The sequence below is a fragment of the Marinomonas gallaica genome (genome assembly GCF_001639745.1).
In the GTDB taxonomy this organism is placed as follows: domain Bacteria; phylum Pseudomonadota; class Gammaproteobacteria; order Pseudomonadales; family Marinomonadaceae; genus Marinomonas; species Marinomonas gallaica.
The window spans coordinates 1-114,159 of sequence record NZ_LTAX01000011.1 but is presented as its reverse complement, the minus strand read 5'-3'; the positions used below and the strand labels follow the sequence as shown (position 1 = coordinate 114,159).

Sequence of the window (114,159 nt, the reverse complement as noted above, 5' to 3'; positions counted from 1 at the left end):
TTGGTTGCGGGAGCAGGATTCGAACCTACGACCTTCGGGTTATGAGCCCGACGAGCTACCAGACTGCTCCATCCCGCGCCATGTAATCTATCGAATTAAATAGATTCAGAACACTAGCTATGTTTAATATTGCAATCAACTCATTCTTATTAAGTTGGTTGCGGGAGCAGGATTCGAACCTACGACCTTCGGGTTATGAGCCCGACGAGCTACCAGACTGCTCCATCCCGCGCTAAATATGCTTGCGCAATCACTAACAATTTAATTCAAATCGATGACCCATATTAAAATGGTTGCGGGAGCAGGATTCGAACCTACGACCTTCGGGTTATGAGCCCGACGAGCTACCGGACTGCTCCATCCCGCGTCAACGAGGTGCGCATATTACGTAGCTTTATCTTATTGGTCAACCCCTTAACTTAAAATCTTTCAATTCTAATTTTTCAGGGTAACCAAGTGAGGAGCAATAACAGCGTAACCCGGAGTGTGTAGATTGAGAGTACTGACAATATTGAGAAATCATTTCTCTGGTATTTTGTGACATCCCCTGCCAGTTTTTAAGGTAGTTGGTATATTGGACCTGCTGCGTCGTTGATACCACCCAACCATTTTCACCTTCTCTAATACCGAAATTACGCATTTCAGGAGAAATCAATAAAACTGGCAGCCCATATCCATTTGCCAGTTCAATGATGTCATCTTGATTAGCAATGCTTGAGGAGACAACCAGCATTCCAACTTGCTGTACCAGTAACTTAGATGGAGGCAGAAATGCTTCGATCGGAATAGATTGGTAATCTATTCCATGCGCCACTGCATGCTCCTCTATTACATTTGAAAAGCTGTCTTCTTTAAAGAAAGCAATAGAGCTAGACGCTTGACTGGTGAACTGAGGATAAAAATAATCTTTCAGTGCACCGCCATCACCCCATTCTTCATTTTTATGTATATACCCAGCAAGCTTTGCAATGGTTGAGTTCTGTCGATCCCCTTCCATCCATTCAGGTAGCAAGTTTGTATGGAGCTGACAGCGTAATGCTGGGCTAATCAACGAAGCAAGCGAGTTAGGCTTAGAACCAAATGTAATCAAATGCAGCGGTGATTCCGCATGAACTAGATCGAGCAATCCTCGCATAGACGGTTTGATCTGATCTCTTTCTAATGACGTAGTATTAGATAGTGCAACAAAACGAACTGTTAAAGAGAAGCGCATAAACTCCGCCGCAAAGTCTTCAATAAACTTTTGCAGAAAGCGATTGCTGTTTCGAGCGTCCCACAGGACCAGCGCATCAGACATAACCAACCATCCCTAATGTAGATAGTTCAAGTGTATGCTAGGGCTTTTGTATTACCATTATTACATAGTAGTCTTTTGCATCCATACGTAATGAAACGTAATAAACGATCATTTAATAAACAATTTAATCAATATACTAACAATAGAATTAACTCAAATTAAATTTAGGTAATCCAATGAAAAATATTAATTTCCTCTCAAAAGAGAACGCTTTAAAAGGCAGAAGTGAACCTATATTCACCGAAGATACAAACATAGTTACAAAAGAAAACATAAAACGCCATGCAATGCCTTCTGAAAAAGAAGTTTATTTTGCCATGGGTTGCTATTGGGGTGCCGAAAGAAGGTTTTGGAATACTGCTGGCGTTAAGGTGACCGCGGTAGGATTTGCTGGTGGCTACACACCTAATCCAACTTATAAAGAAGTTTGCACAGGACAAACTGGCCATACAGAAGTCGTCAAAGTCATTTTTAATACCAACGAAACGTCGCTACCAGAAGTTCTTAAGGTCTTTTGGGAGAGCCACGACCCGACGCAAGGCATGCGCCAAGGCAATGATATTGGCACGCAGTATCGCTCTGCCATTTATACGGTCAACGATGACGATTTAAAAGCAGCCCTTAAGAGTCGTGATGACTATCAAAAACGTTTAACGGAAAATGGTTTTGGTAAAATCACAACCGAAGTAGAGCCGTTGGAAACGTTCTATTTCGCAGAAACGGAACACCAACAATACCTACATAAGAACCCTAATGGTTATTGTGGGTTGGCCGGCACAGGTATTAGCTGCCCTATTGGCTTAACCTAAGACGATTGGAGGCGACCTTCAGATCGCCTCCAATAACTACTGAATAGACAGCGAAAGACCGCTAGAGCGCACCACTTTCCGGTTCATCGCGCTTTCAAGCACATCTGCATCGCCTGAAATCAGCGTAAAGTGTTTTTTCGATCGCGTAATGCCAGTGTAGATCAGTTCTTTCGTCAATATAGGAGAGTTTTGGCCAGGTAATAGCATCGCTGTATGATGAAACTCTGACCCCTGAGACTTGTGGACAGTCATAGCAAATACGGTCTCTACGCTTTGTAAACGGCTCGGCAGTACCCAGCGCACGTCGCCTTTGCCGTCTGAAAATACAACTCGTTGCTTTAATTCCCCATTAACGGGATACAGTAAACTAATGCCGATATCACCATTCATTAAGTCAACACTGTAGTCATTTTGCGTGACCATCACAGGACGCCCTAAATACCACAGACTATCAATACTGGTGAGTTGCTTGGCTGATAGCAGCATCTGTTCTATTTTAGCATTCATACCCTCTACGCCCCACTCTCCTTTACGCAATGCTACCAGCAACTGAAAATGGGCATGAGCACTAAGCACCTGCTTACCCCAATCATCGAAAAGAGCACTATCCATTGCTGCGCTAGGCATGGCGTGAACCACAGCTAAATAATAACCATAGCCCTTGATCAAGAGTGTTTTAAAGGCATTTTGCAAAACCGATGTAGGCAACTGCTCTTGCTCTAGGTAGCGTAAAACGGGGGTATTTTCGTACTGTTCTTTCTGTCGAAACACGTCTTTTAGCTCAGGCATTTTAGGATCATTTAGAGGGTCATCACGCTCATCATTCACCAAACTTGCCAATCGATGAATTACCCCGCCGTCTTGGAAGCGGTAACTTCGTCGAAGCATACAGACTGCTTGATTGAGAACAGCCCCTTGCGGGTCAATAAAACGTTCTTCTAGATTTTGCTGACAAATGTCACGAATCCAATCTGCGGTTTCTTGAGTGTAATGGCCATCAACAGCACCTTGACACAAGTCTCCTAAAACATAACCTGCTTCCACTGAGGCTAATTGGTCTTTATCTCCCAGCAGAATCACTCTCGCATCTGGCTCAATACCATCAAAGAGATTAGCCATCATCTCAATATCAATCATTGAAGCTTCATCAATAACCACGATATCGGCCACCAAAGGGTTCGACTTGTTATGCTGAAATTGGCGACTATTTGGCTTGGGGCTCAATAATCGGTGCAGAGTCATTACCTGCGTTGGAATCACGGCTTTCAGCGCTTGAGGCGCAAGATTCTCAAGTTCAGGCAATGCTAATCGCGCTAAGTTGTCCGCTATTGATTCATTAAGGCGCGCTGCGGCCTTTCCGGTGGGTGCCGCTAAGCGAATCGCCAATGGCGGCAATTGATGCATTAAACGTTCAGCTTGTAGAAGCGCTAACAGTTTTAAAACCGTTGTTGTTTTGCCTGTGCCTGGACCGCCAGTAATGATTGAAAAGTGGTTACTGGCAGCGATACCACAGGCGATACGCTGCCAATCTGTGTCTTCGTAATCATGCTGTTTTTCGCCAAACAGCTGATTCAGTAAGTTACCAATGTCCGCGTTACTAATGCGACTGGCAGGTTCAAGTCGCGCTTTAATTCCCGATACGATGGTTTTTTCCGCTTGCCAATAGCGACGTAAATACAGCAAGGCTTTGCCTTGCTGCTGAACCAATACAAACGGCGTGGCATGATTCGTATCCTCAAAATCGTTAGCGATCACAGCAACAGCAGAACACGCTTCAATGGCAGACAACCATTCTGATATCGTTAAACTTTCTATCCAGCTTTGCAGCTGAGCGCGAGCTATCTGCTGTGCTTCGTCATCCGCACTATCAGCTGACATCATATCTAAAGATTTTACTAACATACCATTAATGTCTACACAGACCTGCCCCATCGAAACGCTGTGACTTACCAGCAGCATGGCCAATAATGCATCTTCAGAGGTATCCTGAGTCTGCTCACGAATAAAGTTCACCAGTGCGTAATCAATGTAACGGATCAGTCCAGCGTCCACCCACGCTTGCATTTGCTCTAACTTAGTCATGAGCACACTCCTTTACCTTTCCAGTAAACACAGCATCTAATTGCTCAATCAATGCTTTAGGTGGCTTATCCATAATCAACCCCTGTGTTTCTGAGTTTTCATAACCCCGTAAAAAGAAGTAAATGGCACCACCAACGTGCGTGTCATAGCAATAACCAGGAACACGATCTTTCAAATGACGGTGCAGCGCAAGCAGATACAAGACATATTGCAGGTCATAACGTTTTTTCAGTAAAGCATCTTGCAATGCCAGGGCATGGTAATCATCATCAGTGTTGCCTAGGAAATTACTTTTCCAGTCAATGACAAAATATTGCCCGTCGATTTCAGCCACCAAATCAATAAACCCTTTAAACATGCCTTCTAATTTTTGAAAATTAGCCATTGGACGCTCACGTCCTTGCCATGTATAACGCCGTACCAGTTGATCTATCGTGCCAGTGGTCACTTGATTGGCCGAAAACATGAATTCCAGTTCAACGGAAATTTTATGTGACGGAAGATCCATCAAACGCAGCGTGTGACCCGGTTTCTGTGTCAGCGACTCGATTGCAAACGGCGTACTTAAAAAATCAGCCAGCCACTCTGAGAGCCCTGGCGCAAAATCTTCCAACATACGCTTGCGGCAACGACTGTAAAGTGCCTCTTGACGAGTTTCTTGAGCTACCACCGCTGCGGCAAAACCTTGCAATCGTTTACCGCCCGATGTTTCGTAGCGTTGTTCAGCCGCCCACTCAATCAGACCATGTAAAAATGTCCCCATGGCACTGCCACGAGGTAAACGATGCATTAATTTATTCGTCAGTCGCTGCATTGGCTGCTCAATTGTTGGTGTATCATCATCGCTCAGCTGCTCATCAATGGCTTGCTCGCTTTGCGTACTTTCTGGGAACAAAGCATCACTTTTGCCGCCATAACTAATGGAGGAATAACTGGCAATCCACCAAGGTTCAATACCCAAATCGTTGACACGCCTAGCGGGGCGAGGTTGAGCGTGAGACTCTGGTCGATAAGAGAGCTCATCGAGTTTTGCGGTCGCAGTGGCGAATACATCGTCCAACTGTTGATATTGCGCCAGCACAGAGCCACCACAACGTCCCAGCAATCGATGACCAGCTGATACCAATGCTGGCTCAGGGTCACCTTTGCTGCCAACAGGATCTTCTACTGCAACCCATTGCGCGCAAATAGCACGGGTCATTGCCACGTAGACCTTACGTATTTCCTCTGCCAAGCGCTCGAAATCAGCTGTCTCTACGTCTTCCTCGGTCGGCATAAACGTCAGATGCAAGGCACCGTCGGCTCCATGGTACTCGATCGGTAAATCCGAACATTTGACCGGCCGCGCGTAATCTAAAAACGGCAACATAACGATAGGGTACTGTAGGCCTTTGGATTTATGCACGGTTACCACTTGCACCAAATCGGCATCACTTTCAAGACGCTGTTGTCGACTCTCTTCTCCAGAGGTTTCAGTGCTGATACATTGCTCCAAATGATGAATCAAGGCCTGCTGACCTTGCACCACTTCTGAAGCTTGTTGCAGCAGTTCGCTGATATGAAATAGATCTGTAATCGAACGCTCGCCATTGGCGTCATGCAAATAGCGGCTGGTGACCTGCTGATCCTTGAAAAAACGATGGAGCGTTGGCATTACACCAAAGCTTAGCCAATGATGGTGATAGCTACGAAACAGTTCAATGAAGCTCTCCCAAAACACTTCGTCATGATTTAATCGGTCCAAATCATACAGTGCCATGCCCATCAAGCGACTGCCTAACGCGATACGCAAATAATAGCTGTTATACGGCTCCGCCATGGCTCGCAGCACCCGTAAAATATCATCAGCTTCTTCAGTGTCAAAGACATCATTAGCATCCGACAAATAGACGCTTGCGACATTCAATTCAAACAAAGCGCGTCGAATTTGGCGTGCTTGATTACCACTATTGACCAGCACAGCAAAATCTTTTGGCAATATGGCTCGTGCACCCTTGCCTAGGTTCAATTTGGCTCTACCTTGCTGAGACAGGTTTAACCAATGAACGATCTCATAAGCGGTTACCGCTGCACGATCCCATTTTGGGACGTCTTCCTCTACTTCGCTAAGATCCCATACTTGCTGCGGTGCAACATGGCTGTCGTCTAACAGCAACGCAATGGCATCGCCTTGACGGCCTGACTCTACCGGCAAGAATGGAATAGGATCTTCATTATTCCGTTTAAACAGGAAAGCGCCGACACTTGAATTGACAGTCTCAGCGTGTTCAAAATAACGATTGACGCGCTCAACCAGTTCTGGTGCCGACCGATAATTGTGAGTCAATGTGTATTGTCGCTCGCCCGTATCTTGCTTAGCCGCTAAATAAGTAAAAATATCAGCTCCACGAAAGCGATAAATCGCCTGTTTCGGATCACCAATCATAAAGAAGCCTGTATCAGGGTACGGCTCAGCAACATTGTAAACAGTATCAAATATCCGATATTGCACGGGATCTGTATCTTGAAATTCGTCCACTAAAGCCACTGGAAACTGTTTACGAATGACCTCAGCGAGGCGCTCGCCTCCGTCACCTTGTAACGCTTGATCCAGCTTGATCAACAGGTCATTCTGACTTAACGCGCCTCGTTGCAGCTTTTCGTCTTCGACTCGGGTTGCTACCCAATGACTTGCGTGACTAATCAAATACTGTAAAGGCGTGACCAACTGCGACATCGCTTCTTGTAAATCCACCAAGATATTTGCGCTAGGTCGGTCGACAGGAATATGGCTGGGATCGAGCCAGAAATCGGTATCCAACAACGCAATCTTAGCAAAGCTCTTACCAGAGAAAAGCTTGTCCAAGACCTGCAAATCGTCGCCGGATGATTGACTCCATGCATGAAGCGTGTCAAATACTGACGCTCGGTGCTTAACATTAAGAGAAGTGGCTTTGAATAACTTTTGTTTTGCAGCGACGTCAAAGTCCTGCTGCAATACTGGTAATGCCCCCTGCACAGCAGATTTCAAAGCAGCAATTTTATCGCTACGATCCTTGGCAATCGCTATTAATTCAGCACTAATATCCTCCGACACGGCAGGGATGGCAGCGACTTTATAAACCACACGACTCACGGTTTGATACAAATCTGCAGGGGATTTAAAGCAGCTCAACACTTGACGTAGTTCGGGCTCCTCTAGGGGAAACACCATTTCTCGCCAATAGTCTTCACAAGCCTGAATCACCAATGGCTTTTCATTCTCCATCAAGGTTTGTGAGAAGTTTAAACCGCTATAGAAAGCATGCTCTGATAGGATGCGACTACACCAAGAGTGAATCGTCGAGACCGCTGCTTCGTCCATCCATTCAGCCGCCACATCAAGACGGCGTGCAGCCGCGTTTAGATCTTGTTCCTCACAAATGTCTTGTTTGAGTTGACTTAGCTGCGGGTCAACGCCGTCAATATCGCCGCGAAAGTACCCGGCCGCCTCAACTAAACGCGCACGGATACGATCACGTAGTTCACGAGTCGCCGCTTTGGTAAACGTTACGACCAAGATATTGGGCGGTAACAAATGATCCGTAAAGCTGCTGTCTCCACCATGCTTTAAAACCAATCGCAGATATAACAACGCCAGTGTGTAGGTTTTTCCGGTTCCGGCACTGGCCTCAATTAACGCTGAACCAGATAACGGGAAGCTAAGTGGATTTAATTGCTTGGATTGGCTGGTCATTACTTACGCTCCGCTAAACTGTCCAAAATAGGCTGGCATAACACAGGAATCAGTTCTTCAAACTCTTTCGTCTGTGCTTCATCTAGCGGTGGTTTAAAGTACTGTTTAGCATAGTGACTACTCGAGCTTGCCAAGTCGCCGTCCACATAGCGTTCTAACATTCGTTCACGATCCGTCTTTTTTGAGCGACCCGCAATTAAATACGCCATCGCGCCGTTGATCCCAAAACACAGAGGACACTGCATAGCCTTTAACCAAGTCTTCGTTAATAGCTCCAGGTACGCTTTTGCCTGAGCCAGCTCCAGTGCTGCAAAACATAAGTCGCCATTGGGTGACATAATTTGTGTAGCCACATTACCCTTGTGGGCCACATTCGCCACCACATGACGCACCCAACCGTGTACCACATTTTGCCAACGCACTTTGGTATCAACAAAGTTTTTCGTTATGGCTCGAGGAAAGGCGTCCTCTTCAATACGACTCTCACTGTAGACATTCGAGGTTTGTAAAATGAACTGTAGCACCCCCAGCCCATCACCCGACTCATATAAGCGATCGAGATCATCGGCGTAAGATAACCCCGAATTTTCATCCAGTAGCCACTCAAATTGACGCAATGTATCCACTTTAGGAGTGAGGCTGTGTACACGTTGGTGCCATGCAAAATACAACTGCTTAACAGTCTTTGGAAACAACTTTTCACGACGAATCTCGGCAAACGCACCCTCATATAACTCGCCCGCCGCTATTTGACGCTGCAAAGCTTGCTCAACTTGACGATCCCATGCCTCCTCCGTTGGCTCAAAACGCTTGGCAAACTGCAAAATCGCATCGTGCACTTGCCAAACTTCGAGGCCATTGCTGACAAAATTCTCAACCACTTTGGTTTCTTCTATTTCATTTGGGCGATGAATATCCAAGCGCTGAGCAAACAGTGCATCCACTGGGGAACGAAACAACGCAGTCAGCCTGCGGGCATTCAATGGCGCATCAGGCGTCCAAGCAGGCAAGTCCTGTTGATTTGCCTGTTGCGATATGCTCTTGATGGTTTCCCATTCTTTTTGATAGGTAAATAGCGCGGAGTCGTCAAAAAAATACTGACGACTGAACGGTTGCATTGGATAATCTTGTGTCAGTTGTTGTACCAACTGATCGTTGTCCCACGCTTTGTCTAGATAATCACGCAGCTGCCCAACCAATACCGATGGCGGCTGCTCAGTATTGTCTTTAGCACTTCGTCCTTGCCAACTAATGATCAGCTTATCGCGCGCTGACAATACTGCCTCTAGAAACAGATAACGGGCGTCTTCACGTCGTGACCGATCCCCTGGGCGATAATCCCCCACCATCAGGTCAAAATCCATTGGCGTACTGATTTGAGGATAGTCACCATCGTTCATACCCACCAAATATACCTGTTTGAATGGAATCGCACGCATCGGCATCAGTGTGGCAAAATTCACAGAACCAGACAGAAAGCGCTGGCTCAGTGATGGTTCATCCATTTGACCTAACAGGGTTTCTTGAATTACATCAATCGCCACAAGCTCTTGCTCGACACCGGAGCCCTGTACATGCTCTTCAAGCAGCTCGATTTGATCAGCGATGCGGCTTAAAACACGTTGTTCATGATCGCTGCTCGGAGCAAAAAAAGTCTGCAAACATTGCTGTAATGTCTGGCTCCAATCTAACAACACTTTGGGCTCATTAAATGTTCGCCAAACCGCTTGCACATCGTCGACCAAGCGGTGCATCTGCCCTAATAAACGCGCTTCAAGACCACCAATATCACCATAAGGCAATACGTCTTGCCAGATCTCGCCATGACCCACACTGTAACCCAACAACATACGCCTTAGACCAAATAGCCATGTATTCTGTTCAGAGGGGTAGGTCAATCCCAAGCCGCGGCGCTGTTCTTTGTCTAATCCCCAACGAATATTGGCATGTTCAATCCAGCTTTTAAGTGTCACCACATCAGTTTCATTTATGGCGTAAGCAGAACGAAGCGCAGGAATGTCTAGCAAAGACAACAAATCCGTCGCTTCAAACCGCGAACGGGTGATGGATAGCAACGATTCAAACGCAGCTACGATCGGATGCTGCTGACGGGCGCTTTGATCCGCCACATGAAACGGAATAAAACGCTCATCAGCATGCTCACCGTATTTATTAAAACGACCAAATACGGCCTCAATGTGCGGCACATAGACATTGATATCAGGAGCCATAATCAAAATATCTCGTGGTTTCAATGTCTCGTCACGTTGCAAAGCTTGCTCAAACTCATTGAGCAATAAGTCGTGCAGCACTTCTATTTCACGCTGGCGACTGTGTGTTTCGATAAAACGCACACTTTGATCGTTTGTAACGTCTATCAAGCGCCGCTGAGCTTTGCAGTCTTCAATGCTGCGCAATTGAAAAATGTCATCTTGTAGCTGCTGCAACAATGTCGATTGCCCTGGTGATTCAAATAAATCTATCTTGCTATCGACAAAAAATGGTTGGTATTTATCTGGCTCGTCTTGCTCATCCAAGGAATGTAAATAGTCGCGACCCAGCTTGCCCCATGAAGCCAGTAAAGGATTGCCGTAAAGGTGCGCTTCATCTAATGAGATGTCTTTTTGGTTGCGGCCTTCGCGCATAGGTCGTCGAGAGGTCGCTTGACGCAGCAACTGTCGGCCTTCAATTAAGTCCCCCCAGTAATATTCACTGGGGTTCATGGTAAACAGCAGAATTTGGGTAAACGGCGCAATGGCGTGAAGTACTTCGAGAATTTGATTGGGCAGAGATGAAATGCCAAAGACAACAATCCGACGAGGCAACCCCTCAAGAGAGGTTTGTTGATTACAGTGCTGAATAAAGTCTTGGTGAATCTTGGCGCGGTTAACAATCTGCCGCTTGCCTTTGGCAAACTGTGGATCTTGCTCCACGTCTAATACTAAATAACGCCATAAAATGGGCTGCCATAGCTGATCGTCTGGCACAGGCTTGGAATGCAAACTGGCGATATCATCTCGACTAGGCATAACATCAAGTTGGTCTTGCCATGCTTGTAGCCAATCAGCGCGATAGATTTGATATTGGTCAAATAGCTTAGCGATGCGCTCCGCCAACACATAGCGGCGATGCTCGGGGTTCTTACCTGTCGACATAAAATGCAGCAATGCATCGTAATGCCCTGCTTGATTGACACGGTCTAAATCCTTTAACAAGCGAAACAAACGCCACGTCATCGGCTTGAGGTCGAATGGTGATTGAGTATCTAATTCCCAAAAAGCGGCTCGATAAGCCTCCCAGACAAAACGCCCTGGCAGCGACACATCGATCGAGGTAGCAATACCACAGCCGCCTTTTTGCTCATCCTGAGCCAACGACTGCTGCAACCACTGAGCGATGCCATTACTCTGTACTAAGAACTTATCGGTCTCCAGCGGCTCAAGCGGATAACGCTTCACCCATTCCACAAGCACGTCTTTTAACGACTCAAGACGATTGCCTTGAATGACCATCAATCCCGTCGGCCAATGACTCATAATTCACCTATACCCAATCTCACGTTAGGCACTATGGTACATCAAAATGACGACAGATCATGACGCCAACAAATGCTTGTTTCGAAAATAAAAAAGCCAGCTTGGGTTGCAAGCTGGCTTTTGAATTGCTTTTTGAGTCTAACTCTTAGAGATTAACCATCAGAGTTAATAGTGTATTCACTGTTATTAAATATAACCGTTAATGAATCGTTTGAATTAACGGAACCATCATTATTCGAATCGAGATTACTTCCAGATCCAAAAGTTGCAACTCTAGTAGCACTTCCGTTATCTAAAATATCAACACCTTCTTCAGTTACAGATAAACTCTCTTGCAATAACTGCTGGATATCATCTCCCTCGTTGGCATCCAAAAGATCTGTTACATCAAGGGCATCTTCTTTTGCATCAAAGTCAGTAATAACATCATTGTCATTATTCAGTACAAATATATCGCGATCTGAGCCTGAATCAGTAGTGTCAGATGCACCATTAGAACCGTCAAATATATCATCCTCTTCTCCAAGAAGATTATCAGATCCATCACCATCTTCAGAGCTCTGCCCACCACCAATATCAGGCGTACCTGTTTCTGGCTGAACCTCTGACTTAGATTCTGCGTCTAAGCTCGAATCAGTAGTTTCAGATTCATCATTAGAATCGTCAAATACAACATCATCTTCTCCTAGAAGATTATCAGATTCTTCACCACCTTCAGAATTTTCCCCATCGCCAATATCAGTCGTACCTGGTTCTGGCTGTGGTTCAGACTTAGATTCTGATTCAGTTACAAGCTGAGTCTCAGGTTCTGGTACTGGCTCAGACTTCGATTCTGATTCAGTTACAGGCTGAGTCTCAGGTTCTGGTACTGGCTCAGACTTAGATTCTGATTCAGTTACAGGCTGTATCTCAGGTTCTAGTTCTGGCTCAGGCTGAGGTTCTGGCTCAGTTACTGCTGTAGCAGCAACATTAGTAACAGTTTGTGTAGAGCTGGTTGAAGAGCCATCAGTCGACTCAACAATAGTCACTAAGCTGAAATCTTCAGTACCCGCAGGAACGCTTAACTGTAGCAATCCACCAACATCTTGATCACTCAGAAAATAATCACCTTGACCATTTTTACTAAATTCGATGCCACTTTCATTTACAAGTCGAACACCTGTAGGCAACGATTTCACTGTAAAAGAAAGGGTTTCACTGTCATCAATATCATTTTCGATACCATTGATCTCCAGCGGATAAAGCACCGTACTAGAACCAGCATCCAGCTCAACTTTGATTTCAGAGACATCTACTAACTCAGCAGAATGTGTACTATCAACGGCAAATTCAAGTTCAATGTCGCCATTTTGGTCAAGTGTCGCGGTATATACATAGCTCTCATTTAATGAAGACCCAGTGCTCTCCAAACTGTATGTGTTAGTTGCTAACAGGGCGTCATTGGCAGAAATCTTAAATGTGTCTGCACGAGAATTAAAAGTATCTAAATCCCAACTACCCTTAACGAGGGCATCAAAGCTGATAGAAACTACCTCACCAGCATTTTCAGATCCAAAGCTCAAAGTACGTGTCGTGGCAGAAACGGTGAAATCAGTGCCATCGTTGATATCTCCAGTACCTAAGTCTCCTAGGCCTGATATATCATCTGCTGTATATGAAAGTGAACCGGTATTCGTTGCATCACCTAACGTAACAATTAAATCAGGCTTATCAGCAACAGCTTCAACTACAACATTTACTAGCGCTGTATCCTTATTACCAGACCCATCTTCCACTTCATAAGATATTTCTGCCTTTCCACTAAAGTCGGTATTAGGGTTAAAAGTGATTGTTCCATTACTATTTAGTACGACACTGCCTTCACCAGATTTAAGCTCCACACTCCCGGCAACAATTTCAGCTCCATTAGAATCATTCTGTAATACGTCCATAATAATTGGCGTATCTTCTGAAGTAGTATAAGCATCATCTCGAGCATTGAACTCTGCTGTAGTAAGAAATTCAATATTCAAATTGATTGATGAACTATCGCCATCCGCATCGGTTACCAAAAGTCCTATAGGTATATCAGAATCGAGCCCGGCAATATCTTGATACTGGAAGAATTCCCATTGCCCCGTTGCCGGTGTTAATTGAACTTCAAATATAGAGTCATCATTTTCATCCACAACAGATAATCGATTGCCATTGTTTAACACTTCAGCATCGGCATTGATACCGACAGTAGCTAGAACATTTTCGATACTGGTTTCGATGCCAGATGCAAAAGCGACAGAGCCAAATCCATCCGCTCCTATACCACTCAAAGTACCAGACGTTTCCGCAATTACTATAGCAGTTGACGCACCAGTGAAGGTGATTGAGCTGATGCTGTAATCACTGTTATCTTTGTACGCTCCGTTACCATTTGATGCAGACTCAAAAACAATTTGATCAAATCCACCTTCATTAATTGCCACAGTGGAATTGACCACACCAGAGGTTTGATCAGATCTGACTTCTTTAGAGGTAACAAACTCGCCATCACGATAGAAATCTAGTTTAGCGACCTCTAACTCCTTACCACCAAAAAACATCGAGAAGTTAATATCGGCACCATAAGCCACTCGTCCGTTATTTAAGGTAACAATAAGCTGCTCTGATTGCTCGCTACTATCCGTAACTCGATAATCAATTTCAGCATCAAAACGATCATTTTTACTGTTAACACCTACGCCGTTTGCATATTGATGAACTTTCGCAGCAGTCAAATCGTAAGAAGATTTATTGGCAAATCCTTGAGCAGTAAGCGTTACGGCACCTCCATTAAATGATAATGAATCTTGATCACCTTTTGAGCCAACAAAATTCACCGTCTCAGTAAACGCATTAGAATTATTGGTTAATGTGACTGCAGCATTTACATCTACTAGCGATGGCGAGTCATCTTCAATGCTAACGCTGATTTCTTCCTTAACAATCGTGGAGCCATCAGTCAAAACGATATTCAGGCCTAAAGACTTAACATCCTCACTACCTTTAACTTCGTGATCTAATGGCGCAGACAATTTCACATTGTAAGAAGCTACCCCGCTATTGAGCTCACTCAATGAAATACGAATTACTTCTGTATCACCCGCTTTACCAATAAGAGCTGTATCCGTACTGCTATCCCAAGTGATATCGACTCCACCTGAGGTGAGAGATGGCGTCGCACCATTAAACTCAAGAGATAATGTCGCAGATGAAGAGGCACCTGTAACAGAAAATGCACCGCTATCAGTAAGCGATTCTGTCGTATCTGGATTACCTACAGTATCTACTATACCTCCTAACAATCCTTCTTCACTTACAGCAGAATTAGCATCATCAACAGAAATAACAATATCAGGGGTTTCAGGCCCTTCAACGACATCGTAAACGTTCACGGTAATAGATTTTGAAGCACTTGCCGCATCATTGTTAGACTGCTCAGTGGCAACTGCTATAAAATCAAGTGTGAATGAGTAATCCGCATTCGCTTCAGGGGGGGTGATAACTAATGTATCAAAATTCCAACCTGACACATCATATGAATCGGTACTTGAGCTGAATGTTATAGAGTGCTCGCCATCACTTAGCACTGAACCAACTTGTCCACCAGATACAGATACAGCCAATTGTTCAGATCCATCCAAGTCTACGAGGTTAACTGAGAATTTTTCTAACGGAATGTTAGTATTTTCATCTCCTTCATTAACACCATAAGCACTGTAATGATCCAATTCACCATCAACTTCAACAGCGCCACCTAGACGAATACCAGCACTTTCTAATGCAGAGATACTGCTAAATAATGAGAAGTTATCAGTACTTATTAAGGAAGCCTCCTGTCCAGACTCAACGATGTTAATTTCGTAATTACCTGGCCCATTTTGGTTGTGATGTGCAATTTCCACAGGGTAATAGCCTGTTGCGTCGACTTCAAAGTTTTCACTACGAATCAAACCACTTTCGTCACCCCAGTTGGCATCCGCAATGATATCGCTACCAAATCGAACGTAAAGGCTGTCATCTCCATGACCACTAAATTGATACTCTTTACCTGCTTCTAAAAACACAAAACCATTTATAAGAGTTAGAGTACCTTGAGCTTCATCAGTCGATCCAGAAACCGCTTGAATAAGAGTGGAAGAATTTGAACTAGCAGCAGATTTAGCTTTTACAAAGGCCTCAAGTATATCTATGTCTGATTGACCTTTACCGTCCCAATTACTAGAGAAAACACCAGTCCAAACCTGTTTAGTTAGACCATCGCCACCAATTGGTGAACTGTTAAGAGGAGTAAAAATAGGAGTATCTGCCACCGCAATAACATCAACAGTAGCGCTTGCGCTAGACTCAAGTCCATCCTCATCGCGGATGGTGTATTCGATTTCAACTTGTCCACTAAAGTGCTCTGTAGGCGTAAGTTGAAGCTGTCCATCTACGATGGAAACAGACCCTTTACTAGGATCTACCACTTCTGCACTATTAATAGTTAGCTCATCACCATCAAGATCACTGTCATTATTCAAAACATCAACAGTGATAATCGTATCTTCATTACCCGAGGCAGTATCATTATTTGCTACTGGTGCACTGTCGCCATTACTGATGGTGATAGTGATAGAGTTGGTTGAATTATCTCCATCGTTATCGATAACGGTGTATTCCAGTTGTACATCTTTACTTTGACCAACAGCAATGGAGTCACCAAACTCTTTTGACGGCGTGAAGCTATAGCTACCATCCGCGTTAACTTTGAAGGTGCCATTATCATTACTGTAAGTGTCGGCAACGATAACACCTGCACCATCTGCACCAAAATCACTACCAAGATCTATAGTACCAGTCAGTTCAGAGTAAGTTTTCTCCGAGGTATTTGTGGACACTTTTGCGACAATATTAGCGGACTGAGATGCGTCTTCTTGTGTAATTAGAGTATTACTAATCCCGCCATCAGAGGTCTGGAAGCCTACTAGAGATACTTCATATTCGGTACCACTGACGATAATCGTTTGCGTTGTTGATCCTGTCAGCTCTAAACGCATGCGATCAGCTGAATCCACCTGATCATTGTAGGTGTAATCACCATAAAGGTCGGCAGTCAACGTCACCGAATGAATTAAACCAGCAATATCTACATCAAAGGTATAACTAACTTCGCCCTCTGTAAAAGATTTATAACCTGAATTAATAGGACTATTCACATGAGTGAACTCACCCAGAGAAATATAACTATTAATATCGGCAGATAAAGATCCAGTTGTATCAACTAACTCTATTTGCGTTGGGTCATTATCATTGTCATCCCAAGAAATTTGATCAATCAGAGCATCGTTGTCATTGTCGGATTCAGTAACTTTATCAAAACCAGATGAGTATTTAGAATCACTAAAACCACCCTCAATATTAGAAATAGATACCGAACTTACCGCACTATTCTCAAAAGCTAATATTAATTGATCAGTTTGATTTGTTAAGGATTCAGGTGAATCATCCTCAATGATAATGTTGACTTCTTTTGTTGACTCAAGCTCACCATCCGTGATTGTTATACCGAAATTAACCGATAAGGTATCTTCTGTCGTTGTAATTGGATGATCCACCGGCTCAAGTAAAGTAACGATATAAGAACCCGTTGTGTCATTAACCTCATTAAGCTCAATTCTAATAACTTGCACCGCCCCAACCAAACCTACAACATCATCGCCATCATAAGACCAAACTACAGCGGAACCATTTGAGCTAATAACTTCAGTCGGAAGCTCTAGTTTAAGACGGTAGTCACCCATATCCGCATCAGGAATCGTGAACTCTCCCGTAAATGTGAAATCATTAGTCGTATCAAGGCTACCATCTTCATCAGGATTACCATCCGCTAGACCTTCTTCAGAAACATTCGCAACAGAGTCTATTAAAGTAATAGTTGGGGCATCATCGTCTTTGATCGTTGCTGTACCCGTTACAGCGTCCGTTTGCGTCGCCGTCGAGCCACTCAACGTAAAGGTCTCTGGGCCTTCAAACGTGTCGTCTTGCGTCGTTTGTACCGACACGGTAAAGGTCGTGTCGTTCGCCGGGACAGTCACCGTAAACGTACCGTCCGTTGCCACACTTACTTGTTGCTCGGTACCGTCAGCAAACGTGATCGTCACCGTGCTGTTGGTGTAATCCGCACTCGTTGCGCTGCCATCCGCCAACGTCATACTCACTGGCGTGACGTCTTCACTGGCATTGGTCATGGTCACGACAAACTCAGCCGCCAACCCTTCTGAGACCGCAACGTCACCGATGCTCAATACATTTAAACGGTCATCATCCGGCGTACCACCCGGTGGTACTGGGCCTGTTCCGTCGTCTTTGATCGTTGCTGTACCCGTTACAGCGTCCGTTTGCGTCGCCGTCGAGCCACTCAACGTAAAGGTCTCTGGGCCTTCAAACGTGTCGTCTTGCGTCGTTTGTACCGACACGGTAAAGGTCGTGTCGTTCGCCGGGACAGTCACCGTAAACGTACCGTCCGTTGCCACACTTACTTGTTGCTCGGTACCGTCAGCAAACGTGATCGTCACCGTGCTGTTGGTGTAATCCGCACTCGTTGCGCTGCCATCCGCCAACGTCATACTCACTGGCGTGACGTCTTCACTGGCATTGGTCATGGTCACGACAAACTCAGCCGCCAACCCTTCTGAGACCGCAACGTCACCGATGCTCAATACATTTAAACGGTCATCATCCGGCGTACCACCCGGTGGTACTGGGCCTGTTCCGTCGTCTTTGATGGTCGCTGTGCCCACCGCCGCGTCTGCCACGGTTTGCGTCGCCGTGTAACCGCTCAATGTGAACGTCTCAGGCCCTTCGTAATTGTCGTCTTGCGTCGTTTGTACCGACACGGTAAAGGTCGTTTCGTTCGCCGGAACAGTCACTGTGAACGTACCGTCTGATGCGACCGTTACTGGTTGCGGTACGCCGTCAGCAAACGTGATGGTCACGGTGCTGTTGGTGTAATCCGCACCCGTTGCCGTGCCATCCGCCAAACTCATGCTGACCGATGTGATCTCTTCACTGGCATTGCTCATCGCCACATCAAACGTCGCCAATGCGCCCTCAGAGACATCAAACGAGCTGATGCTCAAGACGTTTGGCTCAGGTTGTGGTTCTGGCTCAGGTTGTGGTTCTGGCTGCGGCTCAGGTTGTGGTTCTGGCTGCGGCTCAGGTTGTGGTTCTGGCTGCGGCTCTGGTTGTGGCTCAGGTTGTGGCTCTGGCTGCGGCTCAGGTTGTGGCTCTGGCTGCGGCTCAGGTTGTGGTTCTGGCTGAGGCTCAGGTTGTGGCTCTGGCTGCGGCTCAGGTTGTGGCTCCGCTGCTAAAGGTACGGAATTCTCTTCATTAGTATTCGTAGCGTTATTATTGCTCGAGTTTAAAGACTGAGTATCGAAACCATATGTTGGCGTAGCTTCTTCATTATTACGCTCTACATCAACGGTTACACCCCCTGGTGTATCATCAGCAGGGGCCTCACCTGCGGCCGGCGCTTCTTGGACTTGTGTAGGGTCTTGTCCTTCTAAGATAGCTTGTTGAAGTGCTGCGATATCCGTACCACCGTCAGCCAAGAAGTCCTCTACGAATTCATTTTCTTGTGGTGTCTGGGCTAATCCATAAACTTCACTGTTAATCTCAACTGCTGACGCATCGGCAACATATATCTCGGTACCGTCAACAAAGTTGATCGTAGCACTGCCATCCGCCACTGCGACAACCGTTTCACCTTGAAACACTGGATCTCCAATTTTCAGGGCTCGTTCTTGCCCATCTAAAGATACGGCACGAACAGTACCTTCCAGCTGTGTTACAAACCCAACTGGTTCACCCAGTGATGCAATAGATTGATTGTCGCTCATAATAATTCCCTACATAAATTTATACTTATCCCTAAACTAGTCGCTTAACGCAAAGGAATCTATTGTACCAAGGTACAATCAGAGTCACTCAGGTCAAATTGCGTTCATAATTATGACTCTTTATAATGCGACACTTCATTTGCAGCTCGTGACATGCAAGATGTCTAGCTTATCCGCTGCGCTATCTCAGATAATTAAAGGGTGTCCATGACTGATACATTAAAAAGAGAGTGGTTTTCGAACATACGTGGTGACGTACTATCGGGAACTGTGGTGGCGTTAGCGCTTATTCCTGAGGCCATTGCCTTTTCCATTATTGCGGGGGTAGATCCTAAAGTAGGTCTTTATGCCTCATTCTGTATTGCTGTCATTATCGCTTTTCTTGGTGGTCGACCAGGAATGATTTCTGCTGCCACAGGCGCCATGGCACTGTTAATGGTGACGCTGGTGAAAGAACATGGCTTGGAATACTTATTAGCCGCCAGCTTACTCTGTGGTGTATTTCAAATAATTGCTGGATATTTAAAGCTCGGCACATTAATGCGTTTTGTCTCGAGATCGGTCGTCACCGGATTCGTAAATGCACTCGCTATTTTAATTTTCATGGCCCAGTTGCCTGAGTTGACCAATGTAACGTGGCATGTCTACGCCATGACGGCGGCAGGTCTAGGTATCATTTATCTTTTCCCTTACATCCCAGTGATAGGTAAATCTCTACCAAGCCCGCTGGTATGTATTGTCGCATTGACGGCTTTTGCTATGTTGGTTGGCTTAGATATTCGTACTGTAGGCGATATGGGTGATTTACCGGATTCTCTACCGATCTTCTTGTTACCAGATGTACCGCTTAATTTTGAAACATTGATGATTATCTTGCCTTACTCTTTAGGCTTAGCTGTTGTGGGTCTTCTTGAATCTATGATGACGGCGACGATTGTGGATGAATTAACAGACACTACTAGTGACCGTAACCGTGAGTGTAAAGGTCAAGGGGTCGCAAACATTGGTTCAAGCTTACTGGGCGGCATGGCAGGCTGTGCCATGATCGGCCAATCTGTTATCAATATTAAATCTGGTGGTCGTGGTCGACTTTCAACTCTCTTTGCTGGTGTATTGTTGCTGATCATGGTGGTTTTCTTAGACGACTTAATTGGTCAAATCCCAATGGCTGCTTTGGTAGCGGTCATGATCATGGTATCCATCGGCACTTTCTCTTGGGATTCTATTGTTAACTTGAAACATCACCCGATGTCGACCAATGTCGTGATGTTGGCGACGGTTGCTATTGTGGTGGCGACTCACAACCTTGCTCTGGGTGTTTTTGCAGGTGTGTTACTGGCTTCATTATTCTTTGCCAACAAAATTGGTCGCTTTATGGTGGTCAAGAGTGAAAACGTTGACCAAGGCACCACATACAAAGTGGTTGGTCAGGTATTCTTTGCTTCTTCTGAAAAATTCAACGATGCGTTTGATTTTAAAGAAGCGGTTAGCCACGTTACTATTGATTTATCTCAAGCTCACTTTTGGGATATCACTGCAGTGTCTGCGCTCGACAAAGTAGTTATAAAATTCCGACGCGAAGGTGCAACCGTTGATGTCATTGGAATGAATGAAGCCACTGAGACAGTGGTCGACAAATTCGGCGTACACAACAAACCTGAGGAAGCTGAGAAGCTTTTAAACGGTCATTAAGGAGGCAAGGATGAAAAACGTAATTGCATGTATCGATGGTTCACCATTAACTCAGCAAGTCATAGAAGCGTCCGCTTGGGCATCCTCTAAACTGGAAACACAGTTGGTGCTTCTTCATGCGTTAGAAAAACAAAAGTCTAGTGAGCATGACTTATCTGGAACAATTGGTTTCGGTAGCCGTGAGCATCTCCTTAGTGAGCTAACTGAGCTTGATGAGCAACGCGCTAAAGTCGCCCTAGAGCACGGTAAAGTATTATTAGAGTACGCCGAAGCTTACCTTGATGGACGCGCTATCAACCTGACTAAACTGCAGCGCCACGGCAACTTTGTGGAAACCTTAGAAGACCTTGAACAAGACGCGTTGCTTTATATCGTGGGCAAACAAGGTACTGAGCATACGTCTAAATCTGTAATTGGCTCTAATCTTGAAAATGCGGCACGTTCATTATCTCAACCCATCATGGTTGTATCCAATGAATTTAAAGCGCCACAAAACTTCATGGTCGCTTACGATGGTCGCGAAACGGCAATTGCAGCGCTTGAACGGATTGCACATAGCCCTCTATTGAAAGACATTCCTTGCCATCTAGTGATGGTAAAACGGGATGTTGCCGATCAAGAAGACGCACTTGAAAAAGCGCGTCATAAGCTTTCTGAGTTAGGCTTTAAGGTAGAGTCTCATTTTATTGAAGGCGACAGCATTCAAGGTGCATTGCACGAATACCAACAAAAAAATCAAATCGACTTAATTGCTATGGGCGCCTACGCCCACTCTAAAGTCCGTCAATTCTTTGTTGGCAGCAATACCACTAAGATGCTGACCGATAGCCAAGTGCCAGTCTTAATTCTACGTTAAGCCTTAGACACAACAACGGCCGCTCGCAACTGCGAGCGGCCAAATTTACTCATTTTCTCGAAGTCAGACTTCAATACCGGCACGTACTGACATTCCACAAGCGCAATACCTTCCTCAAAATCCGGATCATGCACATAAATATGCTGCTCATCGTAGCCTGTCACGACCACCCAATGAGGCGTCTTTTTACCGTCTAATCTGTAGGTACTGATTAGAATAATAACCCAGTGACCTTTATCAACAGCATTAATCAAGTCTTGGATCGCTAATGGCTCATTGTGAACAATGACGCCTTCTGCCGCGCTTTCTTTTAGAAACTTCGTATGGCAAGCCATCAGAACCGTTTTTTTCTGCTCATCACGCACACCATCAATGAACAAGGGTTGATCATCACTCAGCCACACCTCAGCCTCTAACCCTCGTCGCTTAGCTGCCAGAGCCAATCCTGTTGGATGACACCCCCCATGTCCGCTGGTCATGTAAATCGTCGTAGCTTCTCGCCAAATATCTAATTCATGTTCAAAGCTCGCATCCGCTTGTTCTTCTGCGGCCGCTATCACCATCAATAATGAAGCAGGTCCACAGGTAAATGGCGTACGCTGTCCAACATAAGGTATTTTCAATAACTTACTTTTATCGTCAAATGCTCGAATACGTTTCTGCATTCGCAACGCATTACTGGCGTCTTCATAGTAATGTTCATAACTACCAAATGATCGGTAACCCGCTTTTCGATAGAGCGCTATCGCCCCATCATTACGCTCGCTTACTTCTAGGCGCAGCGAAATACAGCCACTTTTCGCCGCATGTAATTCCGCATTCTGTAATAACTGTGAGCCTATTCCCTTTCCTCTTGCTTCGTTAGCGACGGCCAATGAGTACAAACGAGCATGAGCCCGTCCTTTAAACAAATGCACCAAAGCATACCCAAGCAGAGTCTCGTCTAAATAGGACAAAAGCATCACAGAGGATTCCGATTTAATGCCATGACGTAAACTACGCCGACTCATTCGATCCCCTTGGAAAGCCTGTTTTTCAAGGGTTTCTAATGCGTCTAAATCGGACAATTGAGCTAAGCGAATAACGATACCGGATGTCATGAACAGGCCCTCTGAGCCCAAGAAAAAATCGTTATATTCGAGTCGCGCATTTTGTACAAGGAAATCCATCTAACAACACAAAATTTGCTTAAAGTTTGAACAATTCACATCTATGCTATAAATAGAAAAGAGCGCATCATGCGCTCTTCACTGTTTGCCTTTAGAAGGAATTTTCTGCATGGCACAAACTTATATCGTCGTAGATCAATTGAAAGACTGGTCCGCTTTTCTTGCCAGCGATCACGTGATTACTTTCCCCCAATATTTGTCTCTTACGACGAAGGTAAATGATCGAACACGCATCATTAACCTATGTAAAAGCAGTCGTTATTTATCAGATGGCTACTACTGTTCTTTGCTTGCAGAAAGTCGCGGTCATAATGTGATGCCTTCGGTTAGAACCTTAAACGATTTAAATAAAAAAGCACTTTACGATATTGAATTATCGCAGTGGTTACCGACCATTGCCGAAAAGCTCGGTATTCCGGCAGAGCCTACTACCATCAAAGGGCATGCTGTTTTTGGTAATACACTGCAACCTGAACTAAAAGATTTCGCTCGAAAACTGTTTGAAAAATTCCCATGTCCAGTAATTGAGTTTTCACTGGTTTATAAAAAGCAATGGCAGGTTAAATCACTAAAGGTCACATCGCATAAATCGTTAAATGATGAAGAAGAAACGTTATTTGCTGAAGCATTAGACGCCTTTAGCAGCAAAGTATGGAACAAGGCACGTAAAAATCGTAGCACGAAATTTGACTTGGCTATGCTGGTCAACCCTGATGAAGCCATGCCCCCTAGCGACAAGCAAGCACTGAAAAAGTTTGTTCAAGCAGGTAAGCAACTTGGTATTCAGGTCGATATCATTGGTCCTAAAGATATTGTTCGACTACCTGAGTACGATGGCTTATTCATTCGTGAAACGACCAACATAGATCACCATACTTATCAGTTTGCCAAAAAAGCAGAAGCAAATGGTTTGGTTGTTATGGACGACCCGCAGTCTATTATGCGATGTACAAACAAGGTGTATTTGGCGGATTTATTCAATACTCATAAAGTCCCTTGTCCAAAAACACGCATTATTCATAAGGGTGAAAGCAATTTAGAAGACTCTTTGGAGCAGCACATCAGCTATCCAATGGTAGTTAAGATTCCTGATGGGGCGTTTTCTAAAGGGGTATTAAAAGCTCAAAACCGTGATGAACTGTCTCAATGTCTCGATGAACTGTTCAAAAAATCAAGTTTGTTGTTGGTACAAGAATACCTTTACACCGAATTTGATTGGCGTATTGGCATTTTAAATAACAAACCCATTTTCGCATGTCGTTACTATATGGTGAAAAACCACTGGCAGATTTATCAGCACGGCGAGTCAAAAAGTGAGAGCGGTGCCTTCGACACCTTACCGACTTTTGAAGTACCAAGGCGTGTACTTCAAGCAGCTATTGCCGCCACTAAACCAATTGGCAACGGTCTTTATGGCGTGGATGTAAAAGAACTAAAAGGTCGTGGTTACGTAATCGAAGTAAATGATAATCCAAGCATCGATCGCGGCGTTGAAGACAAATACTTAGGGGATGAACTGTACATGCAGATCATGTCTGAGTTCTTACGTCGAATGCAACAGAAGACTCAAGGCCAGTCTGACTTTTAGCGGACGGAGCAAGGTGACCGGTTCTCCGGCTCACCTTGCTCCTCTTAGAAGATGCTAGTCTCCGCTGCTTAATTCTAGCGCCAACTCCCAGCTGCGAATAAAGCGGCGCTGTTTTACCAAATCACGGCCCACTAACAACTGTTGATCTAAATCGACGGTCTTAATTGTTCGTGTAGGCCCTAGGGGCATAGCAAAATGCGCCTGGCTTTGACCTTGGCGGATTGGATATAACAACTCTTCAGTCGTCATCAATGCTTGTCCTTCATCCGACAACAAAAAATCCAAGAACAAGCCTGCGTCTTGCTGATTCGGTGCGTTTTGCGGCAACACGGCAGTACGCATTAGCATTAAGGTGTAATCTTTAGGGATTATCATCTCTAAATTAGGGTCATTGTTTGCTCGCTGTGCCGCATAGGAGCCCAGCAGATTATAACCCACCACCAGATCACCTTTGGCCACATCGTCAATGATATCACTCGAACAGCAATAGGTTTTTATTCCATGACTGCCAAACGCTTCCAACATACGCCCCCAAGTGGCATCAGCTTGACGGGCATCCTGACTGGCCAATAAGTACCCTACCCCGCTTTTACGAATGTCATACGTCCCCATTCGCCCCGATACTTGCTCATCGTTCTGACGAATATAACTAAGTAATGCCTGTCGACCATCCGGAATTTCACCCGCATCGAAGGCATTTTTATTGGCGATCATCACAACTGGCTCATAAGAAAAGGCAAACACCTCGTCACGCCATTTCGCTTGGGCAGGCAAACGCTCTGTTTGCTCGGATACATAGCGCTGCGTAAACCCATCGTTAACTAACTTCAACTGTAAATCCATCGCACTGCTTAATATCAAACTCGCACTCGGGTTTTCAGCCTCTGATACCGTTAAATAATATAATTCCAAGGTATTCACATCGACGTAAGCAATACGTACGCTAGGATTCAACTCAACAAAGCGCTCTAACAAGGGCTTAAAGGACGACATATCAAGTGTGGAGTTAATATACAGCTCTCTGGATGCGTTACTGGCACCAAACCACACGGGATCAGCATGGGTTAGAAAACTTAGGCATCCTAATAGAACGGTAGCAATCAACCTCATTGGTGATCCCCTCTGAATTGAAAAGTAGGAAAATCCACAGTAACAGTCGTACCATGCGGCAGGGTGTCTGACAGTAAAATATCCGCTTTATGGTATTTGGCAATGTCTTTCACTAATGACAAACCGACGCCAGAGCCCGCAATATCATAACGACCACGATAAAACCGCTCAAAAACCCGCTGCTTGTCTATCTCACTAATGCCAACTCCTTGGTCAATGACTTCAACGCGGAAAATATTAGGTAGCGGCGTTATTCTGATCACGACTTCCTTCGTCTCCTCATGGTCATCTAAAAGACTGTAACGCACCGCATTTTCTATCAGGTTTTGCATCATTTGCTCGATCGCAATGATATCACCCACCACAATGGCTTCATCTAAAGTCGTTTCAAACGACAGCATGACACCTTTACGCAACGCGGTAAGAGCCTGAGCACGACACGACTCTTGGATAGGCTGAACCAGATCAATTAACCCCATCACCTGTGATTGCATTCGATGACTGATCGTCGCCTGATTCAGCAAAAAACTCACTGTATCGCTCAACGCTTCACATTGCTCTATGATCTTCTCTAGCGCTTGGCGCTGTTCATCTGGCCTACCAATATCTCGGGCATTTTCAGCGAGCGCCTTTAAACTCGCAATCGGTGTTCGTAACTGATGCGCCGCATTACCCGTATAATTCTCTAACTCTTCAAGGTTAGTTTGTAGCCGCTTCATGAAGTCATTAATGACGACTTTTAAATGGTAAGTTTCTCGGGGCGTTTTTAACGTTAATGGCGTCAAATCCCCGGGCGTACGCTCTTCTAATAATTGCTCGATACGATGCAATGGACGCAAGACCAATTGGCTACCAATGATAATCAAGACAATCGACACCAGCGCTACCAAGGTAATCAATTCAACAGCTTGCTGAGTTACCGAAGCCGCCATATCTTCCCGTGATAACCGTGTATGCGCCAACACAATACGCACCGTTCCGCTGGCATCCGGCTCTGTTAGATGCCGTTCTAACCAAGCAAAGCGGAGTGTCTCCCCTGAATAACGACGATCAAAAAACTGAATAGTACCGTATTCCCTAGGTCGCTCTGGGGTTGAATCAAGGTTGTAGTAGCCCGTAATAAAGCCTTGGCTGGAGCTTTCCACCTTATAAAACACGCGGTCTTCACTCGCTTGCGCCAGCGTCGCAAATGCAGACCAAGGGATATCAATGGTGATCTCCCCTTGCTCTTGTCCAACATTTTCATCCATTTGCAGCAATGCGCTACGTAGCAAGCGGTCATAAGAGATGTCAGCCAATCGTTCGCTGTAATCGAATACCAGTTTGATCGCCAACACAGCAATCAAACTAATGGTAAACGCGCCGACTACAATAAATCGCCCTCTTAACGATGGCGAGTGGCGATAATCGAGCGATTGCTCAAGAGCGCTTGTGTGTTGGGGCAATTTCCGCCACATACCCAATGCCTCGTAAGGTGCTGATCACCAAATCACTGCCTGCCAGCTTTTTTCTCAGACGCGCCACATAAAGCTCAATGGCATTTGGCCCTGGTGTTTCATCAAAATTAAACAAATGCTCGGTAATGTCATCTTTACTCAACACCCGACCTAAGTGACCTAAAAAGATTTCTAACAAACGAAATTCACGGTTGGTAATCGCACGCACCTCTTTGTCTACCAACACCTGACGACTATCGCGATCTACGGTGATATTGCCATGCTCTGTGACGTTAGATGCGTACCCTTGCTGGCGGCGCAACAAGGCACGACAACGGGCTTCCAACTCACCAAAATCAAACGGTTTAGTCAAATAATCATCGGCACCGGCATCTAGTAATCGAATACGGTCATCGACTTGGTCACGAGCCGTTAAAATTAACACTGGCGTCGCATCCTCCCGTTGTCGCAAACTCTGCAATATCTGCAAACCGGAGACATTGGGTAGATTTAAATCAAGTATCACTAAATCCACAGACTGATAACGAAGAAACTCATGGGCTTGCTTTCCATCACAGATCAAATCTGCCCCGTGTCCAAGACTTGAGAGTCGATCACAAATGGCTTGTCCTAAAACTTCCGTGTCTTCAACGACTAAAATTCGCATAAAACTACCCTGCCACTAAAACAAAACAAGTCCGGCTGAGAATCTCAACCGGACTTGTGGTTAAAAATGCTATTTTGAGTGTAGCAAATAGTTAATCAGGCAAACCATCTTTCGGGCGTTTCATTTTTGCTCGAAGAATCGGGCCTACAATGATAGGAAGAATCAAACCTGCGGCGGCTACAACCCAAAGACCAATACTTAAGCCACTGTTTAGAAGCACCGACCAATCGCCATCTGACAAAACCAACGCATGACGTAAGTTCTTTTCCATCTCAGGACCAAGCAGCATACCAAGAATAACAGGTACCAATGGGATTTCGATTTTACGTAAAACGTAACCCAACACACCAAAGCCAACCATGAAATACAGATCCATAGCACTACCGGTGATTGAGAAGATCCCAACAGACGCCACCAAGGTTACGATCGGCATTAGATACTTAGGTGGAATGCTTAACAGCTTCACAAATATGCCAACCATTGGAATATTTAAAAGCAACAACACTAAGTTACCCACAAACAATGCGGCAATAACACCCCACACTAAATCAGGACTTTGTTCGAACAACATCGGACCTGGATTTACGTTCAAAGAAATCAACATTGCCAATAGAACAGCGGTAGTACCACTACCTGGTACACCTAGCGTTAACATTGGCACTAAAGCACCTGATGCCGCACCGTTGTTACCGGCTTCTGGCGCAGCAACACCACGAGGGTCACCTTTACCGAATTCGCCTTTGTCAGAATATTTCTTCTCTAAGGTGTAACTTACAAAGCTACCCAAAGAAGCACCCGCGCCAGGCAGAACCCCTGAAACAAAACCCAATAGCGCGCCACGAATAGAGGCTGGCATAATGTATAAAATATCTTTAGCCGTTAGCTTCAACTTGTTCAATGCGACTTGTTTCAGGCCATCGCCAGCATGTTGCTCAAGGAAAAAGAACAACTCTGAAATCGCAAACAGACCAACAATTGCAATCAGAAAGTCGACTCCTTCAAACAAGTGCAAGTTGTTGTAAGTAAAACGCTGCACACCCGATGAGATATCAATCCCCACAGTGGCAATCATCAAACCAAGCGCTGCCGCGATCAGCGTCTTGAACTGGTTTTTACCCGTAATCCCACCCAAGGTGGCAAACGCCAAAGCAAACAGAGCGAAGTACTCTGATGGCCCAAATTTCAGCGCAAACTTCGCTAAGATTGGTGCTAAAATCACCAGTCCAATGGTGGCAATGAAACTACCGATAAACGAAGCGATAGCAGAGGTAGCTAACGCTTCTGCAGCCTTACCTTTTAAAGCCATCGGATAGCCATCTAAACAAGTCATCATCGCCGGTTCGTCGCCCGGAATATTCAACAGAATCGATGAGATACGGCCGCCATACATGGCCCCAGCATAAACAGACGTTAATAAGATCAAAGAAGACGTTGGAGATAAGCCTAAACTAAACGCCAGTGGGATAAGAATCGCCACACCGTTTGCAGGCCCTAACCCTGGAAGTGCACCAATCAATGTACCTAATATGGCACCGATCAATGCGAACATAAGACTTTCTGGAGACAGAGCGACCACAAAGCCTTGCATTAAAAGTTCTATAGTACCCATAACTTATAGCCCCAAAATACCGGATGGCAAAGCCAATTCAAGAACACGCGTAAACAATACGTAGATCACAACCGACGTAATAACACCTGTAAGTAAGCTCTTCGCTGGGGTGGCCCCCATACGCCAACATAGGAAGGCAACGGCAGGCGTCGCTGATAGCACAAAGCCTATATACTCAAGCCCGAATGCAAACAGCACCAACACCAAACACACCACACCCAATTCCAATAACATTGAAACGGCTGGCCATTTCGTATCTTCATCTGGCTTGATCACCATGTAGATCGCGCCAATGCCTAACAGGATAGAAAGAAGGATCGGAAATGTTTCAGGGCCTACCGCTTCCTGACCGCCAAATGGCACAGGAAATTTCGTCGCTTCGTAGCCGTAAGTAACGGCTAAAATAAGCAATAGCACCCCAAACACACGGTCATTAATACGCATGTCTCTGCTCCAAGAATAACAAGGGAAAACGGAGGGGGAGCGGGTCCCCCTCTAAATCGAATCTAATTATTTAATTAGACCGATATCTTTAGATAGGATTTGAATGTCGAGTGTTTGATTTTTCACAAATTGAGTGAACTCTTCACCAGATTTTTTGAAAGGCATCAGGCCGTTTTTGACCATGACATCTTTCCATTCTTGTGTTTGATACAGCTCATCAATAGTATTCACCCACCAATCGTAAGACTCTTGGCTCGCATCACCAGGAACGTAAAATCCACGCCAGTTTGGCGCAACGGAACTGATGCCTTGCTCTAGAGCGGTAGGAATTTGGTCAAATGGTTTTGCTAAACGCTCTTCAGAGAGCACGGCTAGTACACGTAAGTCACCGGAATCCATAAAGCCTTTTACTTCCGAAATATCGCCGGTGAACGCATCCACATGCCCGCCTACTACTTGCACAAGGGCTTCAGAACCACCACTAAATGCTAAGTAACGAATCTTTGGTAGGTTTTCAACATTGGCTTCTTTCGCGGTAATCAACACTTTCAAATGGTCCCAGCCACCTGAAGCACTGCCGCCGGCAAACTTAACCGCGCCAGGATTACCTTTCAGGGCATCCATCATTTGTTTTAGAGACGTGTATTTAGAATCTTTGCCTACGGCGATCACACCATAGTCGGCTCCAAGTGTACCCACCCATTTCACTTGATCGGCATTCATGCCTGGGAATTGGCCTTGAGCAAGACGGGTTGTGGTTGCCGTACTCGCTGCAACAATAAGCGATTCATCAGTGGTACGTTTACTGACTGTGTGAGCAAACGCGACACCACCACCGGCACCAGCCATGTTCACAGTCTGAACATTGCCTTTGATGTAATCTAGGTCGGTCAATACCTTACCAACACTACGACACGTAAAGTCCCAACCACCACCTGGGTTAGCCGGTGCAATACACTCAGCACTTCGAGCTGGTTCGTAGGCATAGGCCTGTCCAGCAATGGTCAGTGCCGCAGCACCCGAAACTAGAACAGACTTCATTGATACGGTTTTAAGCATGACTTTATCTCCTGCTTTTATTGTTTTTGTCTTGGATAAAAGAATGTTTCAGAACATCCATGACTCACAACATACTCCGCGAACCTGTCACAACCCTGTCACCAACACATTTTTAGTACAAAATGTGTAAAAACAAATGCCTTAAGGGACAATTCAATGTAATAGCACCCTAAAAACAGGCAAAAAAAACCCACTTTTACTTAAAGTGGGTTTTTAAACAGTGTACACAGCCCGTTATGCGACGGCTTGATGTGCAACACGAGGTGCTTTTTGTAAGTAAGCCTCCATCTCGGCCATACCATTTGGCTGATCTACTTTTACTCCGAGGTCACGCATCGTGCTACCAAATGCATGAAGTGTACGGAATAAGTTATGTTCGCGACATTGTTCACCCATCTGCCCAATACGCACAATTGGTTGACCAAACGATCCGGCGATTTCAACACGGTATACATCGGAAATGTGGTCACAAATCTGTTTTGCCGTTAACCCTTCTGGAATGCAAATACCTACCACAGAATTTAAACGTGCTTCAGGTTCGATAAACAATTTCAAGCCCATGCCTTCAATACCAGCTTGTAACGCTTTTGAACAACGAAGGTGTCTTGCAAAGCGCTTTTCTAGCGTTTCCTCACAAACCAACTTGAGTGCTTCATGCAACGCCATAATGCCCGATACGGGCGCTGTATAATGGTAGCCATCACGGTGCCAGAAATTTTCCGCCAGCTTCGCATCAAAACACCAATGCGTAAGTGGAACGGTTCGGTTTTCAATCACTTGCCAAGCTTCATCGGAAAATGCCACCAACGACACCCCGGGAATAGACGACAGTCCTTTTTGCCCCCCCGTTATCACGCAGTCCACTTTCCATTCGTCCATTTTCAGCGGCATGGTACTCAGCGTACACACGGCATCGACTACAACAAGACAACCGTATTCTTTGGCAATCGCTGCAATGTCTTTTAGCGTATAGTTACAAACCGTATTCGACGTTTCACCTTGCACCATACTAATGACTTTTGGGCGTACTTGCTCTATCGCTTTACGCACTCGTTCTGGGTCCGCAGCTTCATGCACGGGAATGTGCAATTCATGAACATCCGCGCCAACGCGCTTAGCCATTTCAGCCATACGATGACTGAAGAAGCCGTTATTCAGACACAGAATCTTTTCACCAGGTTGCAGCAAGTTAACGGCTGACATTTCCATCGCGGCGGAGGCAGGTCCCGCGACACCAAGCACCCACTTGGATTCTGTTTGAAAGACGTAACGTGCCATGCTCTTCACTTGATCGATGACTTTCGCCATTGTTGGACCAAGATGATTGATCACAACTGAGTTGGCTTTGGCCACGCGCTCAGGAATCGGCACTGGACCCGCCCCCATCATCAGCAATGGCTCTTGTGGAAGAATATCGTCAAGTGATTGTAGTTCGGGACAAGGAATGCCCGTTGTAGAGTCCATATTTACCTGCCTTTAAATATGATTAATAAAAAATCCATCTCAACTATTTCATAAAATCAAATATCGTAATCTTAGTATTTTCAGACCAAAATTCGGTAAAATTTAATTTTCCAAAATAATCTGCTGAAATAATACTGCAATCGACCTATTTTTAAGAGTCTATATTTTGAAAAGAGTCGAATAATCCAAAACTTCTTCTGTCACCCACAGAACTCACCAAACATAGATTTAAACCCCAGCATTATTTACTTCTACACGCCATAAAGATCGCTCTACAAAAACATCAGCCCTCTGCTCAAAAATCAAACAGCGCACTTTAAATGATGGTGCAGAAGCGCACCAACGCACCAAAATAGATCAAAAAGATATCCGGTACGCTCTAACGATAAAACGAAAACAATTCTCCTAACGCTTTTTAACAGCTGTCCTGATAAGCACTACAATGCCATCAGGCACTTTTTTCATACCGTTAGTCAATCTTTACGAAAGCCTTGCTATACATGGCTTAGCACTGTCATAAATCTGTGTTGCTTAGACTCTAAACTGGTCGATACACAATTTTTTTACAGCACTCTGGCAAGCATATTGCTTTCACTAACCAGTCAGTCATCCATTAATGGCACGGTAGGTGTTCCAAAATAGGTCAGAAGCGCATTTCACTGTTATTCGTAAAAGGAGGAGAGGTTGAAGCGGACGCCACTTCAATCAAACATATGACGACCACATTAATAGTCTTCACAGATCTAGATGGAACTTTACTTGACCACTTTGACTACGCCTTTACTGACGCAGAAGCGGCTCTTTTCAGCTTAAAAACGCTGGGGATCCCATGCGTATTAAACACCAGCAAAACCTATGCGGAACTCCTTGAACTTCGCATAGCGCTGCGCCACAAGGATCCATTTATTATCGAAAACGGTGCGGCTGTCTATATACCGGCTAATAGTCCGTTGGTGGATATTCATGACCTTGAACGTCGTGGTGATTTTTACGTTCAATCATTTGGCCCCAAGCGCCAGCACCTTATCGAGTTATCGCAGAGTATGAAATCTCGCTACGATTTTATCAGTTATCACGATCTAAGCACTGAACAACTGATGGAGCATACGGGCTTAGACTATCAAACTGCTGAGCTGTCACTGCAACGCGACTTCACCGAACCTTTAATCTGGAACGACTCTAATGCCGCTTTAGAGCGCCTAAGACATGAATTAGCGACTCAAGGCATTAAAGCGCAAAAAGGTGGACGATTTGTCCATTTAATGGGCGCGCAGTGCGATAAAGCCGTTGCCATGAACTGGCTAAAACAAGCTTATCAGGACACCTTCCATGAAGACCTAAAAAGTATGGCGTTAGGTGACGGTGAAAACGATGTTGGCATGATCTGCGAAGCAGACATTCCTGTTGTCGTTCGCTCCCCTGTCCACGTTCCACCTGAAATCCCTGGGCGCTACGACGTTTGGATTACAGATTCTTATGGCCCTAAAGGCTGGAGCGAAGCCATCAATAAAGCCCTAGTAAACGAAGGTTTTATCTAATACCAACTCACTGACGAATCAGCGAGTAAAAGACAGCATGACAACATGCTACAGGAGAGAAAAATGGGTGATTTTTACCAGAATGGCATTATTACAACACTGCACAATTTGTCTCAGCGTCCTCTTGAAGACATGGAAAAAGAACTGTGTGAGTTCGCTAAGAAGCGCCCTATGGCACTTATTTTACCTTGCTTATACTCTGAGCTCGAAACCGATGCCATGCCGAATATCATTAAGCATCTAAAGCAAGTACCTTATCTTTCCGAAATCATTATCGGCTTGGACCGTGCGACCGAAGATCAGTATCGTCATGCCTTGGAGTTTTTCTCTGAGCTACCTCAAAAACACACAGTTTTGTGGAACGATGGCCCACGTCTTCGTGCCATTGATGAAATCCTCAAAGGTGAGAAATTATCGCCAAACGACCCAGGTAAAGGACGCAATGTATGGTTCTGTATGGGCTACGCACTAACGGCATCCGATGCCGATGCCGTGGCAATGCACGACTGTGACATTGTCACTTATGACCGCAGCTTGCTGGCACGTTTAATCTACCCTGTCGCAAATCCAAACTTTAACTACGAGTTCTGTAAAGGTTTTTATGCGCGAACTGCTAACGGCAAAATGAATGGCCGCGTTAACCGCCTGCTTGTCACGCCTTTACTCTATTCCTTGAAAAAAGTACTTGGTCACTTAGATTATTTAGATTACTTAGACAGCTACCGTTATTCCTTAGCCGGTGAGTTTTCCTTCCGTCGGGACGTTATGACCGATTTGCGCATACCAAGTGACTGGGGATTAGAGATCGGCGTGCTATCTGAAATGTACCGAAATTATTCAACCAACCGTTTATGTCAGGTCGACATTGCGGATGCATACGATCACAAACATCAAGATCTATCCGCAGATGACGACGACGGTGGCTTATCTAAAATGTCGATCGACATCACGAAAGCGATCTTTCGCAAACTCGCTACAAACGGCATTGTTTTTAATCAAGAAACATTCCGTACCATCAAAGCTACTTATTACCGTGTCGCTTTAGATTTCATCGAGACATACCGAAATGATGCTGAGATTAATGGTTTAAAACTAGATGTTCATTCCGAAGAGCGCGCGGTTGAACTCTTCGCCAGCAACATCATGAAAGCAGGCAATATGTACCTAGATAATCCTATGGAAGCGCCTTTTATTCCGAGCTGGAACCGTGTCGCAAGCGCCTTCCCTGAAGTGATGCATCAATTAGAAGAGGCCGTTACACAAGATATGAACGAATACACACCAAATTAGTGTGATGTCATCGGCTCAACACAATGACGACAAAGCAGATAAGATATAAGGTAGGTCATAATGGAAGCAGCGCCACTGTCCCAACTAGAACAACGACTGATTGGGCATTTACAAGTCTTATACCCGCACCTTGATGCGGGTGAAATGGCACGTAACTGTCTCACTACTTTTGGCTTAGATCCTAAAACGACCTCGCCTCAACCGCACAGAAACCTGTGGAATCAATCAGACATCATGCTGATCACCTACGCTGATACATTGCGAAAAGACGGCGAATCACCTCTAAATACATTACATGAGTTTGTAAAAACCAAGCTTGCTGAATGTATTTCAGCGGTTCATCTGTTGCCCTTCTTTCCATACAGCTCAGACGACGGTTTCAGTGTCATGGATTACACATCGGTCAACCCTTCAGCGGGCAAATGGCGCAATATCACTGAGCTTTCTGGCGATTTCAAAGTGATGGGAGATCTCGTGATCAACCATTGCTCCAGTCGAAGCATGTGGTTTGAGAACTTTAAAGCAGGCGTAGAACCTGGGGCTAGTTTTTTTTATGAGGCCGACCCCAATACCGATGTATCAAACGTTGTGCGTCCTAGAACCTCACCATTATTACGTGAGGTACAAACAAAGAATGGCTTAAAGCATGTTTGGTGTACCTTCAGCCCCGATCAAGTGGATCTAAACTTTGAAAACCCTAAAGTATTAATTGAGTTTCTGCGCATCATCCGTCTTTACCTTGAAAAAGGCATTCGCTGGTTCCGTTTGGATGCAGTGGCTTTTCTATGGAAAACCCCCGGCACAAGCTGTATCAACCTGCCCAATACACATGAAATGATTCGTTTGTTACGGCTGTTGATTGAGCATTACGCACCCGATGCTGTCATCATTACCGAGACCAATATTCCAAATCGGGAAAACCTTACTTACTTTGGTAATGCCAATGAAGCACACCTGATTTACAACTTTTCTTTACCTCCACTGCTTATTAATACACTGGTTTCCGGTAGCTGCGCACATTTGAAAAACTGGTTAATGCGCATGCCTCCTGCACAACAAGGCACGACTTATTTAAACTTCGTTGCGTCTCATGACGGTGTAGGATTGCGCCCAACGGAAGGATTACTCAGTGAATGGGAGCTTGATAGCCTAATTAACACAATGAAACGGTTCGGCGGAAAAGTCAGCTCGCGCACCACTCCAGCGGGGGAAGCCAAGCCGTACGAAATCAATATCAGCCTTTGGGATGCATTAAGTGGGTCTGTCAGCAAAGGACCTGATCAGTGGCAATTTGCCCGATTTATGTGTGCAGCGGCAGTGCAGTTGGCCTTAGAAGGGTTACCAGCATTTTATATTCACTCTCTTTTTGGCACTGAAAACGATTACCCTCGTGTTGATAACACTGGGCAGTTCCGCTCGATTAATCGACACATTTGGGGCATGGACGATCTTGAACACAAACTAAATACGCCAACGCATCATCAGAAAGTATTCAATGCGATGCGAAACCTAATACAAATTCGTCGCGGACAACCCGCCTTCCATCCCAACGCAACACAATATGTTCTGCATACAGGTGATAAGCTGTTTGCATTCTGGCGTCAAAGCCTAGATCGCCGCCAAAGTTTGTTCGCTATTTACAACATTAGCGATGAACCGCAGACCTTTAATCTTGGCGAGCTAAACCTAATTGCAACCGACGATTGGACGGATTTAGTCACAGATACTAAGTACGAAGACAGCCTTGCTCAAGTCACATTAATGCCTTATCAATTTCTATGGTTGGCCAACAAAAAAAGTAAGGCCAAGTAGGTCTCCTACTTGGCCTACTCATTATTTAAGCCCTTCGCTCAACTAAGCAGAGTTCAGTGAAATAACTCTGCTTAGTTTGCTTCAATATCTTCTGCAATAAATCCACCACTTTGATGCGACCAAAGTTTCGCATAGATACCACCTTGAGAAATAAGTTGCTGATGAGAGCCCTGCTCGACGATAGCCCCTTTATCCAGCACAATTAAACGGTCCATAGCTGCGATCGTTGACAGGCGATGCGCAATAGCGATCACCGTTTTACCTTCCATCAGGCGATATAAACTGTGCTGAATGGCCACTTCCACTTCCGAATCAAGAGCTGAGGTGGCTTCATCTAACACCAAGATCGGAGCATTCTTTAAGAGTACTCGAGCAATGGCAATACGCTGTCGCTGTCCGCCTGATAACTTAATACCGCGCTCCCCGACCATCGCATCGTATCCAGTATTACCATAAGGGTCCGTCAACCCCTGAATAAAGTCATGGGCTTCAGCACGTTTCGCAGCGTCTATCATCTCATCATCGCTGGCGTCTGGGCGGCCATAGAGTAAATTTTCACGTACAGTACGATGCAATAACGACGTATCTTGCGTCACCATACCAATGTTGGCGCGAAGGGTTTCTTGTTGCACATCACGGATGTTTTGACCATCAATGGCAATGGAACCTTTTTCCACATCATGAAAACGCAGTAGAAGGTTCACAATGGTCGATTTACCCGCTCCAGAGCGCCCTACTAGACCTACTTTTTCACCTTTTTTAATATGTAAATTCAGAGCCTCAATGACTGAGGCATCTTGCTTACCATAATGAAAGTCCACTTGATCGAACTTAATATCGCCATCCTTTACGATCAGAGATTTGGCTCCTTGATTGTCTTGAATCGACAGCGGTTTAGACAGCGTCCCCATACCGTCGGCCACCATACCAATATTTTCAAATAAGGCACTTACTTCCCACATAATCCACTGCGACATACCATTCAGGCGCAGGGCCAAACTGACTGCAATGGCAATCGCCCCAACGCTAATAGCACTTCCGATCCACAGCCCAATCGCAACCGCCGCAATCGTAAAGGCCAATAAATAGTTTAAGCTTTGCACGCATAGATTAAGCCCTGTCACCAATCGCATCTGCTTATGCACGGTTGCTAAGAAACCATTCATCGACTCTTTGGCGTAGGACACTTCACGCTTGTTGTGAGCAAACAATTTCACTGTCGTAATATTGGTATAGCTGTCAACAATGCGCCCCGTCATGGTAGAGCGTGCGTGCGCCTGCTCTTCTGATATACGACGCAAACGGGGGACAAAATACAGTTGAATCGCAATGTAGCCCACCAGCCATCCCAGCATGGGCAAAACAAGTCGGTAATCCGCTTGCGCGACAAGCACCAACATCGCAATGAAATATACTAGGATATACATCAGTACATCTAATAGCTTCATCACTGTTTCACGGACAGCCAAGGAAGTTTGCATGACTTTAGTTGCTACACGACCAGCAAAATCGTCCTGAAAGAAATCAACGCTTTGACGCAGTACGTAACGATGCGCTAACCAGCGAATTCGCATTGGGTAATTACCCAATAATGTTTGATGTACGATTGCTGAATGTAAAAATGTCACGAGTGGCATGGCCACTAATACCATTAATGACATACCGATCAATCGTCCAGATTCCTCAGACAAGAATGTCTCAGGATTCTTAGTGACCAACCAGTCCACCAATTGCCCCATAAAGCTAAACAGCACCACTTCTAAAATCGCAATGGTCGCCGTTAATAGGGACATTAAAATTAAAGGGATCTCTGCACCTTTCGAGAAATATCGACAAAATGCAAATAAGGTTTTAGGCGCTTGATCAGGATCTATATCTGGGTAAGCCACTAACCATCGTTCAAATAACTTCAACATAAAAAATACAAATCTGAATTAGAGTAAAAGGAAAATGCCATCAAGTGAAACACAGAACTTATTGGATAACTATCAATGCGATTGCTATGTTTAAGCAATTGAGCCGTGTTTCCTTAATTTCGCATAGGAAGCCATTATCGTTATCCACTACAATTGATAAACTCAACTAGATAACCTTTAAGGAGTATTATGCAGCTTACGCTACCGATTATTTTGGTTCTCGGCCTATTGGCCGGCATCACCCCATTGGCGATTGATGCCTATCTTCCTAGTTTTCCTAGCGTTGCAGAAGATCTGAATCAAGACATCAGTCATATTCAGTTAACTCTAAGTGTTTATCTATTTGTGTTTGCTATCTTTCAAATATTTTATGGCCCCCTCTCAGATGCTATTGGTCGCCGTAAAGTTGTCGTTACAGGACTGGTTATTTATATCATCGGCAGTTTCTTATGTGCTATTGCTGGCTCTTATGAATGGCTTATGGGCGGGCGCGTAGTACAAGCTATTGGCGGTGCCGCGGTTGCCGTTACGATTCCTGCATTAGTAAAAGACAATCTAACGACCAATCAATTTGCAAAAGCCATGTCAATGATCATGCTGGTCATGGCATTAGCTCCGCTCGTCGCACCCATTTTGGGCGGCACAATATTGGTCGTATTCAACTGGCATGCCATTTTCGTCTTTTTGATGTTACTTGGCATTGTGGCCATCTTTTTATTTTTGCGCACCATTCCTGAAACCCTTCCCAAAGAGAAACGCACACCTCTATCACTAGCGTCTTCTTTGAGAAACTATTTCACGCTCACCAAGAACCCAATCATTATGGGATACATTACCGCAGGGGCGCTGCACTTTGCTGGTTTAATGTGTTTTGTCACTGGGGCATCTTTTGTTTACATCAAAATTTATGGCATCAACGAAGGTTTGTTTGGCTTTCTATTTGGTATGAACATCATCACTATGATGATTGCTACGACCATTAATGGTCGTTTTGTAGAAAAGCTAGGCATCGACACGCTGGTTCACTACGCCATGGTGGTATTATTGATTGATGTGGCTGGCTTGTTTGTTATGTGTTTTATGGAACAACCACCGTTGCCTGCTGTGATGTTAGGTATGATGTTGTTCACTGGTCCTATTGGCATTTTAGGCAGCGGTTTCATGGGTGGCGCTATGCGTCGTGCAGGCTCGCTTAACGGCAGTGTGGCAGCGCTTGCGGGCACTATCCGATTCTCCTCAGGCGCGCTAAGCGGTGTCGTCCTGAGTATGTTGCATAACGGTACTTTTGTGCCGATGTTGGGTATCATGTCAGTTTGTGGTTTAGGTACTTTTGTGATTTACAAATACGTTAAAAAGCTTGAGCAGCTAACCCCCATCTCTGACACCCAATAAACAGTAGAGTGATAACCATGCTAACAACGCGAACTTTATTAGAGAGACTGGCTAATGCCCCTGACACTGTTACATTTCAAGACACCATTGCTGTCATTGATAATGAATACGACTTTACTCCGACGTCTTTTAAAAATGGCTCGCAGATTAACCAAGCAAATGAGAACAACGGTTCCTGTAAAATTTTCTCTTTCGCGCGATTGAATGATGTGAGTGAAACCTCTGCACTTCATTTATTTGGCGACTTTTTTCGTCAAGACGTTCTTAATAACCCTGAAGGTACTGATCATCAGAACATTCGTCAGTTCATGGTAAATGGCTGGTCTGGCATACACTTTGAAAGCCAAGCATTATCAAAGAAATAATCATTTAAGGGGCGATATGTCGCCCCTTTTTAATCCAGCCACTGAACTCTTCTCGTATACTTTACTCAAATCAGTACACAGATCCACAACGGCAGAGGTAAATTATGGATTTCGTTGTCTTCGACTTGGATGGCACGCTACTCAATAAACAACAGCGTTTATCCGAAACAACACTCAAGACCCTAGACAAACTTCGCCAAGCTGGAATTGCTTATACAGTTGCCACAGGTCGTACTCATTTGGCCGCTGCGCCTTGCATTCAAGACCATAACTTTCCTCTATGGCAAATTTATAAGAATGGCGTTGAATGGTGGCACCCTGAGGATCAAGTGTATCGGCATCAAGGTATTCTTGAGCGTCATATGATTGAAGCGACGCTCACCTATTTTGCTGAACAAGAAGTGACTCCTTTTGTTTTTTGTATCGAGAACGATGGCCAACAGTCGGTTTATTACCCACCAACTCATAACCACTATGGGGAAACTGTCTACAAAGAATTGGCAAGCCACCAAAACCTTCTAATGAACAGTATTGAACACATGCCTAACAACGCTCGTATCATCAATATCAGTGCGCTAGGCCACCCTGATATGCTAAATACAATTGTGGAAAACTGTCAGGGACAAGAGCATTTAGTCGCCTACAGTGGCGGTGGCATCTACCATTCAGAAACGCATTGGATCGACATTCACCACAGCAGCACATGTAAAGGTTCTGCTATTGAACAATTAAAGCAGGAACTTAATGCGACAAATTTGATCGTATTTGGTGATGGAGACAATGACTTAACCATGTTCAAGATCGCAGATGAAGCCTATGCGACTGACAATGCGCCAAATTACATTAAGGCTCAAGCATCAGGCACGGTTGGACATCATGATGAAGATGGCGTAGCGTTGTTCCTTAATAAACGCTTTGGTTTATAGTTGCCGATGATTAGAAAAGTGTCTCTGTTACGAAATTGCAACAAAAGGCGCTTTACGAATTATCTATATTGGCTCATAGTAGAATCATAACTAAACAAGTGGAGAGAGATTATGTTTGAATTTGCCTTATTTTTCGCGGCCATTGCTGGAGCGTTTTGGATGGCACATTCCTTGGTCAAGCAAGTTTCCCGTCCAACAATGAAAGCTCAGCCGATCAAAATTGAGACTGAGAAGAAAGCGCACCCACGTCGTCAAAATCGCTTTCCAGATTAACCCATGTATTTCATCTATAAAAGGCCATGATTTGTGGCCTTTTTCATTTACACAATGTCATATTCTTTGAGTTTATTAGCAATTGAGCTATGACTGACATTTAGGAATTTTGCCAATTTTCGCGTACTCGGATATTGCGGATACAGTTTACGTAAAACCTGCGCCTCATACGCTTTAACCGTTTTATCCAATGACCCTTCTATCAACTCAATTGGCATTGTTTGGTTAAGTTCTAAGGGCAGATCCTCTGACTCTATAATATTGCTTTTAGCCACTTGTCTTGCTTGATACAAACACGATTCCAATTCTTTTAAATTACCTGGCCAATTGTGCATTTTTAAAGTCGCAAGTGCGTCCTTGCTGACCCCTATAAAGGGCTCATTGTAGCGTTCACAGGCCTCCTCCAATATATCTGTTGCGAGACCCAATAAATCTTCTTTTCGATCTCTCAGCGGTGGTACTGATATTTGAAATTCACTCAACCTGAAATACAGCTCATCCCTCAGATGATCCTGTTGGCGCAAGACTTCATTGGACAACTGAGAAAGACCTATCACTCGGCTAGGCGCTTCATCTTGATATAAACGGCTGGGTTGTTCCTGTAACCAGTGCATTAATTGAACTTGGCATGCGTCGCTAAGAAGCTCAATATCTCTAAATGCAATCCATCCTCCCTGTTTCAACACTTCATCAAGGATAGTGGGCGTCACACTTGCCGATGCAATAAATGACAGTCTCGCCTCATGCTCTAAATATTGCTCTTGCCAATATTGGAAAACCGCTTCAAGCAAGCGCTTTTTACCAACGGCAAACTCTCCCGTTAGCAGCATAGAGCTGTCCGTTGCGATATACGCCTTAGCAAACCCTAAACAGCGCTTCATCGCTGAGCTTTTAGTCAACTCAGGCTTCAGAAAACCTTGCAGTGCATGCTGCGCATTCGGAGCTTTGCGCAGACTTGAAGCTTGTCGCCCCAAACGCTGAGCCGAATGAATATGGATGACGCCACCCGCACACACTCTCTGCGCATTCTCATTCGTCACATAAAAAGGCTGCATTTCTAATAACGTAAGCTGCCCATTTAAACGGAGTCGCTTAGTTACCCCGCCTTGAAGATGCGCCCAGTCCAAACGCTCGAAGGCAACACTGCCAATATAATGACTAAGTGGTTGTTGCAACAGCTCGTTTAGGGGGACACCTAAATCCTGTGCGGCTTGGCTTGTTGCCATGGTCACGTGACCTTTTATGTCAACCGCAACAACACCATCAGGAAGTGCTTCCAATAACGTATGAATGGCATTTTGCTCTTGTTCTGAAGGTGTGTAATGAACGGTCTTAACATCTGACACACCGCGAAGTCGACGAATGCCAGCCAAGAGTTGTGTTAAGAACTGAAATTCAATGTCATCAAAACCGACATATAAACATCCAGAACGGCTGTCTACTTCAATGCGACGCATATCAATATGATATGGCACCAATAAATCTAAAATCTCTCGCACCATACCGATTCGGTCTTCACACCGGACTTCTAAACGCATTGTTGCCTCATTCACTTCCTATATCGTAGTAAAGATAACATACCTCAGCCTTATACGACCTTAGTCATATGAAACCACGCCATAAGTTCTATTCATACGTAAAATACAGTATCATGCGTGGCCATTATTAGTCGAAATGGTCTCCTTATGCAGCTCGATAAAATCGACCTCAATCTCCTGAGATATCTTGATTCTCTCTTACGTGAGCAAAACGTCACTCACGCAGCCAATCAGCTTGGCATCACACAGCCTGCCATGAGTAATGGACTCCGTCGTCTAAGAGACTTGTTTCACGATCCTCTTCTTGTCCGTACCAGTGACGGCATGATGCCAACCGCGCTGGCGATCCAGCTTCAGCCTCGCGTACGCAGCATTTTACAATCGGTTGATGAAGTCTTGCACTTGGGCCATAATTTTGATGCAGAGTCGAGTACTCGTGTATTCCGCATCATGGCAAGTGATTATGCCGAAGCAACCTTGATACCGCCATTGATGCAAAAGCTGCAAAAAGAAGCTCCTCACGTCATCATGGATGTCATGAACCCGAGTGACGTGAGCTTCCATGACGTTGAAAAAGGGAAAGTAGATTTAGTCATCAACCGTTTTGATACGTTGCCGCAGTCGTTCCATCAAAAATCTGTCTGGGTTGATCGGTTTTCGTGCTTGGTTCCGAATGATGGTCGCTACGGTGACGAACTCAGCCTCGAAGATTATCTTGACGCGCAACACGTTTGGGTAAGCAAAACAGGCTTCGGCGTTGGTGTCGGCATCCAGCCAGAAGAAGTTCAAAAGCTTGGCTGGGTTGACTCAACACTTGCTGAATTGGGCCATAAACGTAACATCCGCTTGTTTACGCGTAGCTACAATGTCGCCATGCGTTCTACTAAACAGCTTGGGCTTGTGGCCACCCTGCCCTCATTGGCCACACGGCTGTTGCATGACAGCCCCACAGTAAAAGTGATGCCGCCGCCTTTTGACATTCCACCAGTGGAACTCAAAATGCTGTGGAGCCCTCTCCTGCAACACGACCCAGGTCATATCTGGCTTCGCTCAACCATTGCGGGTTGCGCTCGGACCATCGCTGAAAACGCTGACCTTTAAAAACCAAAAAAATAGCCGCTTAAAAAATAAGTGGCTATTAAAATAGTATCCCTAAACTCAGACGAGTGGACTTACGGCACGGTGTTTAAAGCCTCAACTGCTTCCGCCTCACTTGCTACCGTTACATGCAAGTCCGTAATGTGTCCGTTATTAATACTGTAACACCAGCCATGGACCGTAAGGTCTTGACCACGTTTCCAAGCGTTTAAGACAATGCTGGTCTGACAAACATTCGCAACTTGCTCGATAACATTCAACTCACACATACGATCAAATTTCACTTTTTCATCACTGATCGCATCGACTTCCGCTTTATTCAGTCGGTAGACATCTTTGATATGACGAAGCCAGTTATCAATTAAACCGTACTCTTTCGTTTCCATCGCGGCTTTAATGCCACCGCAACCATAGTGACCGACCACCATGATGTGTTTTACTTGCAAAACATCCACGGCATACTGGATAACGGACAAACAGTTTAAATCTGTATGTACTACCACATTCGCAATATTACGATGCACAAACACTTCGCCTGGCAATAAGTCGACGATCTGATTTGCCGGCACGCGGCTATCAGCACAACCAATCCATAGATAATCAGGTTTTTGCTGCTCTGATAATTTATTAAAAAACGTCGGATCTTCAGCCGTTACTTTTGTGGCCCATTCACGATTTTTATCAAAAAGAACACCCAATTTACTCGACATTATTTTTTCCTTGCTTTTGATACCAGCGCAACTTGATGTCCGCCGTTAGATCAATCATTTGAAGCGCCAATGCGGCTTGACGGCCTTCATATGGCGCTTTGTGTATATGAGGGGTCATACTTAATAATTGCCCTATTTGCTCTGCATCCGTCAGCGTAAAAGAGAACCGATGGTTTAACTCGTGCTTTAATACGAAGCCATCCAAACCTTCAGCAAATGTTGCTTGGTAAGACTTAATTTCAGGATAAAGTATTTCTCTCAGTTCAATCAGGTGATCCGACCCCGACTCTACCAACAGTAGCCACCCTTGCTGTTTAAGAATTCTTGTAAACTCTGAAACAACAGGGAACCCAAACGCACACATCACCCAATCAAAACGACCATCAGCAACAGGAACATGAGCATTACTGCCCACTATCCAATCGATCTGTTTATCTCGTTTGCTGGCATCTGTAATGGCCCATTTCGAAATATCCAAACCGATCGCATCAAGCTGTGTCCGCTCGCGTAACTGTTGCGATAGTTGGCGCAAGTAATGGCCTTCACCACAACCTGCGTCAAAGACTGATAAGTCGGACATTTGCTGAAGGGGCTGAGGCAAGCTATCCAGAATCGCCTGTATCACAGGATCATAATGACCTTTAGCCAAGAATTCGCGGCGTGATGCGACCATTTCTTTGCTGTCACCTGGGTCTTTTGAATGCTTTTTTTGCACAGGAAGAAGGTTGACATAGCCTGTTTTGGCAATGTCATAAGCATGTCCTTTTGGGCAAACCAAAGCGCGCTCATTACGCTCTAAAGGCAGCTGATCTAAAGGACAGCATAAATGTTCGAGGTGGGACACTCGGACTCCAAATTTCGATGGGGATCAACAGATTAAGAATGGATCGAATACTAACAAAAAGCGAATAAAATTGATGTGCTAGATCACCAAAATATGACTTTTTCACGTCACCTTATAGCGTTTCAGGATCAATAAAAGCCTCTAAATCGGGGCCACGATTATTTAAATACTCGACAAAGTCTGTACTCGACATCGGTTTAGCAAACAAAAAACCCTGCACTTCTTGGCATTGATAATTCGTTAGCAAATTCATTTGCGATCGGCTCTCAACCCCTTCCGCAACTACTTTCAGGTTCAGGCTTTGCGCCATAGCAATGGTTGCTTTTACAATCGCATCATCATCACTGTCTACACCTAAATCCTGAATAAAAGAGCGGTCAATTTTGAGCGATTGGATAGGAAATTTCTTTAGATAGGCAAGAGACGAATACCCGGTTCCGAAATCGTCAATCGACAGCATAATACCCATCTCTCGGAATGCATGAAGCTTTTTGATGGTTTCATGGGCATCTGACATCAACATACTTTCGGTTAACTCTAACTCTAGGTATTTAGGGTCAATCTTTGTCTCAGTTAAAATGCCTTGTACAATATCGACTAAATCATGTTGTAAGAACTGACGACCCGATAAATTAACCGAAACATTTATCGGTGGAAGCCCTAAAGATTGCCACTCTTGTATATGCTGGCAGGCACGCCTTATGACCCACTCTCCAAGAGGCAAGATTAGACCACTTTCTTCGGCAACTGGAATAAATTGATCCGGCGGTATCATACCCCATTCTGGATGATGCCAACGCAGCAACGCCTCAGCCCCCACGGCATATTCATCCGTAGAGCGTATTTTTGGTTGATAATACAGCTCGAACTGACCTTCTTCGATCGCTTTACGTAAACCGCCCCCTAAGGTGAGATAAGCACTATAGCACTCTGTCATACCAGCATCGTATAAAAGACAACCATTGTGCGCACTGGCTTTTGAACGATACATGGCTGCATCGGCATTTTTCAATAGCGAGTCGATGTCCTCACCATGCTCAGGGTAGCAAGCAATTCCGATACTTGCCGTAATCACCATTTCCATTTCTGAAACAGGGTAGGTTTGCTCACAAGTCGCATTAATTTCAGCCGCAATGTCTACTAGCTCTTGGATATCCTGAATATGCTCAAGCACCACAACGAATTCATCACCACCCAAGCGGTAAAGGCAAGACCTAGGAGGAATAGTGTTTTTAATTCGATTGGCAACTTCCTGAAGCAGTTTATCACCCACACGATGCCCAAAAGTATCATTAACGACTTTGAACCCATCTAAGTCTAAATACATTAAACCAAAACGACGATTCCGTTTAGTTGCGTTGTTTTTAGCTTTTTCTAACTGCTGATAAAGCAAATGCCGATTCGGTAAATGGGTTAACTCGTCGTAGTTTTGCCACTTATACAGTTCAACCTCAAGGTCACGAACTTCTTGTATATCTTGTGCGAACAGATCCACATTACCGTTGTCAGGATTGACATGCGCTTCAAGCTTAAACCAACGCACACCATCAGACGTGGACAGCCGAAGTTCTTGCTGTACAACTAGATCAAACTTAACGCGCTGAATGAAGTAACTCGCAGCACCACTGACCGCAAACAGGTCTTTAATACTTTGAACGGCAGGAAACAGGTTTCCTGCTCTGCGACTGAGAAATAGCCGTTCTCCATCACAGGAGAAGGTCATAAAAATAAGAGAGTTAAGGCTTTCAGGCAAGCTCTTACGGCCGTAGTAACGCGGTAAGTGGTTTGATACTTCCGTTGGACATACATAAGCCTCCACAGAAAAACCGTGGTGATTTTCCCCTAGTGAAATAACACTAGCGGTACAACGATAAAGCGTATTACTTACATCACGAATTAACCAGTGAAAGCATAGCAAAGCGCTCTTATCGGATTGACTCAAAAATTGGGTTAGATCATCCTTTAATTCGCGATCAATGTACGTTAAACCATCGCGACTTACACCAAGAGCCTCCCCAAACCGATTTTTTGCGGTGGGGTTACTCCATGACACAGTTCCTTGTGCTACATCTATCACCCAAGCGGCTTTTTTCGGGCTTGGCACCAAGAACTCTACAGCGTCTGTCATGTCTCAATTTTATGTACAAATTAATCTACAATTTATGCCTCAACAAGATTCATTTTTCAAGCATTACCACTCATCTGGACAAATAAATAGCCAAAAGACGCTATTTTCATACGCATTCAATTTTCTTGCGCACGAAAACAAGATGGGTCTTGGGTCATGCTCAAACCGAATAGCTAATTCTTCATAAAGCGATTTATTTATCTGTTTTATATCAATATTTATTAAGTTAGGCGTAATCCAATAAGGTTTTTTCGCCTCACTTAGATCGTCTATAAAGTGCTCTAATGCAAACAATCGCTTAAGCCTTATCCAACCGCCACTGTATTTTTGGTATTCAAAAAATGCTTTAGCATCAATATTTAAGTCGTAAAAATGGCGACCAAAGATCATTAAGTTTGGTGTTACAGCAGAGTCATTTGAGAAGGATCTCAACCAAGACTGTCCTTCTTCAACATTCAATACCCTAAGCTGATGATCACGAGCATGTGTTTGCTTTTTTACTAAACTGTCATGTTTATTTGGCCCGATCCAACTGTGAGGGCTCAAATCGTTCCTTTCCAGATAAAACTTAAGTGCTATTTCAAATTGAAACATCATCCCCGCTCTGTTCTTAACCAGTAGATCAACTTCACCATAGGTTTTACCTGCTACATGAATTTGTTCATGTTCTGCCAATACCTGCGCATCCGCAAAATGCTGCACCGCAAATGAGAACAGCTGCTCAAAGTAAGTCCCCAAAAAATGAGACTTGGCTTGCGCCATCCACTGCACAATTGGCTCAGGCTGATCAGACAAACGCTTAAAATTACTTCGCCAGCCTTCAATAAGAAAACCCGCAAGCGGATAATCCAATACAAAACTTTCCCGCTCCTCTAGCAACCACTCTAGATCCGCGAGCAATTGATCAGCAGAATGCAACGTCATACCTGAGCACTTCGGCTTAAAAATCGATCTAACGCGTCGGTCACCAACATTAAATGCTTAACATGGCTGACCTCTAGCCCCCTAAACGCTTCTTCGACCATCGGCGAAATATGGCAACGGTCTGGTAAAGGCTGCTGAAACTCAATCATTTCTTTGAATCGCTCGATTAATACATAACGTAACCACTGTTCAAAAGTCATCGTATCAATGCAAAAAGGCTGCTCCGAGGCTAATGCTTCAGTACTAGGCGGTTTGGTTTGCCAAACATGAGCCTGCTGCATGGCCATTTGCAACTCTAAAACTAAATCGGCTAATTCTGTGTAACGTTGAATCGATTGGGGCAACTGATTTCTCTCCTAAAAAACGGTATGATTCAGACTTTGAGTCACTTACGTTTGGGCACACATCACAGCTATGCAAAATATTGAATCTCTAAGCGATCTTTTCAGTGCCGTTGGGTGCAAGGCGACATTTTACGATGTTGGTCGACATATTACTAAAATCACGCCGCAACAGGTTATTCAGTTCGATACAAAGCAGCAAGTTTATCCATACGCGTTCCGGAAACAAGCCTGGCTGGCTTGCGTGTTAACGGAAAAACAAAAACCGGTAAAAAACGGAGAAGTTGTCTGGTTTTTAAAATTGCCTCTCGACGAGTCGGGCTGCTTGAACTTAGGCACACGTGACCTATTTATCAAAACCATCGTTGATAAAATTATGCATAAAGGGACGCAACAAGGTGTTCAAGAAGCCCTTGAGGACAACCCTTATGCATTCCAACCAGATCAAGATCGACTAGCCAGCTTCCACGCCATGCTCGCGCGCGATTTAAAGCAGCCCACATCCCACTATTTAGAAGATGTGCTTACCTACTTAAAAAGCGAGCAATTAGACAACCCTGAAACGTGGAGCCATTTAGGTTTACAAGGGTTGGCTGATTTAGCGGCAAGAGTAGAACAGCTGAACCTGAAAGCTCTGCAGATCAAAGCAATTCAAAACGCCCCCAATGAAGTACGCTTCCCACTTTGCCATGCAATGGAACATTATGTTCAAGGCGCTGACACAGTGAAAGCAGTGTGTGAAGAAATGATGGCTCCCTCGATCACGGCAAGCGATGCCGCCCATTTAGTTCGCGCCATTTCACGCAATGACTTTGCCACAGACCTGTTTATCCCGTTATTTACTTTACTCGGCGATATCAGTCATTGTGATGATGATCAGCTAGAACTGATCGCATCGCTGGTTGCAAAGTGCCCACATTGGGTCGCAGAACAAGGTCAATTGTTGCGTATTATCCTTGAAAAATTAGCACATCGCGATGATGCGCAATTAGGTTTCAAACACATTGTCGCGGAATTGACTCAACAACCAGAAACACGCACAGCAACTTGGCATGTATTGCGCTCAGATCATGCCAGCGAAGCGCTGCAAAATGCAGTTGGAAATTTGTTTACCCCTACAAGCTCAACATTGCAGTAAACAGCAAACAACCAACATCCGTCACTGAAGACACTACCGCAACACTTCAGTGACGGACGTGTTTTGATTCCACCATAGAGCGCATTTCTTTGCGATGCTGCTTGAACTCGTCACTCAGCTCGTATTTACCCTCTCGCGTATGCAACAACGCGCCACGGCTGACTAAAGCATCCAGCGTCTTAGGAAGAACTTTTTGCCGACGCTCGCCTTTAACAAAGAAGTATTGATCATCTACCTGGATCAATTCGAAACCCGTCTCGAGAAACCCGACACACAGATTTTGGGTTGGTGTTAGTTTCAATTTCATCTCGTCACCCTTAACCAACAAATGGATTTACTCAGGTAACTATAGACAATATTTTAAATAACGAAGTGATATTAAAAGAAAGGGCAAGCCAGATATTAACAGCCTACCCTCATATGGTGGCCCTATTGTGAAAAGACAACCGTCTTATTACCGTGAACCAATACACGATCTTCAATGTGGAAACGAAGCCCCCGAGAAAGCACAAGCTTCTCAATGTCTTTACCCAAACGGACCATATCGGTCGCCGAATGACTGTGACGAACTCGAATCACATCTTGTTCAATGATCGGACCCGCATCTAGATCTGCTGTTACGTAATGACACGTCGCACCAATCAACTTCACCCCTCGAACGGCCGCTTGATGATAAGGCTTAGCACCAATAAATGAAGGCAAGAAGCTGTGATGAATATTAATCACACGGAAACGGTATTTCTCACATAAATACTCGGGAAAAATCTGCATATAGCGGGCAAGCACCACCGTATCCGCACCGGATTCATCAATGGCTTTTTCAATGGCTTTGAAGGCTGGCATTTTATCTTCTTTGGGCACATTGATGCAGTGATAGGGAATGTTATACCACTCAACCATGGAACGAAGATCATCATGATTCGCGATCACCCCTACGATGTCGCAACTTAGTTCGCCCGTGTGCCAACGATGCAACAAATCATTCAAACAATGAGACTCTTTAGTCGCCATCAACATGACTTTTGGCTTGTCATCACTGTCATTGATAAACCAGTCCATGTCGTATGCTCCAGCAATTTTAGAGAACTCACGACGAAACGTGTCTAAGTCGACGCTCATACTGTCAGCATCAATCACATGGCGCATAAAGAACCATTTCTGTTCAGCATCAGTATGATGATTCGCTTCAACAATCGAACCATTGCGCTCATTTAAATATTGGCTAACAGCCGCCACAATCCCTACTCGGTCAGGGCAGCTAATCACTAATCGATATGTTTTACTCATAGTTCCAGTTACTTTTAAAGACTCAGGGGCCTCGACCAAGCGGTTAGGATGGTCGAGGACTCTGAATTAATGGGGAAAAGTTCTATTTACTACTTATGCTTTAGAATCCAACATTGGTGAATCTTTTGATTTCTATCAAAGTCAGGATCTAACGATTGGCGAGTAATGTTTTCAATCTCATAACGTTCATTTAGCTCTGAGTCCAGCTCAAAACGACGATAGTTATTAGAGAAAATCAACTCACCTTCTTGATGCAAACGGGCCATGGCCAAATCAATCAGATCAACATGATCACGTTGAATATCCAATACACCGGCCATTTTTTTCGAATTCGAGAAAGTCGGTGGGTCCATAAAAATCAAATCGAACTCGTCTTCAGCTTTACGCAACCATTCAAAGCAATCTGCTCGAACCACTTTATGATCACGATCTGAAAACTCATTTAACTCAAGATTACGACGCGCCCATTCAGTATAAGTATTGGACATATCAACACTTAAACTGGTTTTAGCACCACCCTGCCCAGCATGGACCGAACCTGACGCAGTGTAACAGAACAGATTTAAGAAGCGCTTACCATTGGCTTTTTCTTGAATGATCTTACGTACTGGGCGGTGATCTAAGAATAACCCGGTATCCAGGTAATCTTTCAAATTTACAATGAAGTCGCAGCCGTATTCTTCAACAAACATTTCGTGGTTTAGCTGATCCACTTTCTCATATTGCTGCTTACCTGATTGACGTATACGTTGCTTCACAACCACATTCGTTTCAGGAATGTTCAACGCGGTCGGGATGGCCGAGACAACTTCAAATAGGCGTTGTTGCGCTTTTTGTTCGTCGACACTTTTAGGTGCTTGGTACTCTTGCACATGTGCCCAATCATTGTAAATATCTACTGCAACAGAGTATTCAGGCATGTCCGCATCGTAAACACGGTAACAGGTGATTTTTTCACGCTCGAGCCACTTGTTCAGCTTCTTCTGGTTTTTCTGCAAACGGTTGACCACCATTTGCGCACCCGATGACAAACCTACTTGCTCTCGGCTGCCAGCTTTAATGCGATCTTCAGCAATTGGAAAACGGTAGGCACGACATTCTAGGCCCCCATTGATAACACGAGTGGATTTCTCAGGACGAATCGGAATCTGACGAGCCAAGTTCTCACTGCTCGTTAACAACATCATATCCCCTTCCATCGCATTTTCGATCGCCCAATCGCCAAGTTGACGATACAGCGCTACCAGCGCCATCTCATCCCCTAAGCGTTCACCGTAAGGCGGGTTAACAATGATCAGCGTCGGTTGCTTAGACCAGTCAAAATCGTGCTGCTGAAAAGCAGACATGCTGACATCGATCACCCCAGTCAGGCCTGCACGCTTAATATTTTCACGGGACGCAGCAATCGCTTTTTGTTCTCGGTCTGTACCTTGGAAAGACACCGTTAACTCACTTGGCGCAACGCGCTCGTTCTTAGCGATGTCGTTAAGCTGTTGCCATAGACGATGATCATGCTTCTTCCAACCTTTAAAGCCCCAGTACTGACGACGCGAACCTGGCGCGATGTTCATGGAGATTAAAGCTGCTTCAACCAAGAAAGTTGCCGAGCCACACATGGGATCAACGATCTGTTGATACTTAGAGTCTTTGCTCCAACCTACACGCAACAATAAACCAGCTGCTAGGTTTTCTTTTAACGGCGCCATAGCACCATGCTGACGATAACCGCGACGGTGCATACTTTCGCCTGACAGATCCAAGCTAACAATTGCTTGATCACGTCTAATCTTCACGGCAATACGAATGTCAGGGTTTTGTTTTTCAACACTCGGTCGGCGACCATTTAATTTAGTAAAATAATCGGCTATGGCATCTTTTGTACGTACCGCACCAAATTGTGTGTTTCGTATAGAGTGATTGGTACCGTGGCAATCAATCGCAATGGTATTGTCAGCATGAAGGTGTTCTGACCAGTCAATGTCCGATACGCCTTGGTACAGATCATCCGCCGAGTCCACTTTAAATGTTGCTAGAGGCATCATGACGCGTGTTGCCACACGTGACCATAGACAGGCTAAATACATGCCACGCAAATCAGTAGACAGCTTAACTTGAGCTTCGCCTAGGCGTGTATTAGACAATCCTAGATCATGAAGCTCTTTTTCTAGAATGTTTTCCAAGCCGATCGGGCAAGTCAATTCCAGTGATATCGATTGTTCGCTAACGTCACTAGGAGGTAGTTCAGAGTTATATGTCATGTTTATTACTTTTTGGTGAATTTTTGAATTTCGTTAGAGCAAAGTGTTTTTAGACAAACGCACCGCCCTCTACTATTAATTAAAGTTCACTTACACTGAAAAGAGAACTGAGAGGAACTTATTTATGAAGAAACAAAAACGAGATCTTCATCAAAGAGCGTATGTGCGTGGCTATCGTGCCGGTATGGCCGGACGTTCAAAAGGCCTATCGCAACAGTGTCACTCTTCCGCTCGACCCGATTGGTTAGCCGGTTGGCGTGAAGGTCGCGTAGACATGTGGGATGGTCTCACCCCAGTTGACGGCACTTACAAAGCTGCCGGTTTTTCTCAGTCAACCACTTAATTCTTAAAGGAGGCCAGTCTAACCGACTGGCCTTTTCGTTTACTTACCTAAGTGGTTTTCGCGAATATAACCATCAGTGGCGGCAATCGCTTCATGAACTAACTCTGGGCCTCGATAAATAAAGCCAGAGTAAATTTGTACAAGTTTAGCACCCGCTTGCATTTTTTCGGCCGCATCCGCACCTGACAAAATACCACCCACGCCAATTACTGGCAGTTCATTCTGTAAATGATCACACAGTACGCGCACTACATGAGTTGAAGCATCACGCACTGGCGCGCCACTTAATCCACCAGCTTCGTTTGCGTGTTCATGACCGATAACAGCTGTACGTGATAATGTCGTATTGGTCGCAATGATTGCATCGATTTTTTGATCGACAAGGGTATCCGCTACCATTTTAATTTCATCATCGCTCATGTCTGGGGCAATTTTAACAGCTAATGGTACTCGACGCCCGTGTTCATCTGCATAACGCTGCTTCGCTTCCACCAGTGGCGCAATCAACTGCGCTAAACTATCGCCAAACTGAAGCGACCGAAGCCCTGGTGTATTGGGAGAGCTAATGTTCGCAGTGATGTAATCCGCATAAGGAATTACCTGTTCAAGACATGCCAAGTAATCCGCTGCCGCCCCTTCTACCGACGTGCTCAAATTTTTACCGATATTCACACCCAGCACACCTTTATAGTTGTGCTTGCGAATACGTGCCACCATATGGTCTACGCCTTTATTATTGAACCCCATGCGGTTGATGATCGCGTCATGCTCTGGCAAGCGAAAAAGACGCGGTTTGGGATTACCAGCCTGACCTTTTGGTGTGACAGTACCTACTTCCACAAAACCAAACCCCAATGCCCCCAGCGCTTCAAACGCATCGGCATTTTTATCAAGGCCTGCCGCAAGTCCAACTGCATTTGGAAAATCAATCCCCATCACATTCACCGGCGTTGCCGCTTCCTCGTGAGCGTATAAAGATGTCAAGCCTAGGCGGGCTGATGCACCTAGTACATCCAGCGACAATTCATGGGATACTTCGGGATCTAATTTAAACAGCAGGGAACGTGCTAAATTGTACATATGGGTCAGCCTAATGATCATTTAAATAAAAGGGTTAAAATAGTTTATCAATATTGACAAGTTTCTTGTTGTCATCGAATTCAATCTGAAAAGCGCCATAAACACCTTTGTGCGTGACGAAACGTTGAAAAATCGACAGAGGAAGTTGGATCATGCGTCCATCTCGACTTTTTGCCACTAAATACTTCACCGAGCCTTGATACATTTCCTTGTATTTATAAGCAGGTAGACTTATATCGACAGTAACTGTTGCCATGATTTACCTTGGGTTCAACGCTTCTTGGATCATTCTTAGCAGAACTTGCCCAAGAAGAGGTTTTAACTTAGATGCGATGCTGGTTATTATATTGTCTCAACGGGTATTTTGACAGCAGTATAAGGGCTTACAGAAGTATGGAAGCAGTCATTGATCGACTAAAAGAGCACTTAAATCATGCCATTGTTGGGCAAGAGTCATTAATTAATGATCTATTAATTGGGCTTATCGCCAAAGGCCATGTGTTATTAGAAGGGCCTCCTGGCATTGCTAAGACGACAGCTGCTAAGGCATTAGCAAAAACCATTGATGCAAGCTTTCAACGCATTCAGTTCACGCCTGACTTGCTTCCTGGTGACGTCACTGGCTCTGATATATATCAGCAACATACTGGACAGTTTCAGTTCACCCTTGGCCCAATCATGCACGACATTGTCCTAGCGGATGAAATCAATCGCGCACCAGCAAAAGTACAATCGGCTTTACTCGAAGCAATGGGCGAGCGACAAATTACCGTTGGTAACACCACTTACCCACTGTCAGCGCAATTTTTTGTCATTGCGACACAAAACCCCATCGAACAAGAAGGTACGTACCCCCTTCCTGAGGCGCAACTTGATCGTTTTCTGATGAAAATTCAAGTTGACTATCCTGACATGGAAACCGAACTTAAAGTTTTACGGTTGATCCGCGAGCAGGACAAATTTTCTAATACAGAAGCGCCAGCAGCCGTACTAAGTTTGGAAGACATTTCATCACTGCAAAAAGCAGCACTGAACATATACATGGCAGACTCAGTTGAGCAGTACATCGTGCACCTTGTCATGGCAACCCGTCATCCGGAAAAGTACTTTGAAGACGATGGTCAGATGGGCAGCTTGATTGATTTTGGCGTGAGCCCACGCGCAACACTTGCGCTAGACCGTTGCGCACGTGCTCATGCACTGCTTGCTGGGCGAGATTTTGTTACGCCAGATGATGTGCGCGGCGTTATTCATAACGTTTTTCGTCACAGAATTGTTTCATCATTTCAGGCTGTTGCGCAAAACATTAGCAACGATCAGTTAATCAATAGGATTTTAACCCAAGTGCCCGTGCTTTAATTTATGGATACTCTGCTTAGCCCTATCTCACCAGAATTAACTCAAGCCCATATTTTGGAACTAGCCGCCGTAGCAAACGCATTAGGCAAAGCTCGTTCAATGCGCCGTGCTCGTTTGCGATCAGGCAGCATTATTAGTAAAAAGCGAGGTCACGGCTTAGAGCTGCACGAAATACGACCTTATGATGTTAGCGACGAAGCTCGCCATATGGACTGGCGCGTCACAGCGCGTACTGGTATTGCACATACTCGAGTGTACACGGAGGATGTGGAGCATCGTACATTGATTCTATTCAGCCTATCGCCAGACGCTTACTTTGGCACTCAAACCACATTCATCAGTACACGCCTAGCTCAACTGGCTGCCATCATTGCATGGCGCAGTTATGCCCAACGAGAAAACGTCGGTTTTGTCAGTCAAAACGACAATCAGTTCTGCATCACGCCAAACATTAAAGACTGGCGCTTTTTCAGCGAACAGCTTGCGCACGCGACCCTCATTAAACAACGAGCGCTGCAACCGGCGGCCTATCAAATGCCCAATTTAAGTCAATTTAAGGGCTACTCGGTCATTGTGCTCAGTGATCACATTGCAATGGATGAGACAAACAAAGCCCATCTTCAACGATTAGCTCAGCACAATCGCGTGCATTGGGTATCTGTTGAGGACGCTAGCGCTTTTTGTCTGCCAAACGGACACTATCAATTTGCCAATCAGAGCACCAAAAGTACGCTGCATATAAGCAGTGCGCAGCGTTCTGCTGCACAGCAGCATTTTGCAAAGCTCGCTCAACAACATGAAAGCTTATTGACACAACTTGGGGTCGGTCATTATGTATTTGATGTCAATCATTCACCGATAGCGATCACCACCGAGCTGCTAGCACGTGGAGTCTTACACTGATGTCCGACGCTATTGAATTACCAAATACGGCCTATTTGCTGCCAGACGCGATTCCTAATTGGCCCCCTGTCTGGTGGTCTTGGATCGTTTTGGCTGCTTTCCTGTTGTTGATTGCCGTCATCATTACCATAGCAATACTTCGACATAAACACAGAGCCTATCGCCGTGAAGCATTACAAGCGCTCAATGAAGTCAAGCAAGCCTCAGATAAAGCGTTAGTCGAAGGCTGTATCAGCGTAATTAAGCGCTGCCTCATCACCGAAGGTCATGAGCCACTGGCAAGCTGCACAACTAAAGCGTTACTCCCTATTTTAGATAAACAGCTCAAACGAGCAAAATGGTCATTCGCAGAGTTCGAACAGATCTTTACCGAAGACCTGTATCGTCCAGACAGTCAACTTACAGCGCAACAGCGATCAAATCTAGTCCGGCTAACAAGCTATTGGATAAGGAAGCACCATGCTTGATTTACAATGGCCTTGGGCGCTACTTCTACTCCCTTTGCCGTTCTTTTTTTTGTGGCGAGCCCGTGGCAAAAACGCCAATGCCACACACATTTATTGGCGCCATAGCCAATTTTTAGCTAAGGCACCACAGCACCATGGCCGCAATCGCATTAGGCTGACTTTGATTCTTCTTATGTGTGCTTGGCTAACCATAGTGCTGGCCCTTTCACGTCCCGCTTGGCTTGGAGAAGCAACACAAATCCCGCCAACTGGTAGAGACCTATTAATTGCATTAGATTTGTCCGGTAGCATGCAAATCTCTGATATGACTCTAAATGACCGTACAGCCGATCGCTTGAGCGCCGCCAAAGAAGTGCTTTCTCAATTTATTAGAGAACGCCGTGGTGACCGTATTGGTATTATTGTATTTGGCAGCAAAGCCTACCTTCAAGCACCGTTAAGCTATGATTTAGAAACCATCAATCAATTAATTCAGGAAAGCCAAATTGGCTTTGCTGGAGAACAAACTGCGATTGGTGATGCGATTGGGCTAGGCATTAAGCGTCTACAGGACAAACCTGCTGATCAAAAAGTGCTTATCCTCATGACCGACGGCGCTAATACAGCGGGACGAGTTAGCCCTTTGCAAGCAGCTGACTATGCGGCCAAACAAGGTGTTACCATTCATACCATCGGGATTGGTGCTGAACACATGATCAGGCCAGGTTTTTTCGGCCCAAAGGTCGTCAACCCTTCCAGTGATTTGGATGAACCCTTACTCACTAACATTGCTCACTTAACAGGCGGACAGTTTTTCAGAGCACGCAGCACTCAAGAATTACGTCAAGTCTATGTGCTTCTAGATAAATTAGAGCCCATACCTTCCAGTGATATTTTACAACGCCCTAAAACCACCCTTTTCCATTGGCTGGGCGCGCTTTCCTTACTGTTTGTGGCTGTCGCTTTACTCGCAACACGACGCCTAGACTTTTCTTTAGGGGGACGAACATGACATTGTTCGACTGGATACATTTCACTCGTCCAGACTGGCTTCTGTTGATTCCCATTATTTGGTTCTTAAGCCGTTTGATTCGCTTCAAATCTACAAACAATGCTATAAAATCAACGGTTGCGCCACACCTGTTGCCATACCTTACCAATGTACAAAATTCACAAGGAGCGCAAAGATGGCTGGGCTTAACCTGCATCAGTCTACTTGTGATAGGGCTTTCGGGCATCAGTTTTAGTAAAACTCAAACGCCTCTTTATACGGCAAACCAAAAGACAGTCTTCATCGTCGACCAATCCTTGTCTCTGTATGCCACAGATATACGTCCCAATCGCCTAACACGCGTTAAACAGATTATGCGAGACATCATCAATGGTTCACTTGAAGGAGATTTTGCTTTGGTGGCCTACGCTGGTGACGCATACATCGTCAGCCCATTCACTCAAGACCGAGAGACACTCACTCACTTCCTTGTTGCGCTAGACCCTTTAATCATGCCAATTTATGGTAGCAATCTAGCGGACGGGCTCAGGCAGGCTTTAACGCTAGTAGATCCAAAGGACGCCCCGTACACCACATTTGTGGTACTTACTGATGACTTACAAGACAAGGATGTGCCACTCCTTAGCCAAGTCTCTGAGCAACATATCGCCCTAGATGTCATTAGTGTTGGTACACCGGAAGGCGCTCCCATGCAACTGCCTGATGGGCAAACGCTTCGCCCTCAGGGCATCACGGCGATGCCAAAAACGCCAATAGAACAAATCGAACAAGTCACCCTCGAAGTAGGCGGCCATTATTACTCGCACAACTCCGATATCAGCAAATTGGGGGAGATTGGTCAGCATGCGCAGCAAACTTCTGACGCACGTAGCTCCGATATCACAGGGATTACTTGGCAAGAACAAGGACATTGGTTCGCGCTGCCATTTTTAGCTTGGCTACTATGGCAATTCCGTAGTGGTGCCTTGATTGCACTGGTTATTATCGTGCTTAACCCATTCACACCAAGTTACGCATCACCATTGGATTGGATCAAAACTAACGATCAAAAAGCGCAACAAGCCGTCAATCAGGGCGATTGGGAGAGTGCAGCCAAACTGTTCGAAGATCCGCGCTGGAAAGCTGCCAGCCAATACGCTCAAGGCTCCTATGCCGATACCGCCAAAACTATTGCGCCGCTCGCCAATTCTGCTTCCGACTTTTATAATTTAGGCAATGCTCTGGCCATGAGCAAGGATTTACCTGCTGCTCTAGAGGCTTACAAGCAAGCCTTAAAACTCAATCCTGATTTTAAGGAAGCTAAGGAAAATCTTGGCTACGTGCAAAAACAACTCGAAAAACAGCAGTCTAAAGAGGACTCTGACAATAGCCCGAAAGACAATACCAACGAAGATTCGCAGGCTCCGCAAAGTAACTCAGACAATCAAAAATCTGACGACAGTAATAAAGACTCCGAGAATAGCGAGCAAAAACAAGACAACAATTCCGAAAAGCAGGATAATCAAAACCCTGAACAAGGGGCTGCACAAGTCGAATCGAAAGCTGACAACACCAGCAGTATGGAAGAACAACAAGCCCTAGAACAATGGCTACGCCAAATTCAAGATGACCCTGGCACATTGTTACAACGAAAACTTTGGTACTTGCATCAGGAAAGACGCAACGAAAATCGCTTTAAACAAGAGGAAGGCCAACAACCATGGTAACCCACTTACCATCACCATCAAGAGCTGCAATGCAGATCATCGCATTTGTGACGGCTCTATTCTTTGCTCACTTGGCGCACGCTGATCAAGTGACTGCCGCCCTCGATAAAAACGTTGTCAGTGAGAACGAAATTGTCCAGCTTACGATACGAACAGATTTTACCAATACCGGCAACGGCCCCGATTTATCTGCTTTAAAACGTGATTTTGAAATTTTAAGCCGCAGTCAAAACAGTCAGTTTAGCTTTAACCTTGGCACGAATCAGGCCCTTAATTTTTGGGTCGTCACCTTAATGCCAAAGGCCGTGGGCAACTTCCAAATCCCGCCCATAAAGGTCGGCGAAAAAGCCTCCGATCCTCTATATCTTGAAGTAAAACCCGCGCAGCAAATGACAGATCGTAATGGCAATCCATTAGTCATGCTGAAGTTTCATGCCAGTACACTGGAGCCCTATGTTCAACAACAGGTATTACTGACATTAGAGCTTTATACGGCGGTTCCACTGCAAAATCCGAGCATGTCCAATCCTAACCACCCTAACCTTCTTACTGAGCGTTTAATTGATGATCAAATGCGCTACGAAGACATTGATGGCACATCTTATCAAGTGATAACTCGAGAATACGTAGCATTTCCTCAACGAAGCGGCACCATTGAGTTAAACAACCAAAGTATTGAAGCCATCGTGAATACTCGAAATGGTACGCGAAAAATCAATATTAAAAGCCTACCCATAACACTTAACGCATTACCGATCCCAGCATCTTATGGCAATTCTAATTGGCTACCCACCGATGCAGTGGCCGTTCGCTCGATGGTATCGAATACGGTTAGTAATCCACGTATTGGAGATACCTTAATTTGGGAAATAGACATTACCGCTCAAGGTGTCCTAGGCGAACAACTGCCAACATTAAACTTTGCCAGCACACGCGCTTATAAACTCTATCCAACCTCCCCTACTTATGAGACGAATAAATCCATTAACGGCGTCTCTGGTCATGAAGCCATGCGTATTGAGGTCGTTCCCACTCAAGCGGGTCCACTTGAGTTACCCATTGTAGAAGTGAATTATTGGGATCCTATTTCGCGATCCATTAAAACGGCCAGAGCCAATGCGCAAGTCATTGACATTGCTCCGCTGCCCTATGGCGCTGTCGATTCAAATAATACACAGCAACAATCGACAGAAACGACTAATACGCCAAACAACGGTTCAACTGAGATTCCACCGCAATCAACGTCTGTCGCGCCGATATCTTTAGCAAAGCCCAAAGCCAAATCAGCACCGATTCCAGAGGGTACTGAAGAACCTACTGATCTAAATGTCGTTCTCACGCCAAACAATGAAAGCGGAAGTTCTTGGAAAGTCATTCTAGCGACGCTCATGCTTGGCTTTGGTGTAGCTGGGATTGGCGCTTGGTTATGGATGCGTCGAAAGGCCAATTCCCGTACAAATCCAAAAGGCGAAGTCCCTACACTGGAAGAGTTTGCTCCACTTACTTCTGGCAATGAGGACGCAGCCTATCAACAATTACTGCATAGCTGTCGTGACAACGACTTAAGCACACTTCGTTTGCGTTTATTAGAGTGGGCAAGACACCGCTGGGGAGACAACGCGATTCGCGGTGTGGATGACATCAAACGATTGTCCAACTCACCACACTTAACCCAGCTTTTAATGGAAGCTGAATTGGTCATGTATTCATCGTCAGCGTCTTCTCAATGGCACGGCGACGCGTTAGCCGACGCACTCGAAGAATATGTCACAGGTCAGCCCAAACCATCTCAAGCTAGCCAACTAAAGACGCTGTATCCGAACTTTTAAGTTTTCTGGAGTCATAACATGAATTTGAATCACCAAACTGGCATTACTGCCGAAGCATCCAGTGATGCTTCTTTTATTTTATTAGATGCTGTCGAAGGTAAAGAAGCTTCGCTTCGCCAAGCGCTGGCGTCATGTCCAGAGTTAATCTGTGCCGTACAAAATCAGTTTCCTGATGCGCAATTGCATGCAGCTATTGGTTTTTCGACCCACTGTTTTTATCGAATTACCCAATGTGAGCCGCCAAAAGAACTGGCTCCATTCCCGAGTTTTTCAGGCCCATTTCTAAGCGTTAAAGACGAAGCCTATGATCTTATAATGCATATTCGATCTAATCGACACGATGCTACTCACACGCTTGCACTAACACTTTTTAAAGCTATGTCTGACAGTGTAAAATTGCGTACACAAACTCAATGCTTTAAATACTTGGATAATCGAGATTTTACTGGCTTTGTGGATGGCACCGAAAATCCTGAGGGTGAAGATCGTGCCGCTGTCGCATTAGTCGGTGATGAAGATTCAGATTATCAAGGTGGCTCATATCTGAATTACATGAAGTTTGTTCACGACTTGGAAAAATGGGAACACCAAGAGCTAAAAATACAAGAAGATACTTATGGTCGCACTAAGTATGACAATGAGGAATATGCTTCTGCAGAGAAGTCTCCTCATGCCCATACAAAACGAACTTCTCTAAAAGATGAGCAAGGCCAATCTCTGGAAATTCTACGTCAAAGCATGCCGTTTGGTGACTTGCATGAGCAAGGCTTGGTCTTTGTTAGCTACTCAAAAACCCCCGTCATTTTTGATCTGATGCTACAAAGCATGATCCAAGGCGATGAGCATGGCCATGCAGACCACCTAATGCAATACACTCACGCTTCAAGTGGGAGTGCTTTTTATATTCCAACGCCAGAGTTCCTTAAACGCCTAGCGTAATGACAATCCGTAGCACTTATTTACCAAGCGCAAAAACAAAAAAACCACGCCAAGGCGTGGTTTTTCATATGAACTAACACTTAGTTACGTACAATCTCCGCTGCATTCTGCAAAGATTCTTGTTGCGCACGCATCGTCATATTGGTCAGCGTTTGTGATAAGTAGTTCTCATAAATCTCTTTTTGAGATGCTTCCACACTGCCGTCACCTTGAATGACTTCAGTTAGACGAATCGCGACCAAATCACCATTTCCTGCGGACTCAACACCTACTGAACTTTCACCCTCAGCAGGATGTGGCAACCCAAATGCTAATGCAGCCACTTCATCTTGACCACGTTCAGCGTTTTTCACCGTTGTCCAATCACCTTCGCCAGACGCTAACGCCGCGTTCGCGGTAGCTTGCAACGCCTCAACTGCTTTTTGCTGAACCACAATCGAAGCAATCACATCTTTCGCCTCATCGAACGTTTGTTGAGCAGCGGCTTTATGATCATTTACATGAACAACGACAACCTCTTCATCACTCAACTCGATCAAATCACTGTTGTGACCATCTTCTAACACCGTTGGGCTGTAAGCCGCTGAAATAACAGATGGAGACGACGTAATTTCATCATTACCACCATCACGACCAAAGTAATCCGTTGTCAAAATAGCCACACCGTATTCACTTGATATAGCAGAAAGGTCATCACTGGCATACGCTAAATCAGTGATCGTTTCATGCTCTTCCAACAGTTTGTCTTTGGCCTTTTGAGCCACCAAATCAGACATTAGTTCATCACGCATATCATCAAGTGATGGCGCAGATGTTTCACTGATCTCATTTAATTGAATAAGGTGATAACCGAATTCTGTTTCCACAGAATCCACTTGACCCGCCTCCATTGCAAACAACTTATCTTCAAACGGCCCCACCATGATGCCGCGACTTACATAACCCAAGTCACCGCCATTATCTTTTGAGCCAAGGTCATCGGAATATTCTGACGCTAATTGAGAAAATGATTCACCATTTGCCAGCTTATCTTGAACTTCTGCAAGACGCGCTTGCGCCTCCTCGTCTGAACGAGAAGATGTGTCTATTAAGATATGAGACGCTTCACGCTCTTCACCTTGGAAGTTTGCAACACGTGCGTCATAAGCATCTTTCAATTCAGCATCCGTCACTTCTACTTGACTCTGCAAGTCAGCAGCGGAAACCACAACATAATCCAATTTCACTTGCTCAGGCGATACAAAACTAGCGCTGTTTTCATCGTAGTAAGCTTGCAACTCTTCATCTGAGACATTGACTTGTTCAGTCTTTTGAGCCAACGAATATCGAATGAAATCATAACTACGCTTTTGATTTTGCAACTCAACAATCGACTCAACTTGACTAGGCAAAATAAATTCCGAACCAGCCAATGCGTTACGGGTTTGCTGAATCAGTACGTCTTGCTTAATACGCTCTTTAAACGCTAAAGGCGTAAAACCCAAAGACCGAATAAAGTTCAAGTACTTGCTCTGATCAAATACGCCATCTGTTTGGAACTGCTCAGCTTGAACTAGGTAAGCATCTACTTGCGCGTCCGACACACCTAAATTTAAGCTTTCCGCCTGATTCATCAAAACAGCACGCTGAATCAACTCATCCAATGCACGACGTTGCAATGCATTTTCTTCCAGCATAGCAGGATCAATTTGACCACCCATCATAGAAATAAGTTGACGGCGCTGAGTCTCAGAAGCCCGTAATAGCTCACTGCGAGTAATTTCTTTGCCATCTACCTCAGCAACTGTGTCGGTTGATGTAAAGCTTTGTACCAATGCTTCAACACCAAATAGAGCAAACGTCACAATCACAACACCAATAATGACCTTAACGATAACACCTTGTGACTTGTCTCTTATATCTTGGAGCATGTTGCCTCCACCTCAAAAACTGTAATCTGTAAAACAAAAAAGGTGTATTCCGCTGGGAACACACCTCTTTGCTCTAATGGCGGAACGGACGGGACTCGAACCCGCGACCCCCTGCGTGACAGGCAGGTATTCTAACCAACTGAACTACCGCTCCATGTTCATTAGTTCACTGCGTCTTTAAGGCCTTTACCGGCTTTGAAGCTAGGAACCTTAGCAGCGCTGATTTGGATTTCTTCACCAGTTTGAGGGTTACGACCTGTACGCGCCGCACGCTCTTTTACTGAGAAAGTACCAAAACCAACTAAAGTTACTTGGTCGCCTTTTGCTAGTGCTTCTTCGATTGCAGTCAAAGTTGCATCTAGTGCATTACTTGCAGCAGCTTTAGATAAGTCTGCGGACGTGGCAATAGCATCAATCAATTCTGATTTATTCACGTTCTACCCCTTCAGTATTCTCGTGGTTCCTTGGTATTTTTAATTCGACCAAACGTAACGGTCGATGCAGATGAGCCTTTATACAAGCCTATCTTAGGCCCTGTCAACACAGGGTTTGGCCTAATGATGACTCACAGATTCTTGTTCATCAACAGTTTTTTCCTTTGCTGACACAGTTTCTTCACTTTTTGGTGAAGGAACGTACTCTAATGCCACATCTAAGACCTCATCAATCCATTTCACTGGCACAATTTCCAGATCCGCTTTGATATTGTCCGGAATTTCTTTTAGGTCACGCGTGTTTTCCTGCGGAATTAGCACTGTTTTAATACCACCACGATGTGCCGCAAGCAGCTTTTCTTTGAGCCCACCAATTGGCAATACTTCACCACGCAACGTAATCTCGCCTGTCATGGCCACAGAAGCCTTCACAGGCACTTTCGCCAAGACTGATACTATCGCAGTACACATAGCAATACCGGCACTAGGACCATCCTTAGGCGTTGCTCCTTCCGGTACGTGCAAATGCAAATCTACTTTTTCATGGAAGTCTTCTGCGATACCCAATCCCGATGCTCGACTGCGAACTACCGTTAAAGCAGCTTGAATCGATTCCTGCATGACATCACCAAGAGAACCGGTCTTAACATGGCGACCTTTACCCGGCACACCCGCCGCTTCGATGGTCAACAGCTCGCCACCTACAGAAGTCCAAGCCAATCCGGTCACTTGACCGATTTGGTTATTTTCCTCCGCCTTGCCGTAGCTAAATTTATGCACGCCACAGTACTCTTCAAGGCTCTCTGAAGTAACACTGACCGCATCATTACTTTTCTTCAACGTTTGTTCTTTAACAACCCGTCGGCATACCTTGCTTAGCTCACGCTCAAGACCACGCACACCTGCTTCTTTGGTGTAATAACGAATCACATCCATCAGAGCCTCATCAGAAACCTCGATTTCAGTGTCTTTCAAACCGCTTAACTTAACTTGCTTAGGCAATAAGTAACGTTTCGCTATATTAAGTTTTTCATCTTCGGTGTAACCAGGAATACGGATGATTTCCATACGATCCATTAATGGACCAGGAATATTCATGCTATTCGATGTACAAATAAACATAACATCTGACAGATCATAATCGACTTCTAGATAATGATCGCTAAATGTATGATTTTGCTCTGGATCAAGCACCTCAAGTAACGCAGAAGCAGGATCACCCCGTTGGTCCATGCCCATTTTGTCAATTTCATCCAGCAAGAACAGCGGGTTTTTGACTTTCACTTTAGCCAACTTCTGAACTAATTTACCTGGCATAGAGCCGATGTAAGTACGACGGTGACCACGAATCTCAGATTCATCACGTACACCACCTAACGCCATACGAACATACTTACGATTAACGGCACGGGCAATCGATTGACCAAGAGATGTCTTACCAACACCTGGAGGCCCTACCAGACACAACACAGGGCCTTTTACCTTCTTAACGCGCTGCTGAACCGCCAAGAATTCTAAGATACGGTCTTTCACATCCTGCAAGCCGAAGTGATCTTCGTTAAGGACTTTTTCAGCATACGCAAGGTCGTTACGTACTTTTGAGCGTTTAGACCATGGCAACGAAACTAACCAGTCAATGTAACCTCGCACCACGGTCGCTTCGGCCGACATAGGTGACATCATTTTCAGTTTCTTAAGTTCGGCTTCAGCCTTTTCTGTTGCCTCAGCTGACATTTTTGCTTCGGTGATCTTTTCCTGAAGAAGATCAAGCTCGTTACTGCCCTCATCCATGTCACCTAATTCTTTCTGAATGGCTTTCATTTGCTCATTCAAATAGTATTCGCGCTGACTTTTTTCCATTTGTTTCTTAACGCGACTGCGGATGTTCTTCTCTAGATGGGCGATATCTAGCTCACCATCCATCAAGCCCATCAAATGCTCGCCACGCTCCACCAATGAGCTTAACTGAAGCGCATGCTGCTTATCTTCAAGCTTTAGGCTCATATGGCCAGCAATGGAATCAATCAGTTTGGATAGATCATCAATAGACTTAAGAGAGGTAACCACCTCACTTGGAATACGTTTGCTACCGGCAACATACTCATCAAGCTGTTTAATCAATGCATTTCGAATGGCAGGATACTCAGACTCATCATCTTCCGCTTCAGCAAGTTGCTCAATCGTAGCCATAACCCATTCAGCGCCATCTTCCAGTGCTTGAAGCTCAGCACGATACTGCCCCTCCACCAGAACCTTAACGGTTCCATCTGGCAAGCGCAGTAACTGGATAACTTTCGCTACCGTACCAATGGTGTACAGATCTTCCTGTTTTGGGTCATCTTTGGAGGCATCTTGCTGTGCAACAAGAAACACCATCTTGTCACCATCCATTGCAGACTCAAGCGCAGCAATAGACTTTTTTCGACCGACAAATAACGGCAAAACCATATGCGGATACACGACAACATCGCGTAGCGGCAACATAGGCAAATTTTTAGAATCAGACTCAGACATAATTACTTCCAACTGGACATCAGCATACGCAACGCTGATGAGTGACTTAACTTCGATGATTTAGAGATAAGGTCAACCAGGTAAAAATGCAAGCGTTCAGAGAGGAAATAGAAGAAAAAGAGGGGAATAAAGCAATATTTCGCTTACGACCACTAGTCGCAAGCGAAATTTGTTTAGAAATTAACCATTTGAGGCGTCTTTCAACTCACTTTCAAGCACCATTAATGGCGCTGAATCACCACGGATAGACGAGCCATCCATAACGACTTTAGCAACGTCAGTACGATTAGGAAGCTCGTACATACACTCAAGCAATGATGACTCAAGAATGCTTCGTAGACCTCGAGCACCCGTTTTACGCTCCAACGCCAAATGGGCGGCTTCACGCAATGACTCATCGGTAAACTCAAGCTCAACACCTTCCAACTCAAATAGGTGCTGATATTGTTTTGTCAAAGCATTCTTAGGTTGACTCAAGATCGTCATAAGCGCTTCTTCATCCAGTTCAGAAAGCGTTGCTACGACAGGCAAGCGACCAACAAACTCAGGAATCAGACCAAACTTCACTAGATCTTCTGTTTCTACTTGGTGCACGGCTTCGGAGAAAGAGCGATCTTTCTCTTTACTCTTCACCGTCGCTTTAAAGCCAATACTACTCTTTTCAGTACGATCACTGATGACACGCTCAAGACCAGCAAAAGCACCACCACAAATAAACAGAATATTTGAGGTATCAACTTGAACAAACTCTTGCTGTGGATGCTTACGGCCACCTTGCGGCGGAACCGAAGCAACTGTACCTTCAATCAACTTCAACAATGCTTGCTGAACACCCTCACCTGATACATCACGTGTAATAGACGGATTGTCAGACTTACGAGAAATTTTATCAATTTCGTCGATGTAGACAATGCCACGCTGCGCTTTATCGACATCGTAATCACAGTTTTGCAGAAGCTTCTGAATGATGTTTTCAACATCTTCACCCACATAACCTGCTTCTGTTAATGTGGTCGCATCAGCAATTGTGAAAGGTACATCCAAAACACGTGCAAGCGTCTGTGCTAACAGGGTTTTACCACTACCAGTCGGACCAATCAGCAAGATATTACTCTTACCTAGCTCTATATCTTTGTTTGCTAAACCTTGATGGCGCAAACGCTTGTAATGATTATATACGGCTACCGCTAACACTTTTTTAGCGCGCTCTTGCCCGATCACATAATCATCTAACGATGCAGCCAGTTTCGCAGGCGTCGGCAATTCGTCTTTTTCTTCAGACTCACCATCACCTTGCAACAGTTCTTGAGTAATGATGTTATTGCATAAATCAACACATTCATTACAGATATACACCGAAGGGCCGGCAATTAGTTTTTTAACCTCATCCTGACTCTTTCCACAGAAAGAGCAGTACAACAACCGATCAGAATGGTCGCCGCGGCTATATTTATCATCAGACATTAAAGTCCACCCTTATTATGCTTCGCGTTTTTCTAGGATATCGTCAATTAAACCGTAATCTTTAGCCGCTTGCGGGCTCATAAAATTATCACGGTCTGTATCTTGCGCCACAGTTTCAATCGGCTTACCCGTGTGATGCGCAATGATTTCGTTTAAACGATGCTTAATGCCTAAAATTTCGCGAGTGTGAATTTCGATATCAGAAGCCTGACCTTGGTATCCGCCAAGTGGCTGGTGAATCATGACACGAGAGTTTGGTAGACAGTAACGCTTACCTTCTGCACCGGCAGTTAGCAAAAGTGCCCCCATACTCGCAGCTTGACCAATACACATAGTGCTTACATCAGGCTTGATAAATTGCATAGTATCATAAATTGACATACCAGCTGTTACAGATCCACCCGGAGAGTTAATGTAAAGGTGAATATCTTTATCAGGGTTTTCTGACTCTAAAAACAATAACTGGGCAACCACTAAATTTGCCATGTGATCTTCGACTTGACCCACCAAAAAGATGACACGCTCTTTCAGTAGACGAGAATAAATATCAAAAGATCGTTCACCTCGAGCTGTTTGCTCAATAACCATTGGGACTAGGCCATTACTTGTAATCGCGACAGGGCCAGTTGTAGGGGTCATTAAATTCATATCCTATTCCTTAAAACGAAAAAGCCGGTATAGCTTACGCTATACCGGCCCATGAGAATTATAAGCTAAGCTTATGCTTCTTCAGACTCTTCTGCTTCTGCAGCTTGAGCTTCTGGCTTAATAGCGTCTTCGTAACTTAGAGTTACTTCAGTAATTTTCGCGCTTTCTAGCAGTTTATCAACAACTTGCTCCTCAAGTACAGCAGATTGCACTTGTGCTAGTTGCTCTTTGTTGTTTAGGTAGAATTCAACCACTTGTTGCGGCTCTTGGTAGGCTTGCGCCATATCTTCCAAGAAAGCACGTACACGATCATCTTCTACTGTCAGTTCGTTCTTTTGGATCACTTCAGAGATCAAAAGGCCCAACTTCGCGCGCTTAGTTGCTTCTTCAGAGAACAACTCAGCTGGAAGTTGTGAAGGATCAAAGCCCTCCATGTTACCAAACTGACGAGCTGCTTGTTGACGAAGACCATCAACTTCTTGATCAACCAAAGAAGAAGGAACTTCGATTGGATTCAATGCAACAAGCTGGTCAAACAAAGAGTTCTTAAGCTTACCTTTAACTGCTTGGCTTAGCTCACGCTCCATGTTTTTCTGTACTTCCGCACGTAGACCCGCTAAATCAGAGTTTTCAAGACCGAATTTCGTCGCAAACTCATCGTTTAGTTCAGGAAGTACTTGCTCAGCAACTTCGTGTGCAGTGATTTTAAATGTTGCTTCTTTGCCTGCTAGATGCTCAGCTTGATACTCTTCAGGGAAAGTAACAGAGATTGTACGCTCTTCTCCCGCTTTCATACCAACAATGCCTTCTTCGAAGCCAGGAATCATTGAGTTAGAGCCAAGAACAATCTGATGACCTTCTGCTGCACCACCTTCGAATGCTTCTTCACCTAGGAAACCAACAAAGTCGATTTTCACTTGGTCGCCGTCTTTCGCTTCGCGATCAACTGCAGTCCATTCAGCATTTTGCTTACGCAATGTTTCAAGCATAGTGTCAACATCAGCTTCTGTAACATCAGAAACAACGCGAGTCACTTCGATGCTAGATACATCTGCAAGTTCAACTGTTGGGTAAACTTCAACTTTTGCTACGAATTCTAGATCAGAGCCTTCTTCGATTTTCTTAGGCTCGATTGCAGGCATGCCAGCTGGATTGATTGACTCAGCTTGGATTGCCTCAACGTATGCATCACGCATAACTTGCTCAAGAGTTTCCATACGGATACTTTGACCGTAGCGTTTTTTAACAACGCTTACTGGCACTTTGCCCTTACGGAAACCATCAATTCGAACTGTTTTAGCTGTTTTAGCTACTTCAGCGTTAACTTTTTCATCAATACGTGCAGCAGGAACGCTAATAGTAAGAACGCGTTCAATTGGAGACGTTGTCTCTACAGAAACTTGCATAAAACTTCCTCTTGGGAACGTGCTTTATTTGTTGACGCCGTCGCGATCAAATCACGACTTACTTTAAAGCTCAGTCAACAAGACCAAAAATTGTGAATTACAGTGATCTAGTGGTACGCCTGGAGGGATTCGAACCCCCGACCATCCCCTTAGAAGGGGGATGCTCTATCCAGCTGAGCTACAGGCGCATTTTCTACAACACTAAATAGTGACGCGCTATTATAGGGAAGGAATATAAATCGTCAACTGAAAGACATAAAAAAGCCCAGCAAAGCTGGGCTAAAAATAATAAATGACTTCTTGCAACCAGGGAACATAGAATACAGTGAAGCTTCTTACCTTGGTAACTCAACAGTACAAATATCACAAAAGGAACAAGAGCGATATTAGTCTCGTGCTTATCCCTTTGCAACCAAAATGGAACACAAAAAGACACCTTGCACTATATATGTGCACTTACCACAATACTTACACAATAGCGACTTACCACTTTTATCGTTAGAATAATAAGACTGAAGACATAGGGATCTCGGCATGCAGGTCAAAGCAGTAAAAAATATTGCCGCACAATTATTTCAGCTTATTCGCTTGGTATGGACGAGAGCGTTAAGGCATCAAGTATCGCTTCGGGCGGCACATTTAACTTTAGCAACGCTTTTAGCGGCCGTTCCAATCATTACCATTGTATTCGGGATTTTACGGCTAACGCCCGCTATGGTTGCCATGCAAGACTCTTTAGTGGCTTACGTAGAATCACATCTTGCGCCAGGCAGTAGTAGTACCGTCATCCCTTACCTTTTGACTTTTTCAGAGCAAACAAAAAACCTCCCTGCTGCAGGCATTGCAACACTTATCCTCACGGCGCTATTACTATTAAATAGCTTTGAAGGTTCGGTACAAGCTATCTGGCAAATCAAAAATAAGCGTAACATTCGCGAAAGACTGCTCACGTATTGGGCTATTCTTACTCTCGGCCCTATCATGTTGGCGGTGGTGATGAGTTTATATGGCACCCTACTGTCATACCAAATTAGCGGTGACTATATGCCGACATTCTTAGAGAGTATTTTTGAATTAAGCAGTTATATTGTGTATTTTTTGCTGCTATTTACCATCAATTTTTTGACACCTAATGCTGAAGTTAGGCTGAAACCCACTGCGATTGCTGCACTCATAGGGGGCATCGCCATTGCCACTCTTAATTCAATCTTCGCCAATTTCGCACAATTTTTTGCCAGCTACCAAATTGTCTATGGCGCTTTTGCAGCATTGCCAACCTTCTTAATATGGCTACAAGCCAGCTGGTTAATTATTTTGCTCACCGTCAGTTTAAATGCAACACTCCACAAATTGGATCGCCTTAAAGAGCACGATAAGTTAGAATGATCGGTCAAATTTGTATACAACGACCCAAACAAACCTATGCATACTATTGATGAACTAAAATCGATCCTTAGTGAGGCAGATTGCCTTATTAACGAAGCACAACTTAACGAAGCTCTTGATAAAATGGCTGAGCAAATCTCGGGCGATTTAGCCGAAAAGATGCCGCTCGTTATTTGTGTCATGAATGGCGGCCTACTTCCGACTGCCGCTTTGCTACAGCGCTTACAATTCCCTCTCGAACTTGATTATGTTCACGCTAGTCGTTATGGCCTCGAGACAACAGGAAGCGACTTAAATTGGACACGGTACCCTCAAACAGAGTTCAAAGGACGAGACGTTTTAATCGTGGATGATATTTTTGATCAAGGCCATACTGTCGAAGCAATCATCCAATGGTTTGAAGCTAACGGTGCCAAAAATGTTTACTCTGCAACGGTGGTAAACAAACTGCATGATCGCAAAGTAGAAATGCGTCCAGACTACATCGGCCTAGATGTCGAAGACCGCTTCCTATTTGGCTATGGTATGGACTACCAAGGCTACTTCCGCAACCTTCAAGGTATTTACGCCGTAAAAGGCAAGTAGGACCTAACCGCCTTCTCGCACCAATCACCCCGCGAGACAGACAATAAAAAAGGCGCCGCAGCGCCTTTTTTTGATCAAACACAATACACTTAAAAAACTCGGTTGATGCCATTCAAAGCCGCAACACGATATGCTTCAGCCATAGTTGGATAGTTAAACGTTGTATTCAAGAAATATTTCAACGTATTCAATTCGCCCGGCTGTTTCATAATCGCCTGGCCGATATGCACAATCTCTGACGCTTGGTCGCCAAAACAATGGATACCTAGGATTTCCAGCGTTTCACGATGGAATAAGATCTTCAGCATCCCTACCGCTTCACCCGTAATTTGCGCTCGAGCGGTATTCTTAAAGAATGCACGACCTACTTCGTAAGGTACTTTTTCAGCCGTCAATTCTGCCTCTGTTTTGCCGACAGACGAAATCTCAGGAATCGTATAAATCCCTGTCGGCACCTCAGAAATATAGTGACCACCCTCTAAGCCCAGCATATTAGCCGCGACAGAACGACCTTGATCATAGGCTGCACTGGCAAGACTTGGCCAACCAATTACATCACCTGCAGCGTAAACGTTTTCTACTGCTGTTTGATAGGTATCATTGACCGCTAGTTGACCACGTGAGTTTGTCTCAAGGCCAATATTATCCAACCCTAAGCTTTCTGTATTGCCCGAACGACCATTACAGAACAACATCGCATCAGCACGCAGCTTTTTGCCTGAAGACATATTGACGACCACTTCACGCTCTGAAGCCTCAATCGACTCATAAGTCTCATTATGACGAATTAAGATACCACCATCACGTAAGTGATAGCTCAGTGCATCGGTAATTTCATCATCTAGGAAACTAAGCAACTTTTTGCCTGGGTTAATCAGCTCAACTCTAACACCTAAACCACAGAAAATAGAGGCGTATTCACAACCAATTACCCCTGCACCATAAATGATTAATGATCGCGGAGTATGACTAAGTGTCAAAATGCTGTCAGAGCAATAAATACGAGGATTAGTGAAGTCGATATTGGCTGGGCGATAAGGGCGAGAGCCCGTTGCAATCACCACTTTTTCAGCCACTAATTCTTCTGGACCTTTTTCATAAGTATTCACTTCAATCGTATTGGCATCTTTAAAACGGCCACGACCAAAATACACATCAATTCGGTTACGAGCATAGTATTCCGTACGACCTAATACCTGCTTATCAATAACACGATTAGCGCGATCCAATACCTTAGGAAAAGAGAACCAACGTGGCTCACCAATATCACGGAACATGGGGTTTGTATTGAATGCAATAATTTCTTTTACCGCATGGCGGAGCGCTTTAGAAGGTATTGTGCCTAAGTGCGTACAGCTACCACCCACTCGCGGACTAGCTTCGATGACTGCAACTCGTTTGCCTGCTTTAGCTGCATTCATTGCAGCTCCCTCCCCAGCAGGACCGGTACCAAGTACCACGACATCATAGTGTCTAGTCGTCATAAGATTTTATTACCTCATCTATTTCGTTGCGTCATAAAACTGTTCGTCAGAGACTTCAGCAGCACGTGCTTTTTTTGTTTCCTTCTCGCACTTTCCTTTATCGCCACCGCAAATATCACAAGCCACTTCCATGTTCAAGGCACTCATACCGCCACATGACCCGGAAATTGGCTTACGCCCCATCAGAACACCTACTGCCATGGCAACTACCAAAGCAATCATTAATACAAATGCTAATACAATTGTTGTCATATCTACCTCTTAATTAGGGCTAGTTAGTTAAATAAGGCTTAAATGCATCAGAGTATTCCTCAACAAACCCAGCATCTTCTTTAACCAACATGTAGGCCGCTATATTGAATTTTTGTGCAAATTTCAGGCCTTCAATCGGACCTAGCACTGTAATCGCTGTCGCCAAACCATCAGCTCGGGTAGACGTTGAATCGATTACCGTCACGGAGACCAAACGATGAGTAATTGGCTTACCGGTTGTCGGGTCAATGGTATGAGAATAGCGTACACCGTTTTTTTCAAAATAGTTTCGATAATCTCCTGAGGTCGCGATAGCAACATCACTGGCCGCAATCACTCGCTGCGCTACATTGTGACCACCTGCAGGACTCTCCACACCAACATGCCACAAGCTACCATCTAACTTTCGTCCTGAAGCAAGAATTTCACCACCTACTTCTACAAGATAGTTGCTAACCCCTGATTCTTTCAAGGTACGAGCAACCTCATCTACGCCATACCCTTTTGCGATGGACGATAGATCAACATACACATCATTGGATTTCGTAATGGCATTTCCATCAATACTTACATGCTGATAGCCTACTTTTTGTTGTGCCGCCTCGATGGCACTATCAGAGGGCACCTCATCATTATGCTTACCTGGGCCAAATCCCCAGATATTGACCAGTGGCCCGACGGTTACATCATATTTTCCGCCCGATTGCTCACTGATTTTAAGCGCCTCACCTAAGACATAGGTTAAACCATCAGATGCTTCAATGGTGGTACCAGCAGGCTGCTTGTTGAATTCTGACAGCTCAGACGTTGGGTCATAAGTCGACATCAATTTGTTAACATGAACTAACACACTGTCAACGTTGGATTTTAATTCGTCACGACTTGGACTGTTGGCTGTTGTTATATATTTAACCGTATACGTTGTGCCCATTGTCGGGCCAGAGAAACTAACTTGCTCAGGGGAAAATGAAACGGCTTTAAATAGGATTGTAGCTAAAATGATTGCCACTAAAGCTAGCAAAAGTTTGTTCTTCATAGATACCCAACACATTTACATGAAAAGAAAAACAAAGACCCACCATATGGTGGGTCTATGTTTTATTCAGTGCTAGCCACCAAAGTCGTCAAGAAGGATGTTATCTTTCTCAACACCTAAGTCTTCTAGCATTTTAATGACCGACGCATTCATCATTGGAGGTCCACACATGTAGAACTCACAATCTTCCGGCGCTGGATGATCTTTTAGGTAGTTCTCATACAACACATTGTGAATAAAACCAGTCTTACCATCCCAGTTATCTTCTGGTTGAGGATCGGATAACGCTAAATGCCACTCAAAGTTATCATTCTCTGCTTCAAGCTGATCATATTCTTCTGTGTAGAATGCTTCACGCAAACTACGCGCACCATACCAGAAAGAAATTTTACGAGTAGAATGCAAGCGCTTAAGCTGATCGAAGATATGGGAGCGCATTGGCGCCATACCTGCACCACCACCAATGAAGACCATTTCCGCATCGGTATCTTTCGCGAAGAATTCACCAAATGGGCCGTAAACTTTGATCTTATCGCCTTCTTTCAAGCTGAACACATAAGAAGACATTTGACCTGGCGGCACATCGTCTTTACCTGGAGGCGGTGAAGCAATACGAATGTTGAATTTAACAACACCCTTCTCTTCTGGGTAGTTCGCCATCGAGTAGGCGCGGATGATCGTTTCATCAACCTTAGAAACGAATTTCCATAGGTTAAAGTGATCCCAGTCGCCACGGTATTCTTCTTGGATCTCGAAATCTTTGTAGTTAACCGTGTGCGCAGGCGCCTCAAGCTGAACATAGCCACCGGCACGGAAATCGACGTTTTCACCTTCAGGAAGACGAAGCGTCAATTCTTTAATGAATGTTGCAACGTTCGGATTGGATTCAACTGTACATTCCCAAGCTTTTACGCCGAAGACCTCTTCAGGCACTTCCACATCCATATCCTGTTTCACGGAAACCTGACAAGAAAGACGGTAACCTTCTTTCTCTTCACGGCGTGTAAAATGTGACTGCTCTGTAGACAGCATAGAGCCACCACCAGAGGTCACTTTACATTTACACTGAGCACAGGTACCGCCACCACCACAGGCAGACGAAAGAAAAACACCACTGTTTGCTAGGGTTTGAAGCAGCTTGCCACCCGCTGGCGCCGTCACTTCCTTTTCCCCATTAATACGGATTGTTACGTCACCACTACTTACTAGGCGGGCGCGAGCGAACAAAATGATCGCCACCAACGCCAACACAATAGCGGTAAACATCACAACACCTAGAATAATTGTATCTAAGTCCATGCTAGTTTAACCTTTTTTCTTGGTTGTCTAACTGCGCAACAATTAAAGCTGCACACCAGAAAATGACATAAAGCCCAAACTCATCAAACCAACGGTGATGAACGTGATACCTAAACCACGCAGACCCGCAGGCACGTCAGAGTATTTTAGCTTTTCACGGATACCTGCAAGTGCTGCAATCGCCAACGCCCAACCGATACCAGCACCCACACCGTAAACCAAACTTTCACTGAAGTTATAGTCACGCTCTACCATGAACAGTGATGCACCCATGATGGCACAGTTTACCGTAATCAAAGGCAAGAACACGCCCAATGCGTTGTACAACGCAGGCATGTACTTATCCAAGGTCATTTCCAAAATCTGTACAATCGCTGCAATAACACCGATATAACTCAACAAACCTAAGAAACTAAGATCAACATTTGGCAAGCCAGCCCAATCTAAGGCACCTTCTTTCAAAAGGTTTTGATAAAGTAAATTGTTCACAGGAACAGTAACCGCCAAAACGATTACAACTGCAATGCCAAGACCAATGGCTGTTTCTACTTTCTTAGACAGTGCCAAGAACGTACACATACCAAGGAAGAAGGCCAGAGCCATGTTTTCAACAAAAACTGCCTTTATAAAAAGACTAATTAAGTGTTCCATTTATAACGCCTCCTGAGAACGAGAGTTCTTAGCAATAGTAAACTCTGGCTCTTCAACCTGCTCTGTCTTGTATGCTCGTAACGCCCAAATAACAAGGCCGATAACAAAGAAAGCACTTGGTGGTAGAAGCATCAAGCCATTAGGTTGGTACCAACCGCCATTTTGAACCGTTTCAAATATTGGCACACCAAGTAGCTTACCCGCACCAAGAAGCTCGCGGAAGAAAGCGACAATAATCAACATTGCACTGTAGCCAAGACCATTACCGATACCGTCAAGGAAGCTCATGATAGGGCCATTCTTCATTGCGTAGGCTTCGGCACGTCCCATAACGATACAGTTAGTAATGATCAAGCCAACAAATACAGACAATTGCTTACTGATTTCATAGGCGAATGCTTTAAGCACTTGGTCTACCACAATTACCAACGAAGCAATAATGATCATCTGCACGATGATACGAATACTGTTCGGAATGTGGCTACGGATGACCGCAATGAACAAGTTCGAGAAAGCGGTCACCATGGTTAACGCGACACACATTACCAAACTTACGCTCATACTACTTGTTACCGCAAGAGCAGAACAGATACCAAGAATCTGTAGAGCAATTGGGTTATTAGATAGAATGGGGCCAAATAAGACTTTTTTCACTTCAGACATGCTTACACTCCTTCACTACGAAGTTCGGCAAGGAAAGGACCAAAACCTTCACTACCCAACCAGTATTGAACTAGGTTCGTCACACCGCGACTGGTTAAAGTCGCACCAGAAAGACCATCTACTTTATGAGATGCATTAGGATCATTAGAATCTACAGAACCTTTAGCCAAGCGAATAACAGCCTCGCCTTCCTCGTTGTAGACTTCTTTACCTTCCCAAAGCGCTTTCCAGTTAGGATTATCGACCTCACCACCCAGTCCAGGTGTTTCAGCTTGCTGGTAAAAACCAAAACCAACGACTGTAGAAAGATCCGATTCAAGTGCCATAAAGCCATACATTGTTGACCATAGACCGTAACCATGAACTGGCAAGATGATGCGTGCTTTCGCATTTTCATCTTTTACAACATATACCGCTGCAAATTTAGCGCGACGCTTGATGCTTGCAGGATCACTCTCACCCTTCAAGGAAGTAGACAACGCCGGATCTTTCGCCGCAGCCTGCTGACTGTAAGAGTCAACGTTAATGCCTGCTTCTTGAAGTTCGGCATCCGTTGCAAAACGGCCAGCTTCAATGTTCACAAGTCGTTTTTCAACGGTCGCGAACACTTCTTCAACGCTTTCTCCTGGCTGAAGCATTTGCGCAGCCGCCAAGATGTTACGTTTACGGTCGAGGTCACGGTTCTCTTGCTGAATTGGCTTAAGACCAACCGCAGCACCCGCAACAAAGATCGAACATACCAAACACAGTGCCACAGCAACAATGATGGTTTTTGAAATGCTATCGTTACTGCTAGCCATTACGAGCAATCCTCCGTTTGATATTTGCTTGCACTACGAAGTGGTCAATAAACGGAGCAAACAGGTTAGCAAATAGAATCGCCAACATCATACCTTCAGGGTACGCAGGGTTTACTACACGAATCATGATAACCATTACACCGATTAGCGCACCGTAGAACCATTTACCACGGTTAGTCATAGACGCTGACACAGGGTCAGTAGCCATGTACATCATACCGAAAGCAAAGCCCCCCATTACAAGGTGCCAGTACCAAGGTGTCGCAAACATCGCATTGGTATCAGAGCCAATGGCATTAAATAGCAATGACGTTGCCACCATACCAAGCATCACACCTGCAACAATTCGCCATGCAGCAATCTTCATAATCAACAGCGCACCACCCCCTATCAAAATTGCTAGGGTAGAGGTTTCACCCATAGAACCTTGAATGAAGCCGAAGAACGCATCAGACCAAGACACAGACAATGCTTCAACGCCACTTGCTGCCACTTGACTAAGAGCCGTCGCACCAGAGTAACCATCCACCGCTGTCCATACCGCATCACCAGACATAGACGCAGGGTAAGCAAAGAATAGGAAAGCACGACCTGCTAAGGCAGGGTTTAGGAAGTTTTTACCCGTTCCACCAAATACTTCTTTACCCAGTACCACACCAAAAGTAATACCTAAAGCAACTTGCCATAGCGGGATAGTTGCAGGAAGTGTCAAAGCAAACAGAATAGACGTAACGAAGAAACCTTCATTCACTTCATGTTTACGAACCGAAGCGAACAATACTTCCCAGAAACCACCCACCACAAACGTGGTTAGATAAACAGGCAAGAAATACATCGCACCATAAATCATGTTATCCCAGACACTGTTTACGTTATACGCTGTCAGTGCCCCGATAACCCCTTGACGCCAAGTGTCAGCCGGCGCTGCACCCATAACATCTAACGCAGAGTTTGCTTGGAATCCGATATTGTACATACCGAAAAACATGGCAGGGAATGTACACATCCAAACAAGAATCATGACACGTTTCATATCTACCGCGTCACGAACGTGAGAACCACCTTTTGCAACACTGCTAGGACGATAGAAAATAGTATCTACCGCTTCGTAAAGTGCATACCATTTCTCATATTTGCCGCCTGAGTGAAACTCAGGCTCCATTTTATCTAGAATAGTTCTAAGACCCATGGATTAACCCTCTTTCTCAATCGTTGTGAGACAGTCACGTAGAATTGGGCCGTATTCAAACTTACCTGAACAAGCATACGTCATTAACGCCAAGTCTTCTTCATCAAGCTCTAATGCACCCAGCTTCTGTGCCTGCTCAGTGTCGCCAACAACCAAAGCGCGCAATAATTGAGTTGGAAGAATATCCAACGGCATCAAACGCTCAAAATGACCCAGTGGCAGCATGGTACGATCACTACCGTTAGTCGATGTTGTCATGTCAAATGTCGACTTACCTGTTAGCTTTGAAATAAATACATTCAATACAGAATGTTTTTCAAATCCAGCACGTAAATAATGAACCATTTGACGCTCACGACCTTCAGCAAGGACAACCACTTGTGCGTGGTAACGACCAAGGTACGCATAAGGACCAACCGCTTTGCGACCAGACAACACTGAACCTGAGATAATACGGTTCTCGCCATCAGGCAGTTCACTTGAAAGCAACTGATTTAGATCAGCACCAATAACCGTTCGAATCAAACGCGGCTTAGAAACCTGAGGTCCACCCACAGCAACGACGCGAGAAACATCCAGCTGACCATTTACAAACAACTCACCGATTGCAACCACATCTTGGTAGTTGATAGACCAAACTGTCTTTTTGTCGCTGACTGGATCAAGAAAATGAATATGCGTTCCAACAAGGCCCGCTGGGTGCTTACCAGAAAACTCTTCTACCACAACGTCTGAAGTAGTTGGAATTTTGCTGTCTGGTGCTTTACAAAGAAATACTTTGCCCTCAGTCAAACGCGTCAATACTGTTAAACCATCCGCAAATGCTTCTGCTTTATCAGCCAATACAACAGCAGGATCTGCTGCAAGAGGATTCGTATCGATTGCCGTAACGAAGATCGAGTTAGGGACTGAATCAACTTCAGGAACTTTAGAGAAAGGGCGAGTACGTAGCGCAGTCCAAAGACCAGACTCAACTAAGTTCTCTACTACTTTACCGCGCTCTAGCGATTTAAGCTCTGAACCCGAATGTTTCGAAAATTCAATGGCGTCATTACCTTCAACTGTAATAACAACCGATTGCAGTACGCGTCGTTCACCGCGATTGATCGCAGCGATAGTACCTGAGGCTGGGGCGGTGTACTTTACTCCTTCCGTTTTTTTATCTGTAAAGATAACCTGCCCTTTTTTGACCTTATCACCCTCTTTGACCAACATGGTAGGTTTCATACCAATGTAGTCAGGTCCGATGATGGCAACCGATTTTGCGGCAGGAGCATCCTCAATCACCTGATTGGGGGCGCCGCTGATCGGTAGATCTAGGCCTTTAGTAATTTTATACATATGTTCTGCCCAACAAAAATTGAACACCAAAGCGTACTTACGCTACTGAGCCAAATCCCCTCCGGGAAAGCATTTTGACTCTCGCCACCAATTAAAGGTCGCTTTATAACGTAATATCACTTCACCGAAAAAACCTGCGTATTATAGAGATCATTGCCTGCGTTGACTACTAGCGTACGCTTCCTTTACCCACAATGAGTGCGCAAAAACAGAGAAATACCAACTATAAGCGCTGTTTATTTTACTAGCCTCCCAATGTGAGTTTTGTATTTTTATTACATTTAAAGGAAGCTGCGTGTCTTACTCACTTTTCCCTAGTTGTTTGAACTTCCATGGTTGCGGCATACGATGTAACACGACAAAATAGATTCAAAGTGCAAAACACTTGCAAGGGAAACATGTCATGTCACATGCTGCAGCACAGATTCGCATTAAAGATTTACGTCTTCGCACATACATTGGTGGCAGTGAAGAAGAAACGCACAACCTGCAAGATGTCGCGCTCAATGCGCCCAATGAATATCCGTCAGAGGCTGTTAAGCCTCATGCACTGCGCTTTGCTGACGCTGTTTCGTTTCGCTTAGCTAAACATAAAATTTAAATTAGCCAACAAAATGACCATACAACACACACTACAATTTACTGCCGGCTTTAAGAATTTTCTCGATACGCACAACATTAGCCATAAGGCAAAACGTATTGTTGATATCGCCCAACAACATCAAAAGCCGTTACTGTACATTGCGGCCAGTGCTACTGAGTTGAATGAGATAGAGGACAACATCCGCTTTTTTGCCGAGCAAAACTTACCTGTCTTACGCTTCTCCGATTGGGAAACTCTGCCATACGACAGTTTCTCACCACATCAAGACATCATTTCTGACCGTTTAAATACTTTAGCCCAAATTCGAGATTTGTCAGCAGGCATTATTTTAACCACCACCTCCTCTGCCCTTACCCGAATTTGTCCAGAAGAACACATTGATGCGCAGCGCTTTGAATTAAAGCTCGATCAGAAAATAGCCCAGAAACAATTAATTGATCGCTTAAGCAATGGTGGCTATTTAAATGTTGAAACGGTGACAACCCATGGAGAGTTTGCCGTTCGTGGCGCAATCATGGACGTTTACCCGATGGGGGTTGCTAACCCAGTCCGTATTGAATGGTTTGACGATGAAGTAGAATCGATTCGATGGTTTGATGTCGAGACGCAACGCACTATCGAGAAAGTAGCAGAAATTAAGATTCTTCCAGCGCGAGAAATTGCCACGACCCAAAATGGTATAACCGGATTTCGTAAACGCTTTCGTGAACGTTTTGACATCGATCCTCTCAGCAGCCCTGTCTACCAAGATGTCACTGAAGGTATTATTCCAGGCGGCATCGAGTATTACTTACCACTGTTTTTCGAAAAAACCGGCACACTATTCGACTACCTACGTGAACAAACTCTGGTGGCACGTAATGAGCAACTCAACGAATATGTCGGTGCAACCCTACTCGATTATAAGACGCGACATGAATCACTTGCTTATGATGTTCAAAAACCTATTTTGAAGCCAAGTGAGCTCTGCCTTTTAGAAGATGAATTCTTCGCGCAACTCAATCATTTTGCAGGCCTCATCTTTCGCACCAACCAAGCTCCTGAAGCGGCTCTTCCAGATCTATCCGCAGACAGCCAAGGCCAAGCCACATTCGCAAGACTGACAGCTTTTTTGGCGCAACAAACCTTACCCACGTTAATCGTTGCCGAATCCGCTGGTCGTCGTGAAGCCTTATTGGACTTATTGCAAGACGCTAAAATTAAGCCCTCTGTGTGCGAAACCTGGCAAAGCTTCTGCGAGGAAACAAGTGGACTCTTCATTACCGAAGGATTGCTGTCGCAAGGTTTTGTTTTAGACGAGCACTGCGTTCTCATAGCAGAAAGTAATTTGTTAGGCGAACGCGTCACACAATCGCGCCGACGCAAAGCCTCTAACATCGACGAAGATGCCATTATTCGTAACTTAACAGAGTTGCGAATGGGTGCGCCGGTTGTTCATATTGATCACGGCGTTGGCCGCTATTTAGGGCTTACTAATTTATCCATTGATGGACAAGAAACCGAACTGCTAACGCTTGGCTACGCCAACGACGCAAAACTGTACGTGCCAGTATCGTCTCTACAATTGATTTCACGCTATACCGGGGCCGACGAAGAACACGCGCCGCTGCACAAATTGGGCACTGACAAATGGAGCGTTGCCAAACAAAAAGCCGCTGAAAGAGCGCGAGATACCGCCGCTGAACTGTTAGAAATTTACGCTAAACGGGAGTCTAAAAAAGGTCATGCGTTTGCCAAACCTGATGACGCTTACAAACAGTTTTCATCTGGTTTCCCGTTTGAAGAAACACCAGACCAACAATCGGCCATCGACGCGGTCATTCATGATATGTCTAACGCTAAAGCCATGGACCGTCTCGTATGTGGTGACGTAGGTTTTGGTAAAACCGAAGTGGCGATGCGGGCAGCATTCCTAGCCGTTCAAGATGGCAAACAAGTCGCCGTACTGGTTCCAACCACCCTATTAGCGCAGCAACACTACGATAACTTCTGCGACCGCTTTGCAGATTGGCCCGTTCAGGTAGAACTGCTGTCTCGCTTCCGTTCCGGCAAACAGACTACCGCCGCTATCGATCGTATCCAACAAGGTACCGCTGACATTATTGTAGGTACCCATAAACTGATTCAAAGCGACATCAACTTCGCCAACCTTGGATTGGTCATCATTGATGAAGAGCACCGCTTTGGTGTGAAGCAAAAAGATCAGTTTAAAGCCTTACGTGCAGAAGTGGATATTCTGACACTGACGGCAACCCCGATACCGCGAACTCTTAATATGTCTCTAAATGGTATTCGAGATCTTTCAATTATCGCGACACCGCCGGCTAAACGTCTCTCAATCAAGACCTTCGTGAAGCAAAAAGACACTCATCAAATTAGAGAAGCCGTATTGCGTGAACTGTATCGCGGTGGACAAGTTTACTATTTACACAATGAAGTCCAATCCATCGAGAAAGCCGCCGAAGACTTAAAAGAGCTTGTTCCTGAAGCGCGCGTCATCGTTGGTCATGGTCAGATGCGTGAACGTGAACTGGAGCAGGTTATGTCGGACTTTTATCATAAGCGCGCCAATGTGCTGGTCTGTTCTACCATCATCGAAACTGGAATCGATGTACCCAACGCTAACACCATCATCATCGAGCGTGCTGATAAGTTTGGCCTCGCTCAGCTACACCAATTACGTGGCCGTGTCGGTCGCTCGCATCATCAGGCCTACGCTTATTTGCTAACTCCCAATGACCGCAAAGTCACCGGTGATGCAGAAAAACGCTTAGAAGCTATTACCATGGCCGACACGTTAGGCGCAGGGTTCACACTGGCCACGCATGATTTGGAAATTCGCGGAACCGGTGAACTATTAGGTGATGGACAAAGTGGTCACATTGAACACGTCGGTTTTTCATTGTTTATGGAAATGCTCGATCGTGCAGTTACTTCGCTTAAGAACGGTGAATCTCCTGACGTTGATATCTCAACGCCAGCACAGACCGACATTAACCTACGTATTGCCGCGTTAATCCCAGAAGACTACTTGGGTGATGTTCATACCCGTTTAATGCTATACAAGCGTATTGCCAGCGCCAAAAATGATGACCAACTCAAAGAACTGCAAGTCGAAATGATTGACCGCTTCGGACTATTACCGGACCCTACCAAGAACTTATTCCGCCAAACAGCTCTAAAATTCAAAGCGGAAAAGCTTGGTATACAAAAAATCGAAGCCAATCAGCACGAAGGCAAGATCCACTTTAAGAGCAACACACCTGTGGACCCTATGAAATTAATTTCGTTAATTCAAACGAAACCCGATCAATTCAAACTTTCCGGCTCGGATACGTTACGATTTATTGCTAATATGCCCAACGCAGACGAACGTTTCACTCATACTCTTAAAACATTGGAATTGTTACATTGAAAGCACTCTCTTTCTTAGTCTTTGGTGTTTTATCAAGCGCCATCAGCCAAGCCAATGCTGTCGACCTTAACAGCATTGATTTGGAAAAAGCACGTGCCTACCAAGCTTACGTTATGACGTTTGCTTGGCCTGACAACATGAGCTCAGAAACCATCGAGTATCAAGATGTTTATTCGCTAGATGGCTTAATGAAAAATCCTAGACGAAGTGCCTCAAGCATTGCCCCGCGTTCACTGCCTTCACCTTTTGATAATTTCCAAAGTACGATCAGAGCGCGCGCTGAGCTACTAACATCTAACAGCTGGACTTTAATTTTTCCTGATACAGGCGCGTCTATTTCGAAGCCGCTTTTCAGTGATGCTCAGCAAAATGGATACCCAGAATTCACAGGTAAGGTCACCTTCACTTTAGGTCGCTACCTTGAAAGTAATTTACATTATCAGTCCTATCTATTTGGCAACCCTGTCGCAGTGATACCAGAAGAGGTACACGCAAACGCTCATGCTTCTGGCACCCAACTACAACCGAGCCAAAGCTTTTGGGACGGCCCTTCCCAAGTCCTGCCTCTTCACTTCAAAAATAAAACGGCCAGCAAAAAACTCAACTATATCGATCATCCCATCGTTGGCACCCTCATTTACTTCGAGCCGCTCGATCTGGAACAAGCAATTGATTTAGTCTCGGAGCGCTAGATATAAAAAGACCCCCAGTAATTGGAATATCCAACTATTGGGGGTCAGTTCATTGAGCGGGATTTTTTATATCTCTTTAAAAGACTTAAAAGCCTCGATGATTTAAGGCTTTAGACAACCATCCTGTGGCTTTTTGCTCTACCGCGGACAACACACCCAACCCTAATCGCTCTGTAAACGCTTTAGGTTCACGATACGTCACTTGTACCACATCGTGATCTGAATAGTATTGCTCTAAATAGGCATCACTGGTCATCACAGCGTCGGCAAGTTTATTGTCAATGGCTTCAGAGCCATACCATGTTTCACCGGTCGCAATGGCATCGATATCTAATACAGGACGATTTTTAGACACGAAGTGCTTAAACAAATCATGTGTATCTTCTAAATCTTGCTTAAACTTCTCACGACCTTCATCAGTATTCTCACCCAACATTGTTAAAGTACGCTTGTACTTGCCCGCTGTGTGCAGCTCTACATCAATGGTATTACGCTCAAGCAAGCGATGAATATTTGGCACTTGCGCCACAACACCAATCGAGCCCAAAATCGCAAACGGCGCGGCAACAATCTTATCGGCCACACAAGCCATCATATAACCGCCACTGGCCGCCACTTTATCAACGCTAACAGTTAACGGAATCCCCTTATCACGAATTCTCTGCAGCTGTGAAGCGGCTAATCCATAGCCATGCACGACACCACCAGGGCTTTCAAGACGAACAACCACCTCATCTTTCTCGGTTGCCACACTTAAAATGGCGGTAATCTCTTCGCGCAGAGACTGCACCGCACTGGCCTTTATGTCTCCGTCAAAATCTAAAACATAAACGCGTTTCTGATCTTCACTTTGTTTCACAGCAGACTTAGCTTCTGCTTTCTTTTGCTTTTTAAGGGCTTTTTGCTGCTGCTTTAGTATCTTTTTATCAAACAATTTTTTACTCAGCTCATCTTTCATGGTTTGGTAACCATCATTGAGCTTAGTAATTGTTAGGTTGCCATTCTTACGCTGTTTATTCTTGCCGCTCGCAACAACCGACAAAATCAGCAGAATGATCAACGCAATACTTAATAGGCGTATTAGAAAGCCTGCGTAATCTGCTAAAAACTCCAAATCAAAACTCCTAAACTACTGTGTATTAATTACTTTCCGGCCAATGATAATAGAGCCCACTACACATTTCACAATACTTAATTTTGAGTTCGTTGACTTTATATGTCGCTCTTTAAACAGTATTTGCTTAGTATTTGCACTCAAAACTACGGCTTTGGCCATAATTAAGGAGCGCACTGTTAATGAAAGCATCACTATCTCAAGCTTTCGGCAATAACTTTTTAGGGTCATCTCCCCTCTGGTATAAGCAAACCATCATCGCTTTTCTTATCTTAAACCCTATTGTTTTGGTTTCTATGGGACCATTCGTGGCGGGCTGGTTATTAATTGTTGAATTCATTTTCACTTTAGCGATGGCGCTAAAATGCTATCCCCTTCAACCAGGAGGGCTGCTGGCTATAGAAGCTGTTTTGCTTGGTTTAACGACTAGTGAAGGGGTTTATCATGAAGTGGAGAGCAACATTGAAGTCATCCTGCTGCTAATGTTTATGGTTGCTGGTATTTATTTCATGAAAGATATGCTGCTGTTTATTTTTAATAAACTGCTAATTAAAATCCGCTCAAAAGTAGCGATATCTCTTGTTTTCAGCTTTGCAGCAGCCTTATTGTCGGCTTTTTTGGATGCCTTGACCGTGACCGCTGTTTTAATCAGTGTCAGCGTTGGCTTTTACTCGGTTTACCACAAGGTTGCATCAGACCAATCGAACAATAAATCCCATGACCTAAGTGGTGATGAGTTGGTGCTACCTGTCAATCAGGAAGACTTGGCAAAATTTAGAGCCTTTTTACGTAGCTTGCTTATGCATGGTGCGGTTGGTACCGCATTAGGTGGCGTCTGTACACTAGTAGGTGAGCCTCAAAACCTTCTGATCGCTCACGTTGCTGGCTGGGACTTTATTGAATTCTTTATTCGCATAGCGCCTGTGTCCATGCCAGTACTTGTGGCAGGACTACTCACTGTCGTTATTCTAGAAAAAACCAAATGGTTTGATTATGGTGCCAAGCTTCCTGAAAACGTGCGCAATATTCTGAAGAACTTCGCTGACGAAGAAGCGGATAAAAGCACGGCTAAATACAAAGCACAGCTGGTTGTGCAAGGCCTTGTGGCGATTATTCTGGTCCTCTCTCTGGCTTTACATGTCGCTGAAGTTGGCTTGGTTGGACTGATGGTGATTGTGCTACTAACGTCCATGAATGGCATTACCGAAGAGCATCGTATTGGCCACGCGTTTGAAGAGGCGCTTCCGTTCACGGCATTATTAGTCGTATTTTTCAGTGTTGTATCGGTGATCCATAGCCAACATTTATTTCAGCCGTTTATCGACTTTGTACTGAGTTTCCCCACCGATAAGCAACCAATAATGTTCTTCATTGCAAACGGTCTTTTATCTGCGATAAGTGATAACGTCTTTGTCGCCACCGTCTACATCAGCGAAATAAAAAGCGCTTTGGATGAAGGCTTAATTACACGTGAACATTTCGACCTATTAGCCATCGCCGTAAACACTGGCACCAATCTACCAAGTGTGGCAACGCCTAACGGTCAGGCTGCCTTCTTATTCTTGCTGACCTCTGCTATTGCGCCTCTGTTGCGCCTATCCTATGGCAAAATGGTGTGGATGGCACTTCCGTACACCATTGTTTTATCCGTAGTTGGTGGCATTTGTGTGAGTTACTTAGCCATGTAATTCACAGCAAATAAAAAGGCCCAGTAAAATGTCTCTACTGGGCCTTTTTATTAGGGATGTGACTGTTATTCGCTCTGCTCCAAAGCAGGGTTTTCAAGCTTACGCCATAATGACAAACCAGATTTCTTATCAATCAGATCCAGTCTTTCGTTATGTGACTCAAGTTCCGATTCACTGGCTTTAATCACCTTCAGCTTCGGGCGATCAGAAGACAATCGACGAACAGCCAATCGAGCTTCTTCACCTTCGTCACCATCCCCTCCAAAACCGCCAATCGTGATTTGACCACCGGTCATTAGCAAATAAACGTCGGCTAAGATTTCCGAGTCGAGCAAGGCGCCGTGCAGCTCTCGATGAGAGTTGTCGATACCATAACGCTTACATAAGGCGTCTAGATTGTTTTTCTGACCTGGGTGCTTGCGTCGCGCATAAACCAAGCTGTCGAAAACCTTACAGACATCAGCAACTTTAGGGAAACCACCCAGCTTCGAGAACTCATTATCTATGTGACCAACGTCAAACGGTGCATTATGGATGACTAGCTCAGCACCTTTTATAAAATCGAAAAACGCTTGTGCGACGTCCGCAAACTTAGGCTTATCTTGTAGAAATTCATTACTGATTCCATGAACATTGAAAGCTTCTTCTTCGACTTCACGCTCAGGGTTGATATAGACATGGAAGTGATGTTTTGTAAGCTTGCGCCCCACCATTTCAACACAACCAATCTCGATAATGCGATGACCTTGCTTAGGGTCGATACCTGTTGTCTCGGTATCCAGTACCACTTGTCTCACGATTTTGCCCTCAATTCATCAATGCCTTGGTTGGCCAATTCATCCGCAATCTCATTACCTTCGATACCAGCATGGCCTTTTACCCAGTGCCATGCCACTTGATGCTTTTGGCACATCTCATCAAGTTGCTTCCATAGATCTTGATTCTTTACCGGCTGCTTCGATGCCGTTTTCCAGCCTTTACGCTTCCAGCCAGCCAGCCATTCCGTGATACCTTTCTGAACATAAGAAGAGTCTGTATATAAATCTACCTGACATGGTTCTCTTAACGCTTTTAAGCCTTCAATTGCCCCCAGCAACTCCATACGATTATTGGTTGTATCATGTTCACCACCACACAATCGCTTTTCATGGGCACCGAATGTTAACCATGCACCCCATCCGCCAATGCCGGGATTGCCTTTACATGCACCGTCGGTGTAAAGCGTTACTTCTTTCATTAAATTACTTAATCTCTTTGATGGTCGGTTTAGTCAATGGCGGAACACGAACTTTGGTCGCTTTCCAACGCGGTTTAAGAGGAATATAGCGACGAGTTTGCTTAGTGGCGGTCATAATGTAGACACTGCCCATGGGCAATTTCAGTGCTTTGAGCGAATTCCCTAACCAGCCCATACGTTGACGCCATTTACTGGATTTAAACGGCATATCGTAATCAATAAACTCAACTTTTTCGAGGGTTAATCCTGCTACCTTCAACCAATCGTCTAAACGGCGATGGGAGATAAAACTGGCGGACCATGGCGCACGCATACGCTTAGAAAATGCCCGACGAATCCCCCAGAAACTAAATGGATTAAACCCAATAATAATCAATTTACCGCTTGGCAATAATGTACGCGCTACTTCGTACAAATCACGATGAGGGTTTTCGGATAAATCCAACGTATGATGCAACACTATGGCATCAATACCGTCAGACTCCAAAGGCAGTTCGCTCATATTTGCCACCACCGTAGATTGACTCGCGCCAAGCTCAAGCACAGGCGACAAGCAAATATTTTCTCGCATACGATGGTTATGAAACGTGAGCTGTTTTAACGGAGATTGCTGCACCAGATAGTAACCCACCATGTTATCCAGCTCACGCTCAACGAAATCATGCTCTTCGTTTAAAAGCCGCTGTCCTAATTCAGTGTCATACCAATCTTGGAATAATTGTCTTGATTGGTTATCCAACATACAATGCTCTCTTTCGTTACGGGGCTGCAAAACCAAAATGAGCCGTAGCCCATTCATTAATATTTAAACATACACGTTGGCCATATGACATTTTTTCCGTTACCCGCATTTAATGACAACTACATCTGGATCACTAAAGACGCTACGCGAAAGACCATATGGGCTGTTGATCCCGGCGACGCTCAAGTTGTGCTCGACTACTGCAAAGCAGAACATCTGACACTGGCAGGGATCCTAATTACCCACCACCACAAAGATCATACCGGTGGTGTTGAGACACTTAAGAAAGAATTCAACTGCCCTACTTATGGCCCTGAATCGTTATCGCCTACTCTTGTTACGCATCCATTAAGACAAGGTGAAAGCGTAACCGTTCATCACCAAGAGTTTCTCGTATTAGAAACCCCAGGTCATACACTAGATCATATCTGCTATTTTGCTGAGCCAGAACAACAAGCACCACAGTTACTATGTGGTGATACGCTATTTCGCGGTGGCTGTGGTCGCTTATTTGAAGGCAGTCCAGCGCAAATGCTGAACGCAATGACTCGTTTACGAGCGCTACCACACGCCACACAAGTTTACGGCACCCACGAATACACTCTTGCTAACTACCGTTTTGCACTGGCCATCGACCCAAACAACACGGCACTGGTGAATGCCAATCATGAGGCAGAAGCCTTACGGGCAAAAGATATCCCAACCCTGCCAACAACCATCGCCTTGGAAGCGCAAACAAATCCGTTTATGCGCTTCGATTGGCAACAAGTAGTCGCTGGAGCTGCGCATCTACTCAACGAAGACCCTGCACAGGATTTGATCAATGGTTTTGCACAGATTCGACGCGCCAAAGACGGCTTTTAGTTGATCTCTAAAAGCCAATCATTAGAATGCAGGCAAATTTATATAAAATGTGAGCAGAATGACTAAAAACATACTCATCGCCCTTATGGCGGGCAGTATCCTAACGGGCTGTCAATCCTTGACCCATACACCTGCGGATATTGCCGACATCGATGCTGAGAATAAGGCCATTGGTGCCCCAGAAGCCGATGCAAACGAAATCGACTTCATCGATACGGTCAAACCTGTTCGCTCGGACGACGCAAAAATTGCCAAAGTCATCGACAACCAAGTTGATATCGATGCCAATTTACCGCCAGAAGATATATGGGATCGCATACGCTCAGGTTACCAACTTAACCTAGACGTTGATCAGCCACGCCTGAAATCGCAACTACGCTGGTACAGTACACACAAATCCTACTTAGATCGCGTGTCTAAGCGTGGTGAACGCTACATGTTCTACATTGTTGAGCAGTTAGAAGAAGCTGGCATCCCGCTTGAAATTGCCTTATTGCCTATTGTCGAAAGTGGCTTCGACCCATTTGGCTACAGCCATGGACGCGCCTCCGGCCCGTGGCAATTTATCCCATCAACCGGCCATATCTACGGCCTAGAGCAGACTTGGTGGTTAGATGGCCGACGTGATATTCAACTGTCTACTCAAGCGGCCGTTGCTTACTTAACTCGCCTAAACAAGATGTTTGATGGTGACTGGTTGCATGCACTGGCGTCATACAACTCAGGTGAAGGCACCGTCATGCGCGCGATTCGCCGCAACAAGAAAGCCGGTAAACCGACGGACTTTTGGAATCTAGATTTGCCAGCGGAAACACGTGCTTACGTGCCCAAGCTACTGGCATTAGCTAAAATCATGAAAGACCCTGATGCTTACGACTATAAGACACATTTTATTGCTAATGAACCTTACTTTGATGAAGTGAATATTGGCGGCCAAATCGACCTTGCTCAAGCGGCTGACATGGCAGGCGTAAGTATCGATGAAATTTATTTGCTGAACCCAGCCTTTAACCAGTGGGCAACTTCACCAGATGGGCCCCATAAGCTATTGGTACCCATTGATTCCGCAGATGCCTTCCGTACCAAATTGGCGAAACTACCGCCAAAAGAGCGTGTCACATGGATTCGTTATACCGTCCAAGCAGGCGACAACTTAGGCGGCGTAGCCCGTAGTCACAATACGACTGTGGACGTTTTAAAGGACATCAATAAAATTGATACATCTTTGATTCGTGTTGGGCAGCAACTTATGATTCCTGTAGCAGGCAAAAGCGCCGCCAGCTATACATTAAGCTCCCATCAACGCTTACTGTCAAAGCAGTCTCGTGCGCCAAGCTCTAACCGCGTCAAGGTCAACTACACCGTTGAGAGTGGAGACAGCCTGTGGAGTATTGCACAAAAGTATAATACCGATACAAAAACGCTGGCACGCTGGAACAGTATGGGACTTGGCGACCCTCTTATCCCAGGCAAAAAACTCGCCGTCTGGATGAAACCTGAAGCGGGCAAAACGAGCCAGCGCGGCGCTCGTTCTGTCGTAAAACGCGTGATTTATACCATTCGCTCTGGTGACTCATTAGCCGTTGTGGCAAATAAGTTTAAGGTGAGCGTGGGTGATATCCGTAAATGGAACCCGAAAGTGGGTGGTCAGAAATACGTTCAACCAGGTGATAAGGTAACCTTACTGGTAAACGTAGTCGGTGGCTAAAACCTTTTCGATGACAAAAAAAAGAGGCCCATGATAATGGGCCTCTTTTTTAATGCTTAGAATTGCTTAAAGATCACTCGTAACGGCATAAGTAAGCGGTAACTTCTGCTACTTTAACGCCGAATTTTTGGTTAGCTTCAACAATGAAAGTTTCACCTTTAGCATACGTCTTCCACTCAGTCGCATCCGGCAAAAGGACCGTTAAGGAACCAGAAACAACACTCATGTATTCGCGTTGAGAAGTACCAAACTCGTATTCACCAATGTTCATTACACCAACGGTAGACGTGCCTTCTGCGTTTTCTAACGCAATCGATTTCACCGCATCATCAAAATAGCTATTTACTTGTAGAGACATAAAACACTCACTGTGATCAAACATGGCTAGCTTGCTAGCCCACTTTAAAATGGCTGACTACATCAGCCTGCATTCATTTCTTCGATAATCCATTCTTTAAACGCGACCATGGCTGGGCTTAATGCGCGATTCTTTTCAAACACTAAGTAAAAAGAGCGATTCGTCTCTAAATGTTTATCAAATAACACCTGCAACTGCCCAGAATCCACTTCCGGCATGACCAAGCTAATGTCTGCTAAAGCAATGCCTAACCCTTGCGCTGCTGCACCTGCGGTTAACGAGCCACTTGAAAACATCAAGCCACGACGAAATACTTTCGGATCTAGACCATTTTGCTGCAGCCAATCATTCCACTCGTCGCCACGTTTGCTCACATGCAGCAATGGGTAAAAACGCATGTCTTCTGGGACCTTGATCGGTTGGTTCGGCTTAATTAGCTTAGGCGAACACACAGGCGCCAGCCGGATTGGCCGCAAATAGTGCGCTTCTATGCCATCCCATTCACCATTACCAAAGTAAACCGCCATATCAATCTCACCCAATGAGAAATCAATCAAACCCATGGAGGAACGAATTTCGATTTCAATGTCAGGATAACGATTTTGAAACCGCTCCATGCGTGGCATTAGCCAACGTGTGAGAAAAGAGGGTGCAACAGCAAGCTTCAGTGAGCCAGCATGTTGAGCACTTTTCAGGTCAGCCGTCGCCTGCTCAAGCTGCTGGAAGATCTTCTTAATCGGTTTAATGTAGCTTTCGCCCGCTTCGGTCAACACCACCTTGCGCTTTGTGCGACGAAACAATTCAATGCCTAGAAAACCTTCTAAGCCTTTAATTTGATGGCTGATTGCTGAAGGCGTGACATTAAGCTCTTGCGCCGCCTTGTTGAAACTTCCATGACGAGCTGCGGACTCAAAGCATTTTAGCGAGTTTAAAGGCGGTAATCTGTTAATAGCTGACACTCCGAATTTTATAAGACCCAGATAAATACAAAGGGGCTAAAACAAGCGTTTAAATACCATCAACCATCTTGATCCATTTGTTTTTTAGGTAAACGAAACGGTTCAAAGCCTTGCTGATCGTTCTCATGAAACACAGCTTTCTTACGAGACGTCGGCTTCTTCTGGGTTTTCGGTGCTTTTTTCTTAATGGAAGCTTTCGGTTTAGCATCTTTCTGAGGTGCGCGCTTTTGCGTAATACCCGTAAACGTTGGCTCCAACCCTTCTATCGTCGACGTTGGCAACGTACGCTTCAAGTACTCTTCTACTTCTTTAAAGTTAAACCAGTCTTTGGGGCCGACTAGAGAAATCGCATCTCCCTTAAAGCCTGCTCGCCCTGTTCGCCCTGTTCGATGCACAAATTCTTCTGCAGGCTTTGGTATATCGAAGTTAAACACATGAGAAACACTAGCAATATCTAGGCCACGCGACGCTAAATCGGTACTGACTAAGACATTAAACTTGCCACGGGAAAAATCGTCCATCACTTTAGAACGACCACTTTGGCTCATATCGCCGTTTAAGCTGCCCGTTGTCAAACCCCACGTGCTCAAAAGCTCCGCTAAACGGACGGTATCTTGCTTGGTTGCAGTAAACACGATCGCTTGTTTTATAGTCAGAGTATCAAAAAAGTGATGCAGCAAGGCCTGCTTATGATCTAGGTGATCACACAAGTAAACATGCTGTTTAATGTCTAAATGCTCATCTTGACCATGTCCAACCGCCACACGAACAGGCTCGCGTAGTAACTCTTGAGCCATTTCATTTACTTCAGTGTCTTCCAATGTGGCAGAGAAAAACAAAGTCTGACGACGACGATGGTTAGCAGCGTTATTAATCGCACGAAGATCTGCGGCAAAGCCAAGGTCTAGCATACGATCCGCTTCATCTAAAATAAGCATTTCCAAACCTTCTAAAAAGACATTGCGCTGCTTTAGATGGTCGGCCATACGGCCCGGCGTAGCGACCACAAAATGAGGGTCTTTTTGAAAGTTTTTGTGCTGGTCGTTAAAGTTTTCACCACCCAACACCAAGATTGAGCTGTAACGAGTGCCTGCGATTAAAGTGCGCAAGGTAGCAAACACCTGTTTTGCTAACTCACGCGTTGGCACAAGAATCAACACTCGCGGATCACGGTTAACCAGTGCTCGACGCGTATATAATCGCTGAATTGCAGGTAACAGGTAAGCCAGTGTTTTACCTGAGCCAGTCTTCGATGATGCCAACAAGTCTTTACCCGTCATCGCCTCTGGAATTGCACGCGCTTGAATTTCTGTGGCGTGCTCATAGCCAAAGTGACTAAAAGAGTTTATTAATCGGCTATCTAAATCAAACTCAGAAAATAACAATCGCTTCACCTTATAAAAGTAATTTTTCGGATGCGCATTATAGCGTAGGCGGCCTCTTTTCGGACACCACAAATACGCTACATTTCGTGAAAAGTTCCAATCGTGTAAGCCTTACCAGCGCTTATCAATTGTACTAACTGAGTATCGCCATCATTTACCACCGACGCTTGCTCAACTAGCTGGTAAAACACATTACGATGAAAACTTGCCCACATACCATGCCGAACAGACACATAAGGCAAAAGCGCATCATCGTATTCAAACAATGCCACATCAGCATCCACACCAAGGGTTAATACATCATTTGTCTTTGTATAAAAACAACATACTGGCTGACCGTGTTCATCAACACTTTCTTCATAACGAACGACCTGAAACGGTGCATCTTCTACCTCTATTTGAACCTTTTCAGACGGGGTAACAAGAAAGTAATCCTCACCTTCTCGCCATAAAATACGACTAAATAAGGTCACCATTTTATCGCGCTTGATCACTTGGCCTTCATGCACCCATTCGCCATTAGCTTTAATAACCATATCCATCGTACCGCAGTACTCTGGATGCCACTTGTCCACGGGAGGGTATCCGTCTTCCAATGTTATTGGGTCTAAATTGATAGGGGGCATGAAACATTCCTAGACAGCAGATTAACGAAATTCAATTTAACTACAATATAATTCAACGTCCAAAAGAGATCTTGAATTAGATTCACTGTTACACTACACAGCATAGAGACTTCACTTACAGCATAGCTGATATAACTATTTTAAAAAGAGCCCCCAATGACGACTGAATTAGCACGAAAATTTCAAGACCCAAATCGTGGGGTTTATTTTATCGGCACAACACCGCCGAAAAATACAATCAACGACGATGAACAGCTTAACCAAATCGGCCAAAAACTTTTGGACCGCCTAGGCCAAATTGAAGTAGATGGCTTAATCGTATACGACATCCAAGACGAGAGCAGCCGCATTTCAAAGCCGCGTCCATTTCCATACATGGAAACTCACAATCCTTTAGATTGGTCGAAGCGCTTACAAACACTTGCTATTAAGCCTGTGATTACCTACAAAAGCGTGTCATCTCGTAGCACTGAAGAGTTTAATCAGTGGCTAGATTCTGCTTGGGATGAGTACGGTATTCGTGACATCGTTTTGGTCGGCGCCCCCTCATCAGACGGTCAAATCGTATTACCTCTTGCGAAGGCCTACGAAACATTGGCCAACAGCCAACATGACTTCAATTTGGGTGGCGTTACGATTGCAGAGCGTCATGCAGCGAAAGGCAATGAGCATACTCGATTGATCAACAAAACCGTTGCCGGTTGTGATTTCTTTGTTTCTCAAGCGGTCTACAACCCGCAAGCAACTGTTGATATGCTAAGCCAATACGCTCGCACTTGTCGTGACAACGGCGAAGAACCAAAGCGGGTGATTCTGACCTTTACGCCTTGCGGTAGCATCAAGACATTAGAGTTTATGGAATGGCTAGGCATTTCAGTGCCTGACGCAACGAAGCACCGTATTTTGGATGCCGAGTTACCATTAGATGAGTCGATCAAGATCTGTCGCTCGGCATTAGAGCAGATCATTGAAGTGGCATTACCTCTCGGTATTCCGCTAGGTCTAAACATCGAAAGTTTGACCAACCGCAAGGAAGAAATCGACGCGTCCATCAACCTTTACAAGCTACTTAAGGCCACACTAGACCTTAAGCTTGCGGAACAAAATCTAGCCTAAATTAGAAGGTTTGATCACTTGTTGCAGTTGAGCTATGACCTGCTCGGCTGCAATCAGCGTCATAGCGTTAGGATCATGCACTCTTGACGCCCAAGGCAACTCCCCTACAGGCTTACCGTATTCTTTCTCTGCGCAGGATTCGTACACACTGACGACCTTATCTAAATCATTATAGGGGCCAGTGCGCATGGGATTAGAATGCGCATACAAACCAATCACGGTTGTACCAACCAACGTTGCCATATGAGCAGGCCCAGTATCCGGGCTGACAACACACTCCGCATCAGCCAACACCCTCAACATTTGCGGTAATGAGGTTCGCCCAACTAGATTCACTACACCCTCTTGCAGCAAGGATTGCGCTAGCCTTTTTTCTGAATCACTAGGGCCTCCGGTCAAAACCACTTGTATCCCTTGCTCTTGCAACCAATCGATCACTGATTTATAGCCATCTAGCGTCCAATTACGTTCCGCTTTGGAGGCGCTTGGGTTAATCACGACATAAGGACTTTTCAAAGCCGCAGGCTGCTTAGCTAACGTCAGTGGCAAAGGTAACGTAACCTCATGAACATCTAACTTAGCTGTTAACGTTAAGAATGAGTCCAACACATGAGGAGAACGAGGCACAACACCAAATTCATTGACAAACCAATGCTGTTTTTCACGGGAATAGGCTTTATGAAAGCCTATTTTTCGGGTCGCTTTTAGCATTTTCGTTAACAAACTGGCTCTTAGAGACCATTGCATATGCAGCAATACATCAAACTTAGTCGTCACCAAAGACCGACGTAAAGCAAGCATGCCTTTTATACCAGATCGTTTTTCGTATACTCGCACGTCAATATTAGGTAACAAACGCACCAGCTGCGCTTCCAGGGGACCTGTAATCCAAGTAATCCTAGCTTTGGGATAACGCTTTTGAAGCGCGGCGACCACCGCCATAGCATGACAAACATCCCCAAGTGCTGAGAGGCGTACCACAGCGATATTCTGAATTGTCTGATCCATTTGTTCCTCTGGGGCTGCTTATATATGAGAACTATTATAAAATAGCCGTGCTCAAAATGACGCTTTTATTGCGTCATCTCATTCATTTTTTTAGATTATTTACATGCCAAGCATTCACCCGACCGCAAGTAGCGACATTGTTTTTATCAGCCCCAATTACAAAGGGGTCACCAAGGATTGGTTCCAACCCGAGTACTGGCAAGCACAAGGCAAACTTACCCATACTGCAACAGGGCGTGGTACCGTTTGGTTTTTAGACACTCCGCAAGGCGCAGCTGTTTTGCGCCAGTATCGGCGCGGTGGACTGATCGCAAAGTTTAATAAATTTAAATTCTTAGCTCAGCCAATGGAGCAAACTCGCGCCTTTAAGGAACTCGCTTTGCTGGAAACGCTGCAGCAATTTGACCTCCCTACTCCGACACCTATTGCCGGGATGGTGCGCAGAGAAGGCGTGTTTTACCAAGCGTGGCTGCTTACAAAAGTGATCCCTAAAGCCCAAGACTTATTTGAGATATTACAACAACACACTTTAAGCATGGACACTTGGCGCCAAATTGGTCGCACCATCAAACGCTTCCATGATAAAAACGTCTATCACAGTGACCTGAACTGTCACAACATCATGCTTGATCAGGATAAAAAGGTATGGCTGATCGATTTTGATAAATGCGCGATAAAGAGCAATCAAGGCCGCTGGAAAAAAGACAACCTAGAGCGCTTACACCGCTCATTTGAAAAAGAACTAAACAAACTCAATCGCTTCGAGTTCTCAACTCAAGCTTGGCAACATTTATTAGACGGGTATCATAATAGCCAGTCTTAATAAAATGAAAAAAGCTTTGCTGGGCAACCAACAAAGCTTTTTTCATTATTCATCACACTACTTAACGTTAGCGATTTTCTAAGCGATTGTAATCTAAGATGCCGCTCGACAAAGGCTTCATCGCTTTATTTAAACGCGCAATTTCATCGCTGGTCGCCCAAAATTCACTGCTGGTTCGGCGTACACCAAATTGATTCAACAACTCTGCATAGTCCTTTTCCGAGCGAAGTTCTTTAACCATCCCAACAAAAGTTGGTATGTCTTGCTCACGCATTTTTAACAACACATTTGGATAATCTCCAACAATACCTCGCGCTACGATTAACGTGTCTTCCTCTGGTAAAAGAGTCGATTCTTCATCCAACAAACTGGTGATACTTGAATGGGCTCGATTATGAATAATGGTTGCCAATTCCGCTGGCTGATCGCCTCGTGTAATCATCAACATTGCAAGCTCTGGAAACACGGACGCACTTTTTCCTTGCAATGCTTGTAAGCTCAGTAACATTTCTTGAGAATCAGCGCTTAACGCGGACTGGGACAATTCGTGCCGACGACTTAATACCGGAGCTAAACGCTCTTTGATTAAAGCAAACAACTCTTCGTTATGGTGATCGGTTTGATAATCGACCGCTGACGCCACATCAATTTTCAATAAGTCACTGAAAATATAATCTTTGATTGTCTGATCGGCATCGCGATACCAGTATTCTCGAACCGCGGCGCGCTCATCTCGTGGCAAGAACATCAAGAAATTCATCTCGCCTTCCATACGGAGAAAATCCATATAGAGGCGTGTCACTAACTGATGCCCAACGTTACCGAAGACATCAAAACCCGCCACCAATAGATAGTGAATACGCTCTAGCAGTGGATAATCAATCACCCATGCTGTCTTAGGCGAAGGTCCTACCAAACCTTTTTCTACCGTAGCATTATCAAAATGACGCATCACGGTCAGCGCAGCATTAGGGTTCCGTCCTTCACCGTCCCAAATCATTGATGTGGTGAACTCCATCCCTTCTTGACCCATGTTATCAATCAGTTGCGCTTTTGAAGAAAGATAATCCTTCTGCTTTTCTGAGTATTTAATCCAGGTTGAAATCGGCAGCACATTATTGCTTAGCGAAGCAGGCAGGCCCAGCGATGTCGCATTTTGTCGTAAGAAGTCACTACCGATGTTATGTAATTCGAACTCTGGATCAACAAAATAAACCCAGAACTGCTCATTGATTACGTTAACGGCGACCTGACCTCGACAGACAGGCCCTTTGATAAAGGCCATAATGGTATTTTGCGCATGATCTAACAAAAACCGATAACGACTGTTTGCTGGGATTTGCTCAAACGCCTTAAATGGATTGCTGGCAATTTCAACGTCATAACCTGGAAGTTCAGTCACGTCATATTTTTCGCCGTAGAACCAAGCAGACCAACGTTTATAACGAGCCTCATCCAGATGCATCGGAATAAAGGTTTTCTGTACACGACTCTCTGGGTCCAACCAAAGTCGGTAGTACACTCTGTCCACGCTGGGATCTTCATAAGGACGTCGAGTGCTAATACGCTTTATAGGTTCTCCAGGAGGCGTACTTGAGCGAATTAATTTGAACGTATAACGCGCTTCATCATCAAAATACAAACTGTAAAGATAGATGTGCTCAAAAATATAACGATTAACCAACTGCTCTTTCATTGAGTCGCCGTTAAAGCGACTTTCCCACGTCTGCACTTGCTGAGACACGCTTACAGGAACATTAGCAGTGGCATTCATCAGCGCACCTTTTGCTAGCCATGTTGTTAGTATGTCATATTCGCGATCATTTAACTCAGGCAAGCCATAAGGCATGCCCCATGTGGGATGCGATTGTTCGAAGTTGGAATACTCTTCAACCGCTGGACAAACTTGGTCACGATTTAAGGAGAAGTCGTACTCATCAGCAGGCAGGACATCAGTTTGGAAGGCACCTTGTTGACGACGTAATGCAATGGCTCGATACATTACACTGCCCTGCAAATTGGCTGCGGGGCTTTGCTCTCGTTCATTTAAGATGGGGTAAAATCCTTTCTCGCGCCACTCTTCAGTTGTTCGAGCATCTTCAAACAACCGTGTAGGCTTTAGAGCAAGAAGACGGTCACCTTCATAGACCCTTTCTTTGCTGCCGCCACGTTCAATGCCACTGAACGCCGTCAATTTAATTTGACAAGGAGCGTCATAACAGGCGTGGCAATTAATACAACGGCTTTCAAGAATCGGCTTAACTTGATCTTGGTAAAAATTATCCGGAATAGCCTTAGCCGTTACCTGACGGTTTTCAATATCAGCAGGACCAAACACGTCATCTAGATTATTGGTCGCATAGACGGCACAACCAGACAATACGACTAATAACAGCACTAAAGACCATCTCGAAATCAACTTCATCCACTCATCCTAACTCGTTCTTAAATTTTCTTTACGTTTAAACAAAACATTTGGTTTACCCTCTGTACAAAAACAAAAAAAGGGAAGCGAACTTCCCCCTTTTAATTAACGCCTTAACAAGAAAGCGTTATTTTGTTTCTTCTTCGTCATCAAACTCAACCAATTCATAAGCGTCTTCGCCCATGTCTTCGTTGGCCAGTAACAAGGCATCCTCATAGGAGCTACCGAATTCGATACGAGTAATGTCATATAGGTCATATTCGTAAGTCTCATCAAACCAACGCGCATCGGAACCAATTTCTTCCAATTCAAACGTCGTTGAGTCTGCACGAACCACGCGACCGATTTCACAGCCATCTGGATCGACTTCCTCACGATGAAGTGTCACTAAACCGTATTCTTCACTGACATCCATTAGCAAAACAGCCAAGTCCTCAAGCTCAACTTCAGGATCTTCAATGTCTTCCCCACGTAGCTCTAGGACACGCTTTTGGAAATCATTAAACGGTGCAGGATGCATAAAATCGCTAATGTCTTCCAAAAATAGAACTTGATACCCATTCAGGTGAACGCCGTCGTCCACTAACTGCATCAGTACCATTTCTTCGTTTGCCGCAATAATAAAACCGTCAGTCCAATTATCTGGTCCGTCGATTTCTTCGCGAAAGATACGTACGACATTCTTACGCGTTCGGGCTTTTTCCAATTCGATGAGCATAATGGCTCCTAAAGGACATCATTAAAAACAGTGGCTAGTTTAAACCTTGGCTAACAAAGGGACAACTCATTGCTGAAAATCATGCCAATTTTCAATCAAATCAATTAGATCATCTAACCCGCACTCGGATTCAACACCATCATTTGACGCTTGAAAGAAACCACTCTGAGTATCAAACATCGCTTTGATTTCGTCTTCAGCTTGGCTCATATCCACACGACGCTTAACAGCGACGCCTTCTGGACTGATCAGCACATGAAAAATGCCATGTTGAAACTCAGTAATTTCGTTATCCTTTTCAGCTAACGAAGCGGCCTGCCATACACGCTGCACCGCTTCTTTATCTTTTAGGTACTCGCTGACCCATTCAGCAATGGCGGCAAACTCTATTTCCGCGATCACGCGGTATGCGCCTTCTTCTTGATCAAATGCTATTTCATAATCCATAGAGCAATACCTCACCCTTTATCATCGCTAACTGGCGCACTGTCATGTTTATCTTGACGGTATTCCACATTTTTTTGTTGCTGTCGCTGTGGCACGGCGGCCGCAAGACGTGCTTTACGAGCCGCTTCTTTCGCCGCCTTCACTTGCTCAACTTTGACCCATTCTTGCGCCACCATGTCAGGCGTCTCCATAACATAGGGGCCGATAGCGCCGCTTCGAACATCGACAAGAAATACTTCGGCTGCTTTATGCATGTCGACTTTGCCGCCGGAACGCAACGCACCACGCTTAGAACCAATGATTTTCAACGTCTCGACAGCGTCAACAGGCGGAGATTTAAGCTTGTAGCGGGCCATCATGGCATCAGAGTAATCGGATATGAAGAAATTCAGGCCAACAATGGCTACATCTTCATAGTCAATCGCGGTATCACGCACCGCTCCAGTCACCGCAAGACGATAGCTGGCATCAGGGTTTTCAATTTTTGGCCACAAAATACCCGGAGTGTCTAAGATTTGAAAACCATCGCTGACACGCAACTTCTGCTGCGCTTTTGTCACAGCAGGCTCATTACCCACTTTAGCAACACGCTTACCCAGCAAAGCATTCATTAAACTGGACTTTCCGACATTGGGAATGCCTGCAATCATGGCACGAATCGGCTTTTCCGCCGAACCACGGTGCGGCACAAGCTTTTGCACCCAACCTGACAGTTTTGCTAAGTCGGCTTTATCCTGCGTACTAAATGGATAAGCAGTGATTTGGTCCGCTTCACGCCAGTGCTCTAACCATAGGTCGACGCGACTACGATCGGCTAAGTCTTTTTTATTCAACAAACGTAAAACCGGCACATCGCCACGCAATGTGGTTAACATTGGGTTTTGGCTCGAGTCTGGTATACGTGCATCCAAAACTTCGATGACCAGGTCTACTTGGGTCATGACCTCTTCGATTTCTCGTCGAGCCTTATTCATGTGCCCAGGGAACCATTGAACGCTCACGTTCTCACCTCTTTGTTACGATTCAAAAATTGGCGCGCAGTCTACCACAAAGTTTAGTGCACTACGGCAAAAACTCCGTACCGAACTTTAAAAACAAACCATTCGAGTGCAAGTCAAAGCAGAAAAGCCTTTTAAATCCTATCGACCCCTAAAGCTGACCTGCGTCAAAACACTAAAATCGCTCCCCCCCTATACTGCAAAACATCCAGAAACATCAGGTGTTTAGGCGCTTGAAGCTCTCTCTGGGTGTTCTCTCGATCGGGCTATCGCCCCTTAAGCCGCAGCGTCTTTTCGCTGCGGCTTTTCTTTTTCAAATCCCCTCTAAAACCCTTTTTTGTGCTTCGTTAATAACATCAGGATACAACCGATTAAACGGCACATGAGCTTGCTCTAGCAGCACATCCAATTCATCAATAAAGGGGGCCAAATAATGCCCCAATGTCCAGCGCTTCTGAATCGAATGGATTGCCCGCTCGACTCCCTCGTAAGTGCCCAGCTCTTTTAGCCAATTATAGTCTTCTAATGACGTAATCATGCGTTGCAAACGCTCAGGGCAATAGGCCTTATCGGCGATCAGAGCCAATACGGCCTCTGAAGCAAACGCATCAAACGGCTGTACGTCATAATCCGCCCAATGGCGAATCAGCCAATAGTCCATCGCAATATCTTGTACGATTCCAGCAAAACGTCGACGGCCTTGCCTTGGCATAGATTTAAAGCGATCGGATTCAGTGTGTGCGTCAACAAACGTGTCAACGGCTTGATGCAAACGCCAACCTTGCAATAGCTTTGGCGCACTAGGGTCTGGCTGCCACGGAAAATCCCCTAACAGGCTTCCGGCATAGGAAGTTTGGGTAATCTTGGCTAAATGGAGATGAGCAACGTAATTCACAACAAACTCTTACAAATTTTAATCAGCATACTTGCAACCTATAAATAGTGACGATCAATAAAATTTGCTAGACTGCAACAAATTTTAATCAATTGGATCATCTCTTGAACGCACCAACACCCATGCAGCTTTCTGAAACACTACCACCAAAACTTATCCAGCTTTTAGCGGATATGGGCATTCACTCCTTTACCCCTATCCAAGAGCAAGCTCTGCCTGACGTGCTAGATGGCAAAGACGTGATCGCACAAGCACAAACAGGTAGTGGTAAAACGCTGGCCTTTGCGATCGGCTTGGTGATGCAATTGAACCCGCGCTACTTTGGTTGCCAAAGTCTAGTGATGTGTCCAACACGTGAATTAGCCGACCAAGTTGCCAAAGAAATTCGCAAAGTGGCACGTTATTTAGAAAACATTAAAGTACTAACACTTTGCGGCGGCATGCCGTTTGGGCCACAAATCGCTTCCTTAGAACACGGTGCTCATATTGTAGTCGGTACTCCTGGACGCATTATGGAACATTTGCGCAAAGGCCATTTAGACCTAAGTGGCGTGAATAATCTCGTACTTGATGAAGCCGACCGCATGTTAGACATGGGCTTTATCGATAGTATTCGAGACATTGTTGAGATGACTCCTAAATCTCGTCAAACATTGCTCTTCTCTGCCACGTACAGTGACAACATCGCTAGTATTAGTAATGAGTTCCAACGTCAGCCTCGTTTCGTGAAAGTAGAAGTCGCAGAAGAAACGCGCCCAAACATTGATCAATACTTTGTTCGCGCAAACAACCCAGAAAAACCTAATCGTCTACTGGACACCTTAGCGCATTTTGAGCCGACTCAGGTCATTGTATTCTGTAACACAAAAGTAGAATGTGACGACGTTGCCGAGTGGCTAGTCGATCATGACATCAGTGCTTTAGCCATTCATGGTGATTTTGAACAAAAGCAACGTGACCAAGTGTTGGTGCGCTTTTCTAACAAAAGCTGTTCAGTATTAGTCGCTACCGATGTCGCCGCTCGTGGTATCGACGTAAAAGAAATCGATTTGATTATTAACTACGACACAACACGTGATACGGATGTGCATACACACCGAATCGGTCGTACGGGTCGCGCTGGTGCTGAAGGTATCGCCGTTAGCTTTATTACCGACCGAGATGATCGGAAATTGGCTGACATCGCAACACGTTTTAATATTGAACCCGAGTTTTTAGACTTGAAAACATGCCCAAGCAGCTATCAATTACAGCCTGAAGTGGCGACTATTTTGTTCGATGCAGGCAAGAAAAACAAACTACGCGCTGGCGACATTCTAGGCGCTTTAACCGCAGGCCTCGGCCTTGAGAAAAGTGCTGTCGGGAAAATTGATATCTTTGACTTTCAGGCCTATGTAGCGGTTGAAAAAGGCCAAGCCCGACAAATTGTGAAATCCCTTTCCGATAAAAAAATTAAGGGCCGCACCATTAAATCTCGCGTCCTTCGTTAATTATGGCTTGGTGTCAATGGTTGTACAGCGCGCGCACTCAATACCTTGGTTTTACTGTAGGTGCAGCAACGGTATTATTAGCAACACTGTTACCGGTTTCAGAGATCGCGACACCACCCGGTTCGGATAAATTACACCATGTACTGGGCTTCGCTTTCTGGGCAAGCCTCTGTGCATGGGGTTCGAGCCTCCGTTATTTTGTCTTCGCATCCATCATCATTGCCCTAGGTGGCGCCATCGAACTCATACAGCCCTTTGTTCACCGTCATGGAGAATGGAACGACTTCTGGGCCGATACCGCAGGCGTTGCTTTGGCTTCATTATTACACCTCGTTATCCGCCATGTTAAAAAGCGTGGTACAAATACTGCATAGTCTTACTTTGTATGTTCAGGCACACACTAGTCATGCTTGACCAATGCTTACAGAGGGAGATTTACAATGACCAGCTCTACAACCGCCCACACGCAGTTATTGCATTCACTGTTTGAAGCCGCATTGGATGTGGCACAACCTCATCGGTGTGTTCCAAGGCATATGCCATGCCCAGTAAAAGGCAAAACCATTGTCATTGGCGCCGGTAAAGCGTCCGCCGCCATGGCGCAAGCCTTTGAACAAAACTGGACAGGAGGCGAAGTCAGCGGTTTAGTCGTGACTCGTTATGGCTACGCTGTACCGTGTCAGCATATCGACATTGTGGAAGCCGCCCACCCTGTGCCGGATGCAAACGGCTTAACTGCCGCTCAAGATATCCTCCAAAGGGTCGCCAATTTAACCGAGGCCGATCAAGTTGTCGTGCTCATTTCTGGCGGTGGATCTGCCCTGTTACCTCTTCCCTACGATGAAATCAGTTTATCCGATAAACAGACAATTAACTCTGCGCTGCTTAAAAGTGGTGCAAACATCATAGAAATGAATACGGTGCGTCGCCACCTGTCACAAATTAAAGGAGGTCGTTTAGCCGCTGCTTGCTTTCCCGCAAAAGTCACCACTTTATTAATATCCGATGTCCCAGGAGACGATTTGTCATCGATTGCCTCAGGGCCAACGGTAGCCGACCACACCACCTGCCTAGACGCATTAGCTGTTATCGATAAATATCAAATCGACATTTCTAAAGCCGTACGTCAAAAGCTCGAACAAAGCGCCTACGAAAGCATCAAGCCCAACGATCCGCGCATCAAAAACACCGTTACTAAGCTCATCGCCACCCCCCAAATGGCGTTAGAAGCTGCGGCAAAGCGTGCCAAAGAATTGGGCATTCACAGCATGATTTTAGGGGACAGCATCGAGGGAGAAGCCAAAGAAGTAGGCAAAGTCATGGCCGGCATCACTCGCCAGGTACGTACCTTTGGCCAACCCATCAAGTCACCTTGTCTGTTATTGTCCGGAGGCGAGACGACTGTCACCATTAAAGGGGATGGCGTTGGTGGTCGAAATGTTGAGTTCCTTTTATCCCTTGCCATTGAGTTACAGGGGCAGCCTGGTATTTCAGCCATTGCCTGCGACACAGATGGTGTTGATGGCGGTGCAGAGATCGCTGGCGCCATGATTACGGAGCATTCTCTAGACGACGCCATCAGCAAAGGCATCAACGCTTCAAACTACTTAGCCAATAACGATGCACATAGCTTTTTTGAAAAAATAGGCCAATCTGTGATAACAGGACCGACTCTCACCAACGTGAACGACTTTCGCGCTATCTTCATCGATTCTCTGCCTGAGTAGCACTGCAATACCACGCACCAAGCATTTGAAGTTGGTTCATCGATTGTGTATAAACGATCGGTCAAAGTTTTAACCATTCATTTACATCTATCATCGAGGCCTCATGGCATACATCAAAGCATGGCGATCTGCTATCCTCCACTGCATCGAAAACCCTACTGACGTTGGCTCTGAGAAGGCCTTTGAATATTATCCAGATGGTATTCTAGTCGTAACTGATGGCATCATCAGTGCTCTTGGACATGCCTCGGAAATCCTTCTTGAGCTGCCCAATTCTATGGACATTGAGCATCATCCTGAGGCTTTGATCATTCCAGGCTTTATCGATACGCACATTCATTACCCGCAAAGCGACATGATTGCTTCGTACGGGGAACAGCTATTAGATTGGTTAAATCACTACACCTTCCCTGAAGAGAGTAAATTTTCAGACAAAGAGTATGCCCGTGACGTAGCAGACCGTTTCTTAAAAGAGCTCCTACGTAACGGTACAACGACGGCATTGGTATTTGGTACGGTACATAAACAATCAGTTGATGCATTTTTTGAAGCAACAGAGTCGCTCGATCTGCGCATGATCTGCGGAAAAGTCATGATGGACCGTCATGCACCGGATGACCTAACGGATACACCTGAAAGCAGCTATCAAGACTCCAAAGCATTGATCGAGACATGGCATGAGAAAGGTCGCTTACATTACGCTGTTACACCTCGCTTTGCCCCGACTTCAACATCAGAACAGCTGTCCGCCGCAGGAAAACTACTCACCGAATACGATAATCTTTACTTACACACCCACTTGTCGGAAAACATGCAAGAGTGTGAATGGGTACAGGCACTCTTCCCAGAGTCGAAACACTATTTAGATGTATACGACCAACATCAGCTTCTGAGTGAACGCTCCGTTTTTGCTCATGGCATTCACCTTTGTGACCATGAATATCAACGCCTGAGTGAAACCGGGTCGGCCGTTGCATTTTGTCCAACATCCAACTTATTCCTTGGTAGCGGATTATTCGATTTATCCAAGGCTGAGTTTCATAAACTGAATGTCGGCATGGGTACCGATGTGGGTGGCGGGACAAGCTTCTCTATGTTCAAAACGCTCAACGAAGCCTACAAAGTCATTCAGCTACAGGGACAGAACTTAGATCCAATAAAGTCTTTCTATTTAGCCACTCTAGGAGGTGCCAAAGCACTAAGACTGGAACATAAGGTAGGTAATTTGGCGGTCGGCACAGAAGCAGACTTTGTGATACTAGACAAAACTGCTACACCGTTAATCAAAACCCGCTTGGCGCGTTCTAAAGAGATTGCCGACACCTTGTTTGCATTGATGATTTTGGCTGATGATCGCGTCGTGAAGGCCACTTATTCAATGGGCAAGTGTGTTCACCGTAGAGAGGAATAATCACATTAGGCAACGCTAGGGATAGAGTCTCACTATCCCTGTTTTGCCTTCCATATCACCGACCATCCAAATTTTTTCAAACGGATGATTTTCTGGCACAGAGATATGGCCGATCAGACCTTTAATATCGGCCTTGGTCCATTGAGGGTGCGCGTTACGAATGACCAACCAAGTTCGGTCCGAGCTGTAGCGCTTACCCGCTTTATTCTCCAATATTCGATTCAGCGCTTTGAGCAAGCGTTCATCCACCTCTTGGTCAAGCGAATGAAGCTCACGCTTTGTTTGATCGGTTAAGTCTCGACCTAGAATGGCCATCGCTTCTGCTTCCGAACCATAAAGATGCGCGATTTCCAAATCCAGCTTTTCACCTTCAAGTACACATGACACATCTGGCCGCATAGGTTGATTATGCCAAATATGACGGATAGGCTTATGAGTGTTGGTTTCATACCAGCGCATAAATAACTTGGCTGCCTCGTGCTCCAACCTAATTTTCTCATGTTCACTACTATGACCTTGAGTGACTTCTAACATACTTACTCCTACCGAAGGTCAACACTGATCTCTTTATATCTATATTAGATGAGTTTAACGACTTCTCAACTTTCAAGGTATAAGCCAACCTAGGAGACACATCATATATAATTAGTATTTACAGACCATTCCATAAAAACAACGATTTAGACACAGCGACAATTAAATTCTTTAACAGAGGCTAAAACATGCGTAAAACAGATAAAAAGATCGAAAATGACATTCGTAACAGTCTCACTGAAGTATGTGATGAGTTACTTGAACTAAAAATGGGCTTTGAATGGATTACTCATTTAGTTGATTTTAAGCGTTTCCCCCAGAGCTTAAAAATAGTCTGTATCTTTACCGATGATGAAACAGAACAGGCCTTTTTGAGCAGTTCCCATTTTAATGGCCTTAAACACGATCTGCTCACTCGTTTTAAAGATATGGGCATATCGCTAAAGGACATTGATAAGCATCTTTTTCTTGATAATGAAGCGGCCTGTCTACGCACTCATGAGGGAAAATGGGGGGATCGACTCAGAGCGCAATAATTAATTTGCGCCATTTCATGACGGAAGTTTTATCTTCAAACACAACATTATGAACTCACAGTCAAATTGTACACTTTCTTTACAGTAATGTTTTTTTATCCCCATTCATAACATGTTTCTTGCGCTTAATTCTTTTTTAGCTGCTCTATTCTGAAAATGTTCTAGACAAAAACGCACACACTTACAGGAGAAAGGATTATGTTAGGCTGGTCGTTATTATTTTTAATTGTGGCATTGATTGCAGGCGCACTGGGTTTCACTTCTATTGCCGGTGCTAGTATCGGTATCGCTAAAATTTTATTCTTTGTGTTCTTGATCTTGATGATCGTATCTGCGGTACTGCATGTTGTAAGAGGCAAAAAGCCCTTGTAGAACCACTATTGTAGAACTGCTAAATCGCACACTAAAAAGCCCATGATTTTTTCAAATCATGGGCTTTTTTAATTAACGCTTTATTTGTCACTTTTGATCAAGCACATTCACGTAGGATAGAGTGACTTATAAATTCAAATAGCAAGGCAATGGATATGACTTTACGCAAGCGCTTCGGACTATTATCTCTCACACCGGCGGTGTTGCTCACTTTCACTGCAAATGGCTACGCTACTGAATGGAATGCATCATTAGGCGCGACAGGGTTATGGCAGCAAAGCCATGTTGTCGGCGAAGACGATCGTAAGAAAATTTTACCTTACATTAATCTAGCATACGAAAAATTCAGCGTTAGTACAGGTGGTATAGGGTTTACCCAACCGCTCAATGAGCGCAATAAAATCAGTGCTTTAGTTACTTTGCGCCACTCTCCGATCGATGTTGATGACAATAATGCATTGCGAAATTTTCGAGAGCGCGACAACGCAACGGAATTAACCCTAAAATGGTCAACGTCTTTATCATCCCTCAATATTGACTCCAGTCTTGCAACAGACATCAGTGACAAGCATCAAGGCTATGAAGCGAAAGTGAAATTGTCCAAATCCTTTAAAACTCAACTGGGTATGTTTATTCCTGCATTTGTAGTTGGCTATCAATCTGACAAACTTGTCGACTATTACTATGGCGTAAGCCAGCAAGAGTCTAGCAATGGATTTGCTGCCTACGAAGGTGATGATACGGTCATAAGCCGACTAGCATTAACGCATATCTTTCCGTTAGGCGATCATTGGCAAACCATCACCAATGTTGGCTACACTAATTTGGGCAGCGGCATTAAAGACAGCTCTATTGTAGAGCGCTCTGATATGTGGGGCGGGAGCTTAACAGTCGCTTATAAATTTTAATAGAATCAATGAATTGTCATGACATTGCTGTGTTGCATAAACGACTTTTGCTTTAGACTGCTAAGAACGCCATAACTGAGGTGCTTATGAAAAAACTGAAGAATGAAGCTCAACTCATTAAAAAAGCCATGCAAGTAGGCGAAACCTACGCACAGAATCGTGGTTACGCAGCTTTCTCTGCACAAACATCGGCTAATAAAAAAGTAGAATCGCTGTATCGTTTGCTGGTGCAAGATAAACTTGTGGTCGCTTTACCACCCGATAAAGAAGACCTACCAAGCATGAAACACAAGCTGGCTATTTGGATCGACAAAATGCTGCCAGAAGATCACCCTCTTAAAGCCACAGGTTAGATCACTTCACATTATACAAAGCAAAAAAATGGGCGATTAAAGGCTAATGCTGTTCACTTAAGCGAAACAGCATTACGAGATACTGGATACCTCGTCTTTGATTGCTTTACCATGCGGGGCC

The 114,159-nt window shown here is 44.9% G+C and carries 94 protein-coding genes and 5 tRNA genes; 39 read left to right on the top strand and 60 right to left on the bottom strand.

Annotated features, from left to right (window positions below):
- Window position 1: 1 nt before the first annotated feature.
- The 4 genes from AYW76_RS11920 to AYW76_RS11905 all read right to left on the bottom strand — a co-directional run bounded on the left by AYW76_RS11920 (window position 2) and on the right by AYW76_RS11905 (window position 1,297).
- Window positions 2-78: transfer RNA gene (locus AYW76_RS11920), tRNA-Met, on the bottom strand.
- A 77-nt stretch (window positions 79-155) separates the two neighbouring features.
- Window positions 156-232: transfer RNA gene (locus AYW76_RS11915), tRNA-Met, on the bottom strand.
- A gap of 58 nt (window positions 233-290) precedes the next feature.
- A tRNA-Met gene (locus tag AYW76_RS11910) sits at window positions 291-367 on the bottom strand.
- Between the two features lie 39 nt (window positions 368-406).
- Complete coding sequence (locus AYW76_RS11905) at window positions 407-1,297, bottom strand: hypothetical protein (protein WP_067220285.1); 891 nt, start codon at window positions 1,295-1,297, stop codon at window positions 407-409.
- A 176-nt stretch (window positions 1,298-1,473) separates the two neighbouring features.
- Between AYW76_RS11905 and msrA the strand changes: the two genes are divergently transcribed.
- Window positions 1,474-2,106, top strand: coding sequence for a peptide-methionine (S)-S-oxide reductase MsrA (msrA, locus tag AYW76_RS11900; protein WP_067220281.1), 633 nt, complete (start codon window positions 1,474-1,476; stop codon window positions 2,104-2,106).
- Between the two features lie 36 nt (window positions 2,107-2,142).
- Here the strand turns inward: msrA and recD are convergent, their stop codons facing one another.
- The 4 genes from recD to AYW76_RS11880 form a co-directional block, all read right to left on the bottom strand.
- The gene (recD, locus tag AYW76_RS11895; RefSeq protein WP_067220278.1) at window positions 2,143-4,188 is read right to left on the bottom strand and encodes an exodeoxyribonuclease V subunit alpha; all 2,046 of its coding nucleotides are present in this window, start codon (window positions 4,186-4,188) and stop codon (window positions 2,143-2,145) included.
- On the bottom strand, window positions 4,181-7,903 hold the full coding sequence (gene recB, locus AYW76_RS11890) for an exodeoxyribonuclease V subunit beta (protein WP_067220274.1): 3,723 nt from the start codon (window positions 7,901-7,903) through the stop codon (window positions 4,181-4,183). Before recB ends, recD begins: the two co-directional genes overlap by 8 nt.
- Window positions 7,903-11,439 (bottom strand): exodeoxyribonuclease V subunit gamma, encoded by a 3,537-nt coding sequence (gene recC, locus AYW76_RS11885; RefSeq protein ID WP_067220270.1) that lies wholly within the window; start codon window positions 11,437-11,439, stop codon window positions 7,903-7,905. The genes recB and recC overlap by 1 nt, the downstream gene beginning before the upstream one ends.
- Window positions 11,440-11,591: 152 nt before the next feature.
- Window positions 11,592-19,334, bottom strand: a complete 7,743-nt coding sequence (locus AYW76_RS11880; RefSeq protein WP_067220267.1) for a retention module-containing protein — start codon at window positions 19,332-19,334, stop codon at window positions 11,592-11,594.
- Between the two features lie 207 nt (window positions 19,335-19,541).
- On the opposite strand from AYW76_RS11880, the gene AYW76_RS11875 reads away from it, so the two are divergent.
- Both AYW76_RS11875 and AYW76_RS11870 read left to right on the top strand, forming a co-directional pair.
- Window positions 19,542-21,026, top strand: a complete 1,485-nt coding sequence (locus AYW76_RS11875) for a SulP family inorganic anion transporter (RefSeq protein ID WP_067220264.1) — start codon at window positions 19,542-19,544, stop codon at window positions 21,024-21,026.
- A gap of 10 nt (window positions 21,027-21,036) precedes the next feature.
- The gene (locus tag AYW76_RS11870; protein ID WP_067220261.1) at window positions 21,037-21,882 is read left to right on the top strand and encodes a universal stress protein; all 846 of its coding nucleotides are present in this window, start codon (window positions 21,037-21,039) and stop codon (window positions 21,880-21,882) included.
- Here the strand turns inward: AYW76_RS11870 and AYW76_RS11865 are convergent.
- On the bottom strand, window positions 21,879-22,982 hold the full coding sequence (locus AYW76_RS11865; RefSeq protein ID WP_067038822.1) for a peptidase C39 family protein: 1,104 nt from the start codon (window positions 22,980-22,982) through the stop codon (window positions 21,879-21,881). The two genes, AYW76_RS11870 and AYW76_RS11865, sit on opposite strands and share 4 nt — an antisense overlap.
- Before the next feature lie 178 nt (window positions 22,983-23,160).
- On the opposite strand from AYW76_RS11865, the gene AYW76_RS11860 reads away from it, so the two are divergent.
- On the top strand, window positions 23,161-24,639 hold the full coding sequence (locus tag AYW76_RS11860; RefSeq protein WP_067220257.1) for a RimK family protein: 1,479 nt from the start codon (window positions 23,161-23,163) through the stop codon (window positions 24,637-24,639).
- A 54-nt stretch (window positions 24,640-24,693) separates the two neighbouring features.
- Here the strand turns inward: AYW76_RS11860 and AYW76_RS11855 are convergent, their stop codons facing one another.
- The 7 genes from AYW76_RS11855 to AYW76_RS11825 form a co-directional block, all read right to left on the bottom strand.
- Window positions 24,694-25,749: an ABC transporter substrate-binding protein gene (locus AYW76_RS11855; protein ID WP_067220254.1), complete on the bottom strand. Its 1,056-nt coding sequence runs from the start codon at window positions 25,747-25,749 to the stop codon at window positions 24,694-24,696.
- The gene (locus AYW76_RS11850; RefSeq protein ID WP_067220250.1) at window positions 25,746-27,206 is read right to left on the bottom strand and encodes a sensor histidine kinase; all 1,461 of its coding nucleotides are present in this window, start codon (window positions 27,204-27,206) and stop codon (window positions 25,746-25,748) included. Before AYW76_RS11850 ends, AYW76_RS11855 begins: the two co-directional genes overlap by 4 nt.
- Entirely contained in the window at window positions 27,169-27,852 is a 684-nt protein-coding gene (locus tag AYW76_RS11845; protein WP_067038650.1) for a response regulator transcription factor, read from the bottom strand. The genes AYW76_RS11850 and AYW76_RS11845 overlap by 38 nt, the downstream gene beginning before the upstream one ends.
- A gap of 91 nt (window positions 27,853-27,943) precedes the next feature.
- Window positions 27,944-29,461, bottom strand: a complete 1,518-nt coding sequence (locus AYW76_RS11840) for a tripartite tricarboxylate transporter permease (protein WP_067038652.1) — start codon at window positions 29,459-29,461, stop codon at window positions 27,944-27,946.
- A 3-nt stretch (window positions 29,462-29,464) separates the two neighbouring features.
- Entirely contained in the window at window positions 29,465-29,905 is a 441-nt protein-coding gene (locus AYW76_RS11835) for a tripartite tricarboxylate transporter TctB family protein (RefSeq protein WP_067038654.1), read from the bottom strand.
- A 66-nt stretch (window positions 29,906-29,971) separates the two neighbouring features.
- Window positions 29,972-30,964: a Bug family tripartite tricarboxylate transporter substrate binding protein gene (locus AYW76_RS11830; RefSeq protein ID WP_067220247.1), complete on the bottom strand. Its 993-nt coding sequence runs from the start codon at window positions 30,962-30,964 to the stop codon at window positions 29,972-29,974.
- A gap of 234 nt (window positions 30,965-31,198) precedes the next feature.
- Window positions 31,199-32,428, bottom strand: a complete 1,230-nt coding sequence (locus AYW76_RS11825) for a pyridoxal-phosphate-dependent aminotransferase family protein (protein WP_067220244.1) — start codon at window positions 32,426-32,428, stop codon at window positions 31,199-31,201.
- 713 nt (window positions 32,429-33,141) lie between these two features.
- Between AYW76_RS11825 and AYW76_RS11820 the strand changes: the two genes are divergently transcribed.
- The 3 genes from AYW76_RS11820 (at window position 33,142) to AYW76_RS11810 (ending at window position 37,068) form a co-directional block, all read left to right on the top strand.
- Window positions 33,142-33,966 (top strand): HAD-IIB family hydrolase, encoded by an 825-nt coding sequence (locus AYW76_RS11820; protein ID WP_067220241.1) that lies wholly within the window; start codon window positions 33,142-33,144, stop codon window positions 33,964-33,966.
- 63 nt (window positions 33,967-34,029) lie between these two features.
- Window positions 34,030-35,256: a glycosyltransferase family protein gene (locus AYW76_RS11815; RefSeq protein ID WP_067220239.1), complete on the top strand. Its 1,227-nt coding sequence runs from the start codon at window positions 34,030-34,032 to the stop codon at window positions 35,254-35,256.
- 60 nt (window positions 35,257-35,316) lie between these two features.
- Window positions 35,317-37,068 carry an alpha-amylase family glycosyl hydrolase gene (locus AYW76_RS11810; protein WP_067220235.1) on the top strand — a complete coding sequence of 584 codons (1,752 nt, stop codon included), beginning with the start codon at window positions 35,317-35,319 and terminating at the stop codon, window positions 37,066-37,068.
- Between the two features lie 71 nt (window positions 37,069-37,139).
- On the opposite strand, the gene AYW76_RS11805 is transcribed toward AYW76_RS11810, so the two are convergent.
- Window positions 37,140-38,984, bottom strand: coding sequence for an ABC transporter ATP-binding protein (locus tag AYW76_RS11805; RefSeq protein ID WP_067220232.1), 1,845 nt, complete (start codon window positions 38,982-38,984; stop codon window positions 37,140-37,142).
- Between the two features lie 189 nt (window positions 38,985-39,173).
- Between AYW76_RS11805 and AYW76_RS11800 the strand changes: the two genes are divergently transcribed.
- From AYW76_RS11800 to AYW76_RS19115, 4 genes are all read left to right on the top strand, one after another.
- On the top strand, window positions 39,174-40,376 hold the full coding sequence (locus tag AYW76_RS11800) for a Bcr/CflA family multidrug efflux MFS transporter (protein ID WP_067220228.1): 1,203 nt from the start codon (window positions 39,174-39,176) through the stop codon (window positions 40,374-40,376).
- 17 nt (window positions 40,377-40,393) lie between these two features.
- Entirely contained in the window at window positions 40,394-40,741 is a 348-nt protein-coding gene (locus AYW76_RS11795) for a HopJ type III effector protein (RefSeq protein WP_067220225.1), read from the top strand.
- A 104-nt stretch (window positions 40,742-40,845) separates the two neighbouring features.
- Entirely contained in the window at window positions 40,846-41,667 is an 822-nt protein-coding gene (locus AYW76_RS11790) for a Cof-type HAD-IIB family hydrolase (RefSeq protein WP_067220222.1), read from the top strand.
- Window positions 41,668-41,778: 111 nt separating this feature from the next.
- The gene (locus AYW76_RS19115; protein WP_156489070.1) at window positions 41,779-41,940 is read left to right on the top strand and encodes a hypothetical protein; all 162 of its coding nucleotides are present in this window, start codon (window positions 41,779-41,781) and stop codon (window positions 41,938-41,940) included.
- A gap of 47 nt (window positions 41,941-41,987) precedes the next feature.
- Here AYW76_RS19115 and AYW76_RS11785 read toward each other — a convergent pair whose 3' ends face one another.
- Window positions 41,988-43,478 carry a TyrR/PhhR family helix-turn-helix DNA-binding protein gene (locus tag AYW76_RS11785; RefSeq protein ID WP_067220219.1) on the bottom strand — a complete coding sequence of 497 codons (1,491 nt, stop codon included), beginning with the start codon at window positions 43,476-43,478 and terminating at the stop codon, window positions 41,988-41,990.
- A 147-nt stretch (window positions 43,479-43,625) separates the two neighbouring features.
- Here AYW76_RS11785 and AYW76_RS11780 point away from each other — a divergent pair, with 147 nt between their 5' ends.
- Window positions 43,626-44,579: a LysR family transcriptional regulator gene (locus tag AYW76_RS11780; RefSeq protein ID WP_067038675.1), complete on the top strand. Its 954-nt coding sequence runs from the start codon at window positions 43,626-43,628 to the stop codon at window positions 44,577-44,579.
- A 71-nt stretch (window positions 44,580-44,650) separates the two neighbouring features.
- Here the strand turns inward: AYW76_RS11780 and can are convergent, their stop codons facing one another.
- The 5 genes from can to AYW76_RS11755 all read right to left on the bottom strand — a co-directional run bounded on the left by can (window position 44,651) and on the right by AYW76_RS11755 (window position 49,526).
- Entirely contained in the window at window positions 44,651-45,286 is a 636-nt protein-coding gene (gene can / locus AYW76_RS11775; protein ID WP_067220217.1) for a carbonate dehydratase, read from the bottom strand.
- Window positions 45,276-46,130: a putative RNA methyltransferase gene (locus AYW76_RS11770; RefSeq protein WP_067038679.1), complete on the bottom strand. Its 855-nt coding sequence runs from the start codon at window positions 46,128-46,130 to the stop codon at window positions 45,276-45,278. The genes can and AYW76_RS11770 overlap by 11 nt, the downstream gene beginning before the upstream one ends.
- Window positions 46,131-46,242: 112 nt before the next feature.
- Window positions 46,243-48,258, bottom strand: a complete 2,016-nt coding sequence (locus tag AYW76_RS11765) for a putative bifunctional diguanylate cyclase/phosphodiesterase (RefSeq protein ID WP_067220214.1) — start codon at window positions 48,256-48,258, stop codon at window positions 46,243-46,245.
- Window positions 48,259-48,321: 63 nt separating this feature from the next.
- Window positions 48,322-49,182: a DUF1853 family protein gene (locus tag AYW76_RS11760; protein ID WP_067220211.1), complete on the bottom strand. Its 861-nt coding sequence runs from the start codon at window positions 49,180-49,182 to the stop codon at window positions 48,322-48,324.
- Window positions 49,179-49,526, bottom strand: coding sequence for a YqcC family protein (locus AYW76_RS11755; RefSeq protein ID WP_082866206.1), 348 nt, complete (start codon window positions 49,524-49,526; stop codon window positions 49,179-49,181). Before AYW76_RS11755 ends, AYW76_RS11760 begins: the two co-directional genes overlap by 4 nt.
- A gap of 70 nt (window positions 49,527-49,596) precedes the next feature.
- On the opposite strand from AYW76_RS11755, the gene AYW76_RS11750 reads away from it, so the two are divergent.
- Window positions 49,597-50,661, top strand: coding sequence for a DUF3549 family protein (locus tag AYW76_RS11750; RefSeq protein WP_067220208.1), 1,065 nt, complete (start codon window positions 49,597-49,599; stop codon window positions 50,659-50,661).
- Between the two features lie 46 nt (window positions 50,662-50,707).
- On the opposite strand, the gene AYW76_RS11745 is transcribed toward AYW76_RS11750, so the two are convergent.
- The 3 genes from AYW76_RS11745 to rlmKL form a co-directional block, all read right to left on the bottom strand.
- Window positions 50,708-50,968, bottom strand: a complete 261-nt coding sequence (locus tag AYW76_RS11745; protein WP_067038689.1) for a formyltetrahydrofolate deformylase — start codon at window positions 50,966-50,968, stop codon at window positions 50,708-50,710.
- A 122-nt stretch (window positions 50,969-51,090) separates the two neighbouring features.
- Window positions 51,091-51,948, bottom strand: a complete 858-nt coding sequence (gene purU, locus AYW76_RS11740; protein ID WP_067220204.1) for a formyltetrahydrofolate deformylase — start codon at window positions 51,946-51,948, stop codon at window positions 51,091-51,093.
- 89 nt (window positions 51,949-52,037) lie between these two features.
- A complete protein-coding gene (rlmKL, locus tag AYW76_RS11735; RefSeq protein ID WP_067220201.1) occupies window positions 52,038-54,206 on the bottom strand; it encodes a bifunctional 23S rRNA (guanine(2069)-N(7))-methyltransferase RlmK/23S rRNA (guanine(2445)-N(2))-methyltransferase RlmL in 2,169 nt (722 codons plus the stop codon).
- Between the two features lie 124 nt (window positions 54,207-54,330).
- On the opposite strand from rlmKL, the gene rmf reads away from it, so the two are divergent.
- The gene (gene rmf / locus AYW76_RS11730; RefSeq protein WP_067038695.1) at window positions 54,331-54,549 is read left to right on the top strand and encodes a ribosome modulation factor; all 219 of its coding nucleotides are present in this window, start codon (window positions 54,331-54,333) and stop codon (window positions 54,547-54,549) included.
- Between the two features lie 39 nt (window positions 54,550-54,588).
- Here rmf and AYW76_RS11725 read toward each other — a convergent pair whose 3' ends face one another.
- Both AYW76_RS11725 and AYW76_RS11720 read right to left on the bottom strand, forming a co-directional pair.
- Entirely contained in the window at window positions 54,589-55,629 is a 1,041-nt protein-coding gene (locus tag AYW76_RS11725; RefSeq protein ID WP_067220199.1) for a quinone-dependent dihydroorotate dehydrogenase, read from the bottom strand.
- 34 nt (window positions 55,630-55,663) lie between these two features.
- Window positions 55,664-55,885, bottom strand: coding sequence for a DUF2835 domain-containing protein (locus AYW76_RS11720; protein ID WP_067038699.1), 222 nt, complete (start codon window positions 55,883-55,885; stop codon window positions 55,664-55,666).
- 137 nt (window positions 55,886-56,022) lie between these two features.
- Here AYW76_RS11720 and AYW76_RS11715 point away from each other — a divergent pair, with 137 nt between their 5' ends.
- From AYW76_RS11715 to AYW76_RS11685, 7 genes are read left to right on the top strand one after another with little or no spacing between them, the layout of a single operon-like run.
- Complete coding sequence (locus AYW76_RS11715; RefSeq protein WP_067220195.1) at window positions 56,023-56,988, top strand: AAA family ATPase; 966 nt, start codon at window positions 56,023-56,025, stop codon at window positions 56,986-56,988.
- Between the two features lie 3 nt (window positions 56,989-56,991).
- Complete coding sequence (locus AYW76_RS11710) at window positions 56,992-57,891, top strand: DUF58 domain-containing protein (protein ID WP_067220192.1); 900 nt, start codon at window positions 56,992-56,994, stop codon at window positions 57,889-57,891.
- Entirely contained in the window at window positions 57,891-58,358 is a 468-nt protein-coding gene (locus AYW76_RS11705) for a DUF4381 domain-containing protein (RefSeq protein ID WP_067038705.1), read from the top strand. Before AYW76_RS11710 ends, AYW76_RS11705 begins: the two co-directional genes overlap by 1 nt.
- A complete protein-coding gene (locus tag AYW76_RS11700; protein WP_067220189.1) occupies window positions 58,351-59,349 on the top strand; it encodes a VWA domain-containing protein in 999 nt (332 codons plus the stop codon). Before AYW76_RS11705 ends, AYW76_RS11700 begins: the two co-directional genes overlap by 8 nt.
- Window positions 59,346-61,055, top strand: a complete 1,710-nt coding sequence (locus tag AYW76_RS11695) for a vWA domain-containing protein (protein WP_067220187.1) — start codon at window positions 59,346-59,348, stop codon at window positions 61,053-61,055. The genes AYW76_RS11700 and AYW76_RS11695 overlap by 4 nt, the downstream gene beginning before the upstream one ends.
- A gap of 29 nt (window positions 61,056-61,084) precedes the next feature.
- Entirely contained in the window at window positions 61,085-62,884 is a 1,800-nt protein-coding gene (locus AYW76_RS11690) for a BatD family protein (protein ID WP_197467813.1), read from the top strand.
- Window positions 62,885-62,902: 18 nt separating this feature from the next.
- Window positions 62,903-63,823: a Dyp-type peroxidase gene (locus AYW76_RS11685; protein ID WP_067220181.1), complete on the top strand. Its 921-nt coding sequence runs from the start codon at window positions 62,903-62,905 to the stop codon at window positions 63,821-63,823.
- Window positions 63,824-63,903: 80 nt separating this feature from the next.
- Here the strand turns inward: AYW76_RS11685 and AYW76_RS11680 are convergent, their stop codons facing one another.
- From AYW76_RS11680 to AYW76_RS11645, 8 genes are all read right to left on the bottom strand, one after another.
- A complete protein-coding gene (locus AYW76_RS11680) occupies window positions 63,904-65,733 on the bottom strand; it encodes a SurA N-terminal domain-containing protein (RefSeq protein ID WP_067220178.1) in 1,830 nt (609 codons plus the stop codon).
- A 77-nt stretch (window positions 65,734-65,810) separates the two neighbouring features.
- Window positions 65,811-65,887 (bottom strand) — tRNA-Asp (locus tag AYW76_RS11675).
- A gap of 7 nt (window positions 65,888-65,894) precedes the next feature.
- Window positions 65,895-66,167: an HU family DNA-binding protein gene (locus tag AYW76_RS11670; protein WP_067038717.1), complete on the bottom strand. Its 273-nt coding sequence runs from the start codon at window positions 66,165-66,167 to the stop codon at window positions 65,895-65,897.
- Window positions 66,168-66,287: 120 nt separating this feature from the next.
- Window positions 66,288-68,681 carry an endopeptidase La gene (gene lon, locus AYW76_RS11665; protein WP_067038719.1) on the bottom strand — a complete coding sequence of 798 codons (2,394 nt, stop codon included), beginning with the start codon at window positions 68,679-68,681 and terminating at the stop codon, window positions 66,288-66,290.
- A gap of 180 nt (window positions 68,682-68,861) precedes the next feature.
- On the bottom strand, window positions 68,862-70,145 hold the full coding sequence (clpX, locus tag AYW76_RS11660; RefSeq protein WP_067220174.1) for an ATP-dependent Clp protease ATP-binding subunit ClpX: 1,284 nt from the start codon (window positions 70,143-70,145) through the stop codon (window positions 68,862-68,864).
- 15 nt (window positions 70,146-70,160) lie between these two features.
- Window positions 70,161-70,793, bottom strand: a complete 633-nt coding sequence (clpP, locus tag AYW76_RS11655; RefSeq protein ID WP_067098728.1) for an ATP-dependent Clp endopeptidase proteolytic subunit ClpP — start codon at window positions 70,791-70,793, stop codon at window positions 70,161-70,163.
- A gap of 71 nt (window positions 70,794-70,864) precedes the next feature.
- Entirely contained in the window at window positions 70,865-72,199 is a 1,335-nt protein-coding gene (gene tig, locus AYW76_RS11650; protein ID WP_067220171.1) for a trigger factor, read from the bottom strand.
- Window positions 72,200-72,310: 111 nt separating this feature from the next.
- Window positions 72,311-72,387: transfer RNA gene (locus AYW76_RS11645), tRNA-Arg, on the bottom strand.
- A gap of 346 nt (window positions 72,388-72,733) precedes the next feature.
- On the opposite strand from AYW76_RS11645, the gene AYW76_RS11640 reads away from it, so the two are divergent.
- Window positions 72,734-73,585 carry a YihY family inner membrane protein gene (locus AYW76_RS11640; protein ID WP_067220167.1) on the top strand — a complete coding sequence of 284 codons (852 nt, stop codon included), beginning with the start codon at window positions 72,734-72,736 and terminating at the stop codon, window positions 73,583-73,585.
- 36 nt (window positions 73,586-73,621) lie between these two features.
- Entirely contained in the window at window positions 73,622-74,170 is a 549-nt protein-coding gene (locus AYW76_RS11635; RefSeq protein ID WP_067220164.1) for a hypoxanthine-guanine phosphoribosyltransferase, read from the top strand.
- Window positions 74,171-74,259: 89 nt separating this feature from the next.
- On the opposite strand, the gene sthA is transcribed toward AYW76_RS11635, so the two are convergent.
- The 9 genes from sthA to AYW76_RS11590 all read right to left on the bottom strand — a co-directional run bounded on the left by sthA (window position 74,260) and on the right by AYW76_RS11590 (window position 82,885).
- Entirely contained in the window at window positions 74,260-75,654 is a 1,395-nt protein-coding gene (gene sthA, locus AYW76_RS11630; RefSeq protein ID WP_067220161.1) for a Si-specific NAD(P)(+) transhydrogenase, read from the bottom strand.
- An 18-nt stretch (window positions 75,655-75,672) separates the two neighbouring features.
- Window positions 75,673-75,906, bottom strand: coding sequence for a (Na+)-NQR maturation NqrM (nqrM, locus tag AYW76_RS11625; RefSeq protein WP_067098715.1), 234 nt, complete (start codon window positions 75,904-75,906; stop codon window positions 75,673-75,675).
- A gap of 19 nt (window positions 75,907-75,925) precedes the next feature.
- Window positions 75,926-76,942 (bottom strand): FAD:protein FMN transferase, encoded by a 1,017-nt coding sequence (locus tag AYW76_RS11620; RefSeq protein ID WP_067220157.1) that lies wholly within the window; start codon window positions 76,940-76,942, stop codon window positions 75,926-75,928.
- Between the two features lie 72 nt (window positions 76,943-77,014).
- On the bottom strand, window positions 77,015-78,241 hold the full coding sequence (gene nqrF / locus AYW76_RS11615) for an NADH:ubiquinone reductase (Na(+)-transporting) subunit F (RefSeq protein WP_067220154.1): 1,227 nt from the start codon (window positions 78,239-78,241) through the stop codon (window positions 77,015-77,017).
- 42 nt (window positions 78,242-78,283) lie between these two features.
- Window positions 78,284-78,892: an NADH:ubiquinone reductase (Na(+)-transporting) subunit E gene (gene nqrE, locus AYW76_RS11610; protein ID WP_067208897.1), complete on the bottom strand. Its 609-nt coding sequence runs from the start codon at window positions 78,890-78,892 to the stop codon at window positions 78,284-78,286.
- Complete coding sequence (locus tag AYW76_RS11605) at window positions 78,893-79,555, bottom strand: NADH:ubiquinone reductase (Na(+)-transporting) subunit D (protein WP_067220150.1); 663 nt, start codon at window positions 79,553-79,555, stop codon at window positions 78,893-78,895.
- A gap of 2 nt (window positions 79,556-79,557) precedes the next feature.
- A complete protein-coding gene (locus tag AYW76_RS11600) occupies window positions 79,558-80,355 on the bottom strand; it encodes a Na(+)-translocating NADH-quinone reductase subunit C (protein WP_067220146.1) in 798 nt (265 codons plus the stop codon).
- Complete coding sequence (locus AYW76_RS11595; RefSeq protein WP_067220144.1) at window positions 80,348-81,544, bottom strand: NADH:ubiquinone reductase (Na(+)-transporting) subunit B; 1,197 nt, start codon at window positions 81,542-81,544, stop codon at window positions 80,348-80,350. The genes AYW76_RS11600 and AYW76_RS11595 overlap by 8 nt, the downstream gene beginning before the upstream one ends.
- 3 nt (window positions 81,545-81,547) lie before the next feature.
- Window positions 81,548-82,885, bottom strand: a complete 1,338-nt coding sequence (locus tag AYW76_RS11590; protein WP_067220141.1) for a Na(+)-translocating NADH-quinone reductase subunit A — start codon at window positions 82,883-82,885, stop codon at window positions 81,548-81,550.
- A 403-nt stretch (window positions 82,886-83,288) separates the two neighbouring features.
- Here AYW76_RS11590 and AYW76_RS11585 point away from each other — a divergent pair, with 403 nt between their 5' ends.
- Genes AYW76_RS11585 through AYW76_RS11575 form a run of 3 tightly spaced genes read left to right on the top strand, consistent with a single transcriptional unit; the run spans window position 83,289 to window position 87,596 of the window.
- Complete coding sequence (locus AYW76_RS11585) at window positions 83,289-83,486, top strand: tunnelling fold family protein (RefSeq protein WP_067220137.1); 198 nt, start codon at window positions 83,289-83,291, stop codon at window positions 83,484-83,486.
- Between the two features lie 13 nt (window positions 83,487-83,499).
- Window positions 83,500-86,904 carry a transcription-repair coupling factor gene (gene mfd, locus AYW76_RS11580; RefSeq protein WP_067220134.1) on the top strand — a complete coding sequence of 1,135 codons (3,405 nt, stop codon included), beginning with the start codon at window positions 83,500-83,502 and terminating at the stop codon, window positions 86,902-86,904.
- A complete protein-coding gene (locus tag AYW76_RS11575; protein WP_067220131.1) occupies window positions 86,901-87,596 on the top strand; it encodes a hypothetical protein in 696 nt (231 codons plus the stop codon). Before mfd ends, AYW76_RS11575 begins: the two co-directional genes overlap by 4 nt.
- 85 nt (window positions 87,597-87,681) lie before the next feature.
- Here AYW76_RS11575 and sohB read toward each other — a convergent pair whose 3' ends face one another.
- On the bottom strand, window positions 87,682-88,710 hold the full coding sequence (gene sohB / locus AYW76_RS11570; protein WP_067220127.1) for a protease SohB: 1,029 nt from the start codon (window positions 88,708-88,710) through the stop codon (window positions 87,682-87,684).
- 182 nt (window positions 88,711-88,892) lie between these two features.
- Here sohB and nhaB point away from each other — a divergent pair, with 182 nt between their 5' ends.
- Window positions 88,893-90,398: a sodium/proton antiporter NhaB gene (nhaB, locus tag AYW76_RS11565; RefSeq protein ID WP_067220124.1), complete on the top strand. Its 1,506-nt coding sequence runs from the start codon at window positions 88,893-88,895 to the stop codon at window positions 90,396-90,398.
- 65 nt (window positions 90,399-90,463) lie between these two features.
- On the opposite strand, the gene dnaQ is transcribed toward nhaB, so the two are convergent.
- The 3 genes from dnaQ to AYW76_RS11550 are packed head-to-tail and all read right to left on the bottom strand — an operon-like array spanning window position 90,464 to window position 92,377.
- Window positions 90,464-91,195 (bottom strand): DNA polymerase III subunit epsilon, encoded by a 732-nt coding sequence (gene dnaQ, locus AYW76_RS11560; RefSeq protein ID WP_067220120.1) that lies wholly within the window; start codon window positions 91,193-91,195, stop codon window positions 90,464-90,466.
- Complete coding sequence (rnhA, locus tag AYW76_RS11555) at window positions 91,192-91,635, bottom strand: ribonuclease HI (protein WP_067038761.1); 444 nt, start codon at window positions 91,633-91,635, stop codon at window positions 91,192-91,194. Before rnhA ends, dnaQ begins: the two co-directional genes overlap by 4 nt.
- Window positions 91,636-91,639: 4 nt before the next feature.
- Window positions 91,640-92,377 (bottom strand): class I SAM-dependent methyltransferase, encoded by a 738-nt coding sequence (locus AYW76_RS11550; RefSeq protein WP_067220116.1) that lies wholly within the window; start codon window positions 92,375-92,377, stop codon window positions 91,640-91,642.
- Between the two features lie 84 nt (window positions 92,378-92,461).
- Here AYW76_RS11550 and gloB point away from each other — a divergent pair, with 84 nt between their 5' ends.
- Both gloB and AYW76_RS11540 read left to right on the top strand, forming a co-directional pair.
- Entirely contained in the window at window positions 92,462-93,241 is a 780-nt protein-coding gene (gene gloB / locus AYW76_RS11545; protein WP_067220113.1) for a hydroxyacylglutathione hydrolase, read from the top strand.
- Window positions 93,242-93,299: 58 nt separating this feature from the next.
- A complete protein-coding gene (locus tag AYW76_RS11540; RefSeq protein ID WP_067220110.1) occupies window positions 93,300-94,949 on the top strand; it encodes a lytic transglycosylase in 1,650 nt (549 codons plus the stop codon).
- A 73-nt stretch (window positions 94,950-95,022) separates the two neighbouring features.
- Here the strand turns inward: AYW76_RS11540 and ppnP are convergent, their stop codons facing one another.
- From ppnP to AYW76_RS11520, 4 genes are all read right to left on the bottom strand, one after another.
- Window positions 95,023-95,307: a pyrimidine/purine nucleoside phosphorylase gene (ppnP, locus tag AYW76_RS11535; RefSeq protein ID WP_067220288.1), complete on the bottom strand. Its 285-nt coding sequence runs from the start codon at window positions 95,305-95,307 to the stop codon at window positions 95,023-95,025.
- A gap of 62 nt (window positions 95,308-95,369) precedes the next feature.
- Window positions 95,370-96,266 (bottom strand): transcriptional regulator GcvA, encoded by an 897-nt coding sequence (gene gcvA, locus AYW76_RS11530; protein WP_306455688.1) that lies wholly within the window; start codon window positions 96,264-96,266, stop codon window positions 95,370-95,372.
- A gap of 59 nt (window positions 96,267-96,325) precedes the next feature.
- Window positions 96,326-97,660, bottom strand: coding sequence for a DEAD/DEAH box helicase (locus AYW76_RS11525; RefSeq protein WP_331709453.1), 1,335 nt, complete (start codon window positions 97,658-97,660; stop codon window positions 96,326-96,328).
- Between the two features lie 68 nt (window positions 97,661-97,728).
- Window positions 97,729-98,277, bottom strand: coding sequence for a DUF1285 domain-containing protein (locus tag AYW76_RS11520; protein WP_067220104.1), 549 nt, complete (start codon window positions 98,275-98,277; stop codon window positions 97,729-97,731).
- 156 nt (window positions 98,278-98,433) lie between these two features.
- Between AYW76_RS11520 and AYW76_RS11515 the strand changes: the two genes are divergently transcribed.
- The gene (locus tag AYW76_RS11515) at window positions 98,434-99,393 is read left to right on the top strand and encodes a methylenetetrahydrofolate reductase (RefSeq protein ID WP_067038773.1); all 960 of its coding nucleotides are present in this window, start codon (window positions 98,434-98,436) and stop codon (window positions 99,391-99,393) included.
- Here the strand turns inward: AYW76_RS11515 and AYW76_RS11510 are convergent.
- A complete protein-coding gene (locus AYW76_RS11510) occupies window positions 99,385-100,401 on the bottom strand; it encodes a glycosyltransferase family 9 protein (protein ID WP_067220101.1) in 1,017 nt (338 codons plus the stop codon). The two genes, AYW76_RS11515 and AYW76_RS11510, sit on opposite strands and share 9 nt — an antisense overlap.
- A 103-nt stretch (window positions 100,402-100,504) precedes the next feature.
- Between AYW76_RS11510 and AYW76_RS11505 the strand changes: the two genes are divergently transcribed.
- On the top strand, window positions 100,505-101,224 hold the full coding sequence (locus AYW76_RS11505; protein WP_067220097.1) for a 3-deoxy-D-manno-octulosonic acid kinase: 720 nt from the start codon (window positions 100,505-100,507) through the stop codon (window positions 101,222-101,224).
- A 67-nt stretch (window positions 101,225-101,291) separates the two neighbouring features.
- Here the strand turns inward: AYW76_RS11505 and AYW76_RS11500 are convergent, their stop codons facing one another.
- From AYW76_RS11500 to AYW76_RS11480, 5 genes are all read right to left on the bottom strand, one after another.
- Window positions 101,292-103,649 carry a fatty acid cis/trans isomerase gene (locus AYW76_RS11500; protein WP_067220094.1) on the bottom strand — a complete coding sequence of 786 codons (2,358 nt, stop codon included), beginning with the start codon at window positions 103,647-103,649 and terminating at the stop codon, window positions 101,292-101,294.
- A 127-nt stretch (window positions 103,650-103,776) separates the two neighbouring features.
- On the bottom strand, window positions 103,777-104,367 hold the full coding sequence (locus AYW76_RS11495) for a hypothetical protein (RefSeq protein ID WP_067038781.1): 591 nt from the start codon (window positions 104,365-104,367) through the stop codon (window positions 103,777-103,779).
- Window positions 104,368-104,433: 66 nt separating this feature from the next.
- Entirely contained in the window at window positions 104,434-104,814 is a 381-nt protein-coding gene (locus tag AYW76_RS11490; protein ID WP_067038783.1) for a YacL family protein, read from the bottom strand.
- Between the two features lie 11 nt (window positions 104,815-104,825).
- Complete coding sequence (gene ylqF / locus AYW76_RS11485; RefSeq protein WP_067038785.1) at window positions 104,826-105,815, bottom strand: ribosome biogenesis GTPase YlqF; 990 nt, start codon at window positions 105,813-105,815, stop codon at window positions 104,826-104,828.
- A gap of 310 nt (window positions 105,816-106,125) precedes the next feature.
- On the bottom strand, window positions 106,126-106,707 hold the full coding sequence (locus AYW76_RS11480) for an ACP phosphodiesterase (protein ID WP_067220090.1): 582 nt from the start codon (window positions 106,705-106,707) through the stop codon (window positions 106,126-106,128).
- A 122-nt stretch (window positions 106,708-106,829) separates the two neighbouring features.
- Here AYW76_RS11480 and dbpA point away from each other — a divergent pair, with 122 nt between their 5' ends.
- The 4 genes from dbpA (at window position 106,830) to guaD (ending at window position 111,335) form a co-directional block, all read left to right on the top strand.
- Window positions 106,830-108,197: an ATP-dependent RNA helicase DbpA gene (gene dbpA / locus AYW76_RS11475; protein ID WP_067220087.1), complete on the top strand. Its 1,368-nt coding sequence runs from the start codon at window positions 106,830-106,832 to the stop codon at window positions 108,195-108,197.
- A 20-nt stretch (window positions 108,198-108,217) separates the two neighbouring features.
- On the top strand, window positions 108,218-108,571 hold the full coding sequence (locus tag AYW76_RS11470) for a VanZ family protein (RefSeq protein WP_231872602.1): 354 nt from the start codon (window positions 108,218-108,220) through the stop codon (window positions 108,569-108,571).
- 66 nt (window positions 108,572-108,637) lie between these two features.
- Window positions 108,638-109,924, top strand: coding sequence for a glycerate kinase type-2 family protein (locus AYW76_RS11465; RefSeq protein WP_067220080.1), 1,287 nt, complete (start codon window positions 108,638-108,640; stop codon window positions 109,922-109,924).
- A 103-nt stretch (window positions 109,925-110,027) separates the two neighbouring features.
- Window positions 110,028-111,335 carry a guanine deaminase gene (gene guaD / locus AYW76_RS11460; RefSeq protein ID WP_067220076.1) on the top strand — a complete coding sequence of 436 codons (1,308 nt, stop codon included), beginning with the start codon at window positions 110,028-110,030 and terminating at the stop codon, window positions 111,333-111,335.
- Window positions 111,336-111,350: 15 nt separating this feature from the next.
- Here guaD and AYW76_RS11455 read toward each other — a convergent pair whose 3' ends face one another.
- On the bottom strand, window positions 111,351-111,869 hold the full coding sequence (locus tag AYW76_RS11455) for a hypothetical protein (RefSeq protein WP_067220073.1): 519 nt from the start codon (window positions 111,867-111,869) through the stop codon (window positions 111,351-111,353).
- 188 nt (window positions 111,870-112,057) lie between these two features.
- Between AYW76_RS11455 and AYW76_RS11450 the strand changes: the two genes are divergently transcribed.
- The 4 genes from AYW76_RS11450 (at window position 112,058) to AYW76_RS11435 (ending at window position 114,038) form a co-directional block, all read left to right on the top strand.
- Entirely contained in the window at window positions 112,058-112,405 is a 348-nt protein-coding gene (locus AYW76_RS11450; protein ID WP_067220071.1) for a hypothetical protein, read from the top strand.
- A gap of 198 nt (window positions 112,406-112,603) precedes the next feature.
- Window positions 112,604-112,777 (top strand): DUF1328 domain-containing protein, encoded by a 174-nt coding sequence (locus tag AYW76_RS11445; protein ID WP_067038801.1) that lies wholly within the window; start codon window positions 112,604-112,606, stop codon window positions 112,775-112,777.
- Window positions 112,778-112,932: 155 nt separating this feature from the next.
- Entirely contained in the window at window positions 112,933-113,685 is a 753-nt protein-coding gene (locus AYW76_RS11440) for a MipA/OmpV family protein (RefSeq protein ID WP_067220068.1), read from the top strand.
- A gap of 86 nt (window positions 113,686-113,771) precedes the next feature.
- On the top strand, window positions 113,772-114,038 hold the full coding sequence (locus tag AYW76_RS11435; RefSeq protein WP_067038806.1) for a DUF5062 family protein: 267 nt from the start codon (window positions 113,772-113,774) through the stop codon (window positions 114,036-114,038).
- Window positions 114,039-114,159: the final 121 nt, after the last annotated feature.

Bases quoted from the DNA above. Each gene is read 5' to 3' on its own strand.
- AYW76_RS11905 (WP_067220285.1), bottom strand. From the start codon at position 1,297: ATGTCTGATGCGCTGGTCCTGTGGGACGCTCGAAACAGCAATCGCTTT.
- msrA (WP_067220281.1), top strand. From the start codon at position 1,474: ATGAAAAATATTAATTTCCTCTCAAAAGAGAACGCTTTAAAAGGCAGA.
- recD (WP_067220278.1), bottom strand. From the start codon at position 4,188: ATGACTAAGTTAGAGCAAATGCAAGCGTGGGTGGACGCTGGACTGATC.
- recB (WP_067220274.1), bottom strand. From the start codon at position 7,903: ATGACCAGCCAATCCAAGCAATTAAATCCACTTAGCTTCCCGTTATCT.
- recC (WP_067220270.1), bottom strand. From the start codon at position 11,439: ATGAGTCATTGGCCGACGGGATTGATGGTCATTCAAGGCAATCGTCTT.
- AYW76_RS11880 (WP_067220267.1), bottom strand. From the start codon at position 19,334: ATGAGCGACAATCAATCTATTGCATCACTGGGTGAACCAGTTGGGTTT.
- AYW76_RS11875 (WP_067220264.1), top strand. From the start codon at position 19,542: ATGACTGATACATTAAAAAGAGAGTGGTTTTCGAACATACGTGGTGAC.
- AYW76_RS11870 (WP_067220261.1), top strand. From the start codon at position 21,037: ATGAAAAACGTAATTGCATGTATCGATGGTTCACCATTAACTCAGCAA.
- AYW76_RS11865 (WP_067038822.1), bottom strand. From the start codon at position 22,982: ATGACATCCGGTATCGTTATTCGCTTAGCTCAATTGTCCGATTTAGAC.
- AYW76_RS11860 (WP_067220257.1), top strand. From the start codon at position 23,161: ATGGCACAAACTTATATCGTCGTAGATCAATTGAAAGACTGGTCCGCT.
- AYW76_RS11855 (WP_067220254.1), bottom strand. From the start codon at position 25,749: ATGAGGTTGATTGCTACCGTTCTATTAGGATGCCTAAGTTTTCTAACC.
- AYW76_RS11850 (WP_067220250.1), bottom strand. From the start codon at position 27,206: ATGTGGCGGAAATTGCCCCAACACACAAGCGCTCTTGAGCAATCGCTC.
- AYW76_RS11845 (WP_067038650.1), bottom strand. From the start codon at position 27,852: ATGCGAATTTTAGTCGTTGAAGACACGGAAGTTTTAGGACAAGCCATT.
- AYW76_RS11840 (WP_067038652.1), bottom strand. From the start codon at position 29,461: ATGGGTACTATAGAACTTTTAATGCAAGGCTTTGTGGTCGCTCTGTCT.
- AYW76_RS11835 (WP_067038654.1), bottom strand. From the start codon at position 29,905: ATGCGTATTAATGACCGTGTGTTTGGGGTGCTATTGCTTATTTTAGCC.
- AYW76_RS11830 (WP_067220247.1), bottom strand. From the start codon at position 30,964: ATGCTTAAAACCGTATCAATGAAGTCTGTTCTAGTTTCGGGTGCTGCG.
- AYW76_RS11825 (WP_067220244.1), bottom strand. From the start codon at position 32,428: ATGGACTCTACAACGGGCATTCCTTGTCCCGAACTACAATCACTTGAC.
- AYW76_RS11820 (WP_067220241.1), top strand. From the start codon at position 33,142: ATGACGACCACATTAATAGTCTTCACAGATCTAGATGGAACTTTACTT.
- AYW76_RS11815 (WP_067220239.1), top strand. From the start codon at position 34,030: ATGGGTGATTTTTACCAGAATGGCATTATTACAACACTGCACAATTTG.
- AYW76_RS11810 (WP_067220235.1), top strand. From the start codon at position 35,317: ATGGAAGCAGCGCCACTGTCCCAACTAGAACAACGACTGATTGGGCAT.
- AYW76_RS11805 (WP_067220232.1), bottom strand. From the start codon at position 38,984: ATGTTGAAGTTATTTGAACGATGGTTAGTGGCTTACCCAGATATAGAT.
- AYW76_RS11800 (WP_067220228.1), top strand. From the start codon at position 39,174: ATGCAGCTTACGCTACCGATTATTTTGGTTCTCGGCCTATTGGCCGGC.
- AYW76_RS11795 (WP_067220225.1), top strand. From the start codon at position 40,394: ATGCTAACAACGCGAACTTTATTAGAGAGACTGGCTAATGCCCCTGAC.
- AYW76_RS11790 (WP_067220222.1), top strand. From the start codon at position 40,846: ATGGATTTCGTTGTCTTCGACTTGGATGGCACGCTACTCAATAAACAA.
- AYW76_RS19115 (WP_156489070.1), top strand. From the start codon at position 41,779: ATGTTTGAATTTGCCTTATTTTTCGCGGCCATTGCTGGAGCGTTTTGG.
- AYW76_RS11785 (WP_067220219.1), bottom strand. From the start codon at position 43,478: ATGCGTTTAGAAGTCCGGTGTGAAGACCGAATCGGTATGGTGCGAGAG.
- AYW76_RS11780 (WP_067038675.1), top strand. From the start codon at position 43,626: ATGCAGCTCGATAAAATCGACCTCAATCTCCTGAGATATCTTGATTCT.
- can (WP_067220217.1), bottom strand. From the start codon at position 45,286: ATGTCGAGTAAATTGGGTGTTCTTTTTGATAAAAATCGTGAATGGGCC.
- AYW76_RS11765 (WP_067220214.1), bottom strand. From the start codon at position 48,258: ATGACAGACGCTGTAGAGTTCTTGGTGCCAAGCCCGAAAAAAGCCGCT.
- AYW76_RS11760 (WP_067220211.1), bottom strand. From the start codon at position 49,182: ATGACGTTGCATTCTGCTGATCAATTGCTCGCGGATCTAGAGTGGTTG.
- AYW76_RS11750 (WP_067220208.1), top strand. From the start codon at position 49,597: ATGCAAAATATTGAATCTCTAAGCGATCTTTTCAGTGCCGTTGGGTGC.
- AYW76_RS11745 (WP_067038689.1), bottom strand. From the start codon at position 50,968: ATGAAATTGAAACTAACACCAACCCAAAATCTGTGTGTCGGGTTTCTC.
- purU (WP_067220204.1), bottom strand. From the start codon at position 51,948: ATGAGTAAAACATATCGATTAGTGATTAGCTGCCCTGACCGAGTAGGG.
- rlmKL (WP_067220201.1), bottom strand. From the start codon at position 54,206: ATGACATATAACTCTGAACTACCTCCTAGTGACGTTAGCGAACAATCG.
- rmf (WP_067038695.1), top strand. From the start codon at position 54,331: ATGAAGAAACAAAAACGAGATCTTCATCAAAGAGCGTATGTGCGTGGC.
- AYW76_RS11725 (WP_067220199.1), bottom strand. From the start codon at position 55,629: ATGTACAATTTAGCACGTTCCCTGCTGTTTAAATTAGATCCCGAAGTA.
- AYW76_RS11720 (WP_067038699.1), bottom strand. From the start codon at position 55,885: ATGGCAACAGTTACTGTCGATATAAGTCTACCTGCTTATAAATACAAG.
- AYW76_RS11715 (WP_067220195.1), top strand. From the start codon at position 56,023: ATGGAAGCAGTCATTGATCGACTAAAAGAGCACTTAAATCATGCCATT.
- AYW76_RS11710 (WP_067220192.1), top strand. From the start codon at position 56,992: ATGGATACTCTGCTTAGCCCTATCTCACCAGAATTAACTCAAGCCCAT.
- AYW76_RS11705 (WP_067038705.1), top strand. From the start codon at position 57,891: ATGTCCGACGCTATTGAATTACCAAATACGGCCTATTTGCTGCCAGAC.
- AYW76_RS11700 (WP_067220189.1), top strand. From the start codon at position 58,351: ATGCTTGATTTACAATGGCCTTGGGCGCTACTTCTACTCCCTTTGCCG.
- AYW76_RS11695 (WP_067220187.1), top strand. From the start codon at position 59,346: ATGACATTGTTCGACTGGATACATTTCACTCGTCCAGACTGGCTTCTG.
- AYW76_RS11690 (WP_197467813.1), top strand. From the start codon at position 61,085: ATGCAGATCATCGCATTTGTGACGGCTCTATTCTTTGCTCACTTGGCG.
- AYW76_RS11685 (WP_067220181.1), top strand. From the start codon at position 62,903: ATGAATTTGAATCACCAAACTGGCATTACTGCCGAAGCATCCAGTGAT.
- AYW76_RS11680 (WP_067220178.1), bottom strand. From the start codon at position 65,733: ATGCTCCAAGATATAAGAGACAAGTCACAAGGTGTTATCGTTAAGGTC.
- lon (WP_067038719.1), bottom strand. From the start codon at position 68,681: ATGTCTGAGTCTGATTCTAAAAATTTGCCTATGTTGCCGCTACGCGAT.
- clpX (WP_067220174.1), bottom strand. From the start codon at position 70,145: ATGTCTGATGATAAATATAGCCGCGGCGACCATTCTGATCGGTTGTTG.
- clpP (WP_067098728.1), bottom strand. From the start codon at position 70,793: ATGAATTTAATGACCCCTACAACTGGCCCTGTCGCGATTACAAGTAAT.
- tig (WP_067220171.1), bottom strand. From the start codon at position 72,199: ATGCAAGTTTCTGTAGAGACAACGTCTCCAATTGAACGCGTTCTTACT.
- AYW76_RS11640 (WP_067220167.1), top strand. From the start codon at position 72,734: ATGCAGGTCAAAGCAGTAAAAAATATTGCCGCACAATTATTTCAGCTT.
- AYW76_RS11635 (WP_067220164.1), top strand. From the start codon at position 73,622: ATGCATACTATTGATGAACTAAAATCGATCCTTAGTGAGGCAGATTGC.
- sthA (WP_067220161.1), bottom strand. From the start codon at position 75,654: ATGACGACTAGACACTATGATGTCGTGGTACTTGGTACCGGTCCTGCT.
- nqrM (WP_067098715.1), bottom strand. From the start codon at position 75,906: ATGACAACAATTGTATTAGCATTTGTATTAATGATTGCTTTGGTAGTT.
- AYW76_RS11620 (WP_067220157.1), bottom strand. From the start codon at position 76,942: ATGAAGAACAAACTTTTGCTAGCTTTAGTGGCAATCATTTTAGCTACA.
- nqrF (WP_067220154.1), bottom strand. From the start codon at position 78,241: ATGGACTTAGATACAATTATTCTAGGTGTTGTGATGTTTACCGCTATT.
- nqrE (WP_067208897.1), bottom strand. From the start codon at position 78,892: ATGGAACACTTAATTAGTCTTTTTATAAAGGCAGTTTTTGTTGAAAAC.
- AYW76_RS11605 (WP_067220150.1), bottom strand. From the start codon at position 79,555: ATGTCTGAAGTGAAAAAAGTCTTATTTGGCCCCATTCTATCTAATAAC.
- AYW76_RS11600 (WP_067220146.1), bottom strand. From the start codon at position 80,355: ATGGCTAGCAGTAACGATAGCATTTCAAAAACCATCATTGTTGCTGTG.
- AYW76_RS11595 (WP_067220144.1), bottom strand. From the start codon at position 81,544: ATGGGTCTTAGAACTATTCTAGATAAAATGGAGCCTGAGTTTCACTCA.
- AYW76_RS11590 (WP_067220141.1), bottom strand. From the start codon at position 82,885: ATGTATAAAATTACTAAAGGCCTAGATCTACCGATCAGCGGCGCCCCC.
- AYW76_RS11585 (WP_067220137.1), top strand. From the start codon at position 83,289: ATGTCACATGCTGCAGCACAGATTCGCATTAAAGATTTACGTCTTCGC.
- mfd (WP_067220134.1), top strand. From the start codon at position 83,500: ATGACCATACAACACACACTACAATTTACTGCCGGCTTTAAGAATTTT.
- nhaB (WP_067220124.1), top strand. From the start codon at position 88,893: ATGAAAGCATCACTATCTCAAGCTTTCGGCAATAACTTTTTAGGGTCA.
- rnhA (WP_067038761.1), bottom strand. From the start codon at position 91,635: ATGAAAGAAGTAACGCTTTACACCGACGGTGCATGTAAAGGCAATCCC.
- AYW76_RS11550 (WP_067220116.1), bottom strand. From the start codon at position 92,377: ATGTTGGATAACCAATCAAGACAATTATTCCAAGATTGGTATGACACT.
- gloB (WP_067220113.1), top strand. From the start codon at position 92,462: ATGACATTTTTTCCGTTACCCGCATTTAATGACAACTACATCTGGATC.
- AYW76_RS11540 (WP_067220110.1), top strand. From the start codon at position 93,300: ATGACTAAAAACATACTCATCGCCCTTATGGCGGGCAGTATCCTAACG.
- ppnP (WP_067220288.1), bottom strand. From the start codon at position 95,307: ATGTCTCTACAAGTAAATAGCTATTTTGATGATGCGGTGAAATCGATT.
- AYW76_RS11520 (WP_067220104.1), bottom strand. From the start codon at position 98,277: ATGCCCCCTATCAATTTAGACCCAATAACATTGGAAGACGGATACCCT.
- AYW76_RS11515 (WP_067038773.1), top strand. From the start codon at position 98,434: ATGACGACTGAATTAGCACGAAAATTTCAAGACCCAAATCGTGGGGTT.
- AYW76_RS11510 (WP_067220101.1), bottom strand. From the start codon at position 100,401: ATGGATCAGACAATTCAGAATATCGCTGTGGTACGCCTCTCAGCACTT.
- AYW76_RS11505 (WP_067220097.1), top strand. From the start codon at position 100,505: ATGCCAAGCATTCACCCGACCGCAAGTAGCGACATTGTTTTTATCAGC.
- AYW76_RS11500 (WP_067220094.1), bottom strand. From the start codon at position 103,649: ATGAAGTTGATTTCGAGATGGTCTTTAGTGCTGTTATTAGTCGTATTG.
- AYW76_RS11495 (WP_067038781.1), bottom strand. From the start codon at position 104,367: ATGCTCATCGAATTGGAAAAAGCCCGAACGCGTAAGAATGTCGTACGT.
- AYW76_RS11490 (WP_067038783.1), bottom strand. From the start codon at position 104,814: ATGGATTATGAAATAGCATTTGATCAAGAAGAAGGCGCATACCGCGTG.
- dbpA (WP_067220087.1), top strand. From the start codon at position 106,830: ATGCAGCTTTCTGAAACACTACCACCAAAACTTATCCAGCTTTTAGCG.
- AYW76_RS11465 (WP_067220080.1), top strand. From the start codon at position 108,638: ATGACCAGCTCTACAACCGCCCACACGCAGTTATTGCATTCACTGTTT.
- guaD (WP_067220076.1), top strand. From the start codon at position 110,028: ATGGCATACATCAAAGCATGGCGATCTGCTATCCTCCACTGCATCGAA.
- AYW76_RS11455 (WP_067220073.1), bottom strand. From the start codon at position 111,869: ATGTTAGAAGTCACTCAAGGTCATAGTAGTGAACATGAGAAAATTAGG.
- AYW76_RS11450 (WP_067220071.1), top strand. From the start codon at position 112,058: ATGCGTAAAACAGATAAAAAGATCGAAAATGACATTCGTAACAGTCTC.
- AYW76_RS11445 (WP_067038801.1), top strand. From the start codon at position 112,604: ATGTTAGGCTGGTCGTTATTATTTTTAATTGTGGCATTGATTGCAGGC.
- AYW76_RS11440 (WP_067220068.1), top strand. From the start codon at position 112,933: ATGACTTTACGCAAGCGCTTCGGACTATTATCTCTCACACCGGCGGTG.
- AYW76_RS11435 (WP_067038806.1), top strand. From the start codon at position 113,772: ATGAAAAAACTGAAGAATGAAGCTCAACTCATTAAAAAAGCCATGCAA.